At 57.1% G+C, this 114205-nt stretch carries 113 protein-coding genes, 1 pseudogene and 1 riboswitch (1 of these 115 cut by a window edge); of the genes and pseudogenes, 40 read left to right on the top strand and 74 right to left on the bottom strand.

Going from position 1 to position 114205, the window contains the following annotated elements; genetic code table 11:
* The 14 genes and pseudogenes from D9K61_RS10010 to D9K61_RS09945 form a co-directional block, all read right to left on the bottom strand.
* Positions 1-106, bottom strand: the 5' end (the start) of a protein-coding gene (locus D9K61_RS10010; protein WP_120633108.1) for a 2OG-Fe(II) oxygenase. The gene continues 674 nt to the left of window position 1, outside the view; the window shows 106 of its 780 coding nt (coding positions 1-106); its start codon is at positions 104-106; its stop codon lies off the left edge, out of view.
* A gap of 177 nt (positions 107-283) precedes the next feature.
* The gene (locus tag D9K61_RS10005) at positions 284-499 is read right to left on the bottom strand and encodes a hypothetical protein (RefSeq protein WP_120633107.1); all 216 of its coding nucleotides are present in this window, start codon (positions 497-499) and stop codon (positions 284-286) included.
* Between the two features lie 382 nt (positions 500-881).
* Positions 882-1004 (bottom strand): annotated as a pseudogene (locus tag D9K61_RS27490) (polyphosphate kinase 2); the annotation flags it as partial.
* Between the two features lie 262 nt (positions 1005-1266).
* The gene (locus tag D9K61_RS09995; protein WP_120633106.1) at positions 1267-1719 is read right to left on the bottom strand and encodes a CoxG family protein; all 453 of its coding nucleotides are present in this window, start codon (positions 1717-1719) and stop codon (positions 1267-1269) included.
* Positions 1720-1827: 108 nt separating this feature from the next.
* Positions 1828-2640 (bottom strand): XdhC family protein, encoded by an 813-nt coding sequence (locus D9K61_RS09990; protein WP_120633105.1) that lies wholly within the window; start codon positions 2638-2640, stop codon positions 1828-1830.
* 11 nt (positions 2641-2651) lie between these two features.
* Entirely contained in the window at positions 2652-3839 is a 1188-nt protein-coding gene (locus D9K61_RS09985; protein WP_120633104.1) for a VWA domain-containing protein, read from the bottom strand.
* Complete coding sequence (locus D9K61_RS09980; protein ID WP_120633103.1) at positions 3839-4705, bottom strand: MoxR family ATPase; 867 nt, start codon at positions 4703-4705, stop codon at positions 3839-3841. The genes D9K61_RS09985 and D9K61_RS09980 overlap by 1 nt, the downstream gene beginning before the upstream one ends.
* A 105-nt stretch (positions 4706-4810) precedes the next feature.
* Positions 4811-7228: an aerobic carbon-monoxide dehydrogenase large subunit gene (locus tag D9K61_RS09975; RefSeq protein ID WP_120633102.1), complete on the bottom strand. Its 2418-nt coding sequence runs from the start codon at positions 7226-7228 to the stop codon at positions 4811-4813.
* Positions 7225-7719, bottom strand: a complete 495-nt coding sequence (locus D9K61_RS09970) for a (2Fe-2S)-binding protein (protein ID WP_120633101.1) — start codon at positions 7717-7719, stop codon at positions 7225-7227. Before D9K61_RS09970 ends, D9K61_RS09975 begins: the two co-directional genes overlap by 4 nt.
* 14 nt (positions 7720-7733) lie before the next feature.
* Positions 7734-8567 carry a xanthine dehydrogenase family protein subunit M gene (locus tag D9K61_RS09965; protein WP_120633100.1) on the bottom strand — a complete coding sequence of 278 codons (834 nt, stop codon included), beginning with the start codon at positions 8565-8567 and terminating at the stop codon, positions 7734-7736.
* 140 nt (positions 8568-8707) lie between these two features.
* The gene (locus tag D9K61_RS09960) at positions 8708-9817 is read right to left on the bottom strand and encodes an MHYT domain-containing protein (protein WP_120633099.1); all 1110 of its coding nucleotides are present in this window, start codon (positions 9815-9817) and stop codon (positions 8708-8710) included.
* An 83-nt stretch (positions 9818-9900) separates the two neighbouring features.
* Positions 9901-11388: a heme biosynthesis protein HemY gene (locus D9K61_RS09955; protein WP_120633098.1), complete on the bottom strand. Its 1488-nt coding sequence runs from the start codon at positions 11386-11388 to the stop codon at positions 9901-9903.
* Between the two features lie 10 nt (positions 11389-11398).
* A complete protein-coding gene (locus D9K61_RS09950; RefSeq protein WP_120633097.1) occupies positions 11399-12667 on the bottom strand; it encodes a COG4223 family protein in 1269 nt (422 codons plus the stop codon).
* Between the two features lie 54 nt (positions 12668-12721).
* Positions 12722-13435, bottom strand: coding sequence for a uroporphyrinogen-III synthase (locus D9K61_RS09945; RefSeq protein ID WP_120633096.1), 714 nt, complete (start codon positions 13433-13435; stop codon positions 12722-12724).
* Between the two features lie 98 nt (positions 13436-13533).
* On the opposite strand from D9K61_RS09945, the gene tsaD reads away from it, so the two are divergent.
* From tsaD to D9K61_RS09925, 4 genes are read left to right on the top strand one after another with little or no spacing between them, the layout of a single operon-like run.
* A complete protein-coding gene (tsaD, locus tag D9K61_RS09940; RefSeq protein ID WP_120633120.1) occupies positions 13534-14631 on the top strand; it encodes a tRNA (adenosine(37)-N6)-threonylcarbamoyltransferase complex transferase subunit TsaD in 1098 nt (365 codons plus the stop codon).
* A complete protein-coding gene (locus tag D9K61_RS09935) occupies positions 14628-15587 on the top strand; it encodes an NAD(P)H-dependent glycerol-3-phosphate dehydrogenase (RefSeq protein ID WP_120633095.1) in 960 nt (319 codons plus the stop codon). The genes tsaD and D9K61_RS09935 overlap by 4 nt, the downstream gene beginning before the upstream one ends.
* A 1-nt stretch (position 15588) precedes the next feature.
* Positions 15589-15858: a YciI family protein gene (locus D9K61_RS09930; protein ID WP_120633094.1), complete on the top strand. Its 270-nt coding sequence runs from the start codon at positions 15589-15591 to the stop codon at positions 15856-15858.
* Positions 15858-16280: an EVE domain-containing protein gene (locus D9K61_RS09925; RefSeq protein WP_120633093.1), complete on the top strand. Its 423-nt coding sequence runs from the start codon at positions 15858-15860 to the stop codon at positions 16278-16280. Before D9K61_RS09930 ends, D9K61_RS09925 begins: the two co-directional genes overlap by 1 nt.
* Before the next feature lie 216 nt (positions 16281-16496).
* Here the strand turns inward: D9K61_RS09925 and D9K61_RS09920 are convergent, their stop codons facing one another.
* Positions 16497-16838 (bottom strand): DUF2853 family protein, encoded by a 342-nt coding sequence (locus tag D9K61_RS09920; RefSeq protein WP_120633092.1) that lies wholly within the window; start codon positions 16836-16838, stop codon positions 16497-16499.
* 200 nt (positions 16839-17038) lie between these two features.
* Here D9K61_RS09920 and D9K61_RS09915 point away from each other — a divergent pair, with 200 nt between their 5' ends.
* Positions 17039-17686 carry a DUF899 family protein gene (locus D9K61_RS09915; protein WP_120633091.1) on the top strand — a complete coding sequence of 216 codons (648 nt, stop codon included), beginning with the start codon at positions 17039-17041 and terminating at the stop codon, positions 17684-17686.
* 57 nt (positions 17687-17743) lie between these two features.
* Here the strand turns inward: D9K61_RS09915 and ahcY are convergent, their stop codons facing one another.
* The gene (gene ahcY, locus D9K61_RS09910) at positions 17744-19132 is read right to left on the bottom strand and encodes an adenosylhomocysteinase (RefSeq protein WP_120633090.1); all 1389 of its coding nucleotides are present in this window, start codon (positions 19130-19132) and stop codon (positions 17744-17746) included.
* A gap of 102 nt (positions 19133-19234) precedes the next feature.
* The gene (locus D9K61_RS09905) at positions 19235-19549 is read right to left on the bottom strand and encodes a hypothetical protein (RefSeq protein ID WP_120633089.1); all 315 of its coding nucleotides are present in this window, start codon (positions 19547-19549) and stop codon (positions 19235-19237) included.
* Positions 19550-19755: 206 nt separating this feature from the next.
* Between D9K61_RS09905 and D9K61_RS09900 the strand changes: the two genes are divergently transcribed.
* Positions 19756-20349, top strand: coding sequence for an HD domain-containing protein (locus tag D9K61_RS09900; protein WP_120633119.1), 594 nt, complete (start codon positions 19756-19758; stop codon positions 20347-20349).
* Between the two features lie 118 nt (positions 20350-20467).
* On the opposite strand, the gene D9K61_RS09895 is transcribed toward D9K61_RS09900, so the two are convergent.
* The 4 genes from D9K61_RS09895 to D9K61_RS09880 form a co-directional block, all read right to left on the bottom strand.
* Entirely contained in the window at positions 20468-21043 is a 576-nt protein-coding gene (locus D9K61_RS09895; RefSeq protein WP_162946824.1) for a hypothetical protein, read from the bottom strand.
* Between the two features lie 303 nt (positions 21044-21346).
* Entirely contained in the window at positions 21347-21745 is a 399-nt protein-coding gene (mutT, locus tag D9K61_RS09890; RefSeq protein ID WP_120633087.1) for an 8-oxo-dGTP diphosphatase MutT, read from the bottom strand.
* Entirely contained in the window at positions 21742-22968 is a 1227-nt protein-coding gene (argJ, locus tag D9K61_RS09885) for a bifunctional glutamate N-acetyltransferase/amino-acid acetyltransferase ArgJ (protein WP_120633086.1), read from the bottom strand. Before argJ ends, mutT begins: the two co-directional genes overlap by 4 nt.
* Before the next feature lie 5 nt (positions 22969-22973).
* Entirely contained in the window at positions 22974-23822 is an 849-nt protein-coding gene (locus D9K61_RS09880) for a peptidylprolyl isomerase (protein WP_120633085.1), read from the bottom strand.
* Positions 23823-23998: 176 nt separating this feature from the next.
* Here D9K61_RS09880 and secA point away from each other — a divergent pair, with 176 nt between their 5' ends.
* The 3 genes from secA to D9K61_RS09865 all read left to right on the top strand — a co-directional run bounded on the left by secA (position 23999) and on the right by D9K61_RS09865 (position 29328).
* Complete coding sequence (gene secA, locus D9K61_RS09875; RefSeq protein ID WP_120633118.1) at positions 23999-26716, top strand: preprotein translocase subunit SecA; 2718 nt, start codon at positions 23999-24001, stop codon at positions 26714-26716.
* A gap of 101 nt (positions 26717-26817) precedes the next feature.
* Entirely contained in the window at positions 26818-27747 is a 930-nt protein-coding gene (locus D9K61_RS09870) for a hypothetical protein (protein ID WP_120633084.1), read from the top strand.
* A 24-nt stretch (positions 27748-27771) separates the two neighbouring features.
* Positions 27772-29328 carry a phosphate ABC transporter substrate-binding/OmpA family protein gene (locus D9K61_RS09865; RefSeq protein ID WP_120633083.1) on the top strand — a complete coding sequence of 519 codons (1557 nt, stop codon included), beginning with the start codon at positions 27772-27774 and terminating at the stop codon, positions 29326-29328.
* A 3-nt stretch (positions 29329-29331) separates the two neighbouring features.
* Here the strand turns inward: D9K61_RS09865 and radC are convergent, their stop codons facing one another.
* The 13 genes from radC to dnaK all read right to left on the bottom strand — a co-directional run bounded on the left by radC (position 29332) and on the right by dnaK (position 41009).
* The gene (radC, locus tag D9K61_RS09860; RefSeq protein WP_120633082.1) at positions 29332-30087 is read right to left on the bottom strand and encodes a DNA repair protein RadC; all 756 of its coding nucleotides are present in this window, start codon (positions 30085-30087) and stop codon (positions 29332-29334) included.
* A gap of 35 nt (positions 30088-30122) precedes the next feature.
* A complete protein-coding gene (locus D9K61_RS09855; protein ID WP_120633081.1) occupies positions 30123-30857 on the bottom strand; it encodes an ABC transporter permease in 735 nt (244 codons plus the stop codon).
* Positions 30854-31582: an ABC transporter ATP-binding protein gene (locus D9K61_RS09850; protein ID WP_120633080.1), complete on the bottom strand. Its 729-nt coding sequence runs from the start codon at positions 31580-31582 to the stop codon at positions 30854-30856. The genes D9K61_RS09855 and D9K61_RS09850 overlap by 4 nt, the downstream gene beginning before the upstream one ends.
* A complete protein-coding gene (tenA, locus tag D9K61_RS09845; RefSeq protein WP_120633079.1) occupies positions 31579-32253 on the bottom strand; it encodes a thiaminase II in 675 nt (224 codons plus the stop codon). Before tenA ends, D9K61_RS09850 begins: the two co-directional genes overlap by 4 nt.
* Positions 32250-33185 carry an ABC transporter substrate-binding protein gene (locus tag D9K61_RS09840; protein ID WP_120633078.1) on the bottom strand — a complete coding sequence of 312 codons (936 nt, stop codon included), beginning with the start codon at positions 33183-33185 and terminating at the stop codon, positions 32250-32252. Before D9K61_RS09840 ends, tenA begins: the two co-directional genes overlap by 4 nt.
* Before the next feature lie 19 nt (positions 33186-33204).
* Positions 33205-34167 carry a HesA/MoeB/ThiF family protein gene (locus D9K61_RS09835; RefSeq protein WP_120633077.1) on the bottom strand — a complete coding sequence of 321 codons (963 nt, stop codon included), beginning with the start codon at positions 34165-34167 and terminating at the stop codon, positions 33205-33207.
* Positions 34164-34760, bottom strand: a complete 597-nt coding sequence (locus tag D9K61_RS09830) for a thiamine phosphate synthase (protein ID WP_120633076.1) — start codon at positions 34758-34760, stop codon at positions 34164-34166. Before D9K61_RS09830 ends, D9K61_RS09835 begins: the two co-directional genes overlap by 4 nt.
* Complete coding sequence (locus tag D9K61_RS09825) at positions 34757-35527, bottom strand: thiazole synthase (RefSeq protein ID WP_120633075.1); 771 nt, start codon at positions 35525-35527, stop codon at positions 34757-34759. Before D9K61_RS09825 ends, D9K61_RS09830 begins: the two co-directional genes overlap by 4 nt.
* A 2-nt stretch (positions 35528-35529) precedes the next feature.
* On the bottom strand, positions 35530-35724 hold the full coding sequence (gene thiS / locus D9K61_RS09820; RefSeq protein WP_120633074.1) for a sulfur carrier protein ThiS: 195 nt from the start codon (positions 35722-35724) through the stop codon (positions 35530-35532).
* Positions 35708-36685 (bottom strand): FAD-dependent oxidoreductase, encoded by a 978-nt coding sequence (locus D9K61_RS09815; RefSeq protein WP_120633073.1) that lies wholly within the window; start codon positions 36683-36685, stop codon positions 35708-35710. The genes thiS and D9K61_RS09815 overlap by 17 nt, the downstream gene beginning before the upstream one ends.
* On the bottom strand, positions 36682-37485 hold the full coding sequence (gene thiD, locus D9K61_RS09810; RefSeq protein WP_120633072.1) for a bifunctional hydroxymethylpyrimidine kinase/phosphomethylpyrimidine kinase: 804 nt from the start codon (positions 37483-37485) through the stop codon (positions 36682-36684). The genes D9K61_RS09815 and thiD overlap by 4 nt, the downstream gene beginning before the upstream one ends.
* Positions 37486-37530: 45 nt before the next feature.
* A riboswitch (TPP riboswitch) is annotated at positions 37531-37637 on the bottom strand.
* Positions 37638-37875: 238 nt separating this feature from the next.
* Positions 37876-39027 carry a molecular chaperone DnaJ gene (gene dnaJ / locus D9K61_RS09805; protein WP_120633071.1) on the bottom strand — a complete coding sequence of 384 codons (1152 nt, stop codon included), beginning with the start codon at positions 39025-39027 and terminating at the stop codon, positions 37876-37878.
* 74 nt (positions 39028-39101) lie between these two features.
* On the bottom strand, positions 39102-41009 hold the full coding sequence (gene dnaK, locus D9K61_RS09800; protein WP_120633070.1) for a molecular chaperone DnaK: 1908 nt from the start codon (positions 41007-41009) through the stop codon (positions 39102-39104).
* Between the two features lie 212 nt (positions 41010-41221).
* On the opposite strand from dnaK, the gene D9K61_RS09795 reads away from it, so the two are divergent.
* Complete coding sequence (locus tag D9K61_RS09795) at positions 41222-41824, top strand: alpha-ketoglutarate-dependent dioxygenase AlkB (RefSeq protein WP_120633069.1); 603 nt, start codon at positions 41222-41224, stop codon at positions 41822-41824.
* Here D9K61_RS09795 and D9K61_RS09790 read toward each other — a convergent pair.
* Positions 41821-42642, bottom strand: a complete 822-nt coding sequence (locus tag D9K61_RS09790; RefSeq protein WP_120633068.1) for an ABC transporter permease — start codon at positions 42640-42642, stop codon at positions 41821-41823. The two genes, D9K61_RS09795 and D9K61_RS09790, sit on opposite strands and share 4 nt — an antisense overlap.
* 122 nt (positions 42643-42764) lie before the next feature.
* On the opposite strand from D9K61_RS09790, the gene cysQ reads away from it, so the two are divergent.
* The 7 genes from cysQ (at position 42765) to D9K61_RS09755 (ending at position 50774) form a co-directional block, all read left to right on the top strand.
* Entirely contained in the window at positions 42765-43562 is a 798-nt protein-coding gene (cysQ, locus tag D9K61_RS09785; RefSeq protein ID WP_120633067.1) for a 3'(2'),5'-bisphosphate nucleotidase CysQ, read from the top strand.
* Entirely contained in the window at positions 43562-44362 is an 801-nt protein-coding gene (locus tag D9K61_RS09780) for a 3-deoxy-manno-octulosonate cytidylyltransferase (protein ID WP_120633066.1), read from the top strand. The genes cysQ and D9K61_RS09780 overlap by 1 nt, the downstream gene beginning before the upstream one ends.
* A gap of 70 nt (positions 44363-44432) precedes the next feature.
* Positions 44433-45416, top strand: coding sequence for a UDP-glucose 4-epimerase GalE (gene galE, locus D9K61_RS09775; protein ID WP_120633065.1), 984 nt, complete (start codon positions 44433-44435; stop codon positions 45414-45416).
* Between the two features lie 7 nt (positions 45417-45423).
* The gene (locus D9K61_RS09770; protein ID WP_254055734.1) at positions 45424-46467 is read left to right on the top strand and encodes a glycosyltransferase family 2 protein; all 1044 of its coding nucleotides are present in this window, start codon (positions 45424-45426) and stop codon (positions 46465-46467) included.
* Positions 46468-46653: 186 nt separating this feature from the next.
* Positions 46654-47640 (top strand): glycosyltransferase family 2 protein, encoded by a 987-nt coding sequence (locus D9K61_RS09765; RefSeq protein ID WP_120633064.1) that lies wholly within the window; start codon positions 46654-46656, stop codon positions 47638-47640.
* Positions 47637-49337: a beta-1,6-N-acetylglucosaminyltransferase gene (locus D9K61_RS09760; protein ID WP_120633063.1), complete on the top strand. Its 1701-nt coding sequence runs from the start codon at positions 47637-47639 to the stop codon at positions 49335-49337. Before D9K61_RS09765 ends, D9K61_RS09760 begins: the two co-directional genes overlap by 4 nt.
* Positions 49338-49343: 6 nt before the next feature.
* Positions 49344-50774: a nodulation protein NodH gene (locus tag D9K61_RS09755; RefSeq protein WP_120633062.1), complete on the top strand. Its 1431-nt coding sequence runs from the start codon at positions 49344-49346 to the stop codon at positions 50772-50774.
* A gap of 10 nt (positions 50775-50784) precedes the next feature.
* On the opposite strand, the gene D9K61_RS09750 is transcribed toward D9K61_RS09755, so the two are convergent.
* The 8 genes from D9K61_RS09750 to D9K61_RS09715 all read right to left on the bottom strand — a co-directional run bounded on the left by D9K61_RS09750 (position 50785) and on the right by D9K61_RS09715 (position 60029).
* The gene (locus D9K61_RS09750; protein WP_120633116.1) at positions 50785-51303 is read right to left on the bottom strand and encodes a murein L,D-transpeptidase family protein; all 519 of its coding nucleotides are present in this window, start codon (positions 51301-51303) and stop codon (positions 50785-50787) included.
* A 58-nt stretch (positions 51304-51361) separates the two neighbouring features.
* Entirely contained in the window at positions 51362-52147 is a 786-nt protein-coding gene (locus D9K61_RS09745; protein WP_120633061.1) for an ion transporter, read from the bottom strand.
* A 21-nt stretch (positions 52148-52168) separates the two neighbouring features.
* A complete protein-coding gene (locus D9K61_RS09740) occupies positions 52169-53398 on the bottom strand; it encodes a class I SAM-dependent RNA methyltransferase (RefSeq protein WP_120633060.1) in 1230 nt (409 codons plus the stop codon).
* Positions 53399-53437: 39 nt separating this feature from the next.
* On the bottom strand, positions 53438-55270 hold the full coding sequence (locus D9K61_RS09735; protein ID WP_120633059.1) for an ABC transporter ATP-binding protein: 1833 nt from the start codon (positions 55268-55270) through the stop codon (positions 53438-53440).
* Complete coding sequence (locus D9K61_RS09730; protein ID WP_120633058.1) at positions 55267-57105, bottom strand: ABC transporter ATP-binding protein; 1839 nt, start codon at positions 57103-57105, stop codon at positions 55267-55269. The genes D9K61_RS09735 and D9K61_RS09730 overlap by 4 nt, the downstream gene beginning before the upstream one ends.
* Before the next feature lie 197 nt (positions 57106-57302).
* On the bottom strand, positions 57303-58457 hold the full coding sequence (locus D9K61_RS09725; RefSeq protein WP_120633057.1) for a CCA tRNA nucleotidyltransferase: 1155 nt from the start codon (positions 58455-58457) through the stop codon (positions 57303-57305).
* Positions 58454-59068: a CoA pyrophosphatase gene (locus tag D9K61_RS09720; RefSeq protein ID WP_120633056.1), complete on the bottom strand. Its 615-nt coding sequence runs from the start codon at positions 59066-59068 to the stop codon at positions 58454-58456. Before D9K61_RS09720 ends, D9K61_RS09725 begins: the two co-directional genes overlap by 4 nt.
* Positions 59043-60029, bottom strand: coding sequence for an Hsp33 family molecular chaperone HslO (locus D9K61_RS09715; protein WP_120633055.1), 987 nt, complete (start codon positions 60027-60029; stop codon positions 59043-59045). The genes D9K61_RS09720 and D9K61_RS09715 overlap by 26 nt, the downstream gene beginning before the upstream one ends.
* Positions 60030-60105: 76 nt before the next feature.
* Here D9K61_RS09715 and D9K61_RS09710 point away from each other — a divergent pair, with 76 nt between their 5' ends.
* Positions 60106-60549, top strand: a complete 444-nt coding sequence (locus tag D9K61_RS09710; protein ID WP_120633054.1) for an NUDIX hydrolase — start codon at positions 60106-60108, stop codon at positions 60547-60549.
* Here the strand turns inward: D9K61_RS09710 and D9K61_RS09705 are convergent.
* A complete protein-coding gene (locus tag D9K61_RS09705) occupies positions 60546-61817 on the bottom strand; it encodes a PP2C family protein-serine/threonine phosphatase (protein WP_254055733.1) in 1272 nt (423 codons plus the stop codon). The genes D9K61_RS09710 and D9K61_RS09705 overlap by 4 nt on opposite strands.
* Positions 61818-61979: 162 nt before the next feature.
* Here D9K61_RS09705 and D9K61_RS09700 point away from each other — a divergent pair, with 162 nt between their 5' ends.
* Positions 61980-62315: an Hpt domain-containing protein gene (locus D9K61_RS09700; RefSeq protein ID WP_174235091.1), complete on the top strand. Its 336-nt coding sequence runs from the start codon at positions 61980-61982 to the stop codon at positions 62313-62315.
* A 2-nt stretch (positions 62316-62317) separates the two neighbouring features.
* Here the strand turns inward: D9K61_RS09700 and ilvA are convergent, their stop codons facing one another.
* Together ilvA and D9K61_RS09690 are read right to left on the bottom strand one after the other, a co-directional pair.
* Positions 62318-63544: a threonine ammonia-lyase IlvA gene (gene ilvA, locus D9K61_RS09695; RefSeq protein WP_120633113.1), complete on the bottom strand. Its 1227-nt coding sequence runs from the start codon at positions 63542-63544 to the stop codon at positions 62318-62320.
* Positions 63545-63602: 58 nt separating this feature from the next.
* Positions 63603-64370 (bottom strand): hypothetical protein, encoded by a 768-nt coding sequence (locus D9K61_RS09690; RefSeq protein ID WP_120633053.1) that lies wholly within the window; start codon positions 64368-64370, stop codon positions 63603-63605.
* A 142-nt stretch (positions 64371-64512) separates the two neighbouring features.
* Between D9K61_RS09690 and D9K61_RS09685 the strand changes: the two genes are divergently transcribed.
* Positions 64513-65736, top strand: a complete 1224-nt coding sequence (locus D9K61_RS09685; RefSeq protein WP_120633052.1) for an argininosuccinate synthase — start codon at positions 64513-64515, stop codon at positions 65734-65736.
* Positions 65737-65771: 35 nt separating this feature from the next.
* On the opposite strand, the gene D9K61_RS09680 is transcribed toward D9K61_RS09685, so the two are convergent.
* Entirely contained in the window at positions 65772-65951 is a 180-nt protein-coding gene (locus tag D9K61_RS09680; RefSeq protein ID WP_120633051.1) for a DUF1508 domain-containing protein, read from the bottom strand.
* 385 nt (positions 65952-66336) lie between these two features.
* Between D9K61_RS09680 and D9K61_RS09675 the strand changes: the two genes are divergently transcribed.
* Together D9K61_RS09675 and msrA are read left to right on the top strand one after the other, a co-directional pair.
* The gene (locus tag D9K61_RS09675) at positions 66337-66618 is read left to right on the top strand and encodes an SCP2 sterol-binding domain-containing protein (RefSeq protein WP_120633050.1); all 282 of its coding nucleotides are present in this window, start codon (positions 66337-66339) and stop codon (positions 66616-66618) included.
* A gap of 116 nt (positions 66619-66734) precedes the next feature.
* Positions 66735-67406 (top strand): peptide-methionine (S)-S-oxide reductase MsrA, encoded by a 672-nt coding sequence (msrA, locus tag D9K61_RS09670; protein WP_120633049.1) that lies wholly within the window; start codon positions 66735-66737, stop codon positions 67404-67406.
* Here msrA and D9K61_RS09665 read toward each other — a convergent pair.
* Positions 67403-68275 (bottom strand): ribokinase, encoded by an 873-nt coding sequence (locus tag D9K61_RS09665; RefSeq protein WP_120633048.1) that lies wholly within the window; start codon positions 68273-68275, stop codon positions 67403-67405. The two genes, msrA and D9K61_RS09665, sit on opposite strands and share 4 nt — an antisense overlap.
* Before the next feature lie 3 nt (positions 68276-68278).
* Entirely contained in the window at positions 68279-70534 is a 2256-nt protein-coding gene (locus D9K61_RS09660) for an NADP-dependent malic enzyme (protein WP_120633112.1), read from the bottom strand.
* 160 nt (positions 70535-70694) lie between these two features.
* Between D9K61_RS09660 and mutS the strand changes: the two genes are divergently transcribed.
* A complete protein-coding gene (gene mutS, locus D9K61_RS09655) occupies positions 70695-73310 on the top strand; it encodes a DNA mismatch repair protein MutS (protein ID WP_120633111.1) in 2616 nt (871 codons plus the stop codon).
* A gap of 58 nt (positions 73311-73368) precedes the next feature.
* Here mutS and D9K61_RS09650 read toward each other — a convergent pair whose 3' ends face one another.
* Complete coding sequence (locus D9K61_RS09650; protein ID WP_120633047.1) at positions 73369-73932, bottom strand: nucleotide exchange factor GrpE; 564 nt, start codon at positions 73930-73932, stop codon at positions 73369-73371.
* A gap of 10 nt (positions 73933-73942) precedes the next feature.
* Positions 73943-75007, bottom strand: a complete 1065-nt coding sequence (gene hrcA, locus D9K61_RS09645) for a heat-inducible transcriptional repressor HrcA (protein WP_120633046.1) — start codon at positions 75005-75007, stop codon at positions 73943-73945.
* 112 nt (positions 75008-75119) lie between these two features.
* Here hrcA and rph point away from each other — a divergent pair, with 112 nt between their 5' ends.
* From rph to D9K61_RS09625, 4 genes are read left to right on the top strand one after another with little or no spacing between them, the layout of a single operon-like run.
* On the top strand, positions 75120-75833 hold the full coding sequence (gene rph / locus D9K61_RS09640; RefSeq protein ID WP_120633045.1) for a ribonuclease PH: 714 nt from the start codon (positions 75120-75122) through the stop codon (positions 75831-75833).
* On the top strand, positions 75830-76444 hold the full coding sequence (rdgB, locus tag D9K61_RS09635; protein WP_120633044.1) for an RdgB/HAM1 family non-canonical purine NTP pyrophosphatase: 615 nt from the start codon (positions 75830-75832) through the stop codon (positions 76442-76444). The genes rph and rdgB overlap by 4 nt, the downstream gene beginning before the upstream one ends.
* Positions 76434-77588 (top strand): radical SAM family heme chaperone HemW, encoded by a 1155-nt coding sequence (hemW, locus tag D9K61_RS09630; protein WP_120633043.1) that lies wholly within the window; start codon positions 76434-76436, stop codon positions 77586-77588. Before rdgB ends, hemW begins: the two co-directional genes overlap by 11 nt.
* A gap of 3 nt (positions 77589-77591) precedes the next feature.
* Positions 77592-77945, top strand: coding sequence for a YbaN family protein (locus tag D9K61_RS09625; RefSeq protein WP_120633042.1), 354 nt, complete (start codon positions 77592-77594; stop codon positions 77943-77945).
* Here D9K61_RS09625 and D9K61_RS09620 read toward each other — a convergent pair.
* From D9K61_RS09620 to D9K61_RS09590, 7 genes are all read right to left on the bottom strand, one after another.
* On the bottom strand, positions 77935-78831 hold the full coding sequence (locus D9K61_RS09620; protein ID WP_120633041.1) for a ParB/RepB/Spo0J family partition protein: 897 nt from the start codon (positions 78829-78831) through the stop codon (positions 77935-77937). The genes D9K61_RS09625 and D9K61_RS09620 overlap by 11 nt on opposite strands.
* 20 nt (positions 78832-78851) lie before the next feature.
* On the bottom strand, positions 78852-79655 hold the full coding sequence (locus D9K61_RS09615; RefSeq protein ID WP_120633040.1) for a ParA family protein: 804 nt from the start codon (positions 79653-79655) through the stop codon (positions 78852-78854).
* Positions 79648-80268, bottom strand: a complete 621-nt coding sequence (gene rsmG, locus D9K61_RS09610; RefSeq protein WP_120633039.1) for a 16S rRNA (guanine(527)-N(7))-methyltransferase RsmG — start codon at positions 80266-80268, stop codon at positions 79648-79650. The genes D9K61_RS09615 and rsmG overlap by 8 nt, the downstream gene beginning before the upstream one ends.
* A complete protein-coding gene (gene mnmG, locus D9K61_RS09605; protein WP_120633038.1) occupies positions 80265-82133 on the bottom strand; it encodes a tRNA uridine-5-carboxymethylaminomethyl(34) synthesis enzyme MnmG in 1869 nt (622 codons plus the stop codon). The genes rsmG and mnmG overlap by 4 nt, the downstream gene beginning before the upstream one ends.
* Before the next feature lie 12 nt (positions 82134-82145).
* Entirely contained in the window at positions 82146-83432 is a 1287-nt protein-coding gene (gene mnmE / locus D9K61_RS09600) for a tRNA uridine-5-carboxymethylaminomethyl(34) synthesis GTPase MnmE (protein ID WP_120633037.1), read from the bottom strand.
* 30 nt (positions 83433-83462) lie between these two features.
* Positions 83463-84734: a transcription termination factor Rho gene (rho, locus tag D9K61_RS09595; protein WP_120633036.1), complete on the bottom strand. Its 1272-nt coding sequence runs from the start codon at positions 84732-84734 to the stop codon at positions 83463-83465.
* Between the two features lie 124 nt (positions 84735-84858).
* Entirely contained in the window at positions 84859-85308 is a 450-nt protein-coding gene (locus D9K61_RS09590) for a CopD family protein (RefSeq protein WP_120633035.1), read from the bottom strand.
* Positions 85309-85711: 403 nt separating this feature from the next.
* On the opposite strand from D9K61_RS09590, the gene D9K61_RS09585 reads away from it, so the two are divergent.
* From D9K61_RS09585 to dnaQ, 4 genes are read left to right on the top strand one after another with little or no spacing between them, the layout of a single operon-like run.
* On the top strand, positions 85712-86311 hold the full coding sequence (locus D9K61_RS09585; RefSeq protein WP_120633034.1) for a nucleoside triphosphate pyrophosphatase: 600 nt from the start codon (positions 85712-85714) through the stop codon (positions 86309-86311).
* Positions 86308-87141, top strand: a complete 834-nt coding sequence (locus D9K61_RS09580) for a shikimate dehydrogenase (RefSeq protein WP_120633033.1) — start codon at positions 86308-86310, stop codon at positions 87139-87141. The genes D9K61_RS09585 and D9K61_RS09580 overlap by 4 nt, the downstream gene beginning before the upstream one ends.
* Positions 87138-87731, top strand: a complete 594-nt coding sequence (gene coaE / locus D9K61_RS09575; protein WP_120633032.1) for a dephospho-CoA kinase — start codon at positions 87138-87140, stop codon at positions 87729-87731. Before D9K61_RS09580 ends, coaE begins: the two co-directional genes overlap by 4 nt.
* Positions 87724-88446: a DNA polymerase III subunit epsilon gene (dnaQ, locus tag D9K61_RS09570; RefSeq protein WP_120633031.1), complete on the top strand. Its 723-nt coding sequence runs from the start codon at positions 87724-87726 to the stop codon at positions 88444-88446. The genes coaE and dnaQ overlap by 8 nt, the downstream gene beginning before the upstream one ends.
* Before the next feature lie 24 nt (positions 88447-88470).
* Here the strand turns inward: dnaQ and secB are convergent, their stop codons facing one another.
* Both secB and D9K61_RS09560 read right to left on the bottom strand, forming a co-directional pair.
* Positions 88471-88971, bottom strand: coding sequence for a protein-export chaperone SecB (secB, locus tag D9K61_RS09565; RefSeq protein WP_120633030.1), 501 nt, complete (start codon positions 88969-88971; stop codon positions 88471-88473).
* A 54-nt stretch (positions 88972-89025) separates the two neighbouring features.
* The gene (locus D9K61_RS09560; RefSeq protein WP_120633029.1) at positions 89026-89526 is read right to left on the bottom strand and encodes an FxsA family protein; all 501 of its coding nucleotides are present in this window, start codon (positions 89524-89526) and stop codon (positions 89026-89028) included.
* A 108-nt stretch (positions 89527-89634) separates the two neighbouring features.
* On the opposite strand from D9K61_RS09560, the gene D9K61_RS09555 reads away from it, so the two are divergent.
* Genes D9K61_RS09555 through D9K61_RS09545 form a run of 3 tightly spaced genes read left to right on the top strand, consistent with a single transcriptional unit; the run spans position 89635 to position 91921 of the window.
* The gene (locus D9K61_RS09555; protein ID WP_120633028.1) at positions 89635-90297 is read left to right on the top strand and encodes a Tim44/TimA family putative adaptor protein; all 663 of its coding nucleotides are present in this window, start codon (positions 89635-89637) and stop codon (positions 90295-90297) included.
* Positions 90294-91334 (top strand): murein transglycosylase A, encoded by a 1041-nt coding sequence (locus D9K61_RS09550; RefSeq protein WP_120633027.1) that lies wholly within the window; start codon positions 90294-90296, stop codon positions 91332-91334. Before D9K61_RS09555 ends, D9K61_RS09550 begins: the two co-directional genes overlap by 4 nt.
* Positions 91334-91921: a Smr/MutS family protein gene (locus tag D9K61_RS09545; protein WP_120633026.1), complete on the top strand. Its 588-nt coding sequence runs from the start codon at positions 91334-91336 to the stop codon at positions 91919-91921. Before D9K61_RS09550 ends, D9K61_RS09545 begins: the two co-directional genes overlap by 1 nt.
* Here D9K61_RS09545 and D9K61_RS09540 read toward each other — a convergent pair.
* The 3 genes from D9K61_RS09540 to hslU form a co-directional block, all read right to left on the bottom strand.
* Complete coding sequence (locus D9K61_RS09540; RefSeq protein ID WP_120633025.1) at positions 91918-93138, bottom strand: MFS transporter; 1221 nt, start codon at positions 93136-93138, stop codon at positions 91918-91920. The genes D9K61_RS09545 and D9K61_RS09540 overlap by 4 nt on opposite strands.
* The gene (locus D9K61_RS09535; RefSeq protein WP_371688469.1) at positions 93135-94181 is read right to left on the bottom strand and encodes an alpha/beta hydrolase; all 1047 of its coding nucleotides are present in this window, start codon (positions 94179-94181) and stop codon (positions 93135-93137) included. The genes D9K61_RS09540 and D9K61_RS09535 overlap by 4 nt, the downstream gene beginning before the upstream one ends.
* A 157-nt stretch (positions 94182-94338) precedes the next feature.
* Positions 94339-95646 (bottom strand): ATP-dependent protease ATPase subunit HslU, encoded by a 1308-nt coding sequence (gene hslU / locus D9K61_RS09530; protein WP_120633110.1) that lies wholly within the window; start codon positions 95644-95646, stop codon positions 94339-94341.
* 203 nt (positions 95647-95849) lie between these two features.
* On the opposite strand from hslU, the gene D9K61_RS09525 reads away from it, so the two are divergent.
* Positions 95850-97091, top strand: coding sequence for an MFS transporter (locus tag D9K61_RS09525; RefSeq protein WP_120633023.1), 1242 nt, complete (start codon positions 95850-95852; stop codon positions 97089-97091).
* On the opposite strand, the gene hslV is transcribed toward D9K61_RS09525, so the two are convergent.
* The gene (hslV, locus tag D9K61_RS09520; RefSeq protein WP_120633022.1) at positions 97083-97640 is read right to left on the bottom strand and encodes an ATP-dependent protease subunit HslV; all 558 of its coding nucleotides are present in this window, start codon (positions 97638-97640) and stop codon (positions 97083-97085) included. The genes D9K61_RS09525 and hslV overlap by 9 nt on opposite strands.
* A gap of 197 nt (positions 97641-97837) precedes the next feature.
* On the opposite strand from hslV, the gene D9K61_RS09515 reads away from it, so the two are divergent.
* On the top strand, positions 97838-98032 hold the full coding sequence (locus D9K61_RS09515; RefSeq protein ID WP_120633021.1) for a DUF1127 domain-containing protein: 195 nt from the start codon (positions 97838-97840) through the stop codon (positions 98030-98032).
* Positions 98033-98092: 60 nt separating this feature from the next.
* Here D9K61_RS09515 and D9K61_RS09510 read toward each other — a convergent pair whose 3' ends face one another.
* From D9K61_RS09510 to regB, 10 genes are all read right to left on the bottom strand, one after another.
* Complete coding sequence (locus D9K61_RS09510; protein ID WP_120633020.1) at positions 98093-98455, bottom strand: Lin0512 family protein; 363 nt, start codon at positions 98453-98455, stop codon at positions 98093-98095.
* Positions 98452-98802, bottom strand: coding sequence for a Lin0512 family protein (locus D9K61_RS09505; protein WP_120633019.1), 351 nt, complete (start codon positions 98800-98802; stop codon positions 98452-98454). The genes D9K61_RS09510 and D9K61_RS09505 overlap by 4 nt, the downstream gene beginning before the upstream one ends.
* Positions 98803-98875: 73 nt before the next feature.
* The gene (gene trxA / locus D9K61_RS09500) at positions 98876-99196 is read right to left on the bottom strand and encodes a thioredoxin (protein WP_120633018.1); all 321 of its coding nucleotides are present in this window, start codon (positions 99194-99196) and stop codon (positions 98876-98878) included.
* 60 nt (positions 99197-99256) lie between these two features.
* Positions 99257-102616: a double-strand break repair helicase AddA gene (addA, locus tag D9K61_RS09495; RefSeq protein WP_120633017.1), complete on the bottom strand. Its 3360-nt coding sequence runs from the start codon at positions 102614-102616 to the stop codon at positions 99257-99259.
* On the bottom strand, positions 102613-105537 hold the full coding sequence (gene addB, locus D9K61_RS09490; protein WP_120633016.1) for a double-strand break repair protein AddB: 2925 nt from the start codon (positions 105535-105537) through the stop codon (positions 102613-102615). Before addB ends, addA begins: the two co-directional genes overlap by 4 nt.
* Entirely contained in the window at positions 105530-106216 is a 687-nt protein-coding gene (locus D9K61_RS09485) for a nucleotidyltransferase family protein (protein WP_120633015.1), read from the bottom strand. Before D9K61_RS09485 ends, addB begins: the two co-directional genes overlap by 8 nt.
* Complete coding sequence (locus D9K61_RS09480) at positions 106213-107217, bottom strand: aminoglycoside phosphotransferase family protein (RefSeq protein WP_120633014.1); 1005 nt, start codon at positions 107215-107217, stop codon at positions 106213-106215. The genes D9K61_RS09485 and D9K61_RS09480 overlap by 4 nt, the downstream gene beginning before the upstream one ends.
* The gene (tsaE, locus tag D9K61_RS09475; protein WP_120633013.1) at positions 107214-107687 is read right to left on the bottom strand and encodes a tRNA (adenosine(37)-N6)-threonylcarbamoyltransferase complex ATPase subunit type 1 TsaE; all 474 of its coding nucleotides are present in this window, start codon (positions 107685-107687) and stop codon (positions 107214-107216) included. Before tsaE ends, D9K61_RS09480 begins: the two co-directional genes overlap by 4 nt.
* Positions 107688-107728: 41 nt before the next feature.
* On the bottom strand, positions 107729-109237 hold the full coding sequence (locus D9K61_RS09470) for a PAS-domain containing protein (protein WP_120633012.1): 1509 nt from the start codon (positions 109235-109237) through the stop codon (positions 107729-107731).
* Between the two features lie 66 nt (positions 109238-109303).
* Complete coding sequence (regB, locus tag D9K61_RS09465; RefSeq protein WP_120633011.1) at positions 109304-110701, bottom strand: sensor histidine kinase RegB; 1398 nt, start codon at positions 110699-110701, stop codon at positions 109304-109306.
* Between the two features lie 90 nt (positions 110702-110791).
* On the opposite strand from regB, the gene D9K61_RS09460 reads away from it, so the two are divergent.
* From D9K61_RS09460 to D9K61_RS09445, 4 genes are all read left to right on the top strand, one after another.
* On the top strand, positions 110792-111412 hold the full coding sequence (locus D9K61_RS09460; RefSeq protein WP_120633010.1) for an SCO family protein: 621 nt from the start codon (positions 110792-110794) through the stop codon (positions 111410-111412).
* Positions 111413-111498: 86 nt separating this feature from the next.
* Positions 111499-112053, top strand: a complete 555-nt coding sequence (locus tag D9K61_RS09455) for an ActR/PrrA/RegA family redox response regulator transcription factor (RefSeq protein ID WP_050604676.1) — start codon at positions 111499-111501, stop codon at positions 112051-112053.
* 228 nt (positions 112054-112281) lie between these two features.
* Positions 112282-113523, top strand: a complete 1242-nt coding sequence (locus D9K61_RS09450) for a CapA family protein (protein ID WP_162946823.1) — start codon at positions 112282-112284, stop codon at positions 113521-113523.
* Positions 113524-113823: 300 nt separating this feature from the next.
* Positions 113824-114205 (top strand): site-specific integrase (locus D9K61_RS09445; RefSeq protein WP_162946822.1); only part of this gene is annotated, 382 nt, incomplete at its 3' end.

The following is a 114205-nucleotide window of genomic DNA, read 5'->3' as shown; positions in this document are numbered from 1 at the left end:
GCATCAGCAAAACACCCGTATCGTCGAACTCTTTCTTACAGGCTGCCCGAAAATCCGCGTCGTCAATTGGAAAGGTGTTCAAGTCGATAATGTCGCGCAATTCCATAGGTCTCTCCTGAGTTTGCGTGGCAAAAATTTAGCGGTCTGCAAAATTACCCAGTACATCGTTTTTTGGTGTCTCATCATCCATGACAGCCCCTAAGGAGTTATCTCTCAACTGATGCTCAATGAGCCAATCAATGGCGTTATGATGTAAGCCAATACATTCCGTTGATGGTCCGCATCAAACCCCACGCTTTCGGCTGAGCAAACCATATTTGACGGCCCATGAGCGAAAGGATCGTCGTTTGCGTTTGTCTTGCTTTATCGTCTGCTTCGACGGTACGCCGCCCTTACGGTTGAATTCGAAGACGTCGATAATCCGCTCGGCGCAACCACAAGCTTCGCCCATGCCAACCTTGGCAAAATAGAACTTTTCGAAACTTTCCGGCTTTTGCATAGTGATCCTCCTGCACTTTGCACTCTGTTGGAAGATAGGTTTCAAATCAACTCTTCGGGATTTGCCCCGACCCACGAGTGTTCGCAGACGTGAGAACCGTAGTAATCCATTAGAACACTCGCAACCTGCAGGGTTTCGTGTGCTGAATAGCCGCCCATGTCAGGTCTCCTCAAGAAAAAGAGGTCTGGATATCATGGGCTGGTGGTTGAATCCAAGAAGGTTTGCGAAGTGTGACAATCATCACTGACCAGACTGCGAAATTCGGGAATACTGAGTGTATTCAAGTGAGTTCGCTTCAACGTATTTCGAAGTGTAGACTATCATTTTCCTCCCCAAGGATAGGGCGCGCTGGTTGTTGGCGCGCCCGCTTTCCCCCCATCCTTCAGCGTGCACCAGGGTGTAAAGAGTCGCTCAGAATGTGCTGGGATCGATGAATTACGTGGTGTGCTTGCCCGACAATCAGCGGGTCTGGTTCTCTCACGATGTTATCGTCTTTGTAGGGGTAAAGCGAGTTGAACCGAGTGGGCATAGTGAAACGACCAAGAAGCGTCGTGGCACGCTCTTTGAGGGTGTTTCACAACGCAGTGAAGCATCGTGCCCGGATCACGATCTAGGTCCGCACCAGAAAAGCGGACATTGACTATAGGCCACATCCTCGCCTGGACCGATAGAACGTCGAAAAATAACTCAGCTATGAATGGCCATTTCCATGAGATGCTGGTGGTTGACAGAGCAGGGGCGTGATCCGCGCCCGTGGATCTCGCACTTCAAGATGCAGACTGCTCTGAGACGATTTCCCCGAACCGCGTGAAGAATTTCCCAGACAGTTTCTTGGCAGTTCCCGCAATCAACCGGCTGCCCAATTGCGCGATCTTGCCGCCGATACTCACGTTAGCGGTGTAAGCCAGAACCGTCTCGGCACCATCTTCCGTAAGCGTTACTTCGGCGCCGCCCTTGGCAAACCCGGCAGCACCACCTTTACCTTCTCCGCTCAGGGAAAATCCATCCGGTGCGTTTGAGGTATCCAGCGTCACCTCGCCTGCAAACCGCGCTTTCACCGGACCAATTTTCAAAACCACCTTAGCCTCCAGGTCTTCTGGCGAGTTTTGGATTAGCTCTTCACAACCCGGAATGCATTCACGCAGGATGTCTGGGTCATTCAGTGCCTGGTAAACCACGTCACGCGGTGCCGAGATGCGAATTTCGTCACTCAATTCCATTCATGTCATTCCTTTGTTCAGCAACATCTTGGAAAAACAAGAAGTGCGGTTTCCGCCGCTTCTTCGGCGGTTGTTTCGGGTTTTACAGGCCAGAACACCCGAAGGAGCCTATGCAAGTTTCTCATCATGGGACCGCTCCGTGGATTTGTCACTGTTCCGCCACATCACGATCTCGGCGAGGATCGACAAAGCGATCTCGTGCGGATCGATCGCATGAATATCCAGCCCCGCCGGGGACTTGAGCCGCGCAACCCGCAGCGGATCCATTCCCTGCGCGATCAGTTTTGCGGTCAACGTATCAGCCTTGCGCCGACTGGCCACCATAGAAACACGCGCGGCTTCCGTTTCCAACGCGGCTTCAAGGGCGTCGCTGTCCCCGTGGCCTTGGGACGCAACAACCACAAAGTCCCTTGCTTCTATGCCCAAATCAGCCGTCCTATCTAACTCAAAACGGGTGTATGCACCGTTCATTTCTGCACGTTCGGAGAGGCAAACCCGGAATCCGGCCAATGCGCCATGCGCGGCCAATGCGGTCGCGATAAGCGAGTCACCAAAGATCACCAAACGCGGCGCGTGCTGATAAGGTTCCACCAGCAGATCAACCGTGCCGCCCGAGGGACACCCGCTTTTGAATGTCTGCACGCCATCGGGGTCTGTCATGTTCACCACCTTTTTCGAAGGTTTGACTCGGATCATCTGTGGCGCCCCACTGGCCAATGCCTCATGTGCCGAAGATCGAACCGCGCGTTGTACGCAGGCGCCGCCCAAATGGCCCAGGATTTGACCATCTCGCGTGATCGCCGCCTTTCCTCCGGCCTTGGCCGAGGTCGCATCGGCCGTACGCAATACCGTGGCCACACAGAACGCCTCTCCGGTCTGCCGCAGCCGCTCTATCGTGTCGAATATGTCGAAATTTGCCATATGGGCTCCTGTCACAGCTTTCGGAACTGCGGCTCCAATGCCGCCAGTGCCTCCAACGTGTTGGCGGGCAGATGCGCATCCAGATACGGTTCAGCCGCCTGCATTGCAGCGGCGATAGGTTGATAGTCTTGCCATCCTTTCAACGGGTTCAGCCACACGATGCGCCGGGCCTTGCGCCGAATGCGCGCCAGCACATCGCCCAGCGCTTGTGGATCCGAACTGCAGTACCCGTCCGACAGGATCAGAACGATCGTGCGCCCGTTCAGCGCGCGCGCGCCGTACCCGCTCAGAAAGCTCTCGAGGCTGCCAGAGATGTCGGTGCCTCCGCCAAACCCCTCAGCCATCAGCGATAACCGCCCAGCCGCGCGCAGGGTGTCGTGGTCGCGCAACGCATCGGTAACGCGCATCAATCTCGTATGGAACAGATAGGTGTCGGCCTCGGTTCCGCTTCCGATCAGCCCCTTGAGGAAGGCGAGAAAGACCCGAGAATAAACCGTCATCGACCCGCTCACATCGCACAGCGCCACAATCCGCATCGGGCGCGGTGGTCGAGCTTTGCGAAACAGATCCATTGGTTCGCCACCCCGTGCAAGGCTGGCACGCTGGATCCGACGCATATCCAGCGCTGATCCTCTACGAGACTGTTTGCGCCTGCGCGACCGGCGATCCCGAATGGCGCGCGCAAGGGTCAAAGCCGCAGCTTCCGCCTGCTTTAGAGCCTCTTCATCCATGACTTCGCGCAAATCCCGACGCGACAGATTGGCCGTACGGGTCGCAATCAGCTTCCCGCCCATCCCTTCGGCCTCCCCGTCGCCCGGATCAGGAGTGGTAGCCTGATCTATTCCAGATTGAGTGTCCTTAGTTTCTTGATCCTGTGTTTGCCAGATCATGGGTTTCGCCGATTGCACGCGCACGTGCGTCGTCTGTGCTATGCCCGTGCGCTGCTTGCCTGCATTGAACCAATAGGCGTCAAACAACGCGTCAAAACGGCGCCAGTCTTCGGCATCACCGGCCAGCAAAACACAAAGCGCCTGCCGGGCCTGCACTGCATCGGTTGCGTCAATCGCAGACAGCGCCGCAAGCGCGTCCCCGGTTTCCTTTGGCCCAACGCGCAGACCATTCATGCGCAAATGCGCAATGAAGCCGGACATGCGATCCGCAAGCCCCTGCGCACGAGAGGGAAATCGGGTGACCTGCATTACGCCACCTTTCCGATCAGGCGGTCCATTACTTCAGAAGGGGCAGCGTTGTAATCTGCAGCGGTTTTGAGAAGACAAACGAGGGTCACCTGTACCTCATCGCGTGATTGGGCAAGGTCATTGACCCCCAATCCTGACAGGGCGGCTGCCCAATCCAGCATCTCGGCAATGCCTGGTGTTTTCTCCAGATCCTCCTTTCTTAACGCCTGCACAACGCCAACAATCTGATGCGCCAGTGTTGCCTCGACATCGGGCATTCGGGCTTGCAGGATCGCCAATTCAGTTTCCTGTGACGGGTAATCGAGGAAGCTGTAAAGACACCGTCGCCGCAGCGCATCCGAAAGGTCACGCGTACCGTTCGCAGTCAGGATCACAATCGGTCGCACGCGTGCTGTGATCGTTCCCAGTTCAGGAATCGTGATCTGAAAATCGGACAGAACCTCCAACAGGTACGCCTCGAACTCTTCGTCTGCCCTATCAATCTCATCGATCAGCAAAACAGGTGGAATCTCGGCGGATATAGCCTCTAACAAGGGCCGTTTCAGCAGGTAGTCATCTGTAAACAGCTGCGTCTCGCTGGTTCCGCCCTGCGCTTCGCTGGCGCGAATGGCCAAAAGCTGACGCTGATAGTTCCATTCATAGATGGCGTGGCTGGCATCCAGCCCCTCATAACATTGCAGCCGGATCAGGCGGGTGTCCCGCCAGGCCGCCACCGCTTTGGCAACCTCGGTCTTTCCGACACCCGCCGGGCCTTCCAGCAACAGCGGGCGCCCCAGTTCCTGCGCCAGATGCAACGCCATCGCCAACCGATCATCGGCGACATAGCCCTGCGCGGCCAACCCGTTCTGCACGTCACTCAAAGTCAAAACCAGGATCCTATCTTCATCTGGCCAAAAATATCCCGGGGAAGGTTCGAAGGGGGTAGAACCCCCTCCGTTCGGTCGAACCAACAACAGCCGATTCGAAACCGATTAACCGTGCATCCCCAGCCCATTCGCGATCTTCCAGATCCGCCAGTGATCATGCGGCATGTGGCTCTGAATAAGGCCAAAAGGCCGGAATGCATCATGCACCGCATTTGAAAACGCCGGCACCCCGCCCACATTCGGGCTTTCCCCCACGCCCTTCGCCCCAATCGGATGATGCGGAGACGGTGTGACCGTGTGATCGGTGGTATAGTTCGGCGTCTCCCACGCAGTTGGAATGAAGAAATCCATCAGCGTTGCTGTCTTGACGTTGCCCATCTCGTCATAGGCAATCTCCTGACCCATCGCGATGGCCAGCGCCTCGGTCACGCCACCGTGGACCTGCCCTTCGATGATCATCGGGTTGATCCGAGTGCCGCAATCATCCAGCGCATAGAACTGGCGGACGTCCCATTCGCCGGTATCCACGTCGATCTCCATGACACAGATATAAGCACCAAACGGATAGGTCATGTTCGGTGGGTCGTAATAGCTGACCGCCTCCAGACCGGGCTCCAAACCGGGAATAGCCTGATTGTAGGCGGCAAAGGCGATTTCCTTCATCGTCTTGAACCGCTCGGGCGCGCCTTTGACAGCAAAGCGATCCACATCCCACTCAACGTCGTTGTCGTGGACCTCCAACAAGTACGCCGCGATCATCTGCGCCTTGGCGCGGATCTTACGCGCGGCCATCGCTGTCGCCGCACCGGCCACCGGAGTGGACCGTGACCCATAAGTCCCAAGCCCGTAAGGCGCGGTATCGGTGTCGCCCTCTTCCAGCGTAATGTCATCGGCAGGCAGGCCGATCTCGCTGGCGATGATCTGGGCAAAAGTCGTGGCATGACCCTGACCCTGGCTGATCGTCCCCAGCCGCGCGATGGCAGAGCCGGTCGGATGAATGCGGATTTCGCAGCTGTCAAACATACCCAACCCGAGGATGTCGCAGTTCTTCACCGGCCCGGCCCCGACGATTTCGGTGAAATGCGTCAGACCGATCCCCAGCAGCTTGCGGGTTTTTCCGGCCTTGAAATCCTCGATCCGTTGCGCCTGTTCAACCCGCAGACCTTCGTAGTCGACAGCTTTCAATGCCTTGTCCCAAGCGGTATGATAATCGCCCGAGTCATACTCCCAGCCCAGCGCCGATTGATAGGGAAACTGATCCGCCCTGATGAAGTTGATCCGGCGCAGCTCGGCCGCGTCCATGTTCAGCTTGATGGCCAGAACCTCGATCATCCGTTCGATGAAATAGGCCGCCTCGGTCACCCGGAACGAGCAACGATAGGCCACGCCGCCCGGTGCCTTGTTGGTATAGACACCGTCCACAGCCAGATAAGCGGTCGGGATGTCATATGACCCGGTGCAGATATTCATGAACCCGGCCGGGAACTTGGTCGGGTCGGCACAAGCGTCAAACCCGCCGTGATCCGCCGTCGTGTGACACCACAGGCCAGTGATCTTGCCATCCTTGGTGGCGGCGATCTTGCCCTGCATCCAGTAGTCGCGGGCAAAGGCGGTGGACATCAGATTCTCCATCCGGTCCTCGACCCACTTCACCGGCTGGCCGGTAACGATCGAGGCCACAACCGAGCAGACATATCCTGCATAGGCGCCGACTTTGTTGCCGAACCCGCCACCGATATCGGGGCTAATCACACGAATGTTGTGCTCTGCAATGCCCGAGATCAGCGACACAACGGTCCGGATCGCATGCGGGGCCTGAAAGGTTCCATACAGCGTCAGCTTGCCGGTCACCTTGTCCATGCTTGCGACACAGCCGCAGGTTTCCAGCGGGCAAGGATGGGTGCGGTGATAATAGACCATCTCTTCGGCCACGACGTCGGCCTCAGCCAAAATGGCCTCAGTTGCATCCTTATCGCCCTGTTCCCAGGTGAAGATATGGTTGTGATGCTTACGCGGTCCGTGCGCGCCCTCGGTCTGGCCATCCAGGTCTTCGCGCAGGACAACATCGGATTTCAGTGCTTCGAACGGGTCGGTCAGAACCGGCAGTTCTTCATAGTCGACCTCGACCAGTTCCACGGCATCCGCCGCGATGTAACGATCTTCGGCAACAACATAGGCGACCTCCTGGCCCTGAAACAGGACCTTGCCGTCGGCCAGCACCATCTGCTTGTCACCGGCCAGCGTCGGCATCCAGTGCAGACCCAGCGGCGACAGGTCTTCGGCAGTCAGAACAGCGATCACACCGGGTAGCGCAAGCGCGGCCTCTTTTTTCACGTTTTTGACGCGCGCATGGGCATAGGGGGAGCGGACAAAGTCGCCGAACAGCATCCCGTCCAGCTTGATGTCGTCGACATAGTTGCCCTTGCCTTGGGTAAACCGCACATCCTCGACGCGTTTGCGCGAGCTTCCCATACCCTTCAGGTTGGCGGCGCGTTCTTCGGGGGTCAGGGTCTGGTCGTTCATTCCGCAGCCTCCTTTTGTGCGTTCAGCATGTCGGCCGAGGCCGAGATCGCCTTGACGATATTCTGGTATCCGGTGCAGCGGCACAGATTGCCGGCCATGCCAAAGCGAATATCTTCTTCGGATGGGGTCGGATTTTCCTGCAGCAGACGGTGCGCACGGGTGATCATTCCCGGAGTGCAGAACCCGCATTGCAGCCCATGATGCTCGCGGAACATCTCTTGCAGCACGCCAAGGCTGCCATCGTCATTGGTCAACCCTTCGACGGTGGTGATATCGGCCCCGTTCACCTGCGCCACAAAGGTGGTGCAGGATTTGACCGACTTGCCATCGATATCGACGGTGCAAGCGCCGCAGTGGCTGGTTTCACAGCCGATATGAGGGCCCGTGATTTTCAGATCTTCCCGTAGGAAGTGAATAAGCAATGTGCGCGGCTCAGCCAGGCCTTCGACCTCTTTGCCGTTCACGCTGAGTTTTACGTGCATTTTTGACATCGTTGATCCTCCCCTCAGCTCGCGCGGCTTTGAGCGCGAGCGATGGCGCGGCGCAGCATCACGGCGGCCACATGTTTCTTGAACTCGACGGGGCCGCGGTTGTCGGCCACAGGGTCAATGGCGTCCAGCATAGCCGCCACGCAGCCGTCGACATCGCCATCCGCCAAGGCGCTGCTGGCGCTTTCGGACCAAACCGGTGTGTCAGCCAGATTGGTCATCGCAACCGAGGCGTGCCCATCTCCAACCATCACCGCCGCTGCGGCAGTTGCATAATCCCCGATCTTGCGTTTTTGCTTTTCATAAGCCTGACCAACACCTGCACCAGGCACCGGGATCGAGATGCGGGTCAGGATTTCTTCGTCTTCACGTGCCGTGAAGTATGCCGCCTCATAAAACTCTCGTGCAGCCACGCTGCGGTTGCCATCGGGGCCCGACAATTCAAAGGTCGCGTTCAGGCATTGCATAAGCCCCGGCATGTCATTGCCCGGATCGCCGTTGGCGACGTTGCCACCAATGGTCCCGACATAGCGCACCTGAGGATCTGCGATCTGCAATGCGGCCTCGCGGATCAAGGGAATGGCCGATCCCAGACCGTCATGGGTGATCAGCTCGTGCTGCGTGACCATCGCGCCAATAGTGACTGTGTCAGCACCAACATTGATGCCCTTCAGTTCATCAATCGCTTGCAGGTCGACAAGATGGCCCATCTCGGCCATGCGCAGCTTCATCATCGGGATCAGGCTGTGCCCGCCCGCGATCACGCGCGCCTCATCTCCATGTTCCTGCAAAATGCTGATGGCCGAGGCGATATTGCCTGGCCGGTGATACTCGAAACCGGCTGGTATCATAGTTTTCCTCCCTGGGTCCGGACTTCATGCCTTGGGGGACCTGGGACAAGAAAAGCGGCTGTGGCCCTAGCCTCGCCAGCAAGCGGGAACGGAGCGCGCCGTCTGTTTCACGAAATGCGAATGAGCTGCACGAACGACGATCACAACCCCAGCGCGTCGCGGATATCCGTCAGGCGAGAGCGGCTGACAGGAACCTTGGTCAATGCGTCGGTACCATCGAAGTAACAGGTCCCGTTGTCCTTGTGCCGCTCAAAACTGGACACGTGTTTTGGGTTCACCAAATAGCTGCGATGCGTCCTGAGAAAACCATCGGGTTGCAGGCGCGTACCGGCTTCGGTGATCGACCATGGGCAAAACAGTTTTTCTGCGCCCATGTATAGAATGGTGTAATGTCCTTCGGCCCGGATAGCTGCGATCTTTCCCGGCTCGGCGAAGAACGTCTGGCCCTCGCGTTCGAACGGAATGCCCGCGCGGGGAAGAGTGGCCTGCGGCTCGGGATCGGGAACAGAGTCCAAGGCGCTGGGCGCGGGTGCGCCCCCAGCCTCGGGCCCGATGAAGGTAATCCCGGTCAGAAGAAAAGCCCCGCAGATCAGGAACACGGAAACGGTGACGCCCATGGCCAGCACTTGATTGTTTAGGGCCGGTCCAGCACCCCCTGCGTTTTCGCTGGCGACAAAATCGGTCAGCCCGGTTGCGACGAAATGCATGGTGAATACGGCCAGGCCGAAACACACCGTCCCCAGCAGGATGTTGCGTTGGGTCCGGTTGTCGTAGGCGACCCAGATCGCAAGCACCGACAGCACGACCGATGCCACGGTCGCAATCACCACGTCCAGCGCATTGTAAACCGGGCGGCACAGCTCCATCCCTGCCATACCGACATAGTGCATCACCACAATGCCCAGTCCCACAATCACCCCCGCCCCGACGATCGTGTGCATGGTTCGCGGACGGAAATGCAGCAACAGCAACGCCAAGCCCACCATAAGGATCGCAACAAGCGCCGAAATCAGAGTGATTAGGGCATCGTAATAGAACAGGATGGGCAATTGCAGACCCAGCATCGCCACAAAATGCATCGACCAGATGCCGCCGCCCAGAATAACGGCTGCAAGTGCTACGATAAATTTGCGGCGCTGGTTGTCCAGTTTGGACGCGCCATGTGTCAGGTAAAGGCCTGTAAACCCGGCCATAAGTGCCACGGCCAAAGAGGCCGCCACTAACCAGGCGTTATGCGAATAGTCCAGCATTAGGGTTTGCGCGCCCTCCCCGACGCGAGGCTGACGTTAGCAAACAGATTCGGTTGGGACAATCGCCTGCGGAAACAGAAAGATCAGGCCTGTTTTTCCGCCTGACTTTCAACCGGTTCCACATCAAGTTCGATCACCTCGGCGCTGTCGGATTGTTCAGGCTCTGAAATCTCGACGGGATCAGGCTGATCTTCAAGCGCGCCAACAATCAGCGGAAGCATATGAACCCCGGTCGCACTGGCGATTTCAGGGGATTGGGGTGTTTGCCAGCTCAGCGTATCGAAACTGTGGCAATTCTGGCAGACAGGTCCCCATTCGACCTGAATGTCATGGCAATTGTCACACACCCATTGTGGCCCCCGCGGCGCGTTCAGCGCTTTGGCCAGCCACCCCTGAACCACGGCGTCTGCGGAACCCTCGCCCCGCTCAATCGCGGCCATCAATGTGTACCCACGGGCATCAGCCTGTTTTTCGACAACGTCGCCCAATGCGCGACGCGCCTCGGGGAAGTCCTCGGCCACGATGTTCAACTCGGCCAGGATCAGTCGGGTTTCCATGTTTTCGGGATGGATCCGCGTTAAAGCCGTGAACCGTTTGATCCGATCCTGCGGGGATTCATCCGGAGCAATCTCGGCAAAAGCATGCGCCAGATCGGGGTGCGGTTGAACCTCCCATGCCTTTTTCAGAATCTTGGTGGCCGGGCGCGGTTTGCCTTTTTCGATGTAGGCCCGCGCTGCCATGGCAGCGGCTGGAACCAGATCGGGCGACAGACGGTTGGCCTCGATTGCATATTCCTGCTGTTCAACGCTGGCCGTCTCATCCAAAACGTCCTTTGCTTCGGATAGGGCCAGAACCGCATCCCTGCGCTTGAACACGTCACGCGGCAGGTAACCCGCTTTTAGCTTTGAGGTCAGAGTCGACCGTGCCCCCGCCCAGTCCTGCGCTTTAGTCTGCAGGTTCAGCAAAACATCCTGCGTTTCTTCATGGCGCGGTTTGATCGCCAGCGCCTTTTCTGCCAGCTTGCGGGCGGTTTCGTCATCCCCCTCGGCCAGCTTCTGTTTCATGATGCCGCGCACCCCGACAAAGCGGGTGGCATTGTTTGTGACCAGTTTCTTGTAGGTCTCAGACGCCTTTTCGGTGTTTCCGGTCATTTCAGCCGCTTGCGCCACCAACAGATTGGTCAACTCGGGCTTGCTGAGCAGTTTTTCGGCCTTGGTGGCCTTCGTCATGGCAACGCGTCCTTCGCCTGAGGCTAGTGCCATCAACCCGTCCGCAAGCGCCTGATAGCCGCGCTGTTCACGGCTGCGATCGAAATAGCGTGACAGGGCTGTCTCATCACCATTGAGGAACTTAAGCGTCGCGATCAGCAAGCTGAGCAGCTTGAAGAACAGCCAGACCGCAAAAACCAGCAGGCCCAGCGCAATAACCGACTGCAATGGTCCCAGCGTGAACTCGGTCCCGGCGACCGTAATTTGCACGCCGCCGCTGGTCTGCATCAGGAAATGACCCCCAAGGGCCAGCAGTCCGATAATCGCTACAAAGACAAGGATCTTAAACAATGACCACAGCATGGCAGGTCCTTCAATTCGAGTTCAGGCTTGAAGCAAGCGTATTTGCGGCATCCACGGCGGACACCCGGGTCTGGGCTGCCTGCTCCCAATCAGCCATCGCGGTCTGCGCCGCTTCGGGCAAGGATTTTAGTTCGCTCAGGACCTTGGACAGATCTCCATCCGCCAATGCGGCCTGCGCGCGCGACAGGATTGCATCCGGGCCGTCCCCGTCCTGCGGTGTCACCGAACGCGCGCCGGTCTGACGCTGCAGGAAGGCAATCAGGCCTGTACCCTTGTCCGCGTCGCGTGCTTCTGACAGTGCAGACCGCGCCGCCGGGGCAAAAGAGGCACGCAGCGCCGAGAGCGTTTGCACACCTTTCTCGGCTGGCGTCGACAATGCATCAGGCACATCCACACCGCCCGCCTTCAGCTCAGTCACCAACTCAGCGTAAGGCTGACCCGCATCCAATTGACCATGTAAGCGCGACAGGATGGCAGCATTGGTCGCTGCGAGCGCCTGGGCTGAGGCTTTGGCTTCCAGAGCCTGCGCGTCTGAGACCATCTTCTCCACATCGCTGCGTTGTGCAGCCAGTGAATCGCGCAGCTTTTCCAATTCAGCTTCAAAGGCTTTTGTGGCTTCTGGCGACACATTTGCTTCAATCGGGTTTTTCTCAAGCGCAGACAGCCTGTCACCCAAGGGTCCAACTTGTCCGCTTAAGCTGTCCACACTGGACTTCACCGCGCTCAGATCACTTTCAACCGGCGTCAGCTTGTCAGAAAGCGCTTTGAGCTGGTCTGACAAGCCCGAGACATCCGGGCCGTCCGATAGTGTTTTTGAAAGCTTTGCAATCTGGTCCGATTGATCAGCCAGTTTGGTCTCAAGCGCCGCGATGGCGTCGGAATTGCCAGATCCCGAGGGTAAAACCCCACCATTTCCCACCACAAATCCGATCCCAGCGGCAACCACACCGCCAATCAGCGCGGGAACAAACCCGCCGCGTTTTTCAACAACGCGTTCGACGGGCTTTTCTTCTGTGGACGGGGCTTCGGCTTCGGCTTCGGCTTCGGCTTCGGCTTCGGCTTCGGCTTCGGCTTCGGCTTCGGCTTCGGCTTCGGCTTCGGCTTCGGCTTCGGCTTCGGCTTCGGCTTCGGCTTCGGAAGTCAGCTCTTGCTCGACGTCTGCCGAGTCAAGGCTTGTATCTTCGGGTTCCACGCTGGATTCGGCATTGGTACTCTCGGCCACATCATCCGATTTTGGCTCTTCCACCGGCTTCTGATCGGTTTTTTTCTTAGCAGCCACCGTCAAATTCCCCTTATCGAATCCAAAATCACCAAAACTGAAGACTGTGCCAAGTTAATCCGCACCCGGCCCACCCTCAACCCGCATCGCATGTTTCACAAGCTTTTTAACGGCTTTACGCATTTTCTTGGGGGTCGGCTCTTCGGTAACCCTCAGGCGCTCATACCCTAAGTTTTTAAGGGGTTCAGCCGTTGCTTCGCTGATGGCAGCCAATAGCAAAGGGGCGGATCCGTCCCAAACGTCGGCAAATTGTCGCGCGGTGCGGGGCGAAAAAATCGGCGCGATAACAGTGTTTTCGCCTGCGGCCGCTTCACGGGCCTGGTCGGTCAACGGCAACAAACGCTGTTGATAGATCGACTGCTCCAGCGTTGTTACACCCAGCTCAGTCAGTCTTTCAGCGACATTTCCCCGACTATGTTCACCGCGCAGGTGCAACAATGGGCTATTCGGCCTGATTTGTAACAATGCCGCTACCAATTCCTCGGCTGTTCCACCGGCCATTTGGGCCTGCCAACCAGCCCTTTTGGCAGTGTCAGTCGTCGCAGGCCCAACGCAATATGCAGGCAGATCGGGGGTCACGCCCAGCGATACTGCGGCGTTCACAGCATTGGCTGACGAGAATATCAGGCCCCGCATTCCGTGCGTCACCACCTGAGTGGCCAAGGGTCTGATCTCTAGTAAGGGCGAATGGATGACCGTAACCCGGGATCTGGTGCGGGTCGGCAGGTGCGCAACAAACCTTTCCGAGGCGGCGCGAGGGCGGGTCATCAACAAATACAATGGGCGGCGCCTTCGGCCTTGAGGATTGTTTGCGTCCGCGCAGGGTGTTACCCCGCTTGGCAATCATGATGCAACGGATCGGGCCTATGGTGCAAACACTTACCGTCCTTGGATTGGAAAGCAGCTGCGATGACACCGCGGCCGCAATCGTGCGCCAAACCGAGGGCGCAAAGGCCGAGATTCTGTCCTCGATCGTTCATGGTCAGACCGAATTGCACAGCGCATATGGTGGCGTCGTTCCGGAAATCGCAGCTCGGGCGCATGCCGAAAAGTTGGATGTCTGCGTGATACAAGCGTTGGAGAAGGCTGGCATGGCCCTCGGTGACATCGACGCCATAGCGGTGACCGCCGGGCCGGGGCTGATCGGCGGGGTCATTTCCGGTGTGATGTGCGCCAAGGGGCTGAGCGCTGCGACGGGGCTGCCACTGATCGGCGTCAATCATCTGGCTGGTCATGCGCTGACGCCACGTCTGACCGACGGGATAGCCTTTCCCTATCTCATGTTGCTGGTCTCTGGCGGGCACTGCCAATACCTGATCGCGCACAGCCCCGAAGACTTCACACGCCTGGGTGGGACGATTGACGATGCGCCCGGTGAAGCCTTCGACAAAACTGCTCGCCTTTTGGGCCTGCCGCAACCCGGTGGTCCTTCTGTCGAGGCCGAGGCGAAATCGGGCGATCCGAAGCGGTTCCGATTTCCGCGCCCGTTGCTTGATCGCCCCGGATGCGATTTGTCATTTTCCGGCCTCAAAACCGCTTTGATGCGAACGCGGGATCAGATTGTCACCGAAAAAGGCGGGCTGACCCGACAGGATCGCGCTGACCTGTGCGCTGGTTTTCAGCAAGCTGTTGTCGAGACTCTGGCCGAAAAAACCCGTCGCGCAATTGCTCTTTATCTTGAACAAGACCCGGATGAACCGGTGATCGCGGTTGCCGGGGGGGTCGCTGCAAATTCAGCCATTCGCGCCGCGTTAGAGACTGTTTGCGGTGAGTTTGACGCGCGCTTTACCGCGCCACCGCTCGCCCTTTGCACCGATAATGCCGCAATGATTGCCTTTGCGGGCCTAGAGCGGTTTCGCAGCGGCGCAAGGGATGGGTTGGATCTGATGGCCCGCCCCCGCTGGCCGCTAGATCAGTCCAGCCCCGCCATGCTTGGCAGCGGCAAAAAAGGCGCAAAGGCATGAGCGTATCAATTCTTGGCGCGGGCGCATTTGGCACGGCTTTGGCAATCTCTCTGGCCCATAAAGGGCCTGTTAAACTGTGGTCACGCGATGCAGATCAATCCAGGCGTATGCATGACACGCGCGAAAATACTCGTCTTCCCGGTGTTGCCTTACCATCCGCCATCAACACCACGTCTGATATCGACCAAGTGACGCAGGACAATGTCCTGCTTCTGGCCGTTCCGATGCAGCAGCTACGCTCGGTTCTGACCCGACATTCATCTGCGCTGCAGGGCAAAACGCTGGTAGCGTGTTGCAAGGGGATTGAGCTGTCATCGGGGATGGGACCGGTTTCGGTCATTGCGCAGACGATCCCTGACGCACGGCCAGCTTTGTTGACCGGCCCAAGCTTTGCTGATGACATCGCCCGGGGCCTGCCCACGGCCCTGACGCTTGCATGCGCCGAGGCCGAACTGGGACAGGCCCTGCAAAAAGAACTCACCACCGCCAACCTACGCCTTTATCGCACGACAGACACGATTGGGGCGGAACTGGGTGGTGCGCTGAAGAATGTGATGGCGATTGGCTGCGGCGCGAGCATTGGCGCGGGCCTTGGCGACAGCGCCCGTGCGGCGCTTATCACCCGTGGCTTTGCCGAAATGCAGCGCTTTGCCGCCCTGCGCGGGGCTCAGCCGGAAACATTGATGGGATTGTCAGGGTTGGGTGATCTTGTGTTGACCTGCTCGTCCGATTTATCGCGCAACTACCGTTATGGCCTGTCCCTTGGACAACAACGAACATTTGATGCTTCGACAACGGTTGAAGGCGTCACGACGGCGCAGGCTGTTGCCGACATTGCCGCTGCCGAAGGGTTGGATATGCCAATCAGCACGACGGTGGCGGAACTCAGCAGTGGCGCCTACAGTGTGACCGAGGCGATTCAATCGCTGCTCAATCGCCCGCTCAAGGAGGAATAACATGCTGATCGCCCTGATCGCCCGCGACAAGGCCGGCGCCCTGCAAACCCGATTGGACAACAGGTCTGCCCATCTGGCCTATATCGAAGAGACCGGTGTCGTTTCGCAAGCCGGTCCCTTGCTGGATGGCGATGCGATGATCGGCTCGCTGATTGTTCTGGATGTGGATGATCTGACCGCGGCCCAACGCTGGGCAGACAATGACCCATACGCCAAGGCTGGCTTGTTTGAGTCAGTCGAATTGATCGCCTGGAAGAAGGTGGTCGGCTGATGGCGTTCTGGCTTTTCAAATCCGAAACTTCAACCTGGAGCTGGGATCAGCAAGTTGCCAAGGGCGACGTCGGCGAAGAATGGGATGGCGTGCGCAACTATCAGGCGCGCAATTTCATGCGTCAAATGGCGGTGGGGGATTGGGGGTTTTTCTACCACTCCCAGAAAGACAAGGCGATCGTCGGGATTGTGGAAGTCTGCGCCGAAGCCCATCCTGACAGCACCACAGATGATGAGCGTTGGGAATGCGTGGACATCAAGGCCATACGCCCCTTCACAACTGCCGTAACCTTGGATCAGATCAAAGCAGACGAGCGTTTGTCCGACATGGTTTTGGTCAGAAATTCGCGCCTGTCCGTACAGCCGGTCAGCGACGCAGAATGGATGATTATCTGCGGAATTGGGCAAACACAGGCGGGTTGAAAAAAGGGAAGGCCCTGACGACGCAGAACCTTCCCTACCCCACGTGCTCCCTACTCACCACACGCGTATAGAATATGCTGGTTCTGACCGTCCTGGTCACAACCTGACCTTACCCGGTTTCCTGGCCTTGGTTCAAACAGCAAGTGCTTAAACTAAAGCTAAAATACAAAACACCCGCCGGTGACCGACGGGTGTTTCGTTGGGGTTGAAACGGGATTAACCGTAGACCGACTCTTTGCCGAAATGCTTGATCAGCATGTAGTAAACGACGGCGCGATACTTGTTGCGCTCTGACATGCCATAGGTTTCCATGGCTTTTTTGATTGCTGCCATAAGTTCGGGCCCATCGGACAGCCCCAGTTTTTTGATGAGGAAGTTGTTCTTGACGGTTTCCAGCTCCGACTCCTGGCTCGCCGCGACGGTCGCCGCATCTGCATTGTAGATGGCCGGGCCACATCCGATTGTGACCTTGGTCAGCAGGTCCATATCCGCGGTCATGCCACATTTGTTTTTCAAATCTTCGGCATATTTGGCGATCAGTTCGTCGCGTTTACCCATAAATCACTCTCCCTATTTGCAGTCTTGGCTGCGTTTTTCAAATTCCTGAAAAGGTGTCAGCAGGTTAAACAGAAGAAACCCTCAGACAAAGGGAAAAATTTCCGTCATTCCCCGTAAGCAAAGCCTAGCCGGAACCGAGGTTGATTTTTGGCGAATTAATATTTAACCTAAATGTTAAATTATAAGATCAGGAGAGGACCATGACCGTTTCCCTACCAAATGAAAGCCCCGAATATAGAACCGCTCGCAACAGCCTGCTTGCAGCCGAAGCAGATCTGAGGGCACAGATCGAAAACGTCGCCAACCTGCGGCGTGATCTGCCCAGAGGCGGTCGGGTTCCGCACGACTATGAGTTTCGAACTCTGCAAGGAGGTGCGGCAGCGCTGTCATCTCTGTTCGGATCGCACGATACGCTGGCTGTCTACTCATTGATGTATGGGCCGCAGGCGGAATCGCCCTGCCCCATGTGTTCAGCCTTTCTGGACGGGTTGAACGGCCAGATTGCGCATCTTTCAAGAAAAATCGCCTTTGCTGTTGTCGCAGAAAACGCGCCTGAGAAGCTGACCGATCTCAAAACCAAAATGGGTTGGACAGAGCTGCCTCTTTTTTCTGCGCTCGGAACAGATTATCAGCGCGACTACCTGGCCGAGACGGAAGACGGAAGCCAGCTTCCGATTTTAAACGTTTTTCAACGGGATCAGGACGGCATCCATCATTTCTGGAGCTCTGAGTTGTTTTTCCAACCCAGCGACTGGCACCCGCGTCATGTCGATGCCGCATGGCCGCTTTGGAACATTTTGGATTTTACGCCTCAAGGTCGCGGAGATTTCATCCCGCCCCTGCGCTGATATCAAAAAAAACGGCGACCGATCTGGCCGCCGTTTCAAACATGATTTGCTAAGAAATCAGTAGCGATAATGCTCGGGCTTGTAGGGGCCCTCGGGCTTCACGCCGATATAAGCCGCTTGCTCGCCGTCCATCTGGGTCAGCTTCACGCCGATACGATCCAGATGCAGGCGCGCGACCTTCTCATCCAGATGCTTGGGCAGGATGTAGACGTCGTTCTTGTACTCATCGCCCTTGGTGAACAACTCAATCTGGGCCAGAACCTGGTTGGTGAAGGATGCCGACATCACGAAAGACGGATGGCCAGTGGCGTTGCCGAGGTTCAGCAAACGGCCTTCGGACAACAGGATCATGCGGTTGCCCGAAGGCATCTCGATCATGTCGACCTGTTCCTTGATGTTGGTCCATTTGTGATTCTTCAGGTTGGCCACCTGAATTTCATTGTCGAAGTGGCCAATGTTGCCAACGATGGCCATGTCTTTCATCTCGCGCATATGCTCGATGCGGATCACGTCCTTGTTGCCGGTGGTGGTGATGAAGATGTCGGCGCTTGCAACTTCGTCTTCCAGAATCACGACCTCGAACCCGTCCATAGCAGCCTGAAGGGCGCAAATCGGGTCAACTTCGGTCACTTTCACACGGGCACCGGCACCGCGCAGCGAGGCGGCCGAACCTTTGCCCACATCACCGTAACCACAAACCACGGCGACCTTACCGGCCATCATGGTGTCGGTGGCGCGGCGGATGCCGTCGACCAGCGATTCCTTACAGCCGTATTTGTTGTCGAACTTCGACTTGGTGACCGAGTCGTTCACGTTGATCGCCGGGAACGGCAGCTGGCCTTCTTTAACCAGCTGGTACAGGCGGTTCACACCGGTTGTGGTTTCTTCGGAAACGCCCTGAATCTGACCGCGCATCTTGGTGAACCAGCCCGGCGACGCCGCCATACGTTTGGCGATCTGCGCCTTGATTGCTGCTTCTTCTTCCGAGCCCGGAACCGGAATGATATCTTCACCCGCTTCGGCACGCGCGCCCAGCAGGATGTACAGCGTCGCATCGCCGCCATCATCCAGGATCATGTTGGGGCCGTCTTCGAACAAGAAGGATTTGTCGAGGTAATCCCAATGCTCTTCCAGCGTCTGACCCTTGATGGCAAAAACCGGAACACCGGATGCGGCAATTGCAGCTGCTGCGTGATCCTGCGTCGAGAAGATGTTGCACGATGCCCAGCGCACATCCGCGCCCAGCGCCACCAGCGTTTCAATCAGAACGGCTGTCTGGATCGTCATGTGCAGCGAACCAACGATACGCGCGCCTTTCAAGGGTTTGCTTTCACCGTATTCTGCGCGCAGGGACATCAGGCCCGGCATCTCTGTTTCGGCAATATCCAGTTCTTTGCGACCGAACTCGGCCAGCGAAATGTCCTTAACGATATAGTCCCCGGCCATCAGGTGCTCCACTCCGGTAAATAATTGTCCGGGCTGCCCCTAGCATTCCTTGGGGCAGGTGGCAACGTGGTAGGTTGGGAACGGGTAGTAGCTCCGCCAAATTTAGCTGGGTGTCCCCTCAATCTTGATCTTGGGGATCGCTTCAAAAAAATCCGTGCCAACGGCAACAATGCAGCTTAAGCCGTTCGCGTGGGTCACCAGAACGGTGTAACTTCCCGTTTCCTTCGAGGTCCAAACCTCCATGACCGATTGCGCGCCGCGTGATTTCTGCAAACCGCCAAAGACCAGCTCTTCCGCGTAGCTGTCCTGCAGTTTGGTGATCACATGTTCGCGCTCTGCACAATTCTGGGCAAAGGCGGGTGGGGCCGTAGCGGCCATTCCAAATGTCAGGGCAATTGCAAACAAACGCTTGAACATGACAAGCTCCTTTCGATACGGGTTTCGTTTCGAGAGGGGCGCACTGGGAGGAGTATGCACCCCCCTCAGTCCATAATATCGGGATCGCAACGCACCGTTTCAAAGCACGAATGCTCAAGAAAAAGTTGGCAGCAAGTGATCCAGACAGGTACATCATAGCACAAAAACACGAATTCAATGTGTCCAACATCACAAGGCATGGCAGAATGGCAACACAACCCAGAGCGTGGCAGAGAATGCTGTCAGGCCGCAGGCTGGACCTGCTGGACCCAACCCCGGTGGATATCGAAATCGAAGATATCGCCCACGGATTGGCCTTTGTCGCCCGCTGGAACGGGCAAACAGAGGGGGATTTTGCCTATTCCGTGGCCGAGCATTCCTTGCTGGTCGAAGAGCTTTTTGGCCGGATTGCACCCAAAACCCCAGTGAAATGGCGGCTCGCGGCCTTGTTACACGACGCGCCGGAATATGTGATCGGCGATATGATCTCTCCGGTGAAATCCGCCGTAGGACCAGGGTACGGAGCGCTGGACGATCGGCTGGCGGCGGCCATTCACATCCGGTTTGGCCTACCCGCCGCAGTTCCCGCCACGGTCAAACGCCAAATCAAAAAAGCCGACAAGATCAGCGCCTGGATGGAGGCGACGCAAATCGCCGGATTCTCTGAGACAGAGGCCAGCAAGTTCTTTGGTCGCCCAGACAAGGCGGTTATTGACGGGTTAAAGATCAGGCTGCGCCCGCCGGTAGAGGTGCGGCAAGCGTATACGCAGCGGCATTTGGAGCTGATAGCGTCGCTCTGAATTGGTCGGGTTGATCAAACGGCCGAGTCGAGCCCAATGTGACTGGTGCTGCACAATGCACGAACGGCAGGTTTGGGAAGACGGCCCTTTGAAGAGGCTCCGGCTTCCGCAATCGGGTTTATGGATCGTCTGATTGCTCAAGAGGCGATTTGAACCAGGACCAATACTTCAGAATTTCGTCTTCCGCTTCGTCGAACTGCACATGGTAGTGGTGCCTGTGAGGAAAGGGCACGGCGACTTTGCCTTCAGAGTACCCATCAGCAGTGAGTTGCGCGGTCATTCGATCAAGATCGCCGTACGCAAAGATGTAGTTGTGCTGATCAAAAATGAACTGGCCCTCGCCGGAGAGTGACGAAACCCAAATTGCGTGCCGACCATCCTGCTCAAAGTACTCTTGGAAGGTGTACATGAACAACTCCAGATCATCGTAATCAATCGGCTCAGGGCTTTGGTACCTTGCGGGCTCATTTCCCAATCGTGAGGCAAGCAAAACATAAAGCACGCCAAAAGGACCACTTAGTGGTCGGCACAACTCCAACATTCGGCGCACCTCGTGCTGCTCAGACCCGATCAAAAGTCGGGAGTATTCGGGATATGTCTCTCGTTCCCAAACATTGGGAAAAGTAAATTCTGTCGGTTGAGATTCAGGAGAGCTCTCTCCTCCAGAAAACTTCACGTAGGAGCGCATGCGCATTGTTCCTTCGACCTCGTACTTGGTACTGATTGCTCATAGTTGGTCTGAACGCAACGGCTGTTCAGAAACCGATGAATAATTCAGACGGAATTAGCGGTAGCTCCCCGAAAGCGGCCATTGGTGCGGTCGCGACGAACGGCAGCTCCTGTCCGCACTGCGGACACCCGCCTCGCAGCGATAGACCAGAATGTCCCTCTCCCCGGTCAGGCTCTCGGATTCGGGTGGTTCGCTAGAGCCAAGACTGCCTGGCGCGCGGCATGACTTCATTCAGAAGACGCCGCGAAGCCCCAAAAATTTGGACGATCATAGCCAGTCACGCAGGATCGGGATCAGCGGAACATCCGCCGCGGGCATGGGGTAACTGCGCAGCTCATTGGCACGGACCCATTTCAGGGATTGCCCTTCTTTTGACTGCGGGATGCCGTCCCATTTGCGGCAAGCGAACAGCGGCATTAGCAGGTGGAAATCGTCGTAGCTGTGGCTGGCGAAGGTCAGCGGGGCGAGGCACGATGCCCAGGTATCAATGCCCAGCTCTTCCTGTAGCTCACGAATCAAGGCGGCCTCGGGGGTTTCACCGGGTTCGATCTTACCGCCCGGAAACTCCCACAGGCCGGCCATGGATTTACCCTCGGGCCGTTGCGCCAGCAGCACGCGGCCCTCGATATCGATCAGGGCGACGGCAGACACTAATATGGTTTTCACGACCGATAATCCGCGTTGATCTCGATATAGCCGTGGGTCAGGTCGCAGGTCCAAACGGTCGATTTCCCGTCGCCCAAACCCAGATCAACGGCAATCACCAGATCCTGATCTTTCATGTAGGTGGCGGCGTCCTCTTCGCGGTAGTCCGGGCTGACCCAGCCTTTTTCGGCCACCAGAATATCGCCAAAGGAAATGCTAAGCAGGTCACGATCTGCCGCAGCACCCGATTTGCCGATGGCCATGACGACGCGGCCCCAGTTCGGATCCTCGCCCGCAATGGCGGTTTTCACCAACGGAGAGTTGGCGATGGCCAGCCCGTGTACTTTGGCGTCGGCATCCGAGACGGCCCCAGTCACACGAATTTCCACGAATTTCGTCGCGCCTTCGCCGTCACGCACCACTTGCTGTGCGAGATCCAGCATGACGGATTCCAGTGCATTGGCGAATGGCCCGTTGCCAGTTGCAGCCACTCCGGACGCGCCTGTTGCACATAGTAACAGGGTGTCAGAGGTCGAGGTGTCGCTGTCCACGGTAATGCAGTTGAATGTCCGGCCCGTCTGGGCACCCAGCAACTGCTGCAACGCCGATTGTTCGACTTGAGCGTCGGTGAAGATGTAGACCAACATCGTCGCCATATCAGGCGCGATCATGCCAGACCCTTTGGCAATCCCCGCAATAGAGACTGTTTTGCCGTCAATCTCGACCTGAGCGCTGGCCCCTTTCGGGAAAGTGTCAGTTGTCATGATGGCCCGCGCGGCGTCTTCCACTGCATGCCTGCTGAGCCCGGACTTCAACGTCTCTAGCTGCGATACGATCCGCTCATGTGGCATCGGTTCGCCAATCACGCCCGTAGACGAGGTAAAAACCCGCTCGACCGCGACGCCGGTCGCGGTAGACACGGCCTGAATCACTTCGGAGACCGAGGTCTGACCGTAATGCCCGGTAAAGGCATTCGCGTTGCCGGAATTCACCAAAATCGCTGCAGGCCCGTCGCTGGGCCCGCCGATCTTGTCCTGACAATCCAGTACCGGCGCGGCGCGGGTGGCTGACCGGGTGAACACCCCGGCCACCGAAGTGCCGGGGTCCAGAACCGCCAGCATGACATCCGTGCGCCCTTGATATCGCACGCCCGCCTCGACCGTGGCAAAGCGGACGCCATCAATGGCGGGCAAATTCGGGAAGGCCGCTGGCGCCAGCGGCGACACCTTAGTGATCGTGGCCAAGGGGATTACTCCTGAATCAAGTCCGTTTGGCGCAGGATTTCGGGCCCGGCCCCTTCAAGTGCAGGACGTTCGATCTGTGCCTGTTGTGTCAGCTCGTCGATGCGTGCCTGAATCGCCTCTTGCTGAATGGTCTGAACCAATTCGTCGCGAACGGCTTCCAACCCAGGGGCTTCAGTTTTGCGCGTGTCATTCAGGACAACAAGATGCCAGCCAAACTGCGTTTGAACCGGGTCGGAGACCTGACCCTTTTCAAGCTCAAGCACAGCTGCTTCGAATTCGGGCACCATCCGGCCCTTGCCGAACCAACCCAACGCACCGCCACTTGGCCCTGAAGGACCCGTAGACTTTTCGCGCGCCAATTCGGCGAAATCGGCTCCGTCATCCAGTTGAGTCTTGATGGCTTTAGCTTCTTCTTCGGTTTCGACCAGAATGTGGCTGGCATCGTATTCGTCTTCACCGTCAAATTCGGCAAATTGTGCATCATACGCCGCCTGAACCGCCTCATCCGTCACAACTGCATCGCTCAGGGCATCAACTGTTTGCACCGCGTGCAAGGAGCGGGTTTCGTTTTCCAGCGTCAAGGCATGAAGCTTGGACAAACCATCTTGCTGCTGACCAAGCAGCTGCTGCTGAATGAGCTGTTCGAGAATGAAGTCAAACAGCACATCATCTTCGGCCTGCTGGTATTGCGGCGGCAATGTCGACGCGGTGGCAATGACGTGACCCAATGTGATCTCATCCCCGTTAACCCGGGCAACGACGGTGCTGGCGTCAGGCTTGGATTCTGCTGACAGCGGCAGCGCCATCACAGCCGCCAAGGCCAGCGATGGAAGAAAAGTGAGACCTTTGGGCATGGAATCATCCTATATTCTGGCCGCGACGGGGCGTGGCGTTGACACTTCAGAACCTGCCGCTTACATCGCCTTGAAGCCTTTGACAGGACCATCTTTCATCCCAGCTATCTATGGGTTGCGCGCAAGGTGGGCAAGCCTGTCGCAACCAAGACAAGAAAAGATCCGCTGGAGTGAACATGCTGGGACTCGGAACGCTCGCCAAAAAGGTGTTCGGAACACCGAACGACCGTAAGATCAAGGCGACCCGCCCGCTGGTCGAGCAGATCAATGCACTTGAACCAGAGTTCGAAAAACTGTCGGACGAGGGTCTGATTGAAAAAACCGCCGAGCTGCGCAAGCGTGCACTGGACGGCGAAGCCTTGGATGATCTGCTGCCCGAGGCCTTTGCCAACGTCCGTGAAGGCGCCAAACGCGCGCTGGGTTTGCGCGCCTTTGACGTGCAGTTGATGGGCGGGGCGTTTCTGCATCAAGGCAATATCTCGGAAATGAAGACGGGTGAGGGCAAGACTCTGGTTGCGACCCTGCCCGCGTATCTGAATGCGCTGACCGGCAAGGGCGTGCACGTCGTCACGGTGAACGAATATCTGGCCAAGCGCGACTCGGAATGGATGGGCAAGGTGTTTGCCGCCGTTGGTATGACCACGGGCGTGATCTGGTCGGGTCAGCCCGATGCCGAGAAAAAGTCCGCCTACGCGTGCGACATAACCTATGCCACCAATAACGAGCTGGGTTTTGATTACTTGCGCGACAATATGAAGGCCGATCTGGAAGACGTCTATCAAAAGTACCACAATTTCGCGATCGTCGACGAAGTGGATTCGATCCTGATCGACGAGGCCCGGACGCCGCTGATCATTTCCGGCCCTTCGGAGGATCGCTCGGACTTATACACGGCCATTGATGCGCTGATCCCATCGCTCAGCGACGATCACTTTGCGCTGGACGAAAAATCCCGAAACGTGACCTTTACCGATGAGGGTAACGAGTTTCTGGAAAGCCAGTTGCTGGCTGCCGAACTGATCCCGGAAGGTCACTCTCTGTACGATCCTGAAAGCACCACGGTCGTGCACCATGTCAATCAGGGCCTGCGGGCGCACAAGCTGTTCCAGCGCGACAAGGATTATATCGTCCGGGACGGCAATGTTGTTCTGATCGACGAGTTCACCGGCCGAATGATGCCGGGCCGCCGTTTATCCGAAGGTCTGCATCAGGCCATCGAAGCCAAGGAAAACGTGCAAATTCAGCCCGAGAACGTGACGTTGGCCAGCGTGACATTCCAGAACTATTTCCGTCTGTACGACAAGCTGGGCGGCATGACGGGTACCGCGCTGACCGAGGCAGAAGAATTTGCCGAGATTTATGGTCTGGGTGTGGTTGAGGTCCCGACCAACAGGCCCATCGCGCGTCTGGACGAAGACGACCAAGTATATCGCACCGGTGGCGAGAAATATGGCGCGATGATTCAGGAAACGAAGAAGGCCACCGAAAAGGGCCAACCGGTTCTTTTGGGTACAACCTCGATCGAGAAATCCGAATTGCTAAGCCAGTTGCTGACTGAAGAAGGTATCGAACATAATGTTCTGAACGCCCGCCAGCACGAACAAGAGGCCCAGATCGTAGCCGATGCTGGGCGCTATAGCGCAGTGACCATCGCTACCAACATGGCTGGTCGCGGTACCGACATTCAGCTAGGCGGCAATGTCGAAATGAAGGTGCTGCAGGCCCTGGCGGAAAACCCCGAGGCCGACCCAGCGGAGCTGCGCGCCGCCGAAGAATCACGTCATGCGGAAGAAAAGCAAAAGGTGATTGAGGCTGGTGGTCTGTATGTGATGGCGTCCGAGCGTCACGAAAGCCGCCGCATCGACAACCAGCTGCGCGGACGTTCCGGTCGTCAGGGTGACCCGGGCCGCACTGTTTTCTACCTGAGCCTTGAAGACGATCTGATGCGCATTTTCGGCTCGGAACGTCTCGACAAGGTTCTGACCACATTGGGCATGAAAGAAGGCGAGGCGATTGTGCACCCCTGGGTGAACAAGTCGCTGGAACGCGCGCAGTCCAAGGTCGAAGGCCGCAACTTTGACATGCGCAAGAACGTTCTGAAATTCGACGACGTGATGAACGATCAGCGTAAGGTGATCTTCAGCCAACGTCGCGAGATCATGTCGACCGGCGATCTGTCCGAAATCGTATCGGATATGCGCGAACAGGTGATTGACGATCTGATTGACGAATACATGCCACCTAAATCCTATGCGGATCAGTGGGATACCGATGGCTTGCACGAGGCCATCAAAGACAAGCTGAGCATTGATGCCCCGGTTCAGAACTGGGCTGCCGAAGAAGGCGTGGATGATGAACAGGTCCGCGAGCGGTTGATCAAGTCCGCCGACGAAATGATGGCACAAAAGGCCGTCGCATTCGGGCCGGAGAACATGCGCAATATCGAAAAACAGGTGTTGCTGCAGACCATTGATGGCAAGTGGCGTGAGCACCTGCTGACGCTGGAGCATCTGCGCTCGGTCGTTGGTTTCCGTGGTTACGCCCAGCGCGATCCGCTGAACGAATACAAGACCGAAAGTTTCCAGCTGTTCGAAGGCATGCTGGATAGTCTGCGCGAAACCGTATCGCAGCAGCTGTCACGCGTGCGCCCTCTGACCGAAGAAGAGCAAAAGGAAATGCTCGCCCAGATGGCGGCCCAGCAGGCCCAGACCCAAAAGGCCGTGGATCAGGCTGCAGGTCAGGCCGAAGCGGCTGCTGAGGCCGAAGCGTCAGGCGACCCGCTTCCCGGGTTTGTCGAAGACGATCCGTCAACCTGGGGAAATCCGTCGCGCAATGACAAATGCCCGTGCGGATCGGGGAAGAAATTCAAGCATTGTCATGGCAGGCTGACCTGACGTCACCCACAGTCAAACACAATGAGTCCGCCCCTCGGCCACAAATTAGCCGCTATTGTTAACGACATTCCGACTCGCTCCTGACACGGGGGGAGAGTGAATTGTTCGTTGTACGGAACTATGTGACCATGTGCGGCACAGTAGCTTGTGCCTTAGGCATTGGTTATCTGATGCAGAATGGAACATCCGCGCAGCCAAGCGGCGCGCAGGACGGTGTGTCTGTGGCTTCGACTACCGATCAGGCCTCGGTTCTTGCTGGCCTAGAGAGCATCGTGTTGACATCTTCTTCACCGACCGCTGCAGTCACAGAACATACAAGCGTTGTGTCCAAGACCACGCGCACTTTGCCAGCTCCCAAACGAACCCAAACAAACTGCGCCATGGGCGCACGCGCCGTCGCGGTGCCCGGTGCCAAAGCACGGTTGCGTCTAAAAGCCCCATGCCACCAGGAAGAACGGGTCGAAATCCATCACAGCGGACTGACTGTCACCCAGATGACCGACAAGAACGGTGCACTGAACCTGACCATTCCCGCACTGTCAGAATATGCGATTTTTCTGATTTCGTTCGAAGATGAAACCGGGACCGTTGCGACAACCCATGTTCCGGACATTGCCGAACACGAGCGCGTCGTACTGCAATGGCAGGGCGATACCGCGCTGCAGATTCATGCGCTGGAATTTGGTGCCAGCTATGGTGGCGAAGGCCATGTCTGGGCCGACACGTCCGCATATGGGGCGGGCAACGTCGTTCGCCTTGGCCATTCCGGACTTGTTGATGCACAAAACATCGAAGTTTATTCCTTCCCAGCGGGTCAGGCGGACCAGTCCGGTACAATAGATCTGACCGTCGAAGCTGAAGTGACAGAGGCAAACTGCGGACAGACTCTGAGCCTGCAGTCACTGGAACTGCGGGCAGACCGCCGCCTGCGGTCACGGGATTTGATACTGAATTTGCCGGATTGTTCGCAGGCTGGTGAGTTTCTGGTGTTGAATAATCTGCTCCAAGACCTGAAAGTTGCGGCAAAGTAATCCGCAAGCAGGCTTGACCATCTTATGACATTTCTTCGTGCAGCCGCTGCTGCACTGTTTTCGATGACGCTGGCATCAGGCGTCATGGCGCAGGACATCACCCTCACGTCGCATGACGGCAAGGTCGAGGTGGCCGGCAACCTGTTGGGGTTCGACGGGGAATTCTATCGGGTCGACACCCAATTCGGCGAGTTGACCGTTGATGGATCCGGCGTCACTTGCGACGGGCCGGCCTGCCCCAACCTGACCGATTTCGTGGCCGAGGTTCGGTTTTCCGGCTCATCGGTGATGGCTGAAACGGTCCTTCCCGCCTTGATTATTGGCTTCGCCCGGCAAGAGGGTTTGACCGCAACGCCTGCGCGCGTAGATCAAAGCACGTTTCAGTACGAGTTGTACCAAAACGGACGGCAAGCCCCGCTGGCGCGTCTGTTCTTTCACCTGGGCAACACGGATCAGGGATTTACCGATCTGATCGAAAACAACACAGACATCGTCATGGCCTTGCGCGAAATCCGAGAGGCCGAACGCGAGGCGGCCCAATCAGCGGGTCTTGGCGATCTGAAACAGACCCGCCGGTCTCGGGTTGTGGCGCTGGATGCCATGGTGCCGGTGGTGGCGAAGGACAATGTGGCGCGTCAGATCTCGCCCGCCGATCTGGCGAGGGTTTTATCAGGTGAGATTACCAATTGGTCAGGCCTTGGCGGGCCGGATGCACCAATTGCCTTGCACATGCCGGATGCGGGGTCGGGACTGGCGCAAGCGGTTGAGGATCAGATTTTGATGCCTGTTGGTGGTGAACTGGCAGCCTCTGCCATCCGGCATTCACGGGGCAACGATCTGGTCCGCGCGGTTGCAGATGATGCTTTTGCCATCGGAATTTCGAGCCAAGCTTTGGCCGAAGCGGCCCGTGCACTGCCGCTTACAGGGGGATGTGGGCATGCGCTGGCTGCCACCCGTCAGTCAATCAAGACCGAAGACTACCCGCTGACATCGCCTATGTTCTTGTATTTGCCCGAACGCCGACTGCCACGGGTGGCACGTCAATTCTTGTCCTATAGCCAAAGCCCGGATGCTCAGATGGCGATCCGACAGGCTGGTTTTGTCGACCAGACGCCAGAAACGATGCAGATCGGCCTTCAGGGCGACCGTCTGGCGAACGCAATCGTCACCGGCAGCGCCGAGGTCGGGTTGGAAGAACTGCAACGCATGATCGAGACACTGCGTCCCCTGTCGCGCCTGTCCTTGTCTTTCCGGTTCGAGACCGGATCGTCCAGACCCGACGCGCAATCACGATCAAACATCCTGCACCTGGCGCAAGCGCTTGAGGCCGGCAGGTTCGACGCCCGCAAACTGGTCTTTGTCGGGTTCAGCGACGGTGACGGAGCCGCCGTAGCCAACGCCCGCATTGCATTGCGGCGGGCCCAAACCGTGCGCAATGCCGTTTTGGCCGCCGTCGAAACCGCCATCCCGGACAGTGTTGAGGTTTCAGTTGAGGGGTTCGGCGAGGCAATGCCGATGGCTTGTGACGACACCGAATGGGGCCGCAAAGTCAATCGTCGGGTCGAGGTATGGGTGCAGTAACCGTTACAGGTAGCCTTCTGACCGAAAACTAAGCTCGATTGATTTCCCGATGATCAGATGGTCGTGCAGGGTCAACCCAAGTGCTGTGCAGGCATCCTGAATGCGATTGGTCATATCGATATCCGATTGCGACGGGGTCGGATCGCCCGACGGGTGGTTGTGGACCAGAATCAACGCCGAGGCATTAAGCTCCAACGCGCGTTTGGCCACCTCGCGAGGATAGACTGGCACGTGATCCACGGTGCCTTTGGCTTGCTCCTCATCCGCGATCAGAACGTTTTTGCGATCCAGATAGAACACCCGGAATTGCTCAGTCTCGCGATGGGCCATGGTGGTATGACAATAGTCCACCAGCGCGTCCCAGCCCGACATCACATGTCGCCGCATCACCCGGGCGCGGGCCATTCGATGCGCGCAAGCTTCGAGGATTTTTAGGTCGGTGATCACCGTGTCGCCGACACCTTTGATGTCACGCAGCCGTTCCTCGGGGGCTGTCAGGACACGGTTGAAATCACCAAAGGTATCCATAAGCGCGCGCGCCAGTGGTTTCACGTCCTGCCGGGGAATCGATCTGAACAGAACCAGCTCCAGCAGTTCATAGTCCGGCATCGCCGCCGAGCCACCCGACATGAACCTTTCACGCAGCCGCCGCCGGTGGTCTTTGATGTAGGAGGGTAACCGACCAGACGGCAGCGGCTGCGCGGGCGCTTCGTCCGTGTCAAACAGCATCGGGGCTTCGGCAAAGGCGTCCTGTGTCATACCGCCAGACTGGCGCAGAATCGGTTTCCGAATGATTAACGCATCTCACCCGCCATGCGCGCCGTGGCGCGGCGGACGATCATGTGCAGAAGAATCGAGAACACACCCAGCGTCAGCATCGCGGCAAACATCAGATCGGTCTTGGCGCGACCATTGGCCAACAACATCAGATAGCCCAACCCCTGCGATGAACCGACCCATTCGCCGATCACCGCCCCGATTGGCGCATAGACCGCTGACAACCGCATCCCCGAGGCCAGAGAGGGCAAGGCGGCCGGAACGCGGATATGCCACAGAACCGTTCGGCGGCTGGCTTGCATCGTGCGGGCCAGATCCAGATAGCCAGAGGGCGTGCGCATCAGCCCGTCGAAGAATGACGAAGTGATCGGGAAGTAGATGATCAGAACTGCCATCGCCACTTTAGACCAGAGCCCATAGCCCAGCCAGAGGGTCAGCAGCGGCGCCAGCGCAAACACCGGTAGCGCCTGCGTGAACACCAGCATCGGCTGTACCAGCACCCGCGCGGCACGGGAATTGGCCAGTTGCAGCGCGGTGATCACGCCCAGAACCGTGCCAAACGCCATGCCGATCACAACCTCAACGGCGGTGATCCAGGTGTGTTCGGCGATCAGCCAGCGGTTCTGCCACCACGTCTCGGCCACCAGAGCGGGACCAGGAAGGATGAACTTTGGCAATCCGGTCAGACTGACAATGCCCTGCCAGATGGCGAGGGCGAACAGCGTCGCGGCGAGGGCTGAGAGATATTTCATGCCGCATCCTCACGCAGCAGCCGCAGCAACGCGCCTTGGGTTTCCAGCGTCTCAAGATCATCCACCTTGCGCGGTGCCAGGGCGTGGGGCGGTTGGCAGGGCGTCAACCCGGCCGGTGTCATGACAACAATCGATTGGCCCAGTCGGGCGGCCTCACCCGGATCGTGGGTGACCAGCAGGACGGTGCGGCCCTGTAGCGCCTCGGCAGCCAATTCTTGCATATCGGCCCGAGTGCGGGCGTCGAGGGCTGAAAAAGGCTCATCAAGTAGAACAATCGGGCGGTCTTCCATCAGCGTGCGCGCCAGCGCCACGCGCTGACGCTGGCCGCCGGACAGTTCGGAGGGTTTCTTAGCCATGTGATCTTGCAGCCGCATCCGCTCGATCAATCGGTCGCGACGTGTGAGATCGGGCTTTTCCCCACGCAACCGCGCGCCCAGTGAGACGTTCTGTGCCACGGTAGCCCATGGCAGCAACAGATCATCCTGTGCCATATACGCGACCCGTTGGGCGACCGGCCCGCCATCGCTGGCAGTGATTTCGCCCGTGAAAACAGCGCCCGTTTCCAACCCGGCAATCAGGCGCAGAACCGTCGTCTTTCCAACGCCCGACCCGCCCAGCAAACACGTCCATTGCCCTGCCCCAAGGGTCAGGGTCAACGGCGCGAACAAAGCCGCGCTGTCGATACTGGCATGTCCACTAATCGTAAGGTCGGGCGCTGGGATCATGGGGTCAGGCCCATCTGCCAAAAATTGACCTCGAGCATCGTTGCCGTTTCAAAGGTCTTGCATAGATCGGTCCACACCGGCAGCGTATCATAGCTCGCGCCTAATCGCCGGACCAACGCACCATCCAGCAACGCGCCAATATCGTGGCAATAGCTTTGATACTGATCGCCCGCATAGGTGTCGATCCAGGGGCGGTAGGTCTCAGAGGTCGCTTCCTGCGCCAATCGCGACCCGATCTCGGCATAGCCGATGACACAAGGCACCAGCGCAGCAAGCAAGGTCAGGTAGTCGCCGGAATACCCAGATTCGAGGACGAAGCGCGTGTAGGCGAGGTTTTCGGGCCGCTCGGGCGTTGCAAACAGCTCTTCCCGAGAAATACCCGCATCAGCACAGACGCCCACATGCAACATCATCTCTTCATGCATCAGCCCGTTTACCGTGGCCGAGGCGACCTGCATTTCTTCATGGGTCTGCGCCTTGACCACCGCCAGCGCCCAAGCGCGCGAGAAATGGGTCAGGAACACATAGTCCTGTCGCAGGTAATGCAGGAACGCCTCACCCGGGAGGGTGCCGTCCTTCAGCCCTTCGACGAAGGCGTGGCGGGTATAGTCCCGCCACGGCCCCTGCGCTGCATCGCGCATCAGCGCAAATGCTTTGCCGTACCCGCTCATTTCGCGGTCACGTCGATGGCGATGTCGCTGACCGGGTTGATGCTGTCGATCATGCCGCTGTCTTTCAGGAACGCCTCGAACCTTGCATAGCGTCCGGCCTCAAGACCCGCCGGGCGCAAGGCAAAACGAGGCAGCGTGTCGACCCATGCGCGGGCGTTCAGCTCATCCTGCAATTCGGGCGAGGTGCCCGAGAAGATTTCCCAGCTCTTTTCCGGGTTGTTGACGATGTACTGCGTCGCCTTTTCGGTCGCGGCCAGGAAACGGGTAACCTTGTCGATGTCCATCGTCTCGGGGTTGGCGACATAGATCAGCTCATCATAGGCGGGAACGCCTTCTTCCTCGATGTAAAAACAGGTGCCGGGGACACCTTCGATATCCATCTGGTTCAGTTCGAAATTGCGATAAGCCCCGATCACCGCATCCACCTGACCGGTCATCAATGACGGCGAGAGCGAGAAGTTCACGTTAATCAGCTCTACCTCGTCGAGCGTGACGCCGTATTTGCCCAGAACGGTGGTCAGAACCGCCTCTTCCACACCAGCAACTGAAAAGCCGATTTTCTTGCCCTTGAGGTCGGCGGGCGATTTGATCGGGCCATCTTCCAGAACCAGCAGGCAGTTCAGCGGGGTGGCAACCAACGTACCAACGCGTTTCAGCGGCAGGCCTTCGTGGATTTGCAGGTGCAGCTGCGGCTGGTAAGACACGGCCAGATCGGCCTGACCAGCGGCCACCAGACGCGGCGGGGCCGAGGGATCGGCGGGTGGGATGATTTCGACCTCAAGGCCCTGCTCGGCGAAATAGCCGTTCTCCTGCGCCACGATGATCGGGCCGTGGTCGGGGTTGATGAACCAGTCCAGCAGAACGGTCATTTTGTCGTCGGCCCAGGCCGGCGCAGCGGCCAGCAGGGCGATTGCCGCGATCAGTTTCTTCATGTCTCACATTTCCTTCTGTTCACGAGGTTGAGGCCGCGACGAGGACAATCTCGCCCGGCCAATTCATTTGAATTCGTTCGGCCGCACGCCATGCGCGCAGGCCGGTGGCACAACACAAAGCCAGTCTTTGGTCTTTGTTAGATTCTATTTTCAGGTGCTCAGGGTTCATACGCTGCGCATCCGAATGGATCGGATCCGGGGCTTCGTCCGCATCGCGCAACTCAATAATCAGATCGTTCGGTTCAAGTTGAGACGCGCTGATGAATGAGAAATATGTGTTCGGCTCTGCCGCCCCGTCGAACCGAAATCCGCTGCTGCGACAAGTGCGGGCATCAAACTGCACCATTTGCCCAAGGGGTGAAGGATCGAGACCCAGGATCAGGTTCAGCGCCATCTGCGCCTGCATCGCACCCAACATCCCAACGACAGGTCCGAGCACCCCGGCGGTGGCGCAGCTTGCTCCACTGTCAGGGGCTTCAGGGAATATGGCGCGCAAAGACGGGGTGCCGCCGCAGAAACCGCCAACATATCCTGTCAGCGCAAGAACCGACGCGCTGATCAGCGGTTTGCCCAGTTCAAGGCAGGTATCCGACAGCGTGTAACTGGCCGCATAGCTGTCTGCGCAGTCCAGGACAAGATCGGCATCAGATACGCGGCTGGCGGCATTTGTGTTTGTTAGAGCCTGTTTTAGCGCGCAAACTTCAATATTGCTATTCAGCGCACGGCATCGGTCTGCCGCAACATCGACTTTGGAACGACCACAATCCTGTTCGGCGAACAGCGTCTGACGATGCAGGTTCGACAACGAGACAGTGTCGCCGTCCATGATGGTTAGATGTCCAACCCCAGCCCCAGCCAACAAAGGCAGAACCGGTGCTGCCAGCCCGCCAGCGCCCACAACCAGCACCCGCGCAGACGACAGGAGGGTCTGACCCTCTGTGCCAACTTCTGGCAGGATCATCTGACGGGCATAGCGGTTCATCGCGTGGCCTCGATCCAGTCGCGCACACGAGCCTCTGGGTCTGCGTTCAGGGTAATGTCCGTCACGGCCGAGATAATGTCAGCCCCGGCAGCCAACACGCCAGGCGCGCGTTCCACACTCATACCGCCAATCCCCACCAACGGAGTATCGCCAACCCGCGCTTTCCATTCGGTCACGCGAGGCAGCCCTTGTTGATGCCATTTCATCTTTTTCAGGATTGTCGGATAGACCGGGCCCAACGCCACATAATCCGGATCCATGGCCAATACCCGCTCAAGTTCGGTATCGTCATGAGTGGAAACACCCAGTTTTAGACCCGCATTTCGGATCGCCTTCAAATCAGCGTCATCCAGATCCTCTTGCCCCAAGTGAATCCAGTCGCATCCTGCATCGATGGCGACCTGCCAATAGTCATTCACCACAAACACTGCACCATAATCACGGCACAGCTGTTGCGAGACCATGATCTGCTTGCGAACCTCTGCAAGCGGCTGATCCTTCATCCGCAACTGTACTAGTTTTACACCCAAAGGCAGCATCCGACGCAACCAGTCTGAATGGTCGAAAATCGGATAAAAACGATCTAAACTCATGATAAGAAAGCCTTTCCAACAACGGGGGTTGAGGCTTCGGCCATGTCGCGCGGCTCGATCGGGTCTGCCTGACGGGCCAGTTGCCCTGCCTGCACGGCCATCGCCATAGCCTGTGCCATTTCGATTGGATCGCCGGCACGGGCCACGGCGGTATTCAGCAACACCGCATCAAACCCCAGCTCCATCGCATGGGCCGCGTGGCTGGGCAGGCCTATACCCGCATCAATGACCAAAGGCACGTCCGGAAACTCGGCCCGCATCGCGCGCAGGGCGTATTCGTTGTTCAGACCGCGACCAGACCCAATCGGTGCGCCCCAAGGCATCAGAACTTCGCACCCGGCCTCAAGCAGACGTTCTCCGACGATCAGATCCTCGGTGGTATATGGAAACACCTGAAAGCCGTCCTCGGTCAAAATACGGGCGGCTTCGACCAGTTGAAACACATCGGGTTGCAGGCTGTCCGTATGGCCGATCAATTCCAGCTTGATCCATTTCGTATCGAAGACCTCACGCGCCATCTGGGCGGTGGTCACGGCCTCTTTGACGGTATGGCAACCGGCCGTATTGGGCAGGATATGCACGCCCAGATCGCGGATCATGGTCCAGAAAGTTTGCCCGGCGCCGCCCGCTCCTTCCCGGCGCAAAGATACAGTGGCCACGCCTGCGCCACTTGAGCGAAAGGCCTGCTCCAAGATAGCCGGGCTGGGGTATTGCGCGGTGCCCAGCATCAGCGGGTTGGGCAATGTCGTGCCATAGAAGGTTTTCATGATCAGCCCCCCTGCATCGGCGACAGGATTTCGACGCGGTCGCCATCTTTCAATTCGCAGCCGATGCGCCGGCTTGAGGGAACGAATTCTTCGTTCACGGCGGTGGCGACGCGGCCGGAAAAGCCGCATTCCGCCAGCAAATCAGACAAGGCGCTTGCCTGCACCTCACGCGGCTCGCCGTTAAGCACGATCTTCATCGACCATCTCCGAATGTTTGTTCTCAAGCGCCAGATCAGCCACGCCTCGGGCCAAGGCGGGTGCCAACAGGTAGCCGTGACGATAGAGCCCGTTTGCATAGATCGTCCGCCCAAGGCGGCGGATGCGCGGCAGGTTGTCGGGAAAGGCGGGGCGCAGATCGACGCCGATTTCCAGCACTTCAGCCTCGCCAAAAGCGGGGTTCACCGCATAGGCCGCGCTGAGCAGTTCCAACATCGAACGCGCCGTGATGCGGCTGCTGTCCTCAGATTCAATCATCGTTGCGCCAAGCATATAAATCCCGTCGCCGCGGGGTACGATGTAAAGCGGCATGCGTGGGTGCAGCAGGCGCACGGGGCGGGTCAACACCACATCAGGACAGCGGATCACTAGCATCTCACCTTTCACGCCGCGCAGATCATGAAGCGTTTCCCGCGCGTGCAGGCCCCGACAGTCGATGGTGTTGTCCAGCTGTGGCGGGGCCAGATTCTGATGGAACTCGACACCTTTGTCTTTCAGTTGTCCGCAAAGATCCTGCAACGCTTGCCGCGGGTCGACATGCGCTTCTTGTTCGAAAAACAATCCTCTGCCAAATGCCTTCATGTCAGGCTCTAATTCGGCAATTTTGTTCCGATCGACCTCGACATGCCCAGCTGTGCGGCGGGCAAAGCGACGTAGATCCGGCAGGTCGCGTGTATTTGCCACGACAATCGTGCCACGCCGATAAACAGGTGTTTTGTCGGACCACCAATCAATGGCTTGTTGTCCCAAACGCAAGACCGGTTCCTCGGCGTTTTCGTATTCACACCACGGGGCAAGCATTCCCCCGGCCCACCAGGAACATCCATGCGGACCGGGCGGACCGCCCGGATCAAAAACCTGCACCTGCGCACCGCGCGCCACCAGATCGCTGGCCACGGCCAGACCGGCAACTCCGGACCCTATGACCGACCATAGCGTCACGCGGGCCAAACCCGGTGGAAATGATGCACCGGCCCGTGGCCCGCGCCCACGTTCAACGTGTCTGCGCGTGAAATCGCCCCTTGCAGATACTCATGCGCTTGACCAACCGCGTCCCTCAGCGTCAGTCCCTTTGCGAGACCAGCTGCAATCGAAGACGACAATGTGCATCCGGTGCCATGGGTGTTGTTTGTGTCCTGACGTGGCGCCTGAAACTCAGCAGCAACACCTGCGACATCGATCAACAAATCGTGGCAGACATCACCTTTGCCATGACCGCCTTTCATCAGCACCGAGTTTGCACCCAGCGCGCACAAAGCGCGCCCTTGCTCGATCATTTCGGCTGGTGAGCCGACAACCGGCATGCCCAGCAGGCAAGCGGCCTCGGGTAGGTTCGGTGTCAGGACAGTGGCGAGGGGCACGAGAACATCGCGTAAGGTCTGGATTGCTTCGCGAGCCAGCAGGGAGTCACCGGATTTTGCAACCATAACCGGGTCCAAGACCACCGGACCTGTGAAGTCGGAAATGCCTTGGGCAACGGTATGAATAATCTCAGGGGTTGCCAGCATACCGATCTTGATCGCTTGGACGTCCAGATCACCAAGAACAGCATCGATCTGAGCGGAAATGACGTCCAGCGGGATGCCATGCACAGCTGCGACGGCCGTTGTATTCTGAGCCGTAACCGCAGTAATGACACTGGCGCCATAGACGCCCAGCGCGGACATGGCTTTCAGATCGGCCTGAATTCCGGCTCCGCCACCGCTGTCGGATCCTGCAATGGTCAAGGCAATAGGCGCCACGTCGTTGCTCCATCTGTTATTGGGGCAACGGGCTTGGAAAACGTCTATCGACTTGAGACCGTTCCCTCCGCCGGAATTGCCCGGATCAGGTTCGATGGGTTAGCGATGTCGCGCCTCTCAGCCCCATGATCAGGGCACCCCAACGGTTGCGGCGGACAATCTCAGGGGTGGCGGAGAGAATCAAGGGGCAATTTGTCAGTTACGCGGCCAGTTCCGTCTTTGCTTTATAGCCAAAACGACTTGCGGCAGGTCAAGGAATGCGAGGCCCTGCTTCGCGCTCCGGGGTATTCTTTAGCCAGATGAAGCGGGCCGTGTTATTGGCGAGCGCGTTTTTTGGAGGAAGGGCGCTGGTATGGCGGCGGGGGCATAACCCCCGCTCGCAGAAAGATCTCAGCCCTTCATACCGTCCCAAAAAGATTTCACCGACGAGAAGAAGCTGTTGGATTCTGGGTGGTTGTCTTCGCCCAGATCATCAAACTCCCGCAGCAGCTCTTTTTGGCGGCTGGTCAGGTTCACCGGAGTTTCGACGGCCAGCTCAATAAACATGTCGCCGACACCAGCCCCACGCAGGGCGGGCATGCCCTTGCTCCGCAGGCGCATTTGGCGGCCCGATTGGCTGCCCGCCGGGATTTGAATGCGACCACGGCCGCCATCGATGGTGGGCACTTCGATCGATCCGCCCAGCGCAGCTTTGGCCATGCTGACCGGCACGCGGCAGTACAGGTTCACGCTGTCACGCTCGAACAGTTTGTGCTCGGATACTTCGACGAAGATGTAGAGATCGCCCGGAGGGCCACCGCGCATTCCGGCCTCACCCTCACCCGCAAGTCGGATACGGGTTCCGGTTTCGACGCCAGCAGGAATGTTGACCGACAGGGCGCGTTCTTTTTCAACACGGCCTGCGCCCTGACAGGATTTACAGGGGTTTTTGATAATCTGACCCAGGCCGGAACATGTCGGGCAGGTCCGTTCGACGGTAAAAAAGCCTTGCTGGGCACGGACTTTGCCCATGCCTGAACAGGTTGGACAGGTGGTCGGCTCTACGCCGCCCTCTGCACCTGACCCGTCGCAGGCCGAACAGGCCACGGCAGCAGGCACATTGATCGTCTTTTGCAGACCGGCATAGGCCTCTTCCAATGAGACGCGCAGGTTATAGCGCAGGTCGGATCCGCGCGCGGCGCGGCGTCCGCCACCGCCGCCACGTTGGCCACCCATGAAATCGCCGAACAGATCGTCAAACACGTCTGAGAAGGCGCTGGAGAAATCGCCCTGTCCGCCAAAACCGCCACCGGGACGGCCGCCGCCACCCATGCCGTTTTCAAAGGCGGCATGGCCAAAGCGGTCGTAAGCCGCCTTACGCTCGGCGTCTTTCAGAATGTCATAGGCTTCGTTCGCTTCTTTGAATTGCGCCTCAGCATCCGGGTTGTCTTTGTTGCGGTCGGGATGCAATGCCTTGGCTTTCGTACGAAAGCCTTTCTTGATCTCGTCCGCCGATGCGCCCTTGGACACGCCGAGCACATCATAGTAGTCGCGTTTTGACATCAGTGTTTCCTTATGTCTCAACGTAATCGGGCCGGCCCGGTGACCGGACCGGCCCGAAATGGCACGGTTGCCTGTTAGTTACGCTTGTCGTCGTCCAGATCTTCGAACTCGGCGTCGACAATGTCATCTTCACCCGGAGCTTCATCCGCAGCCGCTGGCGCGTCGTCACCTTCTTCGGTTTGCGACTTGTAGATGGCTTCGCCCAGCTTCATCGCTGCCTCGGTGACGTTCTGAATACCCGACTTGATCTTGTCGGCATTCTCGGTCTCCAGCTCGTCCTTCAAAGCGGCAATCGCCAACTCGATGGCTTCGATGGTGGTTGGGTCGACCTTGTCGGCATGCTCTTCCATCGACTTTTCGGTCGAGTGGATCAGGCTTTCCGCCTGGTTCTTCGCCTCGATCAGCTCGCGGCGTTCCTTGTCCGCCTCGGCGTTGTCTTCGGCGTCCTTGACCATCTTGTCGATGTCTTCGTCCGACAGACCGCCCGATGCCTGGATGGTGATCTTCTGTTCTTTGCCGGTGCCTTTGTCTTTGGCCGAAACCGAGACAATGCCGTTAGCGTCGATGTCAAACGTCACCTCGATCTGAGGCATGCCGCGCGGGGCTGGCGGGATGTCTTCAAGGTTGAACTGACCCAGGATCTTGTTGTCCGCAGCCATTTCGCGTTCCCCCTGGAAACAACGGATGGTCACGGCGTTCTGGTTGTCTTCGGCGGTCGAGAAGACCTGAGACTTCTTCGTCGGGATGGTGGTGTTGCGGTCGATCAGGCGGGTGAACACGCCACCCAGCGTTTCGATGCCCAAGCTGAGCGGGGTCACGTCCAGCAGAACCACGTCTTTGACGTCGCCTTGCAGAACGCCGGCCTGAATGGCGGCGCCCATGGCAACAACTTCGTCCGGGTTCACACCTTTGTGGGGCTCTTTGCCGAAGAATTTGGTGACCTCTTCGATCACTTTCGGCATCCGGGTCATACCACCGACCAGAACAACCTCATCAATGTCACCGGCCGACAGACCGGCGTCTTTCAGAGCGGCCTGGCACGGCTTCATCGACTTTTTGATCAGGTCACCAACCAGCGATTCCAGCTTGGCACGGGTCAGTTTCATGACCATGTGCAACGGCTGACCATTGGCGCCCATCGAGATGAACGGCTGGTTGATCTCGGTTTGTGAGGTCGAGGACAGTTCGATCTTGGCTTTTTCAGCGGCTTCTTTCAGACGCTGCAGCGCCATCTTGTCCTGAGACAGATCAACGCCGTGTTCCTTTTTGAACTCATCCGCCAGGTATTTGACGATGCGCATGTCAAAGTCTTCACCACCCAGGAAGGTGTCGCCGTTGGTCGATTTGACCTCGAACAGACCGTCGTCGATTTCCAGAATGGTCACATCGAAAGTACCGCCACCAAGGTCATAGACCGCGATGGTTTGGGTTTCTTCTTTGTCCAGACCATAGGCCAGCGCAGCGGCTGTTGGTTCGTTAATGATCCGCAGCACTTCCAGACCGGCGATTTTACCTGCGTCTTTGGTGGCCTGACGCTGCGCATCGTTGAAATAGGCCGGAACGGTGATGACCGCCTGCGTGACGTCTTCACCCAGATAGGATTCCGCAGTTTCCTTCATCTTACCCAGAGTGAAGGCCGAAATCTGGCTTGGGGAATATTTTTCACCGCGGGCTTCAACCCACGCGTCGCCATTACCGCCGTCCACGATGGCGTAGGGCACCATTTTCTTGTCTTTTTCGACTTCTGCATCATCCACACGACGACCGATCAGGCGTTTGACGCCAAAGATGGTGTTGTCGGGGTTGGTGACCGCCTGACGTTTTGCAGGCTGACCGACCAGTCGCTCATCTTCGGTGAAGGCGACGATCGAGGGCGTGGTCCGAGCCCCTTCTGCGTTTTCGATGACCTTTGGCTGCGAGCCGTCCATGATGGCCACACACGAGTTTGTGGTGCCGAGGTCAATCCCAATTACTTTTCCCATTTGCGATCCCTTTCTCTTCAAGGCGATGTCCCGAGGGCCGGACCCTTTATGGCATCCTGTCCCCGATCTGATGTGCGCGACAGCACTACACCATCGCGCGTCCCGGCGTATATAAGGGCGAGAACAGGGGCCTGCAAGCGTTCAGAAATGCAGGTTTTCGCAAATCTGCAGCCTTTTTTCGCAAGGTTTCGGTAAGGAATGGGAAATCTGGGATGGCACGGCTGCTTTTACGCGGTTTCGATATCAGGAAAGGCTATCTGAATACGGCAGCGCAAGGTCAGCTGATTGACGACCTGCGACCGATTCTGAAAGCCGCACCTTTGTTCCGACCGGTGACCCCGTCGGGCAAGGAAATGTCCGTGCGGATGACGTCGGCCGGGGCGGTTGGATGGGTCACGGACAGATCCGGGTATCGATATCAATCGCGACACCCCAAAGGTGGCGCGTGGCCGGGAATTCCCGAAATGATCCTGAACATCTGGCGCAATCTGGCCAGCACCGAGCGTGACCCGGATTGCTGCCTGATCAATTACTATAATGAAGGTGCCCGGATGGGGCTGCATCAAGACAAGGATGAGGCAGATTTTTCCTGGCCGGTGCTGTCGATTTCTCTGGGCGACGATGCGTTGTTCCGCATCGGCAACACCACGCGTGGGGGCAAGACCGAGTCGATCTGGCTGAATTCAGGGGATGTCGTCCTCATGGGCGGGCCCGCAAGGTTGGCGTTTCACGGGGTAGATCGGATTCGGCATGGCACATCGAAATTGCTGCCCAAGGGTGGCAGGATCAACCTGACGCTAAGGGTAGCGCACTAGCGTCGGGCGTCCCAGCTTTGCGAGACATGCTGGCGCGTAAAGAACACACCCATCAACCCGATCATCGTCAAGGCAATCCCGACCCAAAAAGCATATTCCCAACTTGTGTTACGCGGAAAGTAGTTCCGAAACACAAATCCGCGGCATTGATCGATGACATGGAACAGCGGGTTCCACGCAAACATCATCAAAACCCCGCCGCCCAGCGTGTTAGCGACGAACATCTTGCCCGAAAACACCATGTTAAGACGACGATAGATATTGGAAATCATTCCTGAAACCGTTGGCATCCATGGTTTCAGCGCCATGAACACCAACCCAATCGCACACCCGGTAAACCAAGCCAGGACAAGCATTCCAAACGCACCACCGGGATCCTGAATTTCAAGGGGTCTGACGGATACGCTATAGATGAACAGGATCACCAGGATAGCCATCATCTGCTTGTAGAACACTCCAAAAGCCGCCGCGAGTATCAAGACCATCATGTTCATGGGTGAATGCAGCATCATGGGATTGTTCGACGCCCCGACGCCGGAAATGGCTCCAATCGATTGAATATGCATCATGAACAGGAAAACCCCTGACAGCAGATACAGGATGAACTCACCACGAATTTTGGCGACCCGTGCGCCCATGAAAGACATGAACATATAGAAAACCATGGCCATCAAAACGACCTGAAGAATATTGATCAGGATCGCCATAACCGCATTCGAGTGCTGAGAACGCACGGCGCGCACGACGGCGTGGAACACCAGTTCCGCCATCGTGAATGCGCCGCCCAGCAGCGTTTGGTTCCGCTTGAAATAAAACACGTGACGTGTCTTCCCTGCTTTGTTGCCCCTAATCTGGCATGAATACCTTGCCGTTCGGTAACCGGCGCATCATAAGTCCGTCATGAGTTTGGATCAACAAACCACAGGAACGGAGCATTTTTGTGACCTATGACGCCCTCATTCCCGTCATCCGACGTTTGGCCCTGGAAGCCGGCGACAAGATCATGGAGATCTACCAGTCGGATGATTTTGACGTCAAAGTCAAATCCGATTCCAGCCCGGTGACCGAGGCTGACGAAGCTGCCGACTCCCTGATTTCCGCCGGATTGCGCGAGGCGTTTCCTGATATTCTGCTGGTGACAGAAGAACAGGCTGCTTCGCATACCGAAAAGGGCGATACGTTCCTGATCGTCGATCCGCTGGACGGCACCAAAGAATTCATCAACCGACGCGGCGATTTCACGGTGAACATCGCTCTGGTCGAGAACGGAGTACCTACCCGCGGCGTTGTTTACGCCCCTGCCCGTGATCGCATGTTCTATACCCAAGCTGATGGCCAGTCGGTCGAGGAAACCGGAGCCCTGGACAAGGATCAGCCGGGTGCGGTGACACCAATTTCCGTGTCGGACCCTGACAATTCGGCGCTTTTGATTGTGGCGTCCAAATCTCATCGCGATCAGGCCACCGACGATTACATCAACAAGTATCAGGTTCACGACAGCAAAAGCGCGGGCTCGTCGCTCAAGTTCTGTCTAATCGCCACAGGTGAGGCTGACATCTACCCCCGTGTTGGGCGTACGATGGAATGGGACACGGCCGCCGGTCACGCCGTGCTGGCTGGTGCGGGTGGCAAAGTGGTGCGTTTTGACGATCACTCGGTGCTAACCTACGGCAAGGACGGGTATGCGAACCCGTTTTTCATCGCCTACGCCCCGGGTGTAGACCTGAAGGAGGCCTGATGTCAGTCCTGATTGCCATTCCCGCCCGCTACGCCTCGTCCCGCTATCCAGGCAAACCCCTGGTGCCGCTGACCGGCGCAAACGGGGTTGCGATGACATTGATCGAACGATCCTGGCGCGCGGCGAAATCCGTGTCCGGCGCCGACCGGGTGATCGTTGCCACAGATGATGATCGCATCCGCGACGTTTCCGAAGCGTTCGGGGCCGAGGTTGTGATGACATCCGAGGCCTGTGGCAATGGCACCGAACGATGTGCCGAAGCTCATGACGTGTTGGGCGGCGGGTATGACATCGTCGTCAACCTCCAAGGCGACGCCCCGCTAACACCACATTGGTTTGTCGAGGACCTGATCTCGGGCCTGCGCGCAGCGCCAGATGCGGGTGTCGCAACACCCGTTCTGCGCTGCGACGGAGACGCGCTGAGGGGGCTTTTGAACGACCGCAAACATGATCATGTTGGCGGCACAACTGCTGTTTTCGCCAGCGACCACAGCGCCATGTACTTCTCGAAAGAGGTTGTACCGTTCACGGCGCAAACCTATGCGGGCACCGACCCAACCCCCGTCTTTCATCACGTTGGCGTCTACGCCTATCGCCCGGACGCGCTGACATCTTATCCGGATTGGCCAGTGGGTCCGCTGGAACAACTGGAGGGGCTGGAACAACTGCGATTCATGGAAAATGGCCGCAAGGTTCTGTGCGTTGAGGTTGAGTCAAAGGGACGTCAGTTCTGGGAGCTCAACAACCCCCAAGACGTGCCTAAGATCGAAGCGATGATGGCAGATATGGGTCTGGATTGACCGCTTTTCCCCCTGACGTTCGCCACTCCGACAGCATAGCAACCTTCAACTCTGACTCTATGGGCGACATATGAAGACTGTTCTCGTAACCGGTGGCGCTGGCTACATCGGGTCCCATGCCTGCAAAGTGTTGTCGCAGGCAGGATATAATCCGGTGACCTATGACAATCTGGTCACTGGCTGGCAAGATGCGGTGAAATTCGGACCGTTCGAACAGGGCGATCTGCTGGACCGGGCACGGCTGGACGAGGTTTTCGCCAAGCACAATCCGGTGGCCGTTATGCATTTTGCAGCGATCAGCCAGGTGGGTGAGGCGATGCAGGAACCGGGGCGATACTGGTCTAACAACGTTTCGGGATCATTGTCCCTGATCGAAGCCGCTGTTGCGGCCGGGTGTCTGGATTTTGTGTTCTCGTCGACCTGCGCCACCTATGGTGAACATGACAATGTGGTTCTGGATGAAAACACATCCCAGCATCCGTTGAATGCCTACGGCGCCTCAAAACGCGCGATCGAAGACATTCTGAAGGATTTTGAAGCCGCGCACGGGTTGCGCCACGTGATCTTCCGCTATTTCAATGTGGCTGGCGCGGACCCCGAAGGTGAGGTTGGCGAGTTCCACCGGCCCGAAACTCACCTTGTTCCATTGATGCTGGATGCGATTGACGGGAAGCGGGATGGCTTGACCGTTTTTGGTACAGACTACGAAACGCCGGACGGCACCTGCATTCGCGATTATGTCCATGTCTGCGATCTGGTGGATGCCCATGTTCTTGGGTTGGATTGGCTGGAACAAGGCAAGGACAGCCGGGTGTTCAACCTGGGCACGGGGTCTGGTTTTTCGGTTTTGGAGGTCATTGAACAATCCAAATCCGTGACCAATCGCCCGGTTCCCTACACCGTTGGCACCCGTCGGGCCGGAGACTGCACCAAACTGGTGTCGGGCTCGGTCCGTGCCGAGACCGAGTTGGGATGGAAACCCAAACGCTCTACACTAGAGATCATGATCTCAGATGCTTGGCGTTGGCACCAGAACGGCCACTACGAGAAATGAGGGCCCCGTGACCGGCAACGCGGCACAGATGCTCCCCCATATCGGCTGGGCGCGGAAGTACCGTCTGCGCTGGAAACGCCGCCGCCTGTTGTGGAGGTCATGGCACAGCCAAAAGCAGCTGTCTTGCCTGCTCGACCGAACGCGTACAATCAAGCGCGGCGACATTTTGATCTTTACGACGCTGCGCAACGAAATCACCCGCCTGCCCTGGTTTTTTCGCCACTATCGTCGGTTGGGTGTCGATCATTTTCTGATTGTGGACAATGGCAGCGACGATGGGTCAACTGAATACCTGTTGGATCAGCCGGACGTTTCACTGTGGCAGACCCATACCAGCTATCGTGCGTCCCGGTACGGGCTCGACTGGCTGACGGGGTTGCAAATGCGGTACGGCCACCGACATTGGAGCCTGATGGTCGACGCCGATGAGTTGTTGATCTACGCCAATCACGAGCACCGCTCGTTGCATGATCTTACCGCTTGGCTGGATCAACAGGGGCGCCAAGCATTTGGTACACTGATTCTGGATCTGTACCCCAAGGGTCCACTGGGGTCCCAAACCTATGATCCCGAAACCGACCCGGTCAAAGTGCTGAAGTGGTTCGATTCCGGGCCGTATCGCACAGAGCGGCAAAGCCCGGTGGGCAATCTTTGGGTGCAGGGCGGTGCGCGCGAACGCATGTTCTTTACGCAGGTGCGGCAGTGCTCTCCGACTTTAAACAAAATTCCACTGGTGCGATGGTCGCGCCGCTATGCTTTCGTGAATTCCTGTCATTCCGCTTTGCCCCGAAACCTGAACGCGGCCTATGACGGGCCCGGTGGAGAAACACCGTCCGGCGTCTTGCTGCATACAAAGTTTCTACCGGAAATTGTCGAAAAGTCGGAAATCGAAAAGCAGCGGCGGCAACATTTTCACGATCCGGACCAATTCGGGCCATACTATGATGAGATAATTAATTGCCCGGACATGTGGACCCCACACTCCACAGAATACACGGGCTGGGCACAGTTGCAGCAAATGGGTCTGATGAGCGCCGGAGGATGGGAATGACCACAGAAAACAAGGGCATAAAAACCATGCTCGTCACTAACGGCTTTTAAATCCATTGCTTTGCAAGATGCATAAATGGCATAAATCAGCACGACCCTGGTGCCAAACACGTCTTGGCAGACCCGGGGAACGCTCGCGTTAAACAAAAGGTTGGGCAGTCGCGTGAGCCTATGGGGATCATATCGAATGAGATTGCGGCGCAAGCGCCGTATTCTGCGATGTGTTAAGAAACGACGCGAATTAAAGCCGGCCAGCACCAATACAGCGGCGATCCGTCCGGATGATATCCTGTTGATGAGTGTCATCCGGAACGAGAAGATCCGCCTGCCTTTCCTTCTGGATTACTACCGCAAGCTGGGCATCAATCACTTTCTGTTTGTCGACAATGACAGCGATGACGGCAGCTTTGAGTTTTTGCAGGCGCAGCCCGATGTCTCGGTCTGGCGCACAAAGACCAGTTACAAGAAAGCGTCCTATGGGCTGGACTGGTCGAACTACCTGCTCCGGAAATATGCACATGGGCATTGGGTTCTGACTGTTGATCCGGATGAGTTCTTTATCTACCCGTTTTGCGACACACGACCGATCCGCGCCTTAACCGACTGGCTGGACGGCTGCTCCGTGCGCAGCTTTGGCACTATGTTGATTGACATGTACCCTGAGGGGCCAGTGGACGCCGAGCCTTACACCGAAGGGCAAAACCCATTTGATATCGCACGTTGGTTTGATGCCGGAAACTACACGATCACCAAGAATCCAGATTACAAAAACCTTTGGATTCAGGGCGGGCCGCGCGCGCGCGTGTTCTTTCATGAGACTCCGGCCAAAGCCCCAGCGCTTAACAAGATCCCACTGGTCAAATGGGATCGGCGCTACGCCTATGTCAGCTCGACCCATTCGCTTTTGCCGCGCGGCCTGAACCAGGTCTATGACGAGTGGGGCGGAGAAAAGACCAGCGGCGCATTATTGCATGCCAAGCTGATCGATACCCTGGGCGACAAAGCGCATGAGGAGCTTCAGCGCGGAGAGCACTATCGCGGGTCCGACGAATACAAAGCCTATGCGCAACAGCTTGCGGACAAACCCGTGTTCTGGTGCACCTGTTCCGAGAAGTTCATCAATTGGCGACAGCTTGAGATCCTTGGTCTTATGTCAAAAGGAAATTGGGCATGAGCGGCCTTGGCATCGTCATGCTGGTGCACACGGCACTGGACCGCGCCGAACAGGTGGCACGACACTGGACTGCAGCCGGGTGCCCTGTCGTGATTCATGTCGATCGCAAAGTGCCAGACGTAGACTATTCCAGATTTGTCTCCTCTTGCGCGGACAATCCGCTGATCGTCTTCTCGAACCGGCATATCTGCGACTGGGGCGGCTGGGGTATCGTCGCCGCCTCGCAACGCGCGTCCGAACTGCTGCTCGAATCATTCCCTGATGTCCGCCACGTGTTTCTGTCCTCGGGTGCCTGTCTGCCTTTGCGCCCAGTCCAAGAATTGATCGACTATCTTGCAGATCGACCCCGTGTTGATTTTATCGAAAGCGCAACAACAGCTGATGTCAGTTGGACCATAGGCGGCTTGGATCATGAACGTTTCACGCTGCGCTTCCCATTCTCATGGCGCAAACATCGCAAACTGTTTGACACCTATGTCAAAGTGCAACGCGCGCTGGGCATCCGCCGCCGGATACCCGAAGGATTGATGCCGCATATGGGCAGTCAGTGGTGGTGCCTGACCCGCCAAACATTGTCAGCGGTCCTGCAGGATCCGAAGCGCAAGCTTTATGACGCGTATTTTCGGCACGTCTGGATCCCGGACGAAAGCTACTTTCAAACTCTGGCGCGGCTGTATTCGACCCATATCGAAAGCCGGTCGCTAACCCTGTCGAAATTCGACTATCAGGGACGACCACATATCTTTTATGATGATCATTTGCAGCTTTTGCGCCGGTCGGATTGCTTTGTCGCCCGGAAAATCTGGTGGCGCGCGGATCGGCTATACCAGTCCTTTCTGACCGATCAGGCCGGGGCTATGAAACCAGCCGAGCCCAATCCCGGCAAGATCGACCGGGTGTTCGCCAAGGCAGTTGAACGGCGGACGCATGGCCGCGATGGCTTGTACATGCAAAGCCGCTTTCCCAGGCATGGCAGCGAAAACGGCCTGACCTCATCCCCGTATTGCGTGTTTCAAGGTTTCTCCGAAGTGTTCGACGGGTTCGAAGCCTGGCTGTCAGACACCACCGGTGCCAAGATCCACGGACATTTGTTTGGCCCTGACCGGGCAGAGTTTGCGCAAGGTGAAACCATCACCAATGGTGCGCTCAGCGACAGTGCAACTTTGCGCGACTATAACCCGACGGCGTTTCTGTCGAACTTGATCTGGAACACGCGCGGCGAACGCCAGTGTTTTCAGTTTGGACCATCGGACACACAGGACATCAACTGGTTACTGGCACGGGACAAAAACGCCCAAATATCGGTGATCACCGGGGCTTGGGCAATAAACCTATTCCGATCGAACATGAATTTCGCAGATATCCGAACCGAAGCCGCCCGACTGCAGCAGATCGAATCCAAACAGCTCGAGATTCTGACCTCGGTCTGGACCAAAGCCCGGATGCGCAGTTGGACCCTGGCAGAGTTCATCGAATCCCCGATGGAGCCATTGCAAAGCATTATCGATGAAATCGGAACACAGCAGGCAAGCCACGTGACCGAAGCCCCGACAATGGTCGACCTGTCCGGGTTCGGTCAGTTCCTGCAGAACTTGAAGAACCAAGGAATGCACCCGTACCTGATGGGTGATTTCCCCGCCGATGATGTGTTCGGAACCCAGACCAAACCCTACCGCAAACCCTATCTGGTGCAGTGATCGCCGATGTCAGCCAAGTTCGACTACTTCATCGTTCTGGCCGCAATGCGCACTGGCTCGAACCTGTTGGAAGCCAATCTGAATGCAATTGACGGCATTACCTGCCATGGTGAGGCGTTCAACCCACATTTCATCGGCCGACTAAAATCCGAAGACCTGCTGGGTGTTTCGCTGGCTGAACGCGACACTGACCCAACACAACTGATCAATGCCATTCAGTCAGCCCCGGGATGCCTGAACGGCTTCCGCTATTTCCAGGATCACGATCCGCGGGTTCTTGAGCCTGCGCTAAACGATCCTAAATGCGCCAAGATCATACTGACCCGCAATCCGCTGGACAGCTATCTTTCGCTGAAAATTGCGCGCGCGACCAAACAGTGGCAACTGAAGAACATCAAACGCCGCCTGGACGCGCAGGTTGAATTTGATCCCGAAGAATTTGCAGGCTATCTCGATAACCTGCAGCGCCATCAGGAGTTTCTGCTAAACCACCTGCAGAAATCCGGCCAGACCGCGTTTTACATCGGTTACGACGATCTGAACCAGCTGAATGTCCTGAATGGATTGGCTGGGTGGTTGGGTGTTGAAGGGCGTCTGGATCAATTGGACGATACGCTAAAGCCGCAAAACCCGGCCGCACCTTTGTCAAAGGTGACCAATCCGGACGATATGGAACAATCGCTGGTAGGAGTGGATTGGTTCAACCTGCACCGCACCCCGAATTTTGAACCCCGGCGCGGTCCGGCAGCGGCACTTTATGTGGCTGCGACCAAAACCCCACTTATGTATCTGCCCATCCGCAGCGGTGTTGAGCCGGTGATCAGGGATTGGCTGGCGAAACTGGACGAAAGCGGCCCCGAAGAGCTGATCACGGATCGCAGTCGCAAGCAAACCCGCGCATGGATGCAATCCCAAACGGGGCATCGCAAATTCACGGTTCTACGCCACCCGTTGGCCCGGGCGCACACCGCCTTTTGCAGCCGTATTCTGAACAAGGGGCCGGGCAGCTATCAGGTGATCCGGCACACGCTGCGCAATCGGTTCAAATTGCCAATCCCGGGACAAGTGCGGGACAACAACTATTCCATCGACCAGCACTATGAGGCATTTGCTGCCTTTCTGACCTTTCTGCGCCACAACCTGGATGGCCAGACGCCGATCCGCGTAGACGGAGCCTGGTGCAGTCAGTCTTTGGTGATCGAGGGGATGTCGGGGTTCGCCATGCCAGATCTGATCCTGCGAGAAGAGGAACTGGGAACGGCCTTGCCAGCGCTCGGTCGTTCAATGGGGCACTCAAACCCGCCTGAACCAGCTGTGCGCGCAGAAGATACGCCCTATACGCTCGCCCAGATTTACGACGAACAACTCGAGGCGTTGGCAGCCGAGGCGTATCACCGCGACTATCTGCAATTTGGATTTGGCCAATGGAGACCGTAATCACCAAAAGCTAAGCGCGCAGAGTGATCAGCGTACCGCGATTGACCATCGCATAGATCTCTTCAATCTCGTCGTTCTTCACCGCGATACAGCCTGCCGTCCAATCCGGCGTCTTTTTCGCGCGCTTGAATTCAGACCGCAGATTGGGCTGACCATGAATGAAGATATCCCCGCCCGGATCAACGCCTGCAGCTTTCGCCGATGCGATGTCCTGCGAGTCGGGATAAGAGATGCCCAGCGACAGGTGATACCGGCTGCGGGGGTTTCGGCGGTCGATCAGATATGTACCCTCAGGGGTGCGACCATCACCGCGTTTGATCTTGGTCCCGTTGGGCGCAAATCCCAAATCAACTTCATACTCCCGAAGGACCTGCTCATTATGAAGAAGATAAAGTCTGCGCGAGCCCTTGTTCACCACAAGCGAGGTCACCTCGGGCCCATTGTAAGTTAAAATTCTCGGGCCAGCTGAGGCACAAGCCGAAAGGCTCAGCGTTGCCATAGCGCCCAATCCAAATACTCGACGATCCATTTTTTTCACTGCCTGCTTCTTTTTTTCAGTCATTATGCCAAAAAAATAGAAACTGAAATCACTTTTTGCTGTTCGGCTGCCCAATTAAATGGTGTTCGATGTTTTCAAGCCGCGCAATTACCTCATCCCGATAGGCATCGGTTTTCACCTCATCTTCGGCATGATGGGCATCCTGCATCGAATTTACGATCAGGCCGACCAGCAAGTTCACCACCGCAAATGTCGTGACCATGATGAAGGGAACAAAGAACAGCCAAGCGTAGGGGTACACCTCCATCACCGGGCGAACAATGCCCATCGACCAGCTTTCCAGCGTCATGATCTGGAACAACGTATAGGCCGACAGACCCAGATCGCCGAACCAGTCTGGGAACGTGGCCGAGAACAGTTTGGTCGAGATCACAGCGCCAATATAGAACAGGATGGCCATCAACAGAAAAACGCTGGCCATACCCGGCAGGGCCGAGATAAAGCCTTCGACCACTCGACGCAGGCGTGGCGCGACTGATATGACACGTAGTACCCGCAGGATACGCAGGGCCCGCAAAACGGACAGCCCACCACCGCCCGGAACCAGCGCGATCCCAACGATCAGGAAATCAAAGATATTCCAACCGCTGGTAAAGAACCTGCGACCAGTGGCGATCAGCTTCACCCCGATCTCGATAACAAAGATGCCCAGACAAATACTGTCCAGAAACACGATCAAAGGGCCCGCTTGTGCCATCAGCGTGGGAGAGGTCTCCATTCCCAAAAGCACGGCATTGAAGATAATGACACCGGTAATGAACCGCCCGAAGGCTGGCGCTTCGATGATGGCCAGCAAGCGCTGATTGAACCCCATGTCTCGCTCTCTCCTGTCTGCTCAAGATCCGGGGTTCAGCACAAACCGCGCGGCAAGTTCCGTATGTGACGACCACCGAAATTGGTCAACAACCTGTACCCATTTAAGGGTGTATCCGACATCGACAAGGGACTTAGCGTCGCGCGCAAAGGTCACCGGGTTGCACGAGATATAGGCAACCACCGGGCGGCGGGCCCGAGCCAGTTCGGCCACTTGCGCCTCGGCCCCCGCACGCGGCGGATCCAGTACGACGGCGTCGAAGCGCTTAAGTTCATCCGGCATCAACGGACGTCGGAACAAGTCCCGCGCTTCGGTCGTTACGCGTTTGAGGCCCTGTGCCCTGCGCCAGCCCAGATCCAGCGCCTGCATCATCGCCGCCTCGCCTTCAACAGCGTGGACTTCGGCGCCTAGTGACAGCGGCAACGAAAACGTTCCGCTGCCTGCAAATAGGTCGGCCACACGCTTAGCACCTTGGGTTGCTTCCAAAACAGCCCTTAATAGAGCCTGTTCTCCGTCTTTCGTCGCCTGCAGAAACGCGCCCGAAGGGGGCACGACCGCGACATCTCCAAACCGTTGAACAGGGGTGTGGCGCATAGCAATCACTTCGCCATCCCAGCTGAGCCGCGCAAGCGCGTGCCTTTCCGTGGCCAACGCCAGCGCCAGTTCCAAAGGCCCATCCAGCGGCTTGCCGCCTTTGACGGCAACATCCAAACCACCCTCAGACAGGGTCAGCGTGACGGCAAGAGTCCCTTTCCGACTGCCGCCCAAAACAGCTAACGCCTCGGCCACCGGAATTGCGGCGATCAGGGCCGGATCCAGCAAGTGACAGTCAGGAATTTCCGTGATGGTATCTGATGCGCGCCCATGAAACCCGGCCAGCGTGCCCTTTTTTGTCCGACGCACAGTGATCGTGGCCCGGCGGCGGGATCGTTCAGGCGACGTCTGGATCGGGCGCATATGCGCCTCTAACCCCTGCGCGGCCAGCGCGTTGCGCACAATGTCGACTTTCCAATCTGCAACAAACGCATCAGACGCATGCTGCAACTGGCACCCCCCGCACGCTTTGTAGTGCCGGCACGGCGCCTTCACCCGATGATCGGAGGGGGTGTCCACCCGAATATCGGTCAGGAGTTGGCCAAGCAGCGTACCGCTGACCACCTCACCCGGCAGGGTGCGCGGCGCATAGATCGGGCCATCCGCGATGCCATCGCCCTGATGCCCAAGGCGGTTTATAGTGAATTGTCGTGTCATAGGTGGCCTGATACCGGGGGATTACCTGCAACAAAACCCTTATTCGGCGGCTTCGGCCTGAATGAACCCGCCCGACTGACGATGCCAGAACCGCGCATAAAGCCCGCCGTGTTCCAGTAAATCGTCATGGGAACCACTTTCCACGATATGACCATGGTCCAACACGATGATCCGATCCATTTCGCTGAGCGTCGAAAGACGATGCGCTATGGCCAGAACCGTTTTGCCCTGCATCACCCGGTGTAACGCGGTCTGGATCGAAGCCTCGACCTCGGAATCAAGCGCTGATGTTGCCTCGTCCAACACCAGGATCGGCGCATCCTTGAGAATGGCACGGGCCAATGCGATCCGCTGACGTTGACCCCCGCTGAGTTTTACGCCCCGCTCACCCAGATGCGCGTCATACCCGGTGCGGCCATGTGCATCCTGAAGACTAAGGATGAACTCATGCGCTTCGGCCTTGTTTGCAGCCTCGACCATCTCAGCCTCTCGGGCGTCCGGTCGGCCATAGAGGATATTCTCACGGGCCGAACGATTGAACATTGCTGTTTCTTGCGTGACCATGCCGATCTGGCGGCGCAGGCTGTCCTGGGTCACTTGCGACACATCCTGCCCATCGATGCGAATTGCACCTTTTTCCCCGTCATAGAGCCGCAACAACAGCGAAACCAAGGTTGATTTCCCAGCCCCGGACGCACCAACAATGCCGAGCTTTTCACCCGGTTTTACGGTCAGGTTCAGATCCGTGACACCCCCGACATCCCGACCATAGGCAAAACTGACGGCGTCGAAGGCGATGCTGCCTTCGGTAACGAGCAGATCAGTGGCCTGTGATGCGTCCTCGACCCGGTCGCGTTTGGCCAGCGTCTTCATACCGTTCTCGATTTCGCCAACATTGGCATACAGACCCATCAGCGTGAAACTGACCCAGCCTGTCATTTGCGCAATGCGGATGGAAACGGCACCCGCCGCAACGATATCACCAGCGGTTGCACTGCCTGCCTGCCATAACCAGAGTGTGGCGCCCAACAACAAGACCGGCAGAATCCCGGCCAGTGTCATTAGAACAAAACGGAAGCTGGCCGACAGTTTGCCGAAATCTAACGATCTTTCGCGCAGTTCAACCATCGAGTGCCGCGCGGCCAGATCTTCGAAATCCGCGTGCGCAAACAGTTTGACGGTTTTGATATTGGTGATCGTATCGACCACCTGCCCGGACACCATCGCCCGCGCCCCGGCCCGTTCTGCCGACCGCTTGCGGATGCGCGGCAGATACCATCGCACCAGCAGGAAATACACCACAAGCCAAGTCACAAACGGCAGCATCACCAGCGGATGTATAGACCCTAACAAAAGTAAAGAACCCACAAGCGAGGCCAAAGCGAAGACAATTGCACTGATCGTTTCGGACACGACCGAGGCCATGGCGTTCGAGGTTTGCATCTGCTTCTGAGCAATCCGGCCCGCGAAATCGTCGTCAAAATAAGTCACCGACTGGCCCAGCGTCCAGCGGTTCAGCTTGGCCAGAACCAGGGGCGGGATATTGGGCATGACGATATAGTTGTTCGACACCGATGACAGCCCAAACAGGATGGGTCGCAACAGCATGAAGAACGCCACCGCGCCGAAGATCATCCACATGTTGCCCGCGGTCAGAAATTCATCGGGCCCGCTAGAGGTTGCCACATCGATCACCCAACCGAGAATCCAGGCGGTTCCGGCTTCCATTGCGCCAGCGGTTGCCGAGAAGAACGCCGCGATAAACAGCATTGGCCACGCGCCGGACAGGCTCCAGCGAATGAACGCCCCTAAGGTTTGTGGTGGGGGCGTTTCGATGTTCTTGAACGGGTTTATGAGGTCGGCAACCCTCATTCAGCGGCCTCCGGGTTCATGAAGCCGCCAGACTGCCGCGCCCAGAACTGCGCGTAAAGACCACCTCGTGATAACAGCTCGGAATGCGCACCCTCTTCCACGATGCGGCCGCCATCCATCACCAGAATGCGGTCCATCTGAGCGATGGTGCTCAGCCGGTGAGCAATTGCGATCACGGTTTTACCCTGCATCATACCGTAGAGAGTTTCCTGAATGGACGCTTCAACCTCGGAATCTAGGGCGGATGTTGCTTCGTCCAACAACAATATCGGGGCGTCTTTCAAGATCACCCGCGCCAACGTCACGCGCTGCCGCTGACCGCCACTGAGTTTCACACCGCGTTCCCCCACGTGCGCGTCATAGCCTGTGCGCCCTTCGGGGTCCTGCAGATCAAGGATGAACTCATGCGCCTCGGCCTGTTTCGCCGCTTCGACCATCTGCGCTTCAGTGGCATCGGGACGGCCATACAGAATGTTGTCCCGCACCGAGCGATGCAACAACGCACTGTCCTGCTGAACCATACCGATATGGCTGCGCAAACTATCCTGAGTGACCTGTGCGATGTTCTGGTCATCGATCAGGATCGCACCCCGTTCGACGTCATAAAACCGCAAAAGCAGCTTTACGAGGGTCGATTTGCCGGCGCCGGATCGACCAATCAGGCCGATCTTTTCACCCGGCTGAATGGTCATGTCGATGTGATCCAGACCACCGGTTTCGCGCCCGTAGTGATGTGACAGATCTCGGATGTCGATCTGACCCTTGGTCAGATGCAAAGGCTTGGCAGCTTTAGCGTCCAGCAGATCCACGGGCTGCGCGATCGTCTGCATCCCTTCGGCCACAATCCCAAGCTCGCGGAAAAAGCTGGTGAGCGCCCACATGATCCACCCGGTCATCGCGTTCAACCTAAGCGTCAGCGCCGTTGCTGCGGCGACCACGCCAACTGACGCGCTGCCCTGCATCCACAGGGAAATCGCCCAGCCCACAACGCCAACAATCAGCAGGCCGTTCAGGATGACCAGAACAGCATCCATGACCGTGAAGATCCGCATTTCAACCTGGAATGTGCGGCGCGTTTCTTCGATCGCCTCGCGCGCATAGTCCAATTCTTGCGTGTTATGCGCGAACATCTTAACAGAATGGATATTGGTATAGCTGTCCACCACTCGGCCCGTCACGGTCGAGCGTGCATCCGAGGCTGCTTGTGACGCCGGTCCGACACGCTTAACAGTCCATCGTACCAGCACAGCGTAAAACACCAACCAAATCAGCAGCGGGATCAGCAAACGGGCGTCCGCTGCATACAGCAGAATCGCAGCCCCAATCATATAGGCCAGCGAAAACGAAATCGCGTCAAAGACCTGAAACACCACTTCTCCCGCAGCTGGCGGCGTCTGCATGATCCGGTTGGCGATGCGCCCGGCAAAATCGTTTTCAAACCAGCCAACCGATTGACGCAAAACGTGTTTATGCGCGCGCCAGCGAATCAGCGTGCCAAAGTTCGGCAGGATGGTGTTGTTCAGCAACAAGACGTCGACCAGGTGCAGAATGGGGCGCAACAACAGAATAAATGCGGCCATCCACAGCAGTTCGGTCCCGTGATTTTGCCAGACGTCTGTCGGCGTACCGCCCAGCAGATCGACAACGCGACCCATGTAGTAGATCAGGCCGATCTCAACACTTGCCACGATGATGGAAATGATCCCGGCCCAGAAAAAGACCTTCATGAAGGGCTGTGAATAATCCAGCATGAATGGCCACAGCCGCGTCGGTGGTGTGTCAGATTCCGTATAGGCGACAAAAGGGTCTACAAGGTTTTCGAAATAGCGAAACATGGAGGATGCTCCAATTGAGCAAGATAAATAGGACGTGCGAAGAAAGATGGCGCCAGAACACCACCTCTACGGGTCGAGTGTTCCGGCTTTAGCCGAACCAGATCCCGTAATACATTCGCATGCCTCCCTCCAAATCAAGTGACAGGCGCAAGTAACCACACTCGATTTGATTTGTCATCCCCTTTTGAGACTTCGCACTAACGGTCCAGCAAATCTTTGCGGGTCAGGGTAAATCCCGATGCAATCCAACGCGCTTCCAGCTCGGCCAGTTTCTTGCCCAGCGCCGGACCGGAGAATTCCGGAATCAGATCTTTGGCTTTGACCGGAAAACGGGCTGATGCGCCTGAGTGCAAGGCCTGCCTCAGGTCTTCGGTCCAGGGTTGTTCAAAGAACGCGCAGCGCAACAAGGTTTCGTGCAAACCACCCTCATCGCCATAGCGGTACCCCAGTTCCGCGACACTTGTGGATGCCTGCGCCTCATCCCGCATACGGGCAAGGCGCTGCAATTGCGACCGGCTTAGGCGCAGCGTTGCTGCATCCTCGGGCGCCACCATCGCAGCCAGCCGACGCACAGGATCTGGTTCGGTCGAGGACGCTTGTTCAAGATGGATCAAGGGGCCCAAGGCCCGATCATCTGCGCCGGGCAATAACTGCGCCAAAACCCCGGTGGTGCGCATTGCGGCAACAGAAGGTGCGGGATCGGGTGCGGCCAAAAGTTTCAACAGCTCTGCCCCAACGCGTTCGCGTGACAGCAACGCCAACCCGTCCAGGTTTTCGGAAATTGCGGCCAGGGCATCAGGGTCAAACCCGGCATCTTGGTCGCCGTACCAGGCGTGAAAGCGGAAATAACGCAACGACCGCAGATAGTCTTCGCAAATACGGTGTGCGGCGGTGCCTATGAACCGCACATGGCGCTTTTCGAGATCCGGTAAGCCGTTTAATGGGTCCAGAATGGTCCCATCGGGCTGCGCATAGATCGCGTTCATTGTGAAATCACGACGCGCCGCGTCTTCTTCGACCTTGTCAGAAAAGGCCACCACAGCGCGACGGCCATCAGTCTCCACGTCGCGACGGAAGGTGGTGATTTCGTGCGGGATACCGTGGCTGACAATCGTGACTGTGCCATGTTCAATTCCCGTTGGAATCGCCTTCAAACCTGCGTCTTTTGCCAACGTAACCACCTGATCCGGCAGCGCATCCGTGGCAATATCGATATCCGAGACCGGAACACCCAACAGCGCATTGCGCACGCACCCACCGACAAACAGGGCCTGCGCGCCCGCTGCAGTCAGGGCGGCGCACACCTTTTGGGTCGACTGCTCCGAGACCCAAGGCTCATCAATCTGATTCATTCACCCACCCGTGCCGCCAATCCCCGCAATATGCGAGCCGTTGCACCCCAGATGTAATAGGGGCCGAATGGCACTGTGAAGTATTTTCGCCGCTGACCACGCCATCTGCGCGACTCGACCACATAATTGGACGGGTCCAAAATATGTGCAAGCGGCACCGAGAATACCTCGTCCACCTCTCCGGTCTCGAGCACGGTCTGGAAGGATTGGCGCAGAATGGCCACCACTGGCGTTACGGAAAAGGACGTAACTGTTTCGTGTGTCGGCAAGAACCCCAACACCTCAGGCAGTTCGGTCGGCAGGCCAATCTCTTCCCGGGCTTCCCGCAATGCTGCTGCCGTGACATCAACATCGCCCTCATCCTGCTTGCCGCCGGGAAAGGCGATTTGACCGGGATGATGTTTCAGGGCCGAGGACCGTTTGGTCAGGATCAGACGCGGCACATCATCTATGACGGAAATTGGCACCAGCACACCCGCCGGTCGCAGCTTGCGCCCGGGCGGAAGAACGGTTTCCGGGTTCAGGTCAAAATCGCTGGAACCGTGACCGGGGCGGCGCAGGGCCGCCCGGATCTGTTCAGAAGGGTCATGCACCTTCGGAGTCTTCGGCATCAAACCCGACGGTCGTCGGGTCCAGCACGTAATGCGATCCGCAGAACTGGCAGTCGGCGGTGACTTGGCCTTCGGGTGTGGTCATCTTTTCGATGTCCTTGGCCGAATAGATCGACAGGCTCTGGCGCACCCGATCTTCGGAACAGGTGCAGCCAAACTGCACCGATTGCGCATCATAGACTCGCGGCTGTTCCTCGTGAAACAAGCGCACAAGCAGGTCGGTCGGCGCAATCGACGGCCCGATCAGCTCCAGATCCTCGACCGTATTCAGCAGAATGTTGACCCGGCCCCAGTTTTCGCCTTCTGCACCATCAACGAGGTCTTCGGCAGACAGGATTTCGCCCTCTCCCTCGTTTGACGCCACAAAAGGCGAGGCCTTTGGCATATGCTGCAACATGATCCCGCCGGCGCGCCAATGCTCTCCGACACCGGGCTCGGTGGATTTGCCGAAACTCAATGAGAACCGGGTTGGCAATTGTTCGGATTGCGCAAAGTATGCCTCGGCACAGGCGCTCAGCGACCCACCGGCCAAAGGGGTGATCCCCTGATACGGCTGCGTGCCTTCGCCCTGGTCAATCATGATGGCGAAATACCCCTCGCCGACTTGGTCGAACGGCGCGCTGTCCGTAAGGCGGTCGCGATCGAAGCTGGCGTAGGCGCGGACGCGGGCAGGCTCACCATCAGCCTGAGGGGCATAGTAATCGGTTGCGATCATGCGCACGGCGCCCTTGGACTGCACCTGCAGTGACAGCTTCCAGCGCAAAGATACTGTCTGACCGATCAATGCGGTCAGCAGGGCCATCTCGGCCACCAAAGCCTCGACTTTCTCTGGATAGTCGTGCTGTTTGAGAATGCCGTCGAGCACACCGTCCAGCCGGGCCACGCGGCCACGCATATCCGATACATCAAGTTGAAAGGGCAGGACGGTATCGTCCCACGCGATTTTCGTTCCAAGAGACATGGGGTTTCCTTACACGCCACGGGTTGGCATACCGCAACCATATAGGTCGAACAGATTTGGTTTTAAGGGGCCATACATGATCAGGCGGTTCGGTGAAACCCCAGAGCCGGGGCGGACATACACACGAAGGGTCGGAGTTTACGCTTTGCTGCCGCGCGGACGGCATCTTTTGCTGACATGTCAGACCGAACCAGGCCCGGATCTGCAATTGCCCGGCGGTGGCATTGACCCGGGCGAATCGCCTGTCGCGGCCCTGCATCGCGAAGTTTTCGAGGAAACCGGGTGGTCGATTGCTGCCCCCCGCCGTGTCGGCGCATTTCGCCGCTTTACCTATATGCCTGAATATGACCTATGGGCCGAGAAGGTCTGCCTGATCTATCGCGCCAGCCCAGTACGCTGCATGGGTCCGCCGACCGAAGCCTTTCATGAGGCGCTTTGGATGCATAGCGCCGACGCGGTCGAGCTGTTGGGCAATGACGGTGACCGCCATTTCGCCGGCCTTCACCTAATGCGGCTTTAGGGCCCGTTGTATTCGAACAATACGGCCGACACATCATCGCCCATGCCATCATCTGGGGACATCATCTGCGTCAATCGCCAGAACATGTCATCCAGGAACTCAGGCCCGCCCGGCCCCGATGCGCATTCCAAAGCCATTTCGCGCAGCCCCTCTTCGTCCAACATTCCTCCGCCCGAGAGGGGGCATTCCGTAAAGCCATCTGAATACAGCAAAAGCTTGTCCCCTGGACGCAGCTGCGTTTGTACCTGATGAAAAGAGACATCCGGCAAAAGCCCGATGGGCAGCCCGCCATCGCCCAGAAATTCGGTGCTGCCATCTTGACGCACTAGCAAAGGATGGGGGTGCCCGGCTTGCACCATTTTCAGATGCCCGTTGCGCAGGTCAACAATGGCGTAAACCATCGTAAAATACTCTTCGATCCCTTCATCGGCCATCAGCCGCGAATTGAGCGTTTCAGCAACATCCTCGGGCGGCAAGAGCGCAAAGAATTTGTTGAACCGCTTCTCCATCGCAACGTTCTGATCGAAATGGTGACTGGAAAGGTACCCGCCCAACCGCGCCGTCATCATCGCCGAAGTGATCCCGTGACCAGACACATCTATACTGTAGAATCCCAACCGGTTTTCACCTGGTGAGAACATGCCCACCAAATCGCCACCAATATGACCGCAGGGTTTCAGCAGCAGGCTGACCTGTGATTTCCCGAACCGCTGCGTCAGTTCGGGTACCAGTGACTCTTGGATCTTTCGCGCCTGCATCAGGTCTTTATCGATCGCGTCATGGGCCAGCTTAAGTTCATCAAGCGCGGTTTCGATGATCCGGTTCTTTTCAGAAAGCTCGCGCTGCATATCCAGAATGCGGGCCCCGGCTGCAATCCGCGCGCGCAGTTCATCCGCTTCAAGCGGTTTGATCAGAAAGTCATCCGCACCCGCATCCAGCCCGCGCGCGACCTCTTGCTTTTCGCTTTTTGATGTCAGGAGGATGAAATAGCTGTATTGTCTGGTGTCCAAAGCGCGAAACGACCGGCAAAATTCCAGCCCGCTCATCCCTGGCATCACCCAATCACTAACAACAAGATCGGGCGGATCATCGGAACACAGATCAAGCGCAGCGTCGCCGCTGTCCGCCTCGATCACCTCAAATCCCCATTTCTTAAGGGACGCGACCAAAATACGACGCTGAAGGCGGCTGTCATCGACGACCAGCACCTTACGGATTGCGCCGAAGTCCAAATCTGAATTGGCCTGCTCGAGACTCGCCCCTTGCACCCAACAACCCCTACGCTGTGTCATCTTTGCGAACACGGCGAGCCTAATCCTGTGGGGTTTAACATCAGGTGAAAACCTACGGCCCAGCGAACTTCACCGGCCTTAACCGGCTATTTACCGGGCGCGTTGTACCAAAGGGTGTTCGCGATCCGATGCGGGAGAATGGCCGTGATCCACTGGCCCAGAATCAGACAATTGCGGGATGAGGTTGGCGCGGATGAGTTTGACGAGGTGGTCGAGATTTTTCTGGATGAAGTTCAGGAAGTGATCGCGCGCCTGCACTCGGATACCGAGCGGCGCGAGTTAGAACAAAACCTGCATTTCCTCAAAGGCAGCGCGCTGAGCCTTGGGTTCGACCAGTTCTCGAAGCTATGTCAGGATGGAGAACGCAACGCAGCCGCAGGTAAAGGCATGGATGTAGATCTGCCCGCAATTCTGGCCGCATATGACGCGTCGAAAACAGTGTTTGAGGCTGATCTTGCCGCAAACCTGACCTGACCTCAGATCACGAACTGCGCCAGTGTCTCATCCTCGGTGATGTCAGTATAGGTAAAGCCTGCATCATCCAGATGAGCAAACAGGCGCATGAAGTTTTCGGGCTTGCGGGTTTCGATCCCGATCAGGACCGACCCGAAGTTGCGTGCTGACTTCTTCATGTACTCGAACCGGGCGATGTCATCTTCGGGGCCCAGAATGCCCAGAAACTCTTTCAAAGCGCCGGGGCGCTGCGGCAAGCGCAGAATGAAGTATTTCTTAACGCCCGAATAGCGCTGCGCGCGCTCTTTCACTTCGGGCAGCCGTTCGAAATCAAAATTGCCGCCCGAGGTCACGCAGACCACGGTTTTGCCGCGCACAAAGCTTTGAATATCGCCGACCGCCTCGACCGCCAACGCGCCTGCAGGTTCCAGCACAATGCCTTCGACGTTCAGCATTTCGATCATGGTGGTACAGATACGATCCTCGGACAGGGTCAGCACATCTGACAAGTGGCAATTGCGCAGCAACTCAAAAGGCTTTTCGCCGATCCGACCCACTGCAGCACCATCAACAAATGTGTCGACATGGTCTAGTGCGACAGGATGCCCCGCGGCCAGGGCCGCGCGCAAACACGCGCCGCCTGCAGGTTCCACGAACAGGCAATGGCTGCGATCACCAAACCATGTCGCCACACCCGAGGACATGCCCCCTCCTCCGACCGGCAATACGATATGATCTGGAACCGCACCCAGCTGCGCCTCAATTTCAACAGCCAGCGAGGCCTGCCCTTCGATCACGTCCGCATCATCGAACGGGGACAGAAAATGCCCACCCTGTTCGGCGCACCATGTCTGAGCAGCTGCAAGCGTGTCATCGAAATAGTCACCGGTCAGGTGGATCTCGATGTTGTCACCGCCAAAGATGCGTGTCTTTTGAATTTTCTGCTGTGGTGTCGTAACAGGCATGAAGATTACACCCCGAACGTTCATGTGCTTGCACATGAACGCGACACCTTGGGCGTGATTGCCCGCGCTGGCGCAAACGAACAGATCCTGCCCCGGTTGCTTGCGCATAGCGTTGAAGGCGCCGCGGATTTTATACGACCGCACCGGGCTCAGATCCTCGCGTTTCAGCCAGATATCAGCGCCGTAGCGTTCAGACAGATGGACATTCCGCTGCATTGGGGTTGCAGGAAAAACAGAACGCATCGCCTGTTCAGCGGCGCGGGCGCGGGTCATGAAATCGGTCATGTCGGTCTCACTGTCGTATCCCAGCTGAAAGGGCAAGGAATACATATGTGTACGAGGATCAGGTCAGCTCGCGTTTTTCGACGAACACCCCGTACATAGTGGTCAGGATGCTGACGTTGATCAGCGGCAGAACGAGCACTCCAAAAAACAGCGACAAAAAGGCGCCCAGAACCGGAATAAAGGTCAGCAGGGTAACAACCAATTGCACTGCGAATTGAAAAACCACAACCGAGATAACCAGAACAATGATAACGCCTGCTGTACCGGCGGTGTTGTTCCATGCCTCGCTCAGCGTGATCGGGTTTCCGATAGCGGCCGATGGCAGGATGATGGCCAGACGGTAGAAACAGATCATCAGGAATACGACGTAGGGGATAACGATAAGGATCAACGCAGCACCAAGACTCTGCGCTAAACCCATCATAATCACGGCCAGGGGCACATATCCGGCAAGCAGGACAAGACCCAACAGCATCGCGCGACCCAGATAGGCGAGAATTCGGTCAAATCTGAAGGTAGGAACGATCCCGCTTGGATACTCCTCAAGCAAAATGAACCTATGCCAAGACACCGCCACCCAAAACGCCACCACGATCATCACGATCATTACCACAAAGAGAAACACGAGAAACGCGACGGTCGGGAACCCTTCTGATGAAGCACTTGAAGAGCCGTCAAACGCGCCCAACGGAATGCCCAGCGTGATAAACAAGCCGACTATGAGCGCTGATGCAATGAGCGCCGGACCAACCGTTATCTGCAGTGCCTGCTTGAGGTTCCCGAACACCATCCGCACCGAATGCGCAAAAATCTTCCAACCCAACATCCTGAAACCTGCCCTCTCAACCAATCCTTGTTCTTGTTCTGCCCGTTTCACCCTAATTCCCGGGCGGGGTCAACGCTGATAACTTGCCCCCACGTTCAAAACCAGTTAGGGGCCAGTCGTCTTACGAATAAGGGGAAGTCAGATGTCCGCGCCCAAGAAAGTTGTTCTGGCCTATTCCGGTGGCCTTGATACTTCGATCATTCTGAAATGGCTGCAGACCGAGTATGGCTGTGAGGTTGTGACCTTCACCGCCGATCTGGGTCAGGGAGAAGAGCTGGATTCCGCCCGCAAGAAGGCCGAACTGCTGGGGATCAAGCCCGAGAACATCTATATTGAGGACATCCGCGAAGAGTTTGTCCGCGACTTCGTCTTCCCCATGTTCCGCGCCAACGCCCAGTATGAGGGTCTGTACCTGCTGGGCACCTCGATCGCGCGTCCGCTGATCTCGAAACGTCTGGTTGAGATTGCCAGAGCCACCGGCGCGGACGCCGTCGCCCATGGCGCGACTGGCAAGGGCAACGATCAGGTCCGCTTTGAATTGGCCGCTTATGCGCTGAACCCCGACATCAAAGTGATTGCGCCGTGGCGCGAATGGGATCTGACCAGCCGAACCCGTCTGCTGGAGTTCGCCGAAGCCAACCAGATCCCGATTGCCAAGGACAAGCGCGGCGAAGCGCCCTTCTCGGTCGATGCCAACCTGTTGCACACCTCGTCCGAGGGCAAGGTTTTGGAAGACCCGGCCGATATGGCACCCGATTATGTCTATCAGCGCACCGTCCACCCCGAGGACGCACCGGATCAGCCGGAATTCATCGAGATCGGCTTTGAAAAAGGCGACGCGGTCAGCATCAATGGCGAAGCGATGAGCCCGGCCACCATCTTGACCAAGCTGAATGAATATGGCGGCAAACACGGCATTGGCCGTCTCGATCTGGTCGAGGGGCGGTTCGTGGGCATGAAGTCGCGCGGCATCTACGAAACGCCCGGCGGTACGGTGCTGCTTGAGGCGCATCGCGGCATCGAGTCGATCACCATGGATCGTGGCGCGATGCATCTGAAAGACCAACTGATGCCGCAATATGCCGAAATCATCTATAACGGTTTCTGGTACTCGCCCGAGCGCGAGATGCTGCAAGCCGCCATCGACAAATCGCAGGAACACGTCACCGGCACCGTCCGCGTGAAACTGTACAAAGGTCTGGCCTCGACTGTGGGCCGCTGGTCGGATCACTCGCTGTATTCGGAAGAGCACGTGACCTTTGAAGACGATGCCGGCGCATATGATCAGAAAGACGCGGCGGGCTTTATCCAGCTGAATGCCCTGCGCCTGAAACTGTTGGCTGCGCGGGACAAGCGTCTGGGCTAAAAAAGTGGACAGCACTTGCTGCCCACCTTCATTTCTTATGCTGCCTGCTGTTCATGAACAGGGGCATTGTATGCTGATTTCGTGAGATTAATGCCATGCTCAGCATCCGCTTTGCGTACATAACTTTCAGACGAAACGGCAATGGGCTCATGGTTGGATGCTTTTAGCGTCCAACGCCAGTACCCGGCAGTGTCTTTGTAAAGAACGAAATACATTATTACGTCTCCGACACGTTATCGCGGTCCCGACGGAATTGCCGGAACCTGCAAGGACGCCGCAACATGCTTGACGGGACTCGCGATATCGTTGAGAATCGCGGTGTCTTCACTAGACAGAATGCCCGTTTGCGGCAGTCTTGGGGCACCTATTCCAGTAGGTGCCCCTTTATGATTGCGGCTTGGAGCCCGGCTGTCGAGTCTTTTTCTATGTGGTATAACAACATGTTGAGTGAAGCACTTCGCTGCATACAGGATACTCGACGGCAAGCACACTTGATTTAGCGACTCAAAGAAACGGCAATTCTATCAGTTCCCGCTTGGTCAACCTTGCCAATTTCATCTCTTCATCTTTACGCATGCGTCAACCAAGGAAGGACTCGCCATGCTGCAAGATATCGCCGACGACATTCAAAAGGGGCTGGAGGGTAAAGATTTTGACGGCTCGCTGAAATTCGATTGTGGCGAGGACGGCGTGATCGTTTTGGCGGACAATCAAGCCTCGACGCAGGATAAGGACGCGGATTGCACCATCCGCATTTCCAAGGACAACCTGACCAAGCTGTTGACCGGCAAGCTGAACCCGATGACAGGCGTGGCGATGGGTAAGCTCAAGATCTCGGGCAACATGGGTGTTGCGATGAAACTTGGGCAATTGCTGGGTTAAGATCCAGTCATAGCTGCCCTGGCGATAAACTCGTCTCACCAGCGCGTGACAAACGATGTCAGCCAATTGCAAGTTGATCGGACTCGGGTCACGCTGATCCGGAAAGGAGATTTGCCATGACGCGGACTGTGTATCACGACTGTATCAAACCCATCCTGCTGTTTGGATTGATTGTCTTTGTTGCCCTGCTGCGTGCCCAACCGGCGCCAGCTGCGGGAACAGAAACGCTGACCGTAGCGGGCGGTTGCTTTTGGTGTGTTGAATCCGACTTCGAATCCGTCCCCGGCGTGATCGGGGCGGTATCCGGCTATACGGGCGGCACAACTGCCAGCCCAACCTATGGCCAGGTTACCAAAGGTGGCACAGGCCACTACGAGGCCGTACAGATTTCATTTGATCCAGCCCGTGTGTCACGTGAAACGCTGTTGAACATGTTCTTTCGCTCGGTCGACCCCACCGATGCAGGCGGCCAATTCTGCGATCGGGGCGACAGCTATCGCACCGCGATATTCGTCTCTAATACAGGTGAAAAAGCGCAGGCAGAGGCGGCAAAGGCCAATGCGCAGGCGGCTTTAAACCAGACCGTTGTAACCCCAATCCTGCAGCAATCGACCTTTTACCCGGCCGAGGCTTACCATCAGGATTACTACAAAGGTGAAAAGCTGGTATTTACCCGGTTTGGTCCAAAACGTCAGAAGAACGCCTATAAAGCCTATCGCAAGGCCTGCGGACGGGATGCACGTGTCAAACAGCTCTGGGGAAGCGCGGCACCCTTCACCGGGTCCTAGTCGAACTGCGCGTCGCGCACCTCTCGTAAATCCGGAATGACATCGGCCGTGCCGTGCCGCGTGACCATCAGGGCCGCGGCACGGTTCGCCTGTGCGATTGCATGTTCCATTGGCATGCCCCGGTCCATGCCAGCCAGAACGTATCCCGTGAAAGTATCCCCTGCGCCAGTCGTATCCACGGCTTGCACTTTATGTGCTGCAAATTCGACCGGATCACATCCCTGCTGTAGATATCGCGCGCCCTTAGAACCAAGAGTCACTATCACATGTCGAACCGGCAGGTCCTTGGCGCTCAGTCCAGTGTCCTGACGCAGTTGCTCAGCCTCAACCTCATTCAGGATCAGAAAGTCAAGATAGGGCAGAACGGCCTGAACCGCTTGGGCCTGAAACGGTGCCGCGGCGTAACAAACGGTCAAGCCCATCTCGCGTCCCAACCGGGCAGCTTCGACCTGTGCGTTGGTCTCGTTTTGCAGGACCAGAAGATCGCCCGTATTGGCCGACGCCAGCGCCTGCCCCAACTGAGCCGTGTCCAGCGCGTGATTGGCACCTGGAAAAAGGATGATCAGATTTTCACCCTGCGCGTCCACGGCAATGATTGCATGACCCGTCGGAACCTCAACCTCGGCAATATACCGCGTGTCGACGCCATATTCCGTCAGTCGATCCTTTGCCCAGCGCCCGTCAGTGCCCACAGCGCCGATATGGCTGATCCGGGACCCTGCCCGCGCCGCGGCGACCGACATATTGGCGCCCTTGCCACCCAAAAACCGGTCCAGCCCGCTGGCCGCAAGGGTTTCGCCGGGTGCGGGTAGGTGCGGCAAAGCATAAACCATATCCGCATTGATCGAGCCGAGGTTCCAGATCGTCATGGCTTACTCAATATCGCAGGAGGCCAGGATGGCCATGTTCAGAATGTCATTTGCTGTTGAAACCGTAGAACAGACCTGAATCTGCTTGCCAATCCCTGACAGGATCGGGCCCATGACGGTTGCTCCACCCATTTCCTGCATCAGTTTCGTAGAAATCGAAGCGGAATGCCGCGCCGGTACGATCAGGATGTTCGCGGGGCCGGTCAGACGCGAAAAGGGATAGGCTTCTTGCTGATCGACATTCAGCGCCACATCTACGGTCATCTCGCCCTCGTATTCGAAATCAACGCCCCGGGCATCCAATACCGTTGGTGCAACGTGCATCTTTTCCGCCCGTTCCGAGACCGGGTAGCCAAAGGTCGAAAAGCTCACAAAGGCAACGCGTGGCTCAATTCCCAGATGGCGCGCCACGGCGGCGGCGCGTTCAGCGATGTTTGCCAAATCGTTTTCATCCGGCCATTCATGCACCAACGTATCGCCGATCAGAACGATCCGACCCTTGTGCAGCAGAGCGGTGACACCCGCAGCGCCATGGACAGCGTCTGCGTCAAACACATGATTGATTCGATCCAGAACATGCGCCGATTTGCGGGTGGCACCGGTCACCAACCCGTCCGCATGCCCATGGGCCAACATCAGAGACGAAAACACGTGCCGGTCACGGGCTGCCAGACGATGAATATCTTTGTGGTCAAAGCCCTTACGCCGCAGCCGTTTATATAGAAATTCTTTATATGTCTCGAGATGCGTCGTGTTGGCAGCGTTCACCACCTCAAGTTCGCGCACCGCATCGCCCAACCCCGCAGCCCCAAGCTTTTCTTTGACGTCCTCGGCACGGCCCACAACCAAAGCTTTCCCGAAGCCTGAGCGCTGATACATCACCGCTGCGCGCAGCACGCGAGGATCGTCGCCCTCGGCAAAGACCATCCGGCTTTGCGCCGCGCGGGCGCGTGCATTCAGGCCACGCAGGATACTTGCGGTGGGGTCCATGCGGGATTTCAGGTTCAGCTCATAGGCATCCATGTCGATAATCGGACGCCGCGCGGCCCCGGTATCCATACCCGCCCTCGCAACCGCCGGGGGTATGCGGTGGATCAAACGCGGGTCGAACGGTGTTGGGATGATGTAGTCGCGGCCAAAAGTCAGCGATTTGCCATAGGCCATTGCCACTTCATCCGGCACATCCTCGCGTGCCAGCCGGGCCAGCGCGTGGGCGCAGGCGATTTTCATCTCATCATTAATGGCGCGGGCATGGATATCCAGCGCACCTCGGAACAGGTACGGAAAGCCCAACACGTTATTGACCTGGTTCGGGTAATCGCTGCGACCGGTGGCAACGATTGCATCCACGCGGACCTCGTGCGCTTCTTCCGGCGTAATCTCTGGATCCGGGTTGGCCATCGCAAAGATCACCGGGTTGTCGGCCATCGAGGCGACCATATCCTGCGTCACGGCCCCTTTGACCGATACACCCAGGAACACATCCGCATCCTTCATCGCATCTTCCAAGCTGCGCAATTCAGTGCTGATGGCGTGGGCCGATTTCCACTGGTTCATCCCTTCGGTCCGGCCCTGATAGATCACGCCCTTGGTGTCACAGACGATGCAATTCTCATGCCGGGCACCCATAGCCTTGAGCAGTTCGATACACGCAATCCCCGCAGCACCCGCACCGTTGAGAACGATCTTTACGTCTTCAATCTTTTTGCCCGAAATCTGCAGCGCGTTCAGCAATCCGGCTGCACAGATCACGGCTGTGCCGTGCTGGTCATCGTGGAAGACGGGAATATCCATCTCTTCCTTCAGGCGCTGTTCGATGATGAAACACTCGGGTGCCTTGATGTCTTCAAGATTGATGCCGCCGAAAGTCGGCCCCATAAGGCGCACGGCGCGGCAAAACTCATCCGGGTCTTCGGTGTCCAGCTCGATATCGATCGAATTCACGTCGGCGAACCGCTTGAACAGGACCGATTTGCCTTCCATCACCGGTTTCGATCCCAGCGCACCCAGATTCCCGAGGCCCAGAACAGCTGTGCCATTTGAAATCACCGCGACCAAATTTCCCTTGTTGGTATAGTCATACGCCGTTTCAGGGTTTTCCGCGATTGCTTCACATGGAACAGCGACACCGGGGCTATAGGCCAGCGACAGATCCCGCTGCGTGGTCATCGGGACGGTGGCTTGCACTTCCCACTTGCCGGGGGTTGGGTCCAGGTGAAAGGCCAGCGCCTCTTCTTTGGTGATCTTCGCTTTGGGCATTTTTGGGGTCGTTTCCATGACTTCGGGGCTGATGCGTCATAACGCAGGCCGGTGCGCGCCTCAACGACAATACGTTTTCACCTTTCACAGCGGATGGGGGATTTGTAAGGTCGCGACCGGAATACGCCAGAAGGGATCAGCCTTGTCCACAGTCACGCCGATGATGGTGCAATATCTCGAAATCAAAGAGGCCCATGCCGACGCCCTGCTGTTTTATCGTATGGGCGACTTCTACGAGATGTTTTTCGAGGACGCAGTCAACGCGGCCGAGGCGCTGGACATCGCCCTGACCAAACGCGGCAAGCATAACGGCGATGATATCCCCATGTGTGGCGTGCCGGTTCATGCGGCCGAGGGGTATTTGCTGACGCTGATCCGCAAAGGGTTTCGCGTGGCTGTGTGCGAGCAGATGGAAAGCCCAGCCGAAGCAAAAAAAAGAGGCTCTAAATCGGTCGTAAAGCGCGGTGTTGTGCGTTTGGTCACTCCGGGAACGTTGACCGAAGACGCGCTGTTAGAGGCGCGGCGACATAATTTTCTGGCCGCATATGCCGAGGTTCGGGACGAGGCCGCACTGGCTTGGGCCGATATCTCTACCGGGGCGTTTCATGTGATGCCACTGACTTCGGTTCGGCTAAGCCCCGAGTTGGCACGGCTGGCCCCGTCCGAGTTGATCGTAGCCGATGGTTCGGAAAAGACATTGCAAGAGCCGGTTCGCGATTTGGGCATTTCGCTGACCCCCGTCGGGCGCTCCAGTTTCGACAGTACGGCAGCAGAAAAACGCATTTGCGGGTTGTTTCACGTGGGTGCTTTAGACGCATTCGGAAATTTCGGGCGCGCCGAGGTTTCGGCCATGGGCGCGCTGATCGACTATCTGGAGATTACGCAAAAGGGCAAGCTGCCCCTGCTGCAAACACCGTTAAAGGAATCTGAGGACCGCGTCGTGCAGATCGACGCCGCCACACGGCGCAATCTGGAACTGACCCGATCTTTGTCTGGCGGTCGGGCCGGATCACTGCTGTCGGTGGTGGATCGCACTGTCACACCGGGTGGCGCGCGTTTGCTGGAACAGCGTTTGTCCAGCCCATCCCGCAGTTTGGATGTGATCCACGGACGATTGGATGCGGTTGCTTTTGCCGCTGAGGACAGCTTGATTGCCTCTGATCTACGCGAAGCCCTGCGCAAAACCCCCGATTTGGACCGTGCCTTGTCCCGCCTGTCGCTGGATCGTGGCGGTCCGCGCGATCTGGCTGCTATTCGCAATGGACTGACGCAGGCTTCTGCCATTGCTGCGCTTTGCTCGGGCCACGACCTGCCGGTCTTGCTGGCAACAGCCGTACAAAATCTGGTCGGATTCGATGCTCTTCTTGCCCTGCTGGACGAAGCGTTAGTGGCCGAGCCGCCCCTTCTGGCCCGAGATGGCGGCTTCATCGCGCCCGGTTTTGACGCGGAACTGGACGAAGCACTCACGCTGCGCGACGAGGGTCGCTCGGTTATTGCCGGATTCCAACAGAAATATGCCGCCGACACGGGCATCACCTCGCTAAAGATCAAGCACAACAACGTGCTGGGCTATTTCATCGAAACCACGGCCACCCATGCCGAGAAAATGCTGAGCCCACGGTTCAACGAAACTTATATTCACCGTCAAACCACAGCCAATCAGGTCCGGTTCACGACTGTAGAACTGTCCGAGATCGAGACGCGCATCCTAAATGCCGGAAATTTGGCGTTGGAGATTGAAAAGCGGCTCTATCAAAGGCTTTCTGGCGAAATTTTGGACTTTGCCGCGCGCCTAAACCAAACCGCCAGAGGACTGGCCGAGCTGGATCTGACCGCTGCGCTAGCCGATCTCGCGCGGGGTGAAAACTGGTGTCGCCCTCAAGTCGACGCCTCGCGTGCATTTGACGTACAGGGCGGGCGTCACCCCGTCGTTGAACATGCATTGCGCCAGCAAAGTGGTGATGCCTTCATCGCCAATGACTGTGATCTGGGCGCGGATACCGGCGCTGCCGTCTGGCTGCTGACTGGTCCGAACATGGCCGGTAAATCAACCTTCCTGCGCCAAAATGCGCTGATCGCACTGCTGGCCCAAATGGGCAGCTATGTTCCTGCGGAGCAAGCGCATATCGGCGTTGTCAGTCAGTTGTTCAGCCGCGTAGGGGCTTCGGATGATCTGGCGCGCGGACGCTCGACCTTCATGGTCGAGATGGTTGAGACTGCGGCGATCCTGAATCAGGCCGACAAGCATGCATTGGTCATTCTGGATGAAATAGGTCGCGGAACCGCCACCTATGATGGCCTGTCCATCGCCTGGGCCACATTAGAACACCTACACGCGGCAAATCAATGCCGGGCCTTGTTTGCCACCCACTACCACGAACTGACAGCCCTTGCGGGAAAGCTCGCAGGTGTTGAAAACGCCACCGTTGCCGTCAAGGAATGGGAGGGCGAGGTCATCTTCCTGCACGAAGTCCACAAAGGAGCAGCCGATCGATCATATGGGGTTCAAGTGGCACAATTGGCTGGCCTTCCCACATCCGTGGTCGAACGCGCGCGCATTGTACTGGATCAGTTGGAAAAAACCGAACGAGAAGGCGGTAAACAAAAAGCGCTGATTGACGATCTGCCCCTGTTTTCGGCCGCAGCGCCGCCACCACCTCCGGCCCCCAAAACATCTCCCGTCACAGATATGCTGGATGACGTTCTGCCCGATGAGCTGTCCCCGCGTGAGGCGCTTGACCTGATCTACAAATTAAAAGAGGCGGCCAAACCTTGACCGCCCCTTCATCTTTTCAAAAATACTCTCGCCGAAGGCTTGGCTTCTAAAAAGCCAATCAACTTGCGGGCGTGGACGACACGCCAACCTGCGCCGGACGCAACAAACGGTCGTACAACATGAACCCTTCGGCTGATACCTGAATGATGTCTCCGGCACGCGTGCCGGGAACAGGCGCCTCAAACATGGCTTCGTGCATATTTGGATCAAACCGGTCGCCAACCTCGGGTGTGATCACCTCGATCCCATGTTTCTGGAACACGTCCTTAAGGGCACGCATGGTCAACTCAACACCTTCCAACAGGGCGCCAGCGACTTCTCTCTGTTCGTCGGTCGCTGCCTCAAGCGCGCGCTTCATGTTGTCGTAAACCGGCAGCATGTCGCGCGCCAGTTTCGATCCGCCATATTGCTCGGCATCGCGACGCGCCTTGTCGCCGCGTTTGCGGGCGTTTTCCGCGTCCGCCAGCGCGCGCATGAATCTGTCTTTGTATTCGTCACGCTCGGCGCGCAGCTCATCAAGCTCTAGCGCGTCGTCGCTGATTTCCGCAAATTCATCTGCAAGCTCTTCCGCCTCGGCGGTTGCGATGTCGTCCAGAAAATCTTCGTTCTTGGGCTCTGCCATTTCTTAACCTCTAGCTCCGGTCGGATATCAGCTTGCCAACCAGTTGCGCCGTATAATCCACGATCGGCACGATCCGTCCGTAATTCAGACGTGTGGGTCCGATGACCCCGACCGCACCGATTATCTTACGATCAGCGTTCATATATGGAGACACCACCAAAGAGGAACCCGAAAGTGAGAAAAGTTTGTTCTCAGAGCCAATAAAAATGCGCACACCTTCGCCTTCTTCGGTCAATTCAAGGAATTCGGCGATATCCCGTTTGCGTTCCAGGTCATCAAACAGGGTGCGAATGCGGTCCAATTCCTCGGCCTCACCCGGATCACCCAACAGATTCGCCCGCCCCCGAACGATCAGACGAGCGGAATCAGACCCATCTCCGTCCCAGGCCGCCATGCCGCTATCAACCATTTCGCGGGCCAGCACATCGATCTCTTGGCGGCGGGCCGCTATCTGGGTTTGCATCTGACGGCGTACTTCACTGAGGGTCCGGCCCTCGATCAGCGCATTCAGGAAATTCGCCGCCTCGCGCATAGAACTTGGGGTTTGACCAGGCGGAGGAGTGAACAGGCGGTTTTCAACGTGCCCGTCCGCGAAAACCAGCACAACCAAAGCACGATCATGAGCCAATGAGACAAACTCGATATGCTTGATTTCGGATTCTTGCTTGGGCGTGAGAACGAGGGACGCCCCATGTGTCACGTGTGACAAGGCCGATCCCACGCGATCGAGCATGCTGCCAACATCGCCGGCGTTGCCACCAAGCGTGTCGTCCAGCTTTTGACGATCATCCGCGCCCAGATCGCCAACTTCCAGCAATCCGTCCACGAACATGCGCAGGCCCTGCTGGGTTGGTATTCGACCGGCGCTGATATGAGGGCTGTCGAGTAGGCCCAAAAACTCCAGATCCTGCATCACGTTACGCACGGTCGCAGCGCTGACTTTTTCAGAAAGCGTCCGGGTCAGAGTGCGGCTTCCCACTGGTTCACCACTGTCCAGATAGCTTTCGACGATCAGCCGGAACACTTCACGGGACCGGTCATTCATCTCGTCCAGAATCTTGCTCGCTTCGCTCATCGCGGCTCCTCTGCTGGACCGTCATTAAATAGCAGGTATATGAAAGGTCAATCGGGGTTGCATCGTAACGCGACTGGGCGTTATCCCCAAGCCAGCAAACAAAGGATTTCACATGCGCCCCTCTGGACGAGATTTAAGCGAAATGCGCGCCGTTTCAATCGAAACGGGGTTCACCAAACATGCCGAAGGTTCCTGCCTGATCAAAATGGGTGATACCCATGTTCTGTGCACCGCCACGATCGAGGACCGCGTACCGCCCTTCATCAAGGGGTCTGGTCTGGGATGGGTCACCGCCGAATACGGCATGCTGCCCCGCGCAACCAACACCCGGATGCGGCGTGAGGCGGCAAGCGGCAAGCAAGGCGGTCGCACGGTTGAGATCCAGCGTCTGATCGGCCGGTCCCTGCGCGCGGGAGTAGATCGGGTGGCACTGGGTGAGCGTCAGATCACCGTGGACTGCGATGTGCTTCAGGCCGACGGCGGTACCCGCTGCGCCTCGATCACCGGGGGCTGGGTCGCGCTGCGTCTGGCGGTGAACAAACTGATGAAAACGGGCGATGTGATCTCTGACCCGCTGGTCGATCCCGTGGCTGCCGTGTCCTGCGGTATCTATGCTGGTCAGCCGGTGCTGGATCTGGACTATCCCGAAGACAGCGAGGCCGGCGTTGATGGCAACTTCATAATGACCGGGTCAGGCAAGCTGATTGAAGTGCAGATGAGCGCAGAAGGCTCAGTCTTCAGCCGCGATCAGATGAATCAGCTGATGGATTTGGCCGAAAAAGGTGTGGGTGAGTTGGTCGCCGCACAAAAGGCCGCCACCGCATGACCCGCAAGTTCGACGGCGACAGGCTGCTTGTAGCCACCCATAACAAAGGCAAGCTTGAGGAGATGGTGCATCTGCTTGAGCCCTTTAGGGTCAGCGTTGTCGGTGCCAGCGAGATGAACCTGCCTGAACCGGAAGAAACCGAGGATACATTCGTCGGCAATGCCCGGATCAAGGCACATGCCGCCGCAAAGGCCACCGGCCTGCCTGCCCTGTCGGACGATTCCGGGATCACCATCGACGCGCTGGACGGCGCGCCGGGCGTTTACACCGCTGATTGGGCCGAAACCGGCAATGGTCGCGATTTCCTGATGGCGATGACCCGCGCCCATAACGAGCTAGAAGCCAAGAACGCCGCGCATCCACGTGGCGCACAGTTCCGTTGCACGTTGGTTCTGGCCTGGCCCGACGGCCATGATGAGGTGTTCGAGGGCATCGCCCCCGGTCACCTCGTCTGGCCGGTTCGCGGCAGGGATGGGTTTGGCTATGACCCAATGTTTGTCCCCGACGGTCATGACATTACCTTTGCCGAAATGGATCGCTGGGAAAAGAACAAGATCAGCCATCGCGGTCGCGCGGTGGAAATGTTCGTGAAAGGCTGCTTTGGCGGATGATTGGCGCAACGGGGGCTTTGGCCTTTACGTGCACTGGCCGTTTTGCGAGGCCAAGTGCCCCTACTGCGATTTCAACAGCCATGTTTCACGTAATATTGATCAAAAACAATGGCTTACATCATATCTGAGTGAGTTAAAGCGATCTGCTGCGGAAACTCCGGGCCGGGTATTGAACACCATCTTCTTTGGTGGCGGCACACCATCGTTGATGGCACCGGAAACCGTTACTGCCGTCATTGACCAGGCACGCGCCCTCTGGCGTCCTGCCAATGACATGGAGATCACACTTGAGGCCAACCCCGGATCCGTCGAGGCCGGTCGGTTTGCCGCCTATCGCGACGCAGGCGTCAATCGTATTTCGATGGGTGTTCAGGCGTTGAACGACGATGATCTGCGTCGATTGGGACGCATTCATACTGTAACCGAGGCTCGATCGGCCTTTGACATTGCGCGCAATTGCTTTGATCGCGTCAGCTTTGATCTGATCTACGCGCGTCAGCACCAAACGCTGGACGCTTGGCGTGCTGAGTTGACCGAGGCGCTGTCCATGGCGGTGGATCACCTGTCGCTGTATCAACTGACGATTGAGGACGGAACAGCCTTTGGGGATCGCTACGCCGTTGGCAAACTGCGCGGTCTGCCAGAAGACGACAATGCGGCTGACATGTATCTAGCCACACAAGATATTTGCGAAGCCCATGGTTTGCCGGCTTACGAAGTCTCCAATCATGCGCGCCCCGGGGCCGAGTCGCAGCACAATCTGATCTATTGGCGCTATGGCGATTACGTCGGCATTGGGCCGGGTGCACACGGCCGGATCACCTTAGATGATCGCAAATTTGCAACCGAGACCTATCTGTCTCCGAATGGGTGGCTGACTGCCGCTGCTTCAGGGTCGGGTGAAAAGGAACGCGGCGTACTTTCTTCTCAAGACCGGGCCAATGAATACCTTATGATGTGTATAAGGCTATCAGAAGGTCTACATATAGATAGATTCGAGCAACTATCCGGAGATTCTTTATCTACGTCAAAACTCGATGAGCTTTCTGAATTGGGCATGATCACACATCAAGACGACAGGCTTATTGCGACCAAGGATGGGCGTGCTGTTCTGAACGCCGTCATCCGAGAGCTTTTAGGGTAGCGCATGCATTATCTTTGGGCCGGTCTGGGATTGCTGTGTGTCGCACTGGCCGTGATCGGAATCGTGCTACCGCTGTTGCCAACGGTCCCTTTTCTTTTACTGGCCGCGTTCTTTTTCGCCCGCTCTTCGTCCAGGTTGCACAATTGGTTACTCAGCCACCGGGCATTTGGCCCAATGATCCAGGATTGGCAGAGCTCTGGCGCCATTCGACCAGGTGCTAAAAAGGCGGCAACTGTGTCCGTTGCCGCCGTGTTTGGTTTATCCGTCGTAATGTCGGCCCCAAATCATGTACTGATCATTCAGGCCGTCGTCTTGTCTTGTGTCATGCTCGTTATCTGGACCCGCCCTAACGGCTGAGCTTGGCACAAAGATCGTCCAGCTGGTCCAGGTTTTCATAGGTCAACACCACCTGCCCCGTTTCCGTACCAGGCTTGTGATTGATCGTCACTTTCATCGCCAGGATGGCTGACAAGTCCTTTTCCAATGCGCGTGTATCCGCATCTTTGCCTGCATCCAGGTTTCTGGACCGCGGAGCAGGACGTTCGACATCGCCTTGCTGCTGCTTTTTGACCAGGCTCTCGGTTGCGCGCACCGACAAACCATCGCGAACAATGATCTTCGCCAGTTCAGAAGGATTCTCTGCCGTAATCAGAGCCCTTGCATGTCCGGCGGAGAGCTTCCCCTCGATCACCAACGTCTGCACATCCATTGGCAGCGAAAGCAGGCGCAGAAGGTTGGCAATATGGCTGCGACTTTTGCCCAACGCTTCGGCAAGCTTTTCCTGCGTGTGGCCAAAGCGATCCATAAGCTGTTTGTAGCCCGCCGCTTCTTCCACCGCGTTCAGATCTGCCCGCTGGATGTTTTCGATAATCGCGACTTCCAGGACTTCGGTATCGTCAAATTCACGAACAATTACAGGAATTTCATGCAGCTGCGCCATTTGCGCAGCGCGCCAGCGGCGTTCGCCCGCAACAATCTCATACGCGCCATCACCCACCGAGCGGACGATCAAAGGCTGAATAACGCCTTTTTCCTTCACCGATGCAGCCAGTTCATCCAACTGCTCGGGCATAAATGTTCGGCGCGGCTGGTTTGGATTGGCACGCAGCTTTTCAATCGGAACGTTCAGATCAGGACGCCGTGACGTCGTTGGTAAGCGTCCCTCGGAATCCTGTGTGACATCGGCCATAAGGGCGGACAATCCACGCCCCAAACCCCTTGGTTTTGTCTTTTTGGCGCTCACGTCGCCCTCCTCACTGCCGCTCAGGCGGCGGCCTTATTGTTCTTGTGCATGACCTCACGCGCCAGATGCCGATAAGCCATCGCCCCCAACGAGCCCGAGTCATATTGCAAAACTGGGAGCGCATAAGACGGCGCTTCGCTGACCCGCACGTTTCTGGGTATCTTGGTCTTAAAGACCATCTCTCCCAGATTGTCACGTGCATCCTTTTCGACCTGACGGGACAAGTTGTTGCGGTTGTCATACATGGTCAACACAACACCTTCGATTCTAAGGTCCGGATTCGCAGTTTGCCGCACCTCTCGAATCGTGAGCATAAGTTGCGAAAGTCCCTCCAAAGCAAAGAATTCACTTTGCAAGGGAACCAGCACCGAATGGGCCGCAACCATTGCGTTGACAGTCAACAGATTCAGCGATGGCGGGCAATCAATCAGGACAAAATCCAGCTCAAATGAATCGATAGCAGTTTGACGCAGAGCATCATGTAGCAAGTAACTGCGCTTTTCATTCGAAATCAGCTCAATATCAGCCGAGCTGAGATCCACAGTTGCCGGGACAACAAATAAACCGCCGATTTCCGTTTCCTGTACAACCGCTTCAAGCGGTGCGTCATCCAGGATCAGATCATAAGTGGTCCAATCCCGGTCTTCGACACCCAATCCCGTTGATGCGTTTCCTTGCGGATCGAGATCAACCACCAGAACCCTGCAACCAGCTTCTGCCAAACCGGCTGCGAGATTGATCGCTGTCGTTGTTTTTCCAACCCCGCCCTTCTGATTGGCGACCGCAATAATACGAGGCCCTGAAGGACGAGACAGATCAACCACGTGATACTCCTTTGATCTTAAGGATGACGGCCTGGGGTTCTGTTAAACTTGTAATCGGCTCTGCATCAAATTTCCATTCCTCACGCGCCTCGCTTAGCTCTTTTTTCCAGTTTTCGCCTTTGGGCAACAAAGCTGTCCCGTTTTCGCCTAAATGCCTGTCACAAAAGGACAATAGCATACGCAGGTTTGCCAAAGCCCGGGCTGAAACTATATCTGCATCCAGACTATCAACAGCTTCGATTCGCTTGGAAATGACTTTGCAGTCCAGGCCACATTCCCGCACAACGCTACGAAGGAACGCCGATTTTCTTTGATCGCTTTCTACAAGCGAAAAATGGGATTGCGGCGCCTCGTCAGCCGCCATGATGGCGCAGACCATACCGGGGAAACCACCGCCGCTGCCAAGATCCACCCAGCTGTGAAATTCATCGGCGCATCTGTAAACCTGAACGGAATCAAGGATGTGCCGCTCCCAAATGTTCGACAGGCTGTTTCTGGACACCAAATTGATCTTGGGATTCCAGCGCTTTACCAGTTCGACATAGGTTATCAGGCGGGACAATGTTTCACGTGAAACATCCAAGCCCTCAAATAATGAGTGTTCAGGCGTCATGCTTGGCGAGCTCTTTGATCCCTGCGGAGTTTCGCCAGAACCAGTGTCAGCGCCGCCGGCGTTACCCCTTCTACCCGACTGGCCTGAGCAATATTCTCCGGTTTGGCCTGAGAGAGCTTCTGCTTCATCTCTGATGACAAGCCATCCAGCGCGAAATAGTCAAACGCCCGAGGGATCACGTAAGCTTCGTCGCGCTTCATCGCGTCGACATCCCTTTGTTGTCGCGCAATATAGTTTGCGTAAAGTGCGTCACGTTCGACCTGCAGGCGGATACTGGGTTCGACGTCTTGAAGTTCAGGAATCAAAGGCAACAAGCCATCAAAAGAAACATCTGGGAAGGCCAAGATCGCCATACCATCCCGACGATTTCCATCTTGATTGACATTGATACCCGCAGCCCGCACCTCTTTCGGCGTATAGGTTCGTTCGGTCAGCTTTGATTTCACCGCACCGAGCCGACCCATTTTCTTTTCAAAATGAGAATGCCGAGTCTCGCTGACGCAGCCCAAGTTCAGGCCGAGTGGCGTCAGGCGTTGATCGGCGTTGTCCGCCCGCAAAGACAGACGGAACTCGGCCCGAGACGTAAACATGCGATACGGTTCGGCAACACCGCGTGTTGTTAGATCATCAATCATAACGCCAATATAACTGTCCGCGCGGGTGAAGTGAGCAGGCTCACGAGCTTGAACCTCCAGCGCTGCATTCAGGCCAGCAACCATGCCCTGGGCTGCAGCCTCCTCATATCCTGTGGTTCCGTTGATTTGACCCGCAAGATATAGACCTGGAACCTCTGGCAGCGACAAGGATGCCGTCAGCACACGTGGGTCCACATAGTCATACTCAATGGCATATCCCGGTTGAAGGATATCAGCCTTTTCAAGTCCTTTGATGGACCGCACGTAGTCAAGCTGAACATCCTGCGGCAGTGAGGTCGAAATTCCGTTTGGGTAAATCGTATGATCGTTGACGCCTTCAGGTTCGAGAAAAACCTGATGAGAATCCTTATCAGCAAACCGAACAATCTTGTCTTCAATCGAAGGACAATACCGTGGCCCCACTCCATCAATATGGCCGCCATACATCGCGGACTTGTTCAGGTTCTTTTCGATGATTTCGTGAGTACGTTCGTTTGTGTGCGTTATTCCGCAAGCGATTTGCGGCGCAACAACCGACGTGGAGAGGAATGAAAACAGCGTCGGTTCATCATCCCCATCCTGACGAGCCAGGTCAGACCAGTCGATTGTTCGGCCGTCCAGGCGCGGTGGTGTACCAGTTTTGAGCCGACCCATGGGAAGCTTATAGCTGTCCAACCGCTCTGCCAGCTTAACTGAGGGGCGATCCCCCATACGGCCACCGGGGCGAGAGACATCGCCGATATGGATAACACCACGCAGAAAGGTACCGGATGTCAGAATGACCGCGCGCGCAGGGATTTCTGAGTTGTCACTTAGCTTTACTCCGGCAACGCGTTTTCCATCCATCAAGAAATCGACGACTTCGCCGATAACTACCGAAAGATGTTCTTGGCCCTGCGTTTCATTTTGCATCGCAGCCTTGTACAACGCCCGATCCGCTTGGGTGCGAGGCCCCTGAACCGCCGGCCCCTTTCGGCGATTTAGCAAGCGAAACTGGATACCTGCTTGATCTGCGACGCGGCCCATAACGCCGTCCAGCGCGTCAATCTCTCGCACCAAATGCCCTTTGCCCAGCCCTCCAATGGCCGGGTTACAAGACATTACGCCAATATCCGCCGCAGACAGCGTCACCAAAGCTGTGGACGCCCCCATTCTAGCAGCTGCATGCGCAGCTTCGGTGCCCGCATGACCCGCGCCAATCACAACTACATCGAATTTCGAATGTTTCACGTGAAACACTCCTCACTTACCGAGACAAAAGCTGGAGAAGATCTCATCCAGCAGGGTTTCGACATCTATTCTCCCAACCAAGGATTCAAGAGCCCGGATGGCAGTTCTTAACTCTTCTGCTGCGATATCATACAAGTCTGGGCCTGATTCCAGAACCGTCATTGCAGATCCAAGCGAATCCATAGATTTAGTGATCGCAATGCGATGACGCTCGCGCGTAGCAATACCATGGCTAGTAGATCGTCCACCGAGTACATACGAAATCTGGGATATCAGCGCGTCGATACCCTGTCCCGTCTTGCCAGAGATCCCGCCGTCGGAACCTTCTCGCAAGTCGGCTTTGGGTAAAACCTGAATGTCCCCGTCTTGCATTGGAACGCCCAGCTCTTCCGGCGATTCCGCCAGAAACACCCGAAGGTCTGCAGCTTCGGCCCGCTTTCTGGCCAGTTCGATCCCCAGGCTTTCAACGTAGTCTTCTGTATCTCGCAATCCTGCCGTATCCAACAAGGTCACCGGCAAGCCCGCCAGGTCCATCCGAACTTCAATGACATCCCGGGTCGTTCCGGCGTATTCAGACGTAATCGCTGCGTCGCGCCCGGCCAATGCATTTAGCAGTGTGGACTTGCCAGCGTTGGGCAGGCCAACAATGGCAACCTCAAACCCCGTCCGAATCCGTTCAGCGATCTTAACACCGTCCGCCTCGCGCTTTAGATCGGTCATCACACCTGATACAAGGTCACGCACTTCGGGTGTCACATCTGTTGGAATATCTTCGTCAGCAAAATCAATGACGGCTTCCAACAAGGAAGCTGCCCGAATCAAATCACGCCGCCATCGTTCTGCCAGCCCTCCCAGCTTACCTGCCAGAATGGCCTGAGCTTGTTTGCGCTGCGCTTCGGTTTCAGCGTCAATCAGATCCGCAAGGCCTTCGACCTGCGTCAGGTCCATCTTTCCGTTTTCCAAGGCCCGACGGGTGAACTCTCCGGGGTCCGCCACGCGCAACCCATCGGCCTCAGACAAGGACCGCAGCACGGCGTTTACTGATGCTGTGCTGCCGTGGATCTGCAGTTCGGCCACGTCTTCGCCGGTAAAGCTTGCGGGCGTTTGGAAAGTCAGGATCAGCCCATCATCCAATCGCGACCCGTCCGGATCGCGCAGAGTACGCAGTTTGATACCGCGCGGCGGCAAATCCCCACCTGTAAGTGCGGCCGCAGCGCGATGCGCGTGCGGACCGGACAGACGGATTACTGCCACGCCCGCTTTGCCTTGCGCGCTGGCCAAGGCGAATATCGTATCCATTCGAAGGCCTCGCGTCGGTTAAGACCTGTGTCAGGTATTCATCGAGTCGAAGAATTCGCCGTTTGTCTTGGTCTGTTTCAACTTCGACAACAGGAACTCAATCGCATCGGTGGTGCCCATGGGGTTGAGGATACGGCGCAGGACGAAGGTCTTGGCCAGATCGCCCTTGTCGACCAACAGATCCTCTTTCCGCGTACCGGACTTGAGGATGTCGATCGCCGGGAACACGCGCTTGTCTGCGATCTTACGATCCAGAACGATTTCCGAGTTACCAGTGCCTTTGAATTCTTCAAAGATGACCTCATCCATCCGGCTGCCGGTATCGATCAGCGCAGTGGCGATGATGGTCAGTGATCCACCCTCTTCGATATTCCGTGCCGCACCAAAGAAACGTTTAGGCCGTTGTAGGGCGTTGGCGTCTACGCCACCAGTCAAAACTTTACCCGAAGATGGCACCACAGTGTTAAAGGCCCTACCAAGTCTTGTGATCGAGTCAAGAAGAATAACAACATCTCGTTTATGCTCGACCAAACGCTTGGCCTTTTCGATGACCATTTCCGAGACTGCAACGTGGCGCGTCGCTGGTTCGTCGAAGGTCGAGGACACAACCTCACCCTTCACCGAGCGCTGCATGTCGGTCACCTCTTCGGGGCGTTCGTCGATCAGCAGAACAATCAGATAGCACTCTGGGTGGTTCTGTTCGATCGAATGCGCAATGTTCTGTAGGATTACCGTCTTACCGGTCCGTGGCGGCGCCACGATCAGTGACCGCTGACCTTTACCAATCGGCGAGACCAGATCGATCACACGGGCCGACTTGTCCTTGATGGTGGGATCTTCGATCTCCATCTTCAGACGCTCATCGGGGTACAGCGGTGTCAGGTTGTCAAAGGCAACCTTATGTTTAGCTTTCTCAGGCTCTTCAAAGTTGATCTTGGTAACTTTGGTCAGCGCGAAATAGCGCTCACTCTCATCAGGGGCTTTAATATCACCCTCAACCGTATCACCGGTGCGCAGGGAATGCAGACGGATCATATCCGGCGAGACATAGATATCGTCCGGACCGGGCAGATAGTTCGCCTCAGGCGAGCGGAGAAAGCCGAACCCATCCTGAAGAACCTCAAGCACACCGTCGCCACCCACGACCCAGCCTTCATCCGCGCGTTCGCGTAGAATCTGGAACATCATCTCGCCTTTTCGCATGGTCGAGGCGTTTTCGATTTCCAGCTCTTCGGCCATGGCCAGAAGGTCTTTAGGGCTTTGGGCCTTCAGGTCGGCCAGATTCAGGGATTCAGTTGTCATAATTATGCGAACCTTGGCCGCGTAGTGTGCGGCACAGACTGGAGTTTTAACTTGGAAGATACGTCGCCCGGACGGGCGTGTTGCGACTTACATAAGCGCCAAGGCGATCGGAGTCAAACAGGCCTCAGAATTTCAATATCACGGCCAGAACGATCACGACCATCAAAACGGTCGGAACCTCATTCATCATGCGGTACTGACGCCCTGTGAGCGTGTTACGTCCCTCTAAGAGGTCTTTACGTCGTGCCATCAGCCAATGATGAAACCACGTCATGCCGATCACTGCTGCACCCTTGACCCAGGGCCAGCTGAAATCCCAACTGACGATGCCGGGTGTAAAGACCATGATCAATCCGCAAACCCAGGCCACGATACTTGCGGGTCCCATAATCACGCGCAGCAGCTTGTGCTCCATCTCGAAGAAAATTTCTTGCGCCCCGTCGACGGACTGCGCTTTTTCGACATGATAGACGAACAGTCTGGGAAGATAGAACAGACCAGCCATCCACGAAATGACGGCCATGATGTGAAGTGATTTCACCCATGGGTACAGCGTGAAAAGAAGATCTGTCATTTTGGCTCTCGGCTTTGTTCCCGACCTACCTAATAAAAAAATAGGAAAAGAAAAAGGATGATGGTTTTGTAGGGAAGCCAGAATCCGTGGATTACTTTTTTACACCCAAGTTTTCCCCACGTGGACAGAATCTTTTGTGTCACAAATGATTCTGTTGGTATGATAATTTATTTATTAATAACAATTGTTTGCATCGTATTTGGCAACGCTCGACTGGGGATAACTCTTTGGGTAATCTCGGAAACTAGAATTGTCCCTTTGCGCAAAGTTATTCTTGTCCCGGCTGGATGATTTCCGCACGACTCGGGGAAGTGTGACGCGAAAATCCCAGGGTTGCGTGTCAACCGGAAAACCATAAAAAGCACCCCAGAACTCTCAATGATTTGCACACGGGGTTTTCCACATGTCTGTCCCCATCATCCTGGCGTCAGGGTCTTCTGTCCGAACTCAGCTGCTTGAAAACGCAGGTGTGCCACATACGGTTCAGGTCGCTCGCGTGGATGAGGATACCGCGAAACGCGCGCTGTTGGCCGAGGATGCGCCGCCCCGTGATATCGCGGACGCGCTGGCAGAAATGAAGGCGCGCAAGATCAGTGATAAGAACCCTGGCGCGATGGTTTTGGGGTGCGATCAGGTTCTGGATTTTGAAGGTCGATTGCTGTCCAAGCCTGAAACGCCTGAAGACGCGTTGGCGCAGCTTAAGATGATGCGAGGGAAGCGACATATGCTGCTGTCTGCTGCGGTGATCTATCAAGATGGTGAACCGATCTGGCGGCACGTTGGCCAGGTGCGTCTTCGCATGCGCGCCAGTTCCGACGCATATCTGAACGATTATGTAGCGCGAAACTGGGACAGCATCCGCCATGCTGTCGGAGGCTACAAGTTGGAAGAAGAAGGCGTACGCCTGTTCGCCACCATTGACGGGGACTATTTTAACGTCTTGGGTATGCCTTTACTTGAGCTGCTAAATTTTCTGGCTGTCAAAGGGGTGATTGATCAATGACGGACTCTCGGGTTCCGCTGGCTGGCGTGATTGGGCATCCTATTGGGCACTCCCGTTCGCCAAAGCTGCATGGTCATTGGCTGAAAACCTATGGTTTGCCCGGGCACTATGTTCCCATGGACGTGGCACCGGCAGACCTTGAGGCCGTTTTGCGAACATTGCCAAAGGCGGGTTTTGTCGGCGCAAATGTAACGGTACCGCACAAGGAAGCCGCGTTGCGTTTGGCCGATTATGCATCGGACCGTGCCACGGTGATCGGCGCTGCGAATACGCTGGTGTTTCGGGAAGACGGGTCGATCCATGCCGACAACACGGATGGCTACGGGTTCATGGAAAACCTGTACAGCGGCGCGCCGGACTGGAACGCCGCAGACGGCCCGGCCGTTGTGTTTGGTGCCGGAGGCGCGGCGCGCGCGGTGTTACAAGCCCTCGCTGATGCCGGGGTCCCGGAAATCCTGCTGACCAACCGGACCCGAAGCCGAGCCGATCATCTGAAAGAGGAATTTGGCCAGCGCATTAGTGTGGTCGACTGGGTTCAGGCCGGCAATGTGATCGAAAACGCCGAACTGGTGGTCAACACAACGTCTTTGGGCATGCAGGGCCAGCCGGACTTGCGGGTACCGTTGGACGGGTTGCAACCCGGTGCTGTGGTCACCGATTTGGTCTACGCCCCGCTAAAAACCCGCCTTCTGCAAACAGCAGACGACGCTGGATGCACGACCGTCGACGGATTGGGCATGCTGTTGCATCAGGCCGTACCCGGGTTCGAGCGCTGGTTTGGAGTTCGCCCTGACGTGGACGCAGACGCCCGCGCTGCCGCACTGGCATGAGCTTCGCCTTAGGTTTGACCGGGTCCATTGGCATGGGCAAAAGCACCACAGCACAGATGTTTGTCGACGAAGGATGTGCGCTTTGGGATGCGGATGCTGCAGTTCACCGGCTGTATTCAAGAGGCGGCGCAGCGGTTGAACCCATGAGAACAGTGTTTCCGCCTGCTATCGTGGACGGTGCAGTGAACCGGGATGCGCTAAAGCAGATCATTTCAGATGATCCAACAGCCCTGAAAACCATTGAAACGATTGTGCATCCGCTGGTTGCAGCAGATCGGGCCGCATTTCGCGATCGCACGGCCGCAGATATTCTGGTGTTCGACATCCCGCTGCTGTTTGAAACCGGCGGTGATGCGGCGATGGACGCGGTGGCCTGCGTGTCGATCCCGGTCGAGGAACAAAAACGCCGGGTGATGGAGCGTGGCACGATGACCGAGGCCCAGTTTGAACAAATCCGCGCCAAACAGATGCCAAACGTCGAAAAATCCGCGCGGTCAGACTATGTGATTGTCACCGACACGCTGGACCATGCCCGCGCGCAGGTGCAGGATGTGATCAGGCAAATACGGGCGGGATTGGCAGATGCGTGAGATTGTACTCGACACCGAAACCACAGGCTTCGACCCCGAAAGTGGTGACCGGATTGTAGAAATCGGCGCGGTTGAGCTGTGGAACCATGTGGCGACCGGCGAAACCTATCATGTCTACATAAACCCGGAACGATTCATGCCCGAAGAGGCGTTTGGCGTTCACGGTATTGGCCCGGATCTGTTGGAGCCGCCGCGCCCGATCGAAAAAGGCCAGGTGACCCTGAAAGATAAGCCGGTCTTTGCCAAAGTTGGTCAGGGATTCCGAGATTTTGTCGGCGACGCGAAGCTGGTGATCCACAACGCATCGTTCGATATGAAGTTCCTGAACGCTGAACTTGGTTGGATGGGCCTGCCGCCGCTGCCGATGGATCAGGCGCTGGACACGCTGGCCATTGCGCGCAAACGCTTTCCGGGCTCGCCCGCCTCGCTGGATGCGCTGTGTCGGCGGTTCAACATAGATAACTCGAACCGGGTATTGCACGGCGCTTTGCTCGACTCTGAAATTCTGGCCGAGGTCTATCTGGAGCTGATCGGTGGGCGGCAACCCGATTTTGGCCTGTCTGCATCGGGTTCGACAGCTGCAGGCGGCGGTGATGACTGGCGGCCAGCGCCGCGTTCGACGGCCCTGCCATCCCGGATCACCGCGGATGAGCAAGCGGCACATGATGCTTTTGTCGAGAAATTGGGCGATACTGCCCTGTGGACCCGCGCCTGATCCGGTCAGGCGCGGGTCAATGCTTTAGGCGTCAGCGCTTTGCGCCTGTTCCGACTGACGGCGCGCCAGCTCATTGCGATACAGGCTGACGAAGTCGATGTTGTCCAGATTGACCGGCGGATAGCCACCGTCACGGGTAATGTCGCTGACGATGCGACGCAGGAATGGGAACAACATCCGCGGGCATTCGATCATCAGGAACGGGTGCAGTTGATCCTCTGGCACACCTTCGATGTGGAACAGACCGCAATAGTCCAACTCGCACAGGAACAGGACGTCTTCCAGACCTTTGGCCTTGGATTTCAGGTTCAGCTTGATCGACACTTCGTATTGATGATCAGCCTGACGCTTTTTGGCATCCAGGTTCACCTGAACGGCGATTTCGGGCTGAACATCGCCGGATACGCCTTTTTGAGCCATCACGTTCTCAAACGACATATCCCGGATGAATTGCCCCAAAACACGCATCTGAACCTGCGGGGCGGATGGTGCCGCAGTGTTTTCTGCAGCGTTTTCTTCGGCCATGGATCTACTCCAAATGTAAAAATCGCCACTGCTTAGCAAGTTGGGCGCGACACCTCAATGCTCGTGCGGGCCTTCTACCAATTTGGAGGGTTTTGAGGGTTTTTTTCGCGGGCGCACCTCGGTGAACTCTCCGTCAATCACGTCGCCCTGATCAAACGGGGCCTTTTTGTTTTGAAAGCCAGGACCCGAACCCATCTGAAAATGGGTGACTTTGACTTTGGATTTCAGATAGCGAAAGACTGCCATCCGAAAACCGGGGATCAACAGGGCAAACCCCACGGCATCGGTGAAAAACCCCGGAGTGAGCAGCAATGCCCCCGACAGCAGGATCATGGCACCGTGGGCCAGCGGTTCGGTCGGATCATCAAGTTCGGCAAATGAGCGCTGCAATTGCCCCAGCGCCATGCGACCTTGTGTCCGAACCAGAACGGTGCCCAAAACCGCAGTCAGCACTACAATCGCAAGCGTGGGCCAAAGACCGATCAACCCACCAACCTGAATGAACAGAGCGATTTCAATGATAGGCACCAATAAAAATGCCAAGAACAGGTACATTTGCGCTATCCTTTCTCATAGCTGGGGCTGTGGACTTGCCACCAACTGTCACCTACATAGTGGCATGAGGCCGTGTACACAAAGTCTCGGCGCTGAAAAGAGAATGAAATGAGCAACCATCCCATGATCCAGCTATTGGTGCTACTTGGCATTGCTGTTTTCCTGATCCTCCGCCTGAGAAGCGTTTTGGGCACGCGCGAAGGTTTCGAGAAACCACCGCTGCAACAGCAGCCCAATGCAAGTAAATCTCGCGGAGATTTCGAAGTCATTGAAGGTGGCCCGGATCATGACATCACGGATCATGTGCCCGAAGACAGCGATCAGGCCCAGACTTTGGCTGCGATGAAGCGGGTCGAGCCCAGCTTTTCCGTCACTGAATTCGTGCAGGGCGCGCGCGGAGCGTACGAGATGATCGTGATGGGATTCGAGAAGGGAAATCTGGATGAGATTCAGCCGTTCCTGTCGGAAGAGGTGTTTGACACCTTTGTATCGGTTGTTTCCGCCCGCGAAGATCAGGGCCTGACGATTGAGGCTGAATTTGTTGGTGTGCGCGAAACTACCCTGTCGGATGCAAAATTCGACAAGGACACCAATCAGGCGGAAATCACCATGCGCTTTGTCGGCGAGCTGACATCGGTCGTGCGTGACCGCGGTGGCGATATCATCGAAGGCAACCCCAATACGATCAAACGCCAAAAGGACAGTTGGACTTTTGCCCGGGTGATGGGCAAGGACGATCCAAACTGGCTGCTTGTCGCCACGGACGCATGATTGCAACGCTCCGGTCGCTACTATTGGTGGGTGTCATGACCTCTGCCAGCGCCGCCGGAGCAGAGGCGACGCGCTCTATCCTGTCATTCGACGATCTTGATGGCTGGGCCGCCGACGATCACGGGGCGGCCCTTTCGGTGTTTCTGAACACATGTGGTGATCTATCTGGCCCGGACTGGCGGGCGCTTTGTGGCGCGGCCCAATCTTATGAGCCAGATGCAGCCCGGTCGTTTTTTGAGTTGTTCTTTCGCCCGGTTCTGGTCGAGGACGGGAATGATGCGCTGTTTACCGGTTATTTCGAACCAGAGCTTGATGGATCCAGATCGCGGTCGGATCGGTTCAAATACCCGATCTACAAGATGCCGCCCGAGGCCCGCGAAGACGGGCAATGGTTAAGCCGCCGTGAAATCCTGACCGGCGCGGCGATGCAGGGCCGCGGGTTGGAGATTGCGTGGGTCGACGACCCGGTTGAACTGTTCTTTCTGCAAATTCAGGGCTCGGGCCGTGTGCGCTTGCCAGATGGTGGCGCTTTACGCGTCGGATATGGCGGCGCAAATGGACACCCCTATCGCTCGATCGGAGTGGAGCTGGTTCGGCGTGGGATTTTAGGCGCGCATGAGGTCAGCGCCCAGATGATCCGCGCATGGGTTCGCAAGAATCCCGAGGCCGGCGCAGAGCTGTTGTTTCACAACCCGTCCTATGTGTTTTTTCGCGAAGTCACGCGTGTTGCGCCCGAATTCGGACCGTTGGGCGCGATGAACCGATCCGTCACCACGATGCGCAGCATTGCGGCTGACCCGGTCTATACGCCACTTGGCGCACCGGTCTGGGTGGAAAAGGATGGAAAAGACCCGATCCGTCGATTGATGATCGCGCAGGATACAGGATCGGCCATCAAAGGCGCGCAGCGGGCCGATATCTTTTTCGGAACCGGAGATGAGGCAGGTCAGGCCGCCGGACAATTGAAAGACCCGGGCCGAATGGTGGTTTTGCTGCCGATCCAACGCGCTTACGCCTTGTTGCCGGATGAATTCTGATGACCCGGCGCAAACTGACGGCGGACGAGGTCGAGCTTTGGCGGAAGGTCGCGCAAAAGGCGGAACGGCTGCACCCTGAGATCCCGCAGGCTGTTCATCCAACGCCTCTGCCCAAGCCAAAGCCGAAGAAAAATCCGAAGCCCCGGATTGACGCATTCGAACTGGGGCAGACCCACCGTGTGAAGCCATCCGGGAACACCCTTAAGCCTTCGGTAACAGAAGCGCTCAGGAGCGCTCCGGTTCAGATGGACGTAAAAGCCTTCAACCGGATGAAACGCGGCAAGCTGAAGCCCGAAGGCAAGCTTGATCTGCACGGAATGCGGGTTGATACGGCCCATCCGGCGCTGATCCGGTTCATCTTGAATGCTCAGGCACAGGGCAAGCGCCTGGTGCTGGTGGTGACCGGGAAAGGGAAAGACCGGGATGAGCCCGGTCCGATTCCAACGCCCCGAGGCGTGTTGCGCAATCAGGTGCCGAAATGGTTGTCTCTGCACCCATTGGCGCAGGCCGTGATGCAGGTGTCGCCTGCCCATATCAGCCATGGTGGCGATGGCGCTTACTACGTCTATCTGCGGCGCACCCGTTAAAGAGTGCGCACGGCGCGTGACACGCCAATCCAGACCAATAAACATACCAGCACAAAGAACGCGCCGATCCAAAGGAACTGGGTGTCGAGCGGCACGCCATAGTCAATCAGAATGCCGGTCAGGCCCGGCCCGATGGCAGACCCAAGCACCATGACGGCGGTGGCCAGCGCTTTTATCGATCCAATATGCCGCGTGCCGTAGAACTCGGCCCAAAAGGCGCTGGGCAAAGTGCTGTTTGCCCCAACGGTCAGGCCCAAAAAAATCAACCCAACCATAGCGCCGCTGATCGTGGTCGACATTGCCAGAATGACAAAGCCCACGGCGAAGGGCAGCTGATAAAACGGCATCATGCGTGCTGTGCCCCATTTGTCCAAAGCCCATCCCGCAGCGAACATCGAAAGCAGCGATACGGCGGTATAGACAGGGAACAAAGCGACCAGCTGGATATGTTGCCAGCCTTTGACTTCGGCCAGATAAACCTGATGAAAGAAGAACGCGGTGGTGAAAGCGGACGGCGCCAGTACCGAAGGCGCAATGAACCAGAACAGTGGATGAAACAAGGCTTCGCGCCGGGTCCAATGACGGCCTTGCATGCCGGTGGAGGAATATTCGTCTGCCAGACTTTGCGGTGTTCGTTCTTGTCGCAATAGCCGCATCAATACCGGGATACCGATAAGGGTGAGGCCCGCAGCGAAGACCCAAAGCCAGCGCCAGTCCAGGAACACCATCGCAGCCACAAAGGCCAGCGGCAGCATCGCCTCACCAATCGCAAACCCGATTGACGCAATCGAGAGAGCTTTGCCGCGCGTGGCCGTGAACCAGCGCGCCATTGCAACCACTGCCAAATGTGTGCTCATCCCTTGGCCAAAAAGACGCAGCAGAAAGATGACCACAGGCAGCAGAACCACCCAGGAATTCAGCGCCATGGCGACGGCAGCCAATGCCAGACCTGCCAGAACAACCGGGCCCAGGACCCGCACACGGAAGATATCCGTCAACCCGCCAGCCCAAATCATGACAACGGCGGAGACGGTCGTGCCTAGCGTGTATAACCCACCCCATGCGCCATGGCTTAGCCCAAACTCTGATCTGATTTCACCAGCGAAGATCGAGATAAAGAACGTCTGGCCAAAACAGGACAGGAAAGTCAGCAAAACCCCTGCGCCAAGCCAAGTTGCATTTTCAAAAAGGTACTGGCGCAGGCGAAACTGCGTCACGGAGTGGTGACCTGCGCCTGTCCCGTCTCGGACAGAACAATCTCAGTTGCTCCATCCGTATTGATTTCGGTTGCTGGGACCAACGCTTTTACCCCCGGCCGATCACGTCCGAAGGTGCTGTTGACGCGCCGAACAGAGCTGAGAATGGACAAAAGCGCTGGCGAGGTGGCCGCCACGAAATGCGACGATCCGGCATCACTGTTGAACGCAGTCGTATCGATCACGCTGATTGGGTAGTCTTCCAGCTGCTCAATCGAGTCTATATTTCCCAGCCTTTTACTGTCGGCAGTGCCGCGCAGCCGGGCCGAGATATTCAAGACCTTGTCCTTTTTCGACACCATCACAACAAACGGATCCGGCGGGTTTTTGATGCTGTCCATCTGCGTGCGGAACAGATCCACATCCAGGTCCGGTGAAATCAGAATGACGCCTTCGATGTTGCGTTTGGACCAGCCGGGCTGGCGCAGTTCTGCCTGACGCATCATTTCCATTGTCAGGGCGCCGCCCATTGAATGGGCCAGGATGTTCACATGCGTCACGCCCATTGCTTTTAACTCGGCAATGGTTCGTTCCAGCCCGTCCCGGGCAAACAGCATGCTGTCCAGATCATAGGCATAGCCAATTCCGCGCGCCTGGCTGGGCCAGGAATAGATCAGGATCGACCCGGGAATTCCGATGTCATGCGCCAATTGTGCGGCCCGAAATGCAGTTTCCGTCTGGGTTGCGTTGTAGCCATGGACAAAAATTGTGACGTCTTTCACGCCTGTCAATCGCTGCCCAAGATCCTGCGGACCGGAAAACTCGTCAACATCGGCCAAGACGAACTGTTTGTCAGGGTTTGGGTCTGCATAAGAGAATTTCAGGGTCCCCGGGGTGTGGGAGGGTGGAATTGATACCGTCATTTCCAGATACCGCAGCTGCTGTGCCCGGCGATACCCGTATGACCCGTCAGCTTCGCGTGCGCGCGACGTCACCGCAAAGACAGTTTCCGGTGTTCCAACTCGTAGTGCACTTGGAACGGTTTCGGAAATCGAGCGATCCACACAGGCACTCAAAGAAGCAGTAGTCAGTAGAATAAACAAATAGCGCAGCACAACCAGACCTCGAAGCGTCGTTGCGTTACGCTATTGATTTCCCGCACCGCGTCCAGTGACAACAGGAGAACGCCCGCAATAAAGCAGCGAATTCTGGCTGGTTTGGTTACAGAACGTAACGACTCAGGTCTGCGGATTTGGTCAACTCACCCAGATTGTCACTGACAAACTGCGCATCGACGGTGATTTCTGCCCCCGCTTTGTCAGGCGCAACAAAGGAGAGGTCTTCGAAAACACGCTCCATCACCGTGTACAACCGGCGCGCGCCAATGTTTTCGACGCTTTGGTTTACGTCGGCCGCAATGCGCGCCAGCGCGGCGATACCGTCTTTGGTGAAACCAACGGTGACCTGTTCTGTACCCATCAGGGCAGTATATTGACGGGTCAGGGCATTGTCGGTTTCCGTCAGGATACGCACGAAATCCTCTTCAGTCAGCGCCCGAAGCTCGACCCGGATGGGCAAACGGCCCTGAAGTTCTGGCAATAGGTCAGACGGCTTGGCGATGTGAAACGCACCCGACGCAATAAACAGGATGTGGTCAGTTTTCACCGCACCGTGTTTGGTGGACACGGTTGTGCCCTCGATCAGAGGTAAAAGATCCCGCTGCACACCTTCGCGGCTGACATCGCCACCACGGGCGTCGGTGCGCGCGCAAACCTTGTCAATCTCGTCCAGGAACACGATGCCGTTCTGCTCAACGGACTCTAACGCGGTTCGATTGACGGCCTCGTCGTCCAGCAGCTTGTCCGCCTCTTCCCCGATCAGAAGATCATAGCTTTCCGCGACGCTCATCCGGCGCTTCACAGTGCGTCCCCCAAAGGCTTTGCCAAAGATATCGCCCAGGTTCATCATTCCCATCTGGCTGCCGGGTTGGCCGGGAATGTCGAGCATCGGCATCGGGTTCGAGCTGTCGGCAATTTCAAGCTCGATGACCGTATCGTCCAGCTCGCCTGCTTTAAGTTTCTTGCGGAACATTTCCCGTGTGCCGTCGCGGGCGTCGGTTCCTGCAATGGCCTCGATCACACGATCTTCGGCAGCTTCATAGGCTTTTGCCTTCACGTCTTCGCGCATGTATTCGCGGGTCTGCAGAATGGCAGCGTCGGCCAGATCGCGGATAATCTGTTCCACGTCGCGGCCGACATAGCCGACCTCGGTGAATTTCGTCGCCTCGACCTTGATGAAAGGTGCGCGCGCCAGTTTGGCCAGACGGCGGCTGATTTCGGTTTTACCAACACCGGTGGGCCCGATCATCAGGATGTTCTTTGGATAGACCTCATCGCGAATGTCATCGGCCAGCTGCTTGCGCCGCCAGCGATTGCGCAACGCCACCGCCACCGCGCGTTTCGCGTCTTTCTGACCGATGATAAAACGGTCCAGTTCCGAGACAATCTCGCGCGGGGTCAGGTCGGTCAAGGGGCAGTCCTTTCGGTCGGCATTGGTGACATTTGGCATAGGTAATCACGGCGACCATGAAAACAACCAAGCCAACTTCTCTGGCAGCGTTGGTTAGCAACGGCGTCTTCGGTTTGCAATTGCTTTCCGTCAACAGCCCCATAGGTCAAACGACCCGCGTCTGCTAAAGTGATTTCAATGGGTTGAGTGGTCAGGATTGCGGAATGACGAAGATTGCCAAAATCACATTGCTGTTTGTCGTGTTTGTGGACCTGATTGGTCAGGGTCTGGTTTTCCCGATCATCAACTCACTGATCATGGAGACAAAATCAGGGTTTTTGCCGGAAAGCACATCGTCGGGCAGCCGGCACCTGTACTATGGCCTGGTGATCGGTTGCTTCTTTCTGTCTTGGTTTCTCGGCGTTGTTTACGTCTCAAAAGTGTCGGACTCGATCGGGCGCAAGAATGCACTGTTGGTCTGTCTTGCGGGCGCATTGGCGGGCTACGCGCTGACCATTGCAGCCTTGTACCTCAACAGCCTTCTGTTGTTGATCGTGGGCCGGTCCATCACCGGGTTCACCGCAGGAAACCAGCCCATCGCGCAGGCGGCCATGATCGACGGCAGCACCGATGCGGCGGACCGCGACCGCAATATGGGCTATATTATCACCGGTGTCAGCTTTGGTCTGGTCGGAGGGCCAATCATCGGCGCAGTGCTGTCAGATACGGCCTTGCTGGGCAGCGTGGCAACATTGAAAACCCCGTTCTATGGCGCGTTTGTTTTGGTTCTTATCGCCATCGCCCTTGTGACGTTCTTCTTCAAGGACACACGGACCGAACGGGCCGCGTTTGTGTTCCGACCGCGTGACATCACGGACAGCCTGATTGCGGTGCGCGAACATCCGATGGTTTTGAGAATCCTGCCGGTCTACGCGCTTTTCATGATCGCGAACGTCACGTTTTATGTGTTTGTAGACAATTTCCTGACCAGTGCCTTTGGCTATGGGGTGATCGGCGGAAGCATGGCCATGGTGGTTATCGGCTGTGCGCTGGCGTTCTCCAGCACCTTCCTTGTTAAACCCGCGCAAGAGAGGTTCAGCAAGCATGCAATTATCTACACCTCGCTGGTTGTGATGGTGGTTTGCGGGTTTGCTTTTGCCTTTAGCCCCAACGGCGTGCTCAGCTATGTCCCCGTGTTCTTCTTCTACTTCTTTTTCGGAGTTTCTTACCCAACCCTACTGGGCCTGTTTTCCTCGGCCGTCAGTGAGACGGATCAGGGCTGGGTTATGGGGGTCACGACGGCGGTATTCTGCCTTGCCGGTGGGGTGATGTCCTTGATCGGCGGAGGCCTGATGAGCATCGATATCCGCGTGCCCTATTACATCGTGATTGTTGCGGCGATTCTTGGGCTGATCGGCATGCACCGGCGCTGGAAAGGTAAGGAAATCTCGACTCTGTTAGCCTGAGATCGCTTCGACCGTCAGATTGCCATTGGTATAGACGCAGATATCGGCCGCGATCGCCATGGATTGGCGGGCCACGTCTTCGGCCGATTTGTCGCTGTCCATCATGGCGCGGGCTGCAGCCAGGGCAAAGTTTCCGCCCGATCCGATGGCGGCCACGTTATGTTCGGGCTCAAGAACATCCCCTGCCCCGGTGATCACAAACAGGTCCTTGCCGTCGGTGACGATCAGCATCGCCTCGAGTTTTTGCAGGTACTTATCCGTGCGCCAATCCTTGGCCAGTTCGACCGATGCGCGGGCCAATTGGCCGGGTGTCGCTTCAAGCTTGGTTTCCAGCCGCTCCAACAACGTGAACGCGTCCGCTGTGGATCCGGCAAATCCGGCGACAATTTCAAAGCCACCGGGTGACAGGCGACGCACCTTGCGTGCGGTGCCTTTGATCACGGTCTGGCCAAGGCTGACCTGCCCGTCACCGGCGATGACGATCTGACCGCCCTTTTTGACGCCAATGATCGTTGTGCCGTGCCATCCGGGAAAGTCGCTGTCTGCCATGTAAGCCTCCACTATCGTCGGCACCCTATATGGGCTGGGCGGGTCTTTGGCGCAACCCGTTCATAAACCGGACAAAAGATATGCACAGGACGCAATCCGGGGTTACCGGACCAGCAATTGTGAGTCTGCGACCTTGGGACTACATGAGGCTTACAACCGACAAGGGGTCGGCTGTTTCAAATACAAGGACTGCGCAAATGGCAACTACAGCAAACATTCACGCGCCGCTCGGAGCAGCTTCTATCCTGCACGTAGTGGACACCTTCATCAAAGCCTTCGACGGAGCTGTCGAATGGAACGAAGCCCGCAAGACACGCAAGATTCTGGTGAATCTGACAGACGCTCAGCTGGAAGATATCGGACTGGTGCGCGCGGATATCGCGAACTTCTGATCCCAACCCGGATTTGAGAATTGAAACGGCCGCCCGGATATCCGAGCGGCTTTTTCTTTGTCAGCTTTGCACATATTTCCCGGTTTGATCCGGCAGAAATGCCTCGATCGCGGCCGTCGCGATAACATGACGCGTGCCAGCTTCGTCATCGGTGACGTCCAACCCGCCTTTGACTGCCCGCACTTCGGCGCGACCCCGAGGCAGATCGGCGGCGACCCGGTCGCAGTCGATGGCTTCGGGCTGCTGAACGCCAATTGTCACGCATACGCGCATTTCCGAATGGTCGATGCCCAGTTTGGAAAACAGCGCGATCGAGGAATGGTGCAGTGCATCTTGCACTGCGCGCCGTGCCGCCTTGGTGTAATCCTGACCATACAAGTCGTTGCCGGTGCCCATTTCCAGAATGATACGTTGTTCACTCATTGCGCTGGCTTCATATTGAACGAGACGATCAGGGCGGCGTTGGCAATGACGGTGTGCCCGTTGCCAAGCGGCTTTTCGATGTCCAGGCCTCCTTTGGTGACTGAAATGTTGGGCTGGCCGTACGGAAAAACAGCTTTTAGCGCCTCCACATCAACCTGATCCGGTTGCTGCACGCCGATTTCGGCATCAATGATCATCGCTTCCTTCGGAAACCCGAACAATTCTGCCATGTTGACCGAGTTGTGCCACAGCGCGTCCTTGACAGCACGCAGCGCCGCCTCGGTGTAATCCATGCGTCGCAATGACGTACCCATTCCGAATTCCACTAGAACTCGCGTTTTTGCCATCAACCGTTCCTTTCGCTCAACAAAAAAGGCGCCCCGATCTGAGGCGCCTTTTGATGATACTGTTACCGCCAGATCAGATGGATTCGTCGATCCAGCTTTGCAGCGCGGCCTTGGGGGCAGCGCCCGCACGGTTGGATACCACTTCACCATCCTTGAAGATGAACAAGGCCGGGATGCCGCGAACGCCCATAGCTGCGGCGGCATTTGGGTTGCTGTCCACGTCGACCTTGGCGATTTTCACCTTGCCGCCGTATTCAGAGGCCAGTTCTTCCAGGGCGGGACCGATTTGCTTACAGGGTCCGCACCACTCGGCCCAGAAATCCACAACAACTGGGACATCCGAGTTCTTGACTTCGGCGTCAAATGTTTCGTCGGTGACGGCTACGGTCGACATACTCTGTCTCCTGAATGAGATGCGCTTGGGAAGTGAACGTAGGTGCCGCCGGTGGGGAGGTCAAGATATCTGGGTGCGCGACACGGCGTCCGTCACAAGATCGTGTGGCAGCCACATCAGTTCAGCCGTTCGGGTCCACAGAATTGCGGTTCGTATCTGTTTGTCCGGATAGATTTGCGCCAAAGCTTGCGCATAGGCCCCCATCTGCCGCAGCAGGCCTTCGGGGCAGCTCTCGGCTTGGGCCGGAACGGTCGCATTTGATTTGAAATCAATTACATGGACCTCTGATTCTGCCACGATCAGACGATCCACAACGCCGCGCATGCGCTGCCCATTCAGGTCTGCCGAGATCGGGACCTCGGCCAGAGCATCCGCGGCAAAGACTGGCTTCAAGTGATCAGCACTCAGGACGTGAACGGCTTCGGCCAAAAGCTCTTGTCGTTCCGCCTCATGCATATCGGAAAGAACCCGGGCGCAAAGCTGTGGCCACATATCCCGCCCTGTTCCAGGTAATTGTTCCAGCAACAGATGCAGGCGGGTTCCGCGAAGCTTGGCCGCCGCTTCATCCTGCCCGGAATCCCCGGGCAATGCCTTGGCACCGCCCAGATCTGACGGGCTGAGCGTTTCTGCAGGTTTTAGTGGTTCTGGTGCGGGTTGAAAGAATACGTCTGGTAACTCGACGTTTGTTTGCACCGTTTCGGAATGTTCGACCATGGGCAGGGCGTCCCAATCCCCGTGCGAGAGCCTTCGGATGTCCGAGCTCGGCAGTTGAGTTGCCCCTGCCCGTTCCATCGCGGCCTCTACCATCTGATACCAACTGGTTCCGTCCTTGCCGACATCGCCAGCAGCCGCAACGACTAACCACTTTTCGGCCCGTGTTAGGGCCACATACAGCAATCGCAGACGTTCGTTCTCTTCCTTGCCGCGCGCGTCATCTCGGGCTTGCGACACAAGCTTAGGCGACGCGTCTGCCGGAACTTTCCATAGCGGCACCTCGTCCGCGACCATAATCTCGGCGTCGCGCGGGGGCTGCCGTTTGCCCGTATCCGGCAGAATGACAATTGGTGCTTCCAAACCCTTAGAGCCATGCACGGTCATGACCCGGATCATATTGCCAACACCGCTCATCTGACGCTTGATCTCCAGATCATCGGTCTGCATCCAGACCAGAAACCCGGTCAGGCTGGGAATATCCGTCCGCTCATACGCCAGGGCCTGCGACAGCAACGCGTTTATGCCGTCCTCGGCCTCTGCCCCCAAGCGGCCTAGCAGTTTGCGCCGCCCGTCGTGGCGCGTCAGGATGCGTTCGGTCAGGTCATACGGGCGTAAAAAGTCGATCTGCCCTCGCAGATCGTTCAGTATAGCGATTGTTTCAGGAAATTCAGCGCCTCGCTTGCGCAGGGCCGCCCATAGAAACTGTTCTTCGCGCCGATGGGCCAGATCGAAAAGCTGTTGTTCTGACCATCCGAACAGCGGTGATTTTAGCACAGTGGCCAACGATAGACTGTCTTCGGGGGTGGCCAGGAAACTCAGCAGTGCGGCCAGATCCTTAACGGCGAGCTCGGCGCCAACCTTAAGTCGGTCGGCTCCGGCAATCGGCAAGCCTTCGGACTTACACGCGCGTATGATCTCGGCAAACAAATCTGATCGACGCTGTACCAAGATAAGGAAATCACCCGGTTGAGCTTTCCGGCGCATAAATTGTCCCGGGGTATCGCCATCTACTGGGATCATTGCGCCGCCCTCGATCATCGTCCTGATCGACTTGGCGAGGCGTTCCGCCAAGTTGATGGTGTGGTGGCGCGCGCCGGGACGATCCACAGGATCGGTCCAGTCGCCTTCGATGTCATCTTCGACTTTTTCCACCACCGGCCATAAATCGACGCGGCCGGGCAGATCGGCCTTGAAGGCGCGGTGCTGGGCATCCTTGTGAAACCCCGCCTCTGCGCGATTTTCAAACAGGATGTCGACCAAGCTCAGGATCGCGCTGGAGGATCGAAATGAATACTCAAGCGTCGAATCCCACAATTTAGAGCCTGATTCTTCCAGTTTTCGTCCAAACTCAGCCTGCATCCGATCAAAGGCTTGCGGGTCCGCCCCCTGAAAGGAATAGATCGATTGCTTCTTGTCACCGACAACAAAGATCGTACGCTCAACCCCGGATCTGGCCCCTTCCCCGCTGGTGAATTCCTGCGCCAGCTTTTCGACCACATCCCACTGATCCGGGCTGGTGTCCTGGGCTTCGTCCACCAGAATATGGTCGATGCCACCGTCCAGACGATAGAGCACCCACTCTGCCACCGCCGGATCGTTCAAAACCTGCCGCGCACGCAAAATCAGATCATCAAAATCCAGCCATCCACGTAGCTGTTTGCGCCGTTCGTATTCCGGCAAGAAGGCAGCAGCAAACCGGTGCAGAACCGCCGTTTTTTCCGCCGCGACAAGCGCCAGGCGGCGTTCCCGCGCGGCCTCGATCCGAAGCATGAAGGCTTCAAGTTGCGGCATCTTGCTGGCCAACGCGCCTTCGCGCAGGGCTTTGGTCGGAAACCCGTTGATCTTGGCTGCAAAGGGTTCTTTCGCGGACTTGCCCGCCAGCAACACGCTTTCCAGCAAGCGCAGAGAGCTTGATCCTGCGCTGGAAAATCCGGCGAGTTTCTCTGCCGCCTTGGCGTTGTTGCCACCGCTTTCGATCAAAGCAGGCAAGATAGATCGGATCAGGTCGACCTCTCCGCCCAGAAAAACCCGAGATACCAGGGTGTTCTCGTCAAACCCGTCCGGCAACCCAAAGCGTTGCAAAAGATCAGTCCTTTGCAACGGGTGCGCAAACAGGTTCCGTTTTTGTGTCACCGCAGCCGTCAGGTTTTCAAACCCGGAATCGGTGACAAAGCGCGCGACATCTTCGATCAGCCCCGCTTGGGGGCCTTCGGCAAAATCTTCGATGATTTCTTCACGCAACAGGGCCGCGGCGCGATCCTCCATCTCGGTGAACTGTGGGCTGACGCCAGCCTCGAGCGGGAAACGGCGCAGCAGCGAGGCGCAAAACGAATGGATCGTCTGGATTTTCAGCCCACCCGGCGTTTCGATGGCGCGGGCAAACAACGTGCGCGCCTGAGCAAGCTGCGCAGGATCGATGACACCCTGAACCCCCAGATCGGTCAGTTGTTCCAGCAGCGGTTCATTCCCCAGCATGGCCCATTCGCCAAGTCGTTTGAACAACCGGTTCTGCATCTCGCTGGCGGCGGCCTTGGTATAGGTCAGGCACAGAATGTGTTGGGGTTGCACTCCGCTCAGCAGCAGACGCGCGACGCGATCTGTCAGAACCCGTGTCTTGCCCGAGCCCGCATTGGCGGCGAGCCATGTCGACGCATCAGGGCGCGCGGCCTGCACCTGCCGTTCGGTGGCATCGTTGCGGGGGCTCATGTCAGGTCCTCGGGGCGGGTATTGGCGGTGCGGTCCCATTCGCCAAACCGGGCCAGATGATCATAGTCGCCCAAGTCTGTGTCCTTATGCAGCATGCGACGGGATGAAAAACCCTGATCAGGCTCTAAATAGGCGGAAATCAGTTGTTTCAGCTCGGTCAAAACCTTATCGGCTGGCTCTTTTGACAGCGGTGCCGGGACTTCCTTGTAGGTGCCGCCCATACCGACAAAGACAGCTTCGGCCACCGACATCGGGTCGATCCCGTCAATGCCGCCCTGCTCTGCCACGACGGCTTCGATCAGCAGCTGTTTGTCAAATTTGGACTGTTGGCTTTCGGTCGGAGGCGCGCCGGTTTTGTAATCGATGATCCGCAATGCGCCCCGGCTGTTGCGGTCAATCCGGTCAGCGCGCCCTGCGATGGTAAAGTCGAGCGGCGTCAAGGCCAGTTTCATACTGGCCTCAAAAGCAATGGGGCCGCCATCGCCGCGTCGTTTGATTTCGGCGCTCAGGAAGTCGTCTGCGATTCGTTCAAGCCGCGCGTGCCATAACTTGCGTGCCGTTGGCCATGCCACATGCCGATCCAGCAAGGCGTTGGCCCGGCTCAGAAAATTCTCACGAGTCAGCAAGGCGCTGTCGAGCACGCTGTCTTTGATGAAGTGTTCAAGAATTTCGTGAATGACGATCCCACGCAGCAAGGCATCTGGCGCTTGCACCAGCGGGTTGAGCGGCTTCAGTCGCAAAACATGTTTGGCGTAAATCGCGTAAGGATCACGGATCAGTCGCTTGATCTCGGTCACGGACAGCCGTCGCGGGCGCGCCGCAATCGGAGGCCTGGGCGAGGGTCGCTGTGCCGCAGCAATCCGAGGGGCGTCTTCCAAGGCCTCGGACCATGTCAACCACTGCTGTCCACGGGTCCGCATTTCGTCCAACACTGCAGGACCGCCCTGCTCTGGCAGGCCCTGCAGCAGATTGGCGAGGCGGTTTATCCAGCGCGACGGGACGGTCGCGGCATCGTCCGATCGAACCGCACGGGTCAACCAGACCTCGGGCGCACCAATGGCCTGCTGGAAATCATGCGCCGACAGACCGATCCGCCGTTCGGGCAACAACAGACCAGCTTTGTCGCGCATCTGGCGGTTCAACCAGGGATCTGGCGCGGGCGCTTCGGGCCAGCTGCCTTCGTTCAACCCGCCGAGGATCAGTAGGTCAGCCCCTTGCACACGGGCCTCCAACGTCCCCCAGATCATGATGCGGGGATGCGGCGCGTCGCGATCGCGGACCTCTTCACCCGCAAGCAGTGCACCAAGCAGATCAGCAAAGTCATGGGCCGTCATGGGGCCGCCATGATGCGCCTCATCCTTCAGAGACGTCACGAGGCTCAGCGCTTTTTGCCCGGTGTTCTTGTCCCACAGAGTTCCGGCTTCTCCAGAGCTGCCTGCGGATATCGCCTCGGCCAAACCCCGCAGGTGATCAACCCAATCGGTCAGTAACCGATCGCCCAAGATCTGTTGATCACAGAAATGCGTTGTCACCCATTTCACCCACCCCTCGGGTACCTCTTTGCGGATGGCAAAGGCGGCCAGGCTGATGGCGTCGGGGAACGGTGGGCCATGTCGCCTAAGGTCAAGTTCCAGATCACGGGTGTGCAGCAAATGTGCGCCGCGCTCTGCACCGTCATGGCATAGGGGGTGCTTGAGCAGCGTCAACAGCGCCTCGCCATCCAGTCGGCGGGCAAACAGGCCAGCGACATGGCGCAGAAACCGACCCGGTGGGGACAGTTGCAAAGGCAGGCCCGCGCTGTCGTCCGGCAGGATGTTCCACCGGTCCAGTGCGGCGCTGACTTGCCGTGTCAGCATCCGGTCCGGCGTGATCAACGCCGCAGTCTGACCGGTTTCGGTCGCCTGACGCAGCCGCAGAGCGATGGCCAGCGCTTCCGCTCGGGGCGATTGCGCCTCGACCAGAGTCAGCTTTTTGGTGGCATCGTGTAGATCTGAAAGTTGCGGCCCCTCAGTCATCCAGGCATCTGTGATGGGCGCGGGGCGTAAAGCGAGCGAAACCAACCGGTTGCGGGCGGGAGAAGGCGCTTGACGGTCCGTCCATGGCGCAATCTCGTTCGGGGAAATATCCAGCCCGCGCATCAGTTTGTGGAACCTGTATTGCGGATGATCTTCTGACGTCAGCGCCTCATCCAACTCGTGCCAAACATGATCGGGCTGGTCGAAATCGTATCCGGGCAGCACCAGTGCCCCTTGTGGTAGACGGGCGATCGCCTGCATCAGCATCATGGTGGTGCCACGTGACCCGGTTGACCCGGCAAGAACAACCGGATGTTGTGGCGGCGCCACCTGCCAGCGGGCGATCAGATCTTCGACCACGCGCCGCTGGCGGGCCTGCGCGTCCATGGCGTCTGTCCCGGAATCGATAAAGTGATCGGTGATCCCGATAAAGGCCTGCGCGCGCGCCCAGTGGCCAGACATGTCACTAACATCCAACTGGCGGATTGCGTCCGGGGACACGCCTTCGCCCTGCATCTCGTCGATCAGGGCCGCCAGACTGTCGGATAGATCGAACAGGGTCGAGCGCGCGGCCAGATCGGGTTGCTGGTCCAGCAGCTTGGCGATCAACTGTGTCAGTTCCAACCGACGGCGCAGGGGTGGGATGGCCGGTGGGATCTGCGCCAGATCCAGGCTTTCCCCCAGATCGGTAACCAGGGACAGTCGTGGCAATAGACAAGCCGGTCCTTGATCAAACAAGTCCCGCACGCGCCTGGCCATCCGACGGGTGTTAACGACAAGTTGCACGCGCGCCAATGCTTCGGGCGGGCCAGTGTTGCGCCGTCGCAGACCTTCGACCAAAGCTTTGGGAAAATCGGCTCCGGGTGGAACCGCAAAGACGCGGGGCAGGGTACCGGGGTCAAACATCTGCCAGCAAACCCTCGGCCAGCGCAATCCCTTCGGGTCGTCCGACATCACACCAGCGTCCGGGATACTCCAACGCAAACAGGCGACCTTGATCAAGTATTTGATCCCAAAGAAGATTCAGCGAAAATACCTGTTGCGGGAACGCTTGCAAGCCACCGGTCTTAAGGATCTGAGCCCCGCCATAGACCAGTCCGGGTCCACGCGTGATCCGCCCGTTCTGATCAGCAGTAAAATCTCCCGGTCCGGCATGACCGACGGTCCGGCTGGTGGGAATACACATCAACAGCGCGTCCATGCGCTGGGGATCCCATGCGCTGTTCAGTAAGGTCAAGGGGTTAGCGCCAGCCCAGATCGCATCCGAGTTCATCGTAAAAACAGGATTTGTGTCCAGCAGGGGCAAGGCTGCGCGCAATCCACCCCCGGTTTCCAGAATCTCCGGCGTTTCGTGGGACAGAAGAACACCTTTCGGCGTCAGATGAGCCGAGAGCTGATCTGAACGGTAATGCAGGTTGGCGACGACGCGTTTTGGGTTCACCTCCCTCACCAGTTCCAACGCGTGATCGATCAGCGGCATGCCGGCGACTTCGATCAGCGGTTTGGGCCGATCTTTGGTCAAATCGCCCATTCGGGTACCAAACCCGGCCGCAAACAACATCAGCGCATCAGGAGAACCAGTCATTTTACCCTCAGCTTTGCCAGGTTTTCCGGCGTTGGTGCGGGCAGTGCCTCTCGCAGCAAGTCTGCAATCGGGATCAGCGCGGGATGTTCCAGATCGCGCATCAGATGCGACCAGGTGGCAGGGATCAGGTCAACGTAGTGGGGTTTGCCATAGTCAGTCGCCAGCCGTGAAAAGCCGCCAAGAATACGCAGATTCCTTTGTACTCCCAGTATGTTATATGCAGTGCGAAAGCCGTGATCATCCAGCCCCGTGATCGCGAGGTAGCGGTCGATCATCCGCATCTCGGTTGCGGCAGACACAGTACGGCGCACGTCCTGCAACAGCGACATTAGGTCATACGCGGGGTGCCCCAGCATTGCGGATTGAAAATCCAGTAAACCGACGCGCAGAACGCCCGCATTTTTAGGCAGCCAGATCAGGTTTTCCGCATGATAATCCCTTTGGATCACGACTTTAGTGCCCGACGTCCCCTGGTGCAGAATATGAGAAAACCGGTCTTCAAATCGCGTCAGGGCCGTCACGTCGTATTGTCCAAGAATGCCTTTCGCATATTTGGTAAAGGATAACGCGGCCAATTCGGTCATCAGTTCAGGGTCATAGGACGGCACCGATAGCAAAGGCGCTTTGTGCAAGTGGACTAAAACGTCGGTTGCGGCTTCGTAGAGAGCACGCTCTTTTGTCGGTTCCCGCTCTAAAACGCGGGCAAAAAGATCATCGCCCAAATCTTCGAGCAACAGGAACCCGTATTGGGCATCTTCTGCGTAGATCTCAGGCGCGTTCAGGCCGTTCGAACGCAGGTATTCGGCAACACGAACAAAAGGGGTGACGTCTTCGCCTTTTTCCGGAGGCGCATCCATCAAAACAGCTGTGCGGCCGTTGACAGGATCGGTCAGGCGTTCATAGCGACGGTTCGAGGCGTCCCCAGCCAGCGGCGCACGGCTGGCGTTGGCCCAGGGCGTCTGCGCGATCAGGGCCTCGGCCAAAACTGCCCGGTTTGTCATGCCGCGTTCTCCAGTTTCTGAGTCCATTTCGGGTCGGACCATGACGCGGTCAGATGACGGGCATCGATTAAGTCGGGGTCTGTTTGAAAGCTTAAAGTCAATGCTGTTGTGGGCTTTAGTGGGCCAAGTTTGTCGGGCCATTCCACGAGACACACTGCGTGATCGAACGCTTCGATCAGCCCGAGTTCTTCGACCTCGTCCACGGCGCTTAGGCGATACAGATCGCAATGCCAGATTTCACCCGCTTGCGTGTCGTAGGCTTGCACCAATGTAAAGGTGGGCGATGGGACATCTTCGGATACATCCATCAGTGATTGTATGAGACTGCGCGCGAAATGGGTTTTCCCACTGCCGATTGCGCCTTCCAGCAACAGGATGTCGCCGGGACCCGCGTCAGCGCCAAGGCGCGCCGCAAATTCTGCGGTTTCCTGCGGTGAATTCAGAGTGATGGAGTAGGGCGCCTTGATCATGGCGCCACAATGAACGTGCGCCCCAGCGGCTGCAACCCGGTTCAGGCGCTGATCTGTTGCATCCTGCGCGCGTCGAGCGACTTGTTGTCCATGGCAAAGCGCACAATCGTTGCGCCGTTCTGCATTGGCGTCACCGTGCAGTCCAATACGGTCCCGTTGCGCATCAGAACTTCGGCGGTCCATTCAGCGCGGTCATCGCGCATTTCGACAAAATCGCGGATTTCCCCGAGGATCGGTGTGGCGACACAATAGTCCTGCCAGCTTCGCGTCACAGCCATCACGGTGTCGGTCTGAAAACCAACCTCATCCGTGTCGCCCCAAAGCATTTGATACGCATAGTTTGTAAGCGCCAATGTTCCATCATCCGCAAAGACCGCGATGGCATCGGCCAGCTTGTCCAGAATTGATTGCATCAGGTCCATTTCTGAGCGGAACCGACGGGTCAGAGTAATCTCGGCCGTAATATCTTCGAACAAAAAGGCTACGGCGCCGTCCGGATGTGGCCGTCCGCTGACCGAGTAGACAGAACCGGACGGCAAAGACCAGGTTTCCTGATATTCGCCATCTTCCGCGGCCTCGAGCAGGTCGTTCATCTGCCGACGCCAGCTGCGATAGTTTTTGGGCTCGGGCATCATGTGCTGATCACGCAAGCGGTCGAAAAAGCTGCTGAGGCTGGGGCGGCAGCTTAGAAAATCGGGTGGCAGGCTTGTCAGGTCAATTAGGGCTGGATTGAATAATGCCAGTTGGCGATTGCGGTCGAAGATGGCTAAGCCAATCGACAATTGCGCAAAGGTTTTGGTCATTGTCTGAACGAATTTACGCTGGGCGGTTTCGGCTTGGACAATGGCGTTGACGTCAACGGCGTAACACAGGCGACCTTCGTCATGCTCGACTTGGGTCAAGTCGAACCACAGCCGACTGCTGCTGCCTGCAACTTCGACCGAGACACGGGATTTACCACTTGGGCGCGGCTCATCCTGAGGTGCCGGAAACAATGGCGCTGTTAAATCAGCATCCAGACCGCGCGCCTTTCGCACAAGCGCGACATAGGCCGCATTGCACCATCGGATCCTGTTGGCGCTGGTCAGCAACCAAACAGGGTAGGGTGCCTGATCCATTGCCAGCCGAATGGGGTCATTCGGGTCCCGTAACCTGGCGTGCTTTGTGTTGGGGGCTTCGCGCAACTGCACCCGGATGATGCCGTCAATCCATTCGCACACAACTTCGCGTTCGACCGTGCAATCGATAGCCGACACGATGAGGTTGCCCTGATCCCGGACATCTTCAGGTGTTTCAGGAAAGGTCGGGAAATCCCGTTGCAAAAGACGCCGCAGATCGGCCCATTCTGCAACGCGCTCAAATCCTGCAAGCGCGATATCCGAATGGCTTATCAATCGGTTACCATCAAACAGAAACACCGAGTCAAACAGCGACGAGGTTGAGAACAACCCATAGCTGTCATCGCGACGCGCGCGGCGCGGCAGCAACCATTGTATTGCGACGCAACAAGAGACAAGGCTGATCGCGGCCAGAATGATCCAGTCGGCCATAAATTACCCCACATCTGAATGGAACTGGACCGGACTATGCTTGGGATTGGTTAACGGTGTCTTAATCTACACCTGAATGTGCTGGTTAGCGCCAGAGGGAACGGGCGTATCACCTTTTTGCGCATCGATCAGATTGCGTGGCCATGACACTCTTACAATCGCCCCTTTGCGATCACGATGGTCTGACAGATGTTGATAAGGGTCAGATCCGTTGGCGAATTCCAGCTCGGCCCCGCTGCGTTCCAGCAAGGTTTTGGCGATGAACAATCCCAGACCCATGCCTTCATATTCGGGGCGGGCGCGTTGATCGGATTCGGCTCGCCTGCGACGAACAAATGGATCACCAATCCGACCGAACATTTGCGCAGGATACCCGCGCCCGTCATCCATAATGTTGATGGTGATCAGTTCGGGGGTCCATCCCGCCTCGACCCAGACATTGGTGCGGGCAAAATCCACGGCATTCTGGATCAGGTTGCGCAGCCCATGGATGATTTCGGGTTTTCGTAAGATCGAGGGGTGTTGCACATCCCCGTCACCCGCGGGACCTTCGGCAAAGTGAATCACCTTGCCGCGGTCGATATGCGGCTCGGCCGCCTCGTGAATAACGGTCGAAAGTGGTGCCTGGCGCAGGTGCAGATCGTCCTTACCAGCCCGGCCCATGTCACGCAGAATATCCCGGCACCGATTGGCCTGCTCTCGGATCAGGGCGGCGTCCTCCTTTAAGTCCGGGCGATCATCCAGTTCCTCGATCAGCTCGGAACTGGTGAGCTTTATTGTCGCTAGCGGCGTGCCCAGCTCATGGGCGGCAGCAGCCACAACCCCGCCGAGGTCTGTCAGTTTCTGCTCGCGCGCCAAGGCCATATGTGTGGCCGACAGCGCCTCGGACATCGATTGCACTTCGGTACTGACCCGATGCGAATAGGCGCCAATGAATATTATCGCGATGATGATCGCTGCCCAGTTGCCGAACAAAAGGATGTCTGGGATGTCCAGGACAAGCCCCAGATTCGTCCGCAACGGCAAATGAAACTCGGCCAGCAAAGTGGTGAGGATTATGGCAACCCCGCCGACAATCAACGTGGACCGCGTGCTCATAACGTTCGCCGAGATTGTCACCGGACCCAGCAGCAGCAACGCAAACGGATTGTTCAGCCCGCCCGTCAGGTACAAAAGAATGGCAAGTTGTGAAAGATCGAACAGCACCATCAGGAAGTTCTCGAACTCGGACAGGCGCTTGTTCTGTGGAAACAGCATGATTGCGGTCAGGTTGCCCATGACCGAGATTCCGATCGCCAGATAGCACAGGCCCAGTTCCAACTGAACGTGATAATATCGCTGAGCCACCGTGATTGCGGTGATCTGGCCAAAAATGGCCACCCAGCGCAGCAGAATCAGGGTGCGCAGGCGAATCCAGCTGCTGCGTTCCTGGCCGCGCCAAAAGGTCTGGTTGGAATCTGCCATTGGTCCATTATGTCCTGTTGCATAGGCTGATCATCTTGATAGGTGTCCCGGCCGAAACGATCAACAACCCCTTGCGTCTGGATATCCATCATGACCCGCCTTTACGCTATACTCGCCGCTGTCGTTCTTGCCGTTGGCCTTGGCGCCATGTGGCTTATGACGCGGGGTGGTGGGTCAGATGATCAGTTCGCACAATGCCGGTCCAGCCAGATCGCGGGTGGTACAGCGGCGATTGGTGGCCCGTTTGAGCTGGTCAATGGCAAGGGCGAGACGGTCACGGACAAAGATGTGATCACCGAACCGACTCTGGTTTACTTCGGCTATACCTTCTGCCCGGACGTTTGCCCGTTCGACATGTCCCGCAATGCTGAAGCCATCGATATTATGGCCGAACGCGGCCAATCGGTGACACCGCTTTTCATCTCGATCGATCCGGATCGCGACACGCCAGACGTTGTGGGGGATTATGCTTTTAACCTGCATGAGCGGATGATTGCCCTGACCGGGTCGCCAGAACAGGTCAAGGCGGCCAGCAAAGCCTATAAAACCTATTACAAAGCGCATGACAAAAGTGACGAATACTACCTGGTCGATCATTCCACCTTTACCTATCTGGTCACGCCCGAACATGGATTCCTTGAGTTTTTCAAACGCGAAGACACGGCCGAGCAGATGGCCGACAAGGTGGGCTGCTTTCTAGACCAGGTCTAAGAGTGACACATCGGTTTGACCTTTGTTCCCGCGCTGCTATTACTCATATTCAAGCCAAAGGCATGAAATAGCAGAAAGACCCACATATGGCAGACAGTTCTCAGCTTGATATCGGCCCTGACAAATCGCTGCTGTTGGTAGATGATGACGAGCCGTTTCTGAGACGTTTGGCCAAGGCCATGGAGAAACGCGGCTTCGAAGTTGAAACCGCCGGATCTGTTGCCGCAGGCCGTGCAATTTCCACAGCCCGCCCGCCCGCCTATGCGGTCGTCGATCTTCGGTTAGAGGACGGCAACGGTCTGGACGTGGTTGAAGTACTGCGCGAAAAACGCCCCGACAGCAGGGTAGTGGTGCTGACCGGCTATGGTGCGATTGCGACCGCTGTTGCGGCTGTCAAAATCGGGGCGACCGACTATCTGTCGAAACCTGCTGATGCGACTGACATTACCAACGCGTTGCTGGCCAAGGGCGACGAACTGCCACCGCCACCGGAAAACCCCATGAGCGCGGATCGCGTCCGTTGGGAACATATCCAGCGCGTCTATGAACTATGTGATCGCAATGTCAGCGAAACGGCGCGGCGTTTGAATATGCACCGCCGGACCTTGCAGCGGATCTTGGCCAAGCGCAGCCCACGGTAAGGGATCTTGGCTCGTCGGTGCGGGCGCCGAACCAAAACCGCTGACTTCAAAATTTTAAGATTGTGTCAGGCATGGTCAGCGATGACCGTGCCTTTGTTGCCCGTAACCTGATGGATTGTGGCCCCAAAAGTCGAAAATATCGTTTTGTTAACCAATTCTGTGCTATCGCGCTAACCTAAACGAACTAATAGTTCGCATCCGCCAATCCCGATGTTTTCATGAAAACAAGTGAGAAAACTTCAAGTGTCTCTTCTGCCAAACACGCCATATGACGTCCTGAAAATTTCGAACCCAATCCTTAAGGGGATTGTGTCACTGGTGACAAAGGCGGCAGAAACATTCGGGTTTTGGCAACATCCAAGAAAGGGCGCGGCGGGCGATGTTGCCGAAATGAACCTGTTGGACAATCTGTACTGGGTCTACAAATGTAAAAACCCGGTCGAACTGCCCGAGCCTGAGCTTGAAACCTCAGAGTTCATGCGATCCACAGATGCTCAGCTGTCGCCGCGCACCGACGATGAAAGCGCAAAAACGATCACGTTGAGTTTTGCCGGGGATATATTGCGAACCCACCGGGCTGAGGTCGCACAGGATCAGGTCTACGCGCAGATAGAAGATCTTTTGTTTCACGATGACGTTGTGATTGCCAACTACGAGTCACCGGTCACAACGCAACCTTTGGTGGACGAAGTGATCGGGGATGCCGGCCCTCCCGTTGAATGTGCATCCGAAGACCAGTTCGATGCCCTGACCAGCCACAATGGGACGGTCTTTGATGTGCTGAACCTGGCGAACAACCATATCTTCGACATGGGTGTTGAGGGGCTGGAAACCACTCTGTCTGTCTTGAAGCAAAGAAACATCCTGCAAGTCGGTGTGAACGAAACCGAAGCCGAGACAAATGTCGTCAAAACGATCGAACGAAACGGCATAAAGCTGGGGTTTGTGTCTTGCGCGTTTGGAACCAACGGCCAATCGCTGCCGGACGGCCAACCCTACAGCGTCAATCTTGCCAAACTGACCTCCAAACACGAGGCGCCAGATATTGCACTGCTTAAGAGGCAGATAGCCAACGCTAAAGCGGCGAATTGTGATCTGGTCGTAGCGATACTCCATTGGGGTCACGAGTTCGAGTTGTTCCCGCGTCGCGCGCAGCAAAAAGCAGCCGAAGAATTGGCCGATTTTGGCGCTGATATCATTGTCTGCCACCATCCGCATGTCGCGCAACCGATCCAGCTTTATAAATCAAAGTCGAGAAGCGACCGGATTGTTCCAATTGCCTATTCACTGGGAAGTCTGCTGTGGGGCTTTGCGCACGACCACATTGCCAGCAGCAAAATCCTGCAGGTCGAAGTGCAGAAATCCCAGGGCAAGACTGCGATCACAAACCTCAAGGCAACGCCTGTTCGCTGGCGGGCGCATGAGTCCGACGGGCGTATTACTCAGAAAGTGGAACGAGCGGTCAGTTGATCAGGATTTCAGCTTTATTTCCCGCAATTTGTCCTGAGTTAACGCCGTTACTGGCCCGTCGCACCGAAACTTCATCGACTCTACTGTTGCATCCGCGATCTTGCCGGAATTGTTGTTAGCGAATCTAAAGCCTGGTGAGAAGTTTGCAGCAAAGTCTGCTTTGCGGGACAAGGACGAAACCGCTCTCGCGGTATTGGCGCTTGTGGCGAGTGATGCACACTAAATGGACGCTACGATTTTGTAGATGGGCGCGCCTGTCTGACGATTGGGACCTTCTCAATCTGATGACAGGAGGTTCCGATGACGGACCAGTATGTGCCTGCGCTGCGCCAGCGTTTTCTCGAAGACATGCGGATCAAGGGGCTGCAGCCCAAGACGCAGACGATGTACCTGCGGGCGATGCGCGACTTCACGCGGTTTCTCGGGCACTCGCCGGACACAGCGACACCGGAAGAGCTCAGGGCGTTCCAACTTGACATGAAGGAGCGGAGTGTGGGAGCGCCCACGTTCAACAACCGGCTGACGGTGCTGAGCTTCTTCTTTGCGACGACATGCCCGCGCCCGGAGATGAAGCGGCATATGCGCTACCAGCGGGCGGCCAAGAAGATCCCCGTTGTGCTGAGCGCCGAGGAGGTTGCGCGTATCCTCGAAACGGCACCCGGGCCGGGTTTGCGGTACCGAG

This window comes from Ruegeria sp. EL01 (assembly GCF_900313035.1).
In the GTDB taxonomy this organism is placed as follows: Bacteria; Pseudomonadota; Alphaproteobacteria; order Rhodobacterales; family Rhodobacteraceae; genus Ruegeria.
The sequence above is the reverse complement of the archived record's forward strand: the minus strand, read 5'-3'. Positions and strand labels throughout refer to the sequence as shown.

What these genes read in the sequence shown, in the direction of transcription:
- D9K61_RS10005 (WP_120633107.1), bottom strand. Translation starts at nt 499, where the DNA reads ATGCAAAAGCCGGAAAGTTTCGAAAAGTTCTATTTTGCCAAGGTTGGC.
- D9K61_RS09995 (WP_120633106.1), bottom strand. Translation starts at nt 1,719, where the DNA reads ATGGAATTGAGTGACGAAATTCGCATCTCGGCACCGCGTGACGTGGTT.
- D9K61_RS09990 (WP_120633105.1), bottom strand. Translation starts at nt 2,640, where the DNA reads ATGGCAAATTTCGACATATTCGACACGATAGAGCGGCTGCGGCAGACC.
- D9K61_RS09985 (WP_120633104.1), bottom strand. Translation starts at nt 3,839, where the DNA reads ATGCAGGTCACCCGATTTCCCTCTCGTGCGCAGGGGCTTGCGGATCGC.
- D9K61_RS09975 (WP_120633102.1), bottom strand. Translation starts at nt 7,228, where the DNA reads ATGAACGACCAGACCCTGACCCCCGAAGAACGCGCCGCCAACCTGAAG.
- D9K61_RS09970 (WP_120633101.1), bottom strand. Translation starts at nt 7,719, where the DNA reads ATGTCAAAAATGCACGTAAAACTCAGCGTGAACGGCAAAGAGGTCGAA.
- D9K61_RS09965 (WP_120633100.1), bottom strand. Translation starts at nt 8,567, where the DNA reads ATGATACCAGCCGGTTTCGAGTATCACCGGCCAGGCAATATCGCCTCG.
- D9K61_RS09960 (WP_120633099.1), bottom strand. Translation starts at nt 9,817, where the DNA reads ATGCTGGACTATTCGCATAACGCCTGGTTAGTGGCGGCCTCTTTGGCC.
- D9K61_RS09955 (WP_120633098.1), bottom strand. Translation starts at nt 11,388, where the DNA reads ATGCTGTGGTCATTGTTTAAGATCCTTGTCTTTGTAGCGATTATCGGA.
- D9K61_RS09945 (WP_120633096.1), bottom strand. Translation starts at nt 13,435, where the DNA reads ATGACCCGCCCTCGCGCCGCCTCGGAAAGGTTTGTTGCGCACCTGCCG.
- tsaD (WP_120633120.1), top strand. Translation starts at nt 13,534, where the DNA reads ATGGTGCAAACACTTACCGTCCTTGGATTGGAAAGCAGCTGCGATGAC.
- D9K61_RS09935 (WP_120633095.1), top strand. Translation starts at nt 14,628, where the DNA reads ATGAGCGTATCAATTCTTGGCGCGGGCGCATTTGGCACGGCTTTGGCA.
- D9K61_RS09930 (WP_120633094.1), top strand. Translation starts at nt 15,589, where the DNA reads ATGCTGATCGCCCTGATCGCCCGCGACAAGGCCGGCGCCCTGCAAACC.
- D9K61_RS09925 (WP_120633093.1), top strand. Translation starts at nt 15,858, where the DNA reads ATGGCGTTCTGGCTTTTCAAATCCGAAACTTCAACCTGGAGCTGGGAT.
- D9K61_RS09920 (WP_120633092.1), bottom strand. Translation starts at nt 16,838, where the DNA reads ATGGGTAAACGCGACGAACTGATCGCCAAATATGCCGAAGATTTGAAA.
- D9K61_RS09915 (WP_120633091.1), top strand. Translation starts at nt 17,039, where the DNA reads ATGACCGTTTCCCTACCAAATGAAAGCCCCGAATATAGAACCGCTCGC.
- ahcY (WP_120633090.1), bottom strand. Translation starts at nt 19,132, where the DNA reads ATGGCCGGGGACTATATCGTTAAGGACATTTCGCTGGCCGAGTTCGGT.
- D9K61_RS09905 (WP_120633089.1), bottom strand. Translation starts at nt 19,549, where the DNA reads ATGTTCAAGCGTTTGTTTGCAATTGCCCTGACATTTGGAATGGCCGCT.
- D9K61_RS09900 (WP_120633119.1), top strand. Translation starts at nt 19,756, where the DNA reads ATGGCAACACAACCCAGAGCGTGGCAGAGAATGCTGTCAGGCCGCAGG.
- D9K61_RS09895 (WP_162946824.1), bottom strand. Translation starts at nt 21,043, where the DNA reads ATGCGCATGCGCTCCTACGTGAAGTTTTCTGGAGGAGAGAGCTCTCCT.
- D9K61_RS09880 (WP_120633085.1), bottom strand. Translation starts at nt 23,822, where the DNA reads ATGCCCAAAGGTCTCACTTTTCTTCCATCGCTGGCCTTGGCGGCTGTG.
- secA (WP_120633118.1), top strand. Translation starts at nt 23,999, where the DNA reads ATGCTGGGACTCGGAACGCTCGCCAAAAAGGTGTTCGGAACACCGAAC.
- D9K61_RS09865 (WP_120633083.1), top strand. Translation starts at nt 27,772, where the DNA reads ATGACATTTCTTCGTGCAGCCGCTGCTGCACTGTTTTCGATGACGCTG.
- radC (WP_120633082.1), bottom strand. Translation starts at nt 30,087, where the DNA reads ATGACACAGGACGCCTTTGCCGAAGCCCCGATGCTGTTTGACACGGAC.
- D9K61_RS09855 (WP_120633081.1), bottom strand. Translation starts at nt 30,857, where the DNA reads ATGAAATATCTCTCAGCCCTCGCCGCGACGCTGTTCGCCCTCGCCATC.
- D9K61_RS09850 (WP_120633080.1), bottom strand. Translation starts at nt 31,582, where the DNA reads ATGATCCCAGCGCCCGACCTTACGATTAGTGGACATGCCAGTATCGAC.
- tenA (WP_120633079.1), bottom strand. Translation starts at nt 32,253, where the DNA reads ATGAGCGGGTACGGCAAAGCATTTGCGCTGATGCGCGATGCAGCGCAG.
- D9K61_RS09840 (WP_120633078.1), bottom strand. Translation starts at nt 33,185, where the DNA reads ATGAAGAAACTGATCGCGGCAATCGCCCTGCTGGCCGCTGCGCCGGCC.
- D9K61_RS09835 (WP_120633077.1), bottom strand. Translation starts at nt 34,167, where the DNA reads ATGAACCGCTATGCCCGTCAGATGATCCTGCCAGAAGTTGGCACAGAG.
- D9K61_RS09830 (WP_120633076.1), bottom strand. Translation starts at nt 34,760, where the DNA reads ATGAGTTTAGATCGTTTTTATCCGATTTTCGACCATTCAGACTGGTTG.
- D9K61_RS09825 (WP_120633075.1), bottom strand. Translation starts at nt 35,527, where the DNA reads ATGAAAACCTTCTATGGCACGACATTGCCCAACCCGCTGATGCTGGGC.
- thiS (WP_120633074.1), bottom strand. Translation starts at nt 35,724, where the DNA reads ATGAAGATCGTGCTTAACGGCGAGCCGCGTGAGGTGCAGGCAAGCGCC.
- dnaJ (WP_120633071.1), bottom strand. Translation starts at nt 39,027, where the DNA reads ATGTCAAAACGCGACTACTATGATGTGCTCGGCGTGTCCAAGGGCGCA.
- dnaK (WP_120633070.1), bottom strand. Translation starts at nt 41,009, where the DNA reads ATGGGAAAAGTAATTGGGATTGACCTCGGCACCACAAACTCGTGTGTG.
- D9K61_RS09795 (WP_120633069.1), top strand. Translation starts at nt 41,222, where the DNA reads ATGGCACGGCTGCTTTTACGCGGTTTCGATATCAGGAAAGGCTATCTG.
- D9K61_RS09780 (WP_120633066.1), top strand. Translation starts at nt 43,562, where the DNA reads ATGTCAGTCCTGATTGCCATTCCCGCCCGCTACGCCTCGTCCCGCTAT.
- galE (WP_120633065.1), top strand. Translation starts at nt 44,433, where the DNA reads ATGAAGACTGTTCTCGTAACCGGTGGCGCTGGCTACATCGGGTCCCAT.
- D9K61_RS09765 (WP_120633064.1), top strand. Translation starts at nt 46,654, where the DNA reads ATGAGATTGCGGCGCAAGCGCCGTATTCTGCGATGTGTTAAGAAACGA.
- D9K61_RS09760 (WP_120633063.1), top strand. Translation starts at nt 47,637, where the DNA reads ATGAGCGGCCTTGGCATCGTCATGCTGGTGCACACGGCACTGGACCGC.
- D9K61_RS09755 (WP_120633062.1), top strand. Translation starts at nt 49,344, where the DNA reads ATGTCAGCCAAGTTCGACTACTTCATCGTTCTGGCCGCAATGCGCACT.
- D9K61_RS09750 (WP_120633116.1), bottom strand. Translation starts at nt 51,303, where the DNA reads ATGGATCGTCGAGTATTTGGATTGGGCGCTATGGCAACGCTGAGCCTT.
- D9K61_RS09745 (WP_120633061.1), bottom strand. Translation starts at nt 52,147, where the DNA reads ATGGGGTTCAATCAGCGCTTGCTGGCCATCATCGAAGCGCCAGCCTTC.
- D9K61_RS09740 (WP_120633060.1), bottom strand. Translation starts at nt 53,398, where the DNA reads ATGACACGACAATTCACTATAAACCGCCTTGGGCATCAGGGCGATGGC.
- D9K61_RS09735 (WP_120633059.1), bottom strand. Translation starts at nt 55,270, where the DNA reads ATGAGGGTTGCCGACCTCATAAACCCGTTCAAGAACATCGAAACGCCC.
- D9K61_RS09730 (WP_120633058.1), bottom strand. Translation starts at nt 57,105, where the DNA reads ATGTTTCGCTATTTCGAAAACCTTGTAGACCCTTTTGTCGCCTATACG.
- D9K61_RS09725 (WP_120633057.1), bottom strand. Translation starts at nt 58,457, where the DNA reads ATGAATCAGATTGATGAGCCTTGGGTCTCGGAGCAGTCGACCCAAAAG.
- D9K61_RS09720 (WP_120633056.1), bottom strand. Translation starts at nt 59,068, where the DNA reads ATGCCGAAGACTCCGAAGGTGCATGACCCTTCTGAACAGATCCGGGCG.
- D9K61_RS09715 (WP_120633055.1), bottom strand. Translation starts at nt 60,029, where the DNA reads ATGTCTCTTGGAACGAAAATCGCGTGGGACGATACCGTCCTGCCCTTT.
- D9K61_RS09710 (WP_120633054.1), top strand. Translation starts at nt 60,106, where the DNA reads ATGATCAGGCGGTTCGGTGAAACCCCAGAGCCGGGGCGGACATACACA.
- D9K61_RS09700 (WP_174235091.1), top strand. Translation starts at nt 61,980, where the DNA reads ATGGCCGTGATCCACTGGCCCAGAATCAGACAATTGCGGGATGAGGTT.
- ilvA (WP_120633113.1), bottom strand. Translation starts at nt 63,544, where the DNA reads ATGACCGATTTCATGACCCGCGCCCGCGCCGCTGAACAGGCGATGCGT.
- D9K61_RS09690 (WP_120633053.1), bottom strand. Translation starts at nt 64,370, where the DNA reads ATGTTGGGTTGGAAGATTTTTGCGCATTCGGTGCGGATGGTGTTCGGG.
- D9K61_RS09685 (WP_120633052.1), top strand. Translation starts at nt 64,513, where the DNA reads ATGTCCGCGCCCAAGAAAGTTGTTCTGGCCTATTCCGGTGGCCTTGAT.
- D9K61_RS09680 (WP_120633051.1), bottom strand. Translation starts at nt 65,951, where the DNA reads ATGTATTTCGTTCTTTACAAAGACACTGCCGGGTACTGGCGTTGGACG.
- D9K61_RS09675 (WP_120633050.1), top strand. Translation starts at nt 66,337, where the DNA reads ATGCTGCAAGATATCGCCGACGACATTCAAAAGGGGCTGGAGGGTAAA.
- msrA (WP_120633049.1), top strand. Translation starts at nt 66,735, where the DNA reads ATGACGCGGACTGTGTATCACGACTGTATCAAACCCATCCTGCTGTTT.
- D9K61_RS09665 (WP_120633048.1), bottom strand. Translation starts at nt 68,275, where the DNA reads ATGACGATCTGGAACCTCGGCTCGATCAATGCGGATATGGTTTATGCT.
- D9K61_RS09660 (WP_120633112.1), bottom strand. Translation starts at nt 70,534, where the DNA reads ATGCCCAAAGCGAAGATCACCAAAGAAGAGGCGCTGGCCTTTCACCTG.
- mutS (WP_120633111.1), top strand. Translation starts at nt 70,695, where the DNA reads ATGATGGTGCAATATCTCGAAATCAAAGAGGCCCATGCCGACGCCCTG.
- D9K61_RS09650 (WP_120633047.1), bottom strand. Translation starts at nt 73,932, where the DNA reads ATGGCAGAGCCCAAGAACGAAGATTTTCTGGACGACATCGCAACCGCC.
- hrcA (WP_120633046.1), bottom strand. Translation starts at nt 75,007, where the DNA reads ATGAGCGAAGCGAGCAAGATTCTGGACGAGATGAATGACCGGTCCCGT.
- rph (WP_120633045.1), top strand. Translation starts at nt 75,120, where the DNA reads ATGCGCCCCTCTGGACGAGATTTAAGCGAAATGCGCGCCGTTTCAATC.
- rdgB (WP_120633044.1), top strand. Translation starts at nt 75,830, where the DNA reads ATGACCCGCAAGTTCGACGGCGACAGGCTGCTTGTAGCCACCCATAAC.
- D9K61_RS09625 (WP_120633042.1), top strand. Translation starts at nt 77,592, where the DNA reads ATGCATTATCTTTGGGCCGGTCTGGGATTGCTGTGTGTCGCACTGGCC.
- rsmG (WP_120633039.1), bottom strand. Translation starts at nt 80,268, where the DNA reads ATGACGCCTGAACACTCATTATTTGAGGGCTTGGATGTTTCACGTGAA.
- mnmE (WP_120633037.1), bottom strand. Translation starts at nt 83,432, where the DNA reads ATGGATACGATATTCGCCTTGGCCAGCGCGCAAGGCAAAGCGGGCGTG.
- rho (WP_120633036.1), bottom strand. Translation starts at nt 84,734, where the DNA reads ATGACAACTGAATCCCTGAATCTGGCCGACCTGAAGGCCCAAAGCCCT.
- D9K61_RS09590 (WP_120633035.1), bottom strand. Translation starts at nt 85,308, where the DNA reads ATGACAGATCTTCTTTTCACGCTGTACCCATGGGTGAAATCACTTCAC.
- D9K61_RS09585 (WP_120633034.1), top strand. Translation starts at nt 85,712, where the DNA reads ATGTCTGTCCCCATCATCCTGGCGTCAGGGTCTTCTGTCCGAACTCAG.
- D9K61_RS09580 (WP_120633033.1), top strand. Translation starts at nt 86,308, where the DNA reads ATGACGGACTCTCGGGTTCCGCTGGCTGGCGTGATTGGGCATCCTATT.
- coaE (WP_120633032.1), top strand. Translation starts at nt 87,138, where the DNA reads ATGAGCTTCGCCTTAGGTTTGACCGGGTCCATTGGCATGGGCAAAAGC.
- dnaQ (WP_120633031.1), top strand. Translation starts at nt 87,724, where the DNA reads ATGCGTGAGATTGTACTCGACACCGAAACCACAGGCTTCGACCCCGAA.
- secB (WP_120633030.1), bottom strand. Translation starts at nt 88,971, where the DNA reads ATGGCCGAAGAAAACGCTGCAGAAAACACTGCGGCACCATCCGCCCCG.
- D9K61_RS09560 (WP_120633029.1), bottom strand. Translation starts at nt 89,526, where the DNA reads ATGTACCTGTTCTTGGCATTTTTATTGGTGCCTATCATTGAAATCGCT.
- D9K61_RS09555 (WP_120633028.1), top strand. Translation starts at nt 89,635, where the DNA reads ATGAGCAACCATCCCATGATCCAGCTATTGGTGCTACTTGGCATTGCT.
- D9K61_RS09550 (WP_120633027.1), top strand. Translation starts at nt 90,294, where the DNA reads ATGATTGCAACGCTCCGGTCGCTACTATTGGTGGGTGTCATGACCTCT.
- D9K61_RS09545 (WP_120633026.1), top strand. Translation starts at nt 91,334, where the DNA reads ATGACCCGGCGCAAACTGACGGCGGACGAGGTCGAGCTTTGGCGGAAG.
- D9K61_RS09525 (WP_120633023.1), top strand. Translation starts at nt 95,850, where the DNA reads ATGACGAAGATTGCCAAAATCACATTGCTGTTTGTCGTGTTTGTGGAC.
- hslV (WP_120633022.1), bottom strand. Translation starts at nt 97,640, where the DNA reads ATGGCAGACAGCGACTTTCCCGGATGGCACGGCACAACGATCATTGGC.
- D9K61_RS09515 (WP_120633021.1), top strand. Translation starts at nt 97,838, where the DNA reads ATGGCAACTACAGCAAACATTCACGCGCCGCTCGGAGCAGCTTCTATC.
- D9K61_RS09510 (WP_120633020.1), bottom strand. Translation starts at nt 98,455, where the DNA reads ATGAGTGAACAACGTATCATTCTGGAAATGGGCACCGGCAACGACTTG.
- D9K61_RS09505 (WP_120633019.1), bottom strand. Translation starts at nt 98,802, where the DNA reads ATGGCAAAAACGCGAGTTCTAGTGGAATTCGGAATGGGTACGTCATTG.
- trxA (WP_120633018.1), bottom strand. Translation starts at nt 99,196, where the DNA reads ATGTCGACCGTAGCCGTCACCGACGAAACATTTGACGCCGAAGTCAAG.
- addA (WP_120633017.1), bottom strand. Translation starts at nt 102,616, where the DNA reads ATGAGCCCCCGCAACGATGCCACCGAACGGCAGGTGCAGGCCGCGCGC.
- addB (WP_120633016.1), bottom strand. Translation starts at nt 105,537, where the DNA reads ATGTTTGACCCCGGTACCCTGCCCCGCGTCTTTGCGGTTCCACCCGGA.
- D9K61_RS09485 (WP_120633015.1), bottom strand. Translation starts at nt 106,216, where the DNA reads ATGACTGGTTCTCCTGATGCGCTGATGTTGTTTGCGGCCGGGTTTGGT.
- D9K61_RS09480 (WP_120633014.1), bottom strand. Translation starts at nt 107,217, where the DNA reads ATGACAAACCGGGCAGTTTTGGCCGAGGCCCTGATCGCGCAGACGCCC.
- tsaE (WP_120633013.1), bottom strand. Translation starts at nt 107,687, where the DNA reads ATGATCAAGGCGCCCTACTCCATCACTCTGAATTCACCGCAGGAAACC.
- D9K61_RS09470 (WP_120633012.1), bottom strand. Translation starts at nt 109,237, where the DNA reads ATGGCCGACTGGATCATTCTGGCCGCGATCAGCCTTGTCTCTTGTTGC.
- regB (WP_120633011.1), bottom strand. Translation starts at nt 110,701, where the DNA reads ATGGCAGATTCCAACCAGACCTTTTGGCGCGGCCAGGAACGCAGCAGC.
- D9K61_RS09460 (WP_120633010.1), top strand. Translation starts at nt 110,792, where the DNA reads ATGACCCGCCTTTACGCTATACTCGCCGCTGTCGTTCTTGCCGTTGGC.
- D9K61_RS09455 (WP_050604676.1), top strand. Translation starts at nt 111,499, where the DNA reads ATGGCAGACAGTTCTCAGCTTGATATCGGCCCTGACAAATCGCTGCTG.